The organism is Pseudomonas baltica (genome assembly GCF_031880315.1).
Classification (GTDB): domain Bacteria; phylum Pseudomonadota; class Gammaproteobacteria; order Pseudomonadales; family Pseudomonadaceae; genus Aquipseudomonas.
This window is the reverse complement of sequence record NZ_CP134771.1, coordinates 4,427,043-4,517,500: the sequence shown is the minus strand read 5'-3', so window position 1 is coordinate 4,517,500 and position 90,458 is coordinate 4,427,043. Positions and strand designations below refer to the sequence as shown.

Sequence of the window (90,458 nt, the reverse complement as noted above, 5' to 3'; positions counted from 1 at the left end):
CGTGTCACTGCAGGTATACGCAACGCTAGCAGCAATGCCCCTATGGCAGCGTAGATCGCCCATTCCTTGAGGTCCGAACGCACAACCCAAAGAAAGTGCAACAGTCCCAGACCGAGGATCACATACACCAGACGATGCAGCTGCTTCCACTTCGCCCCAAGCCGCCGCTGACTGAAACGATTGGACGTCAGTGACAGGGTCAACAATCCCAGCAACGCGATCGCGCCGACGATAATGTAAGGGCGGTCGACGAGCTCGACACCTAGCTGCCCCCAATCCAGGCCCAGAACAAACACCAGATACATCGTCAGGTGCAGCAAGGCATAGGCCAGGCTCCACAATCCCAATTGCCTGCGTACCAGAAACCACCCCGGCCACGCCGTCATTCGCTGCAAAGGCGTCAAGGACAGCGTCACCAACAACAGCACCAACACGCCCAGGCCGAATCGGTTGAGCAACACCTTGCCCGGATCAGGCCCCAGCGCCAACAGCTGAGCCTGATATATCCAATAGGGCGGCCACACCGCAATGACGATAAATACGCTCACGCGCCACCACAGATATCGCATCAGTAATTCTTCCTCAGATCCATACCGGCGTATAACGACGCCACCTGCTCTTCATATCCATTGAACATCTGAGTCGTGCGCACATTAGGACTGAACAGACCGCTAGGCAGGCGACGCTCCCGCGCCTGAGTCCACCGCGGGTGGTCCACCGTGGGGTTGACGTTGGCATAGAAGCCATATTCGGTAGGGGCCAGGCCCTGCCAGGTGGTGGCCGGCTGCTCGGCCACCAGGCTGATACGCACGATCGACTTCACGCTCTTGAAGCCGTACTTCCACGGCACCACCAGACGTAAAGGCGCGCCATTCTGGTTGGCCAGTTCGCGTCCGTACATGCCCACCGCCAGAATCGCCAGCGGATTCATCGCCTCATCCAGGCGCAAGCCTTCTACATAGGGCCAGTCGATCAGCGCGAAACTGGAGCGCTGACCCGGCATGCTCTGCGGGTCTTTCAGCGTTTCGAAGCGTATGTATTTAGCCTTGCTGGTGGGCTCGACCTGCTTGAGCAGATCGGCGATAGGAAAACCGATCCAGGGAATGACCATCGACCAGGCCTCTACACAGCGCAGCCGGTAGATCCGCTCCTGTAGCTGATAAGGTTTGACGAAGTCCTCCAGCGCATAGCGCCCGGGCTTGCCCACCTCGCCGTCGATGACCACCGACCAGGGCTCGGTTTTCAAGGAGCCAGCATTGTTCGCCGGATCGCCCTTGTCGGTGCCGAACTCATAGAAGTTGTTGTAGTGGGTGGCATCTTTAAAAGGCGTGATGGCCTCCCCCGCCACCGTCACCGCCTGCCATTGCGTGCGCCCTATCTGTTCGGCCAGCCAGGCGGGCGCCTTGCTCGCATCTGCATCGGGATAAAGAGAAGGATCGGCGGCGCTCGCCCAACGCGGCAGGCCAGCCATCGCCAAGCCGGCGACGGAGCTGCCCAACAAGGTGCGGCGCGAGAGATAGAAGGATTCGGGAGTGACCTGCGACTCGTGACAGTCGCTGGCCTTGGCGAGCTTGATGAGCATAGAAACTCCGTAGTCTTTTGGGATCACCAACAGACTACGGATTATGAGCGGTATCGGACTACATCAGGCCTTTTTGTGACGGCTTTTACGTAACAGAAATTGAACCGGGCCAGAAGCCGCGTATGCCAGGAAGATCAACAACAGTACCCGCGGCGGATCGCTGAAGACTACGGCGAACACCAGCACCACGGCCAGGATGGCCACGAAGGGCACGCGCCCCTTGAGGTCCAGCTCCTTGAAGCTGTTGTACTTGATGTTGCTGACCATCAGCATCCCTGCCGCCGCCACCAGCAGCGCTACCAGGAACGACATCTTCGCGCCCGGAATATCGAAGTCGCTGAACGCCCATACCGTGCCGGCGACCACACCCGCCGCCGCCGGACTCGCCAGGCCGATGAAGAAACGCTTGTCGGCCTTGCCCACCTGCGTGTTGAAACGTGCCAGACGCAACGCAGCGCCGGCGACATAGATGAAGGCGACCATCCAGCCGACCTTGCCCATGTCCGCAAGCGCCCAGCCGAAGGCCAGAATCGCCGGCGCAAGGCCGAAAGCGACCATGTCGGCCAGCGAATCATACTCGGCGCCAAACGCACTCTGGGTGTTGGTCATGCGCGCGACGCGACCATCCAGGCCATCCAGCAGCATGGCAACGAAAATGGCGATCGCCGCAAAGGAGAAGTACTTGGCGGCCTCCACGGGATTGCCCGCGCTCACTGCACTCTGTGCACTGATGGAGTTGATGATCGAGTAGAACCCGGCGAACAGATTCGCGGTAGTGAACAGGTTGGGCAGCAGGTAGATGCCACGATGCCGGACTTTGCGTCCCTCGGCATCATGACCCTCCTCGACATGCTCGTCGATCGGTAGAAGACTTTCGGCGTCGGAGGCCTTGTTCGGCTCTTCGGGACGTTCGCTCATGGACAGAATACCTTGCAACGGTGTGAAAAGTTTCGACAGACGTCTGCCACGAGGGTTCGCTTGCAAACGATGCCGCTTTATACCAGAAGCTGAGCACCATAACGAAAAAACGCGGCCGAGGCCGCGTTTTCATCATGACAAAGGTGTATCAGTTCTTGGCTTTGTCGACGATCTTGTTGGCACCGATCCAAGGCATCATCGAGCGCAGCTGCTCGCCGATGATCTCGATACCGTGAGCGGCGTTGTTACGACGCTTGGCAGTCATCGACGGATAGTTGGCAGCGCCTTCAGCGATGAACATCTTGGCGTATTCGCCGTCCTGGATGCGCTTCAGAGCGTTACGCATGGCCTGACGGGATTCGGCGTTGATGACTTCAGGGCCGGTCACGTACTCGCCGTACTCGGCGTTGTTGGAGATCGAGTAGTTCATGTTGGCGATACCGCCTTCGTACATGAGGTCAACGATCAGCTTGAGTTCGTGCAGGCACTCGAAGTAGGCCATTTCTGGTGCGTAGCCCGCTTCGACCAGCGTTTCGAAACCGGCCTTGACCAGTTCGACGGTACCGCCGCACAGAACGGCTTGTTCGCCGAACAGGTCGGTTTCGGTCTCGTCCTTGAAGGTGGTTTCGATGATGCCGGTACGGCCGCCGCCCACGCCCGAAGCGTAGGACAGTGCGACGTTCTTGGCGTTGCCCGAAGCATCCTGGTAGATAGCGATCAGGTCAGGGATACCGCCGCCTTTGACGAACTCGGTACGCACGGTGTGACCTGGCGCCTTTGGCGCGATCATGATCACGTCCAGGTCAGCGCGAGGCACGACCTGGTTGTAGTGGATAGCGAAGCCATGGGAGAAGGCCAGGGTAGCGCCCTTCTTGATGTTCGGCTCGATTTCGTTCTTGTACAGCTGGGACTGGAACTCGTCCGGAGTCAGGATCATGACCAGGTCGGCTGCGGCAACGGCGGTCGCCACGTCGGTGACTTTCAGACCGTGGGCTTCTGCCTTGGCAACGGTGGCCGAACCTTTACGCAGACCGACGGTAACGTCGACACCGGAGTCTTTGAGGTTGCACGCTTGAGCGTGACCTTGCGAACCGTAACCGATGATGGCGACTTTCTTGCCCTGGATGATGGAAAGGTCGCAGTCTTTGTCGTAGAAAACTTTCATGGTGGTCCCCTGTTATCTGGCCCGCAGGCCATTCACTGAATTGGTTTAGATGCTGAGTACTTTGTCGCCACGGGCAATGCCGGTGACGCCACTGCGCACGGTCTCGAGGATCGCCGCTGTGCCGATAGCCTGAATGAAGCTGTCCAGCTTGTCGCTGGTACCTGTCAGCTGAACGGTGTAAACGCTAGCGCTGACGTCAACGATCTGCCCCCGATAGATATCGGTGGTGCGTTTGATCTCGGCGCGTTGGGCGCCAGTAGCCTTCACCTTGACCAGCATCAGCTCGCGCTCGATATGGGCGCTTTCCGACAGGTCGACCAGTTTGACCACCTCGATCAACTTGTTGAGGTTTTTCGTGATCTGTTCGATCACTTCATCATGCCCCACGGTAGTCAACGTCAGGCGCGACAAGGTCGGGTCTTCGGTCGGTGCCACCGTCAGGCTTTCGATGTTGTAGTTGCGTTGGGAAAACAGCCCGATCACACGCGACAGCGCGCCCGGTTCGTTCTCCAGCAAAAGCGAAATGATATGACGCATGATTAAGTCCGCTCCGTCTTGCTGAGCCACATGTCGCGCATGGAGCCGTCCTTGATCTGCATCGGATAGACGTGCTCGGCGACGTCTACCTGAATGTCGATGAACACCAGGCGATCCTTCATGGCGAAGGCTTCTTCCATCTTCGGCTTGAGGTCTTTCAAGTCGGTGATGCGCATGCCGACATGCCCGTACGCCTCGACCAGCTTGACGAAGTCAGGCAGCGATTCCATGTAGGAGTGGGAGTGACGAGCGCCGTAGCTCATGTCCTGCCACTGACGGACCATGCCCAGCACGCCGTTGTTGAGCAGGATGATCTTGACCGGCAGGTCGTACTGCAGGCAGGTCGACAGCTCCTGGATGTTCATCTGGATGCTGCCTTCGCCGGTCACACAGGCGACGTCGGCATCCGGGAAGTTCAGCTTGACGCCCATGGCCGCCGGGAAACCGAAGCCCATGGTGCCCAGGCCGCCGGAGTTGATCCAGCGGTTAGGCTTGTTGAACCGGTAGTACTGCGCCGCGAACATCTGGTGCTGGCCGACGTCGGAACTGACGTAAGCGTCGCCCTTGGTCACTTCGCACAGGGTCTCGATTACCTGCTGAGGCTTGATCTTGCTGCCGTCGCCCTTGTTGTAAGGGAACAGGGTGCCGTCCGGGCGCCACTCTTCGACCTGCTTCCACCAGGCGGCGACCGCTTCCTTGTTCGGCTTCTCGCCGATTTCCTTCAAGGTCGCGACCATTTCGCTGAGGACGCTGTCCACCGGGCCAACGATCGGCACGTCGGCCTTGATGGTCTTGGAGATGGACGCCGGGTCGATATCGATATGGATGATCTTGGCGTTCGGGCAGAACTTGGCGGCGCCATTGATGACGCGGTCATCGAAGCGCGCGCCCACGGCCAGGATCACATCGGCGTGGTGCATGGCCAGGTTGGCCGTGTAGCTGCCGTGCATGCCGAGCATACCGACGAACTGGCGATCCATGCCCGGATAGGCGCCCAGGCCCATCAGGGTATTGGTTACCGGGGCGTTGAGCCATTGGGCCAGTTCGGTCAGTGACTCGGAACCGTTGCCCAGGATTACGCCACCGCCGGCATAGATCACCGGGCGCTTGGCGGCAACGAGCATTTCCGCAGCCTTGCGGATCTGGCCCGAGTGGCCACGGACCGCAGGCGTGTAGGAGCGCAGCTTGGCCTTTTTCGGGAAGATGTATTCGTACTTGTCGACCGGATTGGTCATGTCTTTCGGAATATCGACGACCACCGGGCCCGGACGGCCGGACTGCGCCAGGTAGAAGGCTTTTTTCAGGACTTCAGGGATTTCCGACGCGTGTTTGATCATGAAGCTGTGTTTCACGATCGGCCGGGAAATACCGATCATGTCGGTTTCCTGGAAGGCATCGGTGCCCACGAGGGTGCTGGCCACCTGGCCAGACAGGATCACCATCGGAATGGAGTCCATGTAGGCTGTGGCAATGCCGGTAATTGCGTTGGTCGCGCCTGGGCCGGAAGTCACCAGCACCACGCCGGCCTTGCCGGTCGCACGGGCATAGCCGTCAGCCATATGGGTGGCTGCCTGTTCGTGACGAACCAGGATGTGGGCCACTTCCGGCTCTTTGAACAAGGCATCGTATACGTGCAGGAGAGCACCACCAGGGTACCCGTAGATGTGCTTGACCCCTTCGTCACGCAAAAAGCGGACGATCATCTCACCGCCAGATAAAAGCTCCACGTTGTCACCTCTAAACGCCAGAATACCGCTCAGGCAGAGCGGGTCTTGATAGGTTTACTGCCTAGCAGAGCATGAGCGACGGTGGTCGCCGACTACGTCAGCACTGACTGAGCAAGTATTGGGTGCCCCAGATGTTGCGGGGCTTTCCCACCCAGCGCGAGGTAACGCGTTGCGGGTGTTACGGGTCGGCGCGGGTGTGCGCCTCATGATCTGCCGGGCGGGCCTGCTTCTGGCAGTCCCGTCACAGCGGACTTGGGATTGTTCGGATTCATCCAGCCCAAGTCAAGTAATCTGTGAGATTTCTTGCTGGCAATCGTATGGACGGCCACAAGAATTCAGTAAAAAAGCCCGAAGCTGTGGTAATTTTCATCAATATCGTTTTTTTCGAGGAGTCACCATGCGCGCGATGATCATCAAGGTCAGCCTGTTGTTGTTGCTGAGCACATCGGCATTCGCGGGGCAGATCTACAAGTGGGTCGATGCCCAGGGCGTGACGCACTTCGATGCGCAGCCACCGGCGGGGCAGAACTCCACGCCGATCGAAACCAGGACACCGCCCGCGCCCGCCCCAGCCACCGCTCCCAAAGGCAGCGCGCCGACCGGCACCGACGACAAACAGAAAGCCGCCGACGCCAAGGTCAAGCAGGAAGTGACCGACGCTCAGCAACGCACCGATGAATTCTGTGACCAGGCTCGGACCAATCTGGCGCAGCTCACCAACAATCCACGGGTGCGCCAGGACGTGGACGGTGAACTGCGCCGCCTCACGGAGGAGGAACGACAGGCCAAGATCACCGAGACCAAGGCGAGCATCGCCGACACCTGCCAGTAACGCCCTCCCCCTGCTCAGCGCGCCTGGGTAATCAGCTCGTCAAACTCCGCCAACAATACATTCAAGCCCCGGCTTTGCTCTGCGCGGCTGGCATAGACCATTTCCGACATCGCCAGGATCCCCGAAGCATTGGGCAACGGCAGCTCCTGCTCGATGATCTGCTTCATGCGCGGCAGGAAAATCCATTGCAGCCATTGTTCGAACTCCATGCTGTCGACACAGAACGGCTCCTGACTGGCCAGCGCTTCGGCACTGGGAGGCTCCTGCGCCCACCAGCCTTGCAGACGTAGCTCACGCTCGATGAGCAGCAGGTGTTCGGCCAGGGCCGGCAAGCGAGCATCCATCACGCCCCCCCGCTGGCTTTCTGGCGAGCCAGTGCAGCGCCGGCGCTGTCACCCTGACGATCCTTGGCCTGAGCGATCACGCTCCACAGACCGCTCTGCAGATCGGGGCGACCATTGGAATAAGTCAGCGCGCGACGGGCGAATTCTTCGGCCTGCGCTGGCTCGCCTTGCGCCAGGCGCACCTGGGCCAGGCGATACAGCACTTGCGGCTCGCGCGGGGCAATCCGCTGGGCACGCTCAAGGCTCGACGAGGCGCCGTTGAGGTCGCCGCTGCCTTGCTGTTGCTGGGCAGTGGTCAGCAACGACAGCACCGGGCCGTCGAGCTGCTCGTCGGCAGACAGCCCGCCGGTGCTTTTCGGGATGCCGGTAGGCGCCGTGGGCATCGAGTAGCTGGTAGAGGGCGCGCTCGCATAGTTGGTGCTCGGCGCCGTGGCTGCCGCGCTCGGTGCCACGTAGGCGCCAGGCGTGATAGGCGCACTCGACGGCCCGGGGGTGATCGGCGCGTTATAGGCCCCAGGGGTGATCGGCGCGCTGGTCGGCGCGGCGAAGCTGCCAGAGCCGCTGGCCCCCGGCACCATCACCACCACTCCGGAATCCTGCGGCGCGGCCTGGGGCTGCGTTTGTGCGACCGGTGCCCGGTAGGTGGTCTGGCGATTGGCCGAGACGCGCTCGTTGTTCGACACGGCAGACCCGGAGTCCACCACCGGGATCGAGCCACGCTGCACGCTGGCGCAACCATTGAGCAAGGCCAGCGCCGTTACAGCAGGAAACCACCACTTGTTCACGTTAGCTCCTCGTCACTTAATTCAGCCAGCCCTTGACCCAATCCATCACCGAACCGGCGGGATTGTCAGGGCTGGCGCCACAGGCGGTGCCTGGAGCGGGTTCACTGCCGTGAATATACGGCATCTGTACGGCGCCAGGGCAGCCTTCGGCCGAGCCCTGGCCGGTCTGCGCGTTGATCCAGGCCTGTACCACGTTATCGGGTACCGGCGTGTCCAGCGGCAACGGATCGGCCTTGCTCATGAAACTGGTCCACACCTGCAACGGCCCGGTGGCACCGGTGAACGGCGTCTTGCCGTTGTCGTCGCGGCCCATCCAGACCACCGCGAGCAGATCCTGACTGAAACCGGCGAACCAGGCATCACGGGAATCGTTACTGGTACCGGTCTTGCCCGCCAGCGTGAGGTTCTTGGGCAGCACGTTGTACACCGAACGCCCGGTACCTTCGCGCATGACCCGCTGCATCGCCGTCTGGATCAGGTAGATGGAGCCCGCATCGAAACGCTGCTCGATCTTGAACGGGTAACGCTTGAGCGGTTGCCCTTCGGCAGTAAGCACACTGCGAATGCCGCGCATTGGCGTATTGAAACCGCCGTTGGCGATGGTCTGGTACATGGTCGCGACCTGCATCGGCGACATGCCGCCCGCGCCCAGCAGCATCGACGGATAGGCCGGCCAATCGACATCGACGCCCAGCTTGCTGATGGTCTTGAATACGTTCGGCACACCCAGATCGAGGCCCAGGCGGGCACTCGACAGGTTGAGGGAATGCGCCAGGCCCTGATACAGAAAAATCGTGCCGTTGGCGGTTTTTTCGTAGTTCTGCGGCTTCCAGATCTGCCCGTCGGCGCCCTTGACCTGGAACGGCTCGTCCTTGATCCAGGTGGTCAGGGTGTACTGGCTGGGTTTCTCAAGTGCGGTCAGGTAGATCGACGGCTTGACCAGCGAGCCGATCGGGCGCACGGCGTCCAGCGCGCGGTTGAAGCCGGCGAAACCGGGCACACGACTGCCCACCAGGGCCTGCACTTCACCGCTTTCCGGGTTGGTGACCACCATGCTGGTTTCCATAGCGTCCGAGCCTTTACGTGCACCCAGTCGCTTGAAGGTATCGGTCACCGAGGCTTCAGCCTTCATCTGCAGGATCGGGTCGAAACTGGTGAAAATGCGCAAGCCTTCTTCGGTCAAGTCTTCGTCGCGGTAGTCTTCACGCAGCTGGCGCTTGACCAGGTCGAGGAATGCCGGGAACGAGCTGTCCGCAAGGCTGCCGCGGTTGGTCACGCCCAGTGGCATGGCCTTGGCGGCAGCGACGGCTTCAGGGGTGGCGACGCCTTGCTGTTGCAACAGGTCGAGCACCAGGTTGCGCCGCTCCAGGGCGCGATCAGGATAGCGCCGCGGGTTGTAATAGGACGGTCCCTTGACCATGCCCACCAGCAACGCCACTTGATGCAACTTGAGCTCCGACAGCGGTTGGCTGAAGAAGAACTGGCTGGCCAGGCCGAAGCCATGCACCGCCCGCTGCCCATCCTGGCCGACGAATACCTCGTTGAGATAGGCCTCGAGGATCTCGCGCTTGCTGTAGTGAACCTCCAGCAACACGGACATCATCGCTTCTTCGAGCTTGCGGGTCAGGCTGCGTTCATTGGTCAGGAAGAAGTTCTTGACCAACTGCTGGGTCAGGGTACTGCCACCCTGGCGCATCGACCCGGATGAGGTGTTGATCCACATCGCCCGCACGATGCCCTTCGGCGAGATACCGAAGTGGTGATAGAAGTCGCGATCCTCGACCGTGGTCAGGGTATCGAGCAGATAAGGCGGCGCCTGATCGAGCTTGATGAGGATGCGGTCTTCGAGGTTTTTCGGGTACAGGCCACCAATCAGCAGGGGCTCGAGGCGCACCACCGGGAGTTTGTCGCCGCCATTGCCGCTGAGTTCGGCGACATAATCGCCACTGAAGCGCACACGTACCGGGCGCGCCTGCTCCAGGCCTTCATAGAACTGAAATCCGCGGGTGTTCAGCGCCACGGTCGTGCCATTGACCGCCGCCTCGCCCGGCCCAGTGACCGTCGGCTGGCGCCGATAGCCCAACGCATCGAGCTCAGTGAGGAAGTCTTTTTCGGTGAGCTTCTGCCCCACGAACAGCTCCAGCGGCCGAGCGTAGACCTTGGCCGGGATGGTCCAGCGCTTGCCGGAGAACTTCTCCTGGACGATCGCATCGAGGTAGACGGCAAAGCCTGCCAGCACCACGAGGCCGACGAGCCCGAGCTTGATAGCCCAGCCAAGCCAGGGACGCAGGCCACCAGAGGGTTTTTTGGAGCGGGAGCGAGGGGATCGGGTACGAGTCATGGCGGCGGATTATACGCACTTTGCAGGCGCATCAACAGGCGCCTGCCAGCGGTTTGCAGCATCGCCGCAAGCCGCCATAATGGACCTCAAGAATCACTTGCCCCGAGAAGGATCATCCGTGACCCAAGCGCTTATCACCGCCCTGCAAAATCCTGCCCTTTACCCTCATGCGGTCAAGGATATCCAGCTGATCGAGACCCATATTTCCTGGGTGCTGCTGACCGGCGAGTATGCCTACAAGATCAAGAAGCCGATGAATTTCGGCTTCCTGGACTTCACTGACCTGGCCAAGCGCAAGCATTTCTGCGGTGAAGAGTTGCGTCTCAACGAGCGCCTGACCGAAGGCCTGTACCTGGAAGTCCTGCCGATTACCGGCAGCGCCGAAGCGCCCCAACTCAATGGCGACGGCCCGGTGATCGAATACGCGCTGAAAATGCGCCAGTTCCCTCAGGATGGCTTGCTCAGCACCCTGCAAGCCAATGGCGAACTGCATCAAGAGCATATCGATGCGCTGGCCACGCAAATCGCGCATTTTCACCTGAATGCCCCGCACGTGCCGCAGGAACACCATCAAGGGACTCCTGAAGCCGTGATGGAACCGGTGCAGCAGAACTTCGACCAGATCCGCCCCTTTCTCACCGACAAGGCCGACCTGCAGCAACTCGATGCTCTGCAGGACTGGGCGCGCACCAGCTTCGATCGGCTCAAGCCGCTGCTGGCCGAGCGCAAGGCGCAAGGTTTCATTCGCGAATGCCACGGTGACATCCACCTGGGCAATGCCACCGTCATCGACGGTAAAGTGGTGATCTTCGACTGCATCGAATTCAACGAGCCGTTTCGCTTCACCGATGTCTGGGGCGATACCGGTTTTCTGGCCATGGACCTCGAGGATCGCGGCCTCAAAAGCCTGGCGCGGCGCTTCGTCAGCCAGTACCTGGAGCTGACCGGCGACTACGAAGGCCTGCACGTGCTGAATTTCTACAAGGCCTACCGCGCCATGGTCCGCGCCAAGATCGCCCTGTTCAGCATGCCCCAGGGCGCCGAAGGCCTGGCTCGCGCCAATGGCTTGCGCCAATACCGTCGCTATGCCGACCTTGCCGAAAGCTACAGCGCCATTCCGTCGCGCTTCCTGGCCATCACCAGTGGCGTCTCGGCCGTCGGCAAGAGCCACGTCGCCATGCGCACGGTCGAAGCCCTGGGCGCCGTGCGCCTGCGCTCGGATGTCGAACGCAAGCGCCTGTTCGGTGAACAACAGCCAGAAGCCGACAAGGTCCTGCAGAGCGGTATTTACAATGCCGAGGCCAGCGCGGCCACCTACGCGCGCCTGCATCAGTTGGCCGATAGCATCCTGGCCGCGGGTTTCCCGGTGACCATCGATGCCACCTATCTCAAGCACGCACAGCGTCAGGCGGCCGCCAACATCGCCGAAACCCGCGGTGTGCCCTACCTGATCCTCGACTGCAATGCGCCAGAGGCAGTCATCGCCAGCTGGCTGCAACAGCGTCAAAGCGAGAACAACGACCCCTCCGACGCCACCCTTGAAGTGATCCAGGCGCAGTTGGCCAATCGCGAACCGCTGAGCGCTGAGGAAACTCTGCTCAGTAAACGGGTCGAAACCAATGAGAGCGACAGTCTCGACAAGTTGGTGCGGCAGATTCGCGACCGTTTGCCCGGCCTCTGACCCTTCGTGAGCGCCGTGATACAGAATGTTTCACGGCGCCGCATGATGGCAGTATACTGGCGCCATAATACCAACACCGCCGTAGTGAAGGAGCGCAGTCATGTCCAAGCCCAAGCAGCTCGACTCACCCCTGTATGCCCTGGTGCACCACGAGAATATCCAGGGCTTCAACCAGGAAAAACTCAAGCACGATCACATCGACTTCACTGGCGGTGACTTCCGCGGCCTCGATCTGCGCGAGCTAGACGCCGAAGGCATCGATTTTACCGACGCTTACTTCCGCGCCGCCGACCTGCGCGGCCTCGACCTGCGCAACGCCGGCCTTGAAGGCGCCAGCCTGTCCCACGCGCAGATATCCGGGGCGTACTTTCCAGCAGAGTTGAGTGCCGACGAGATCCTCATGTCGGTCAATTTTGGTACTCGCCTGCGCTATCGCACCCGCTGAATAGGCAACTGACTTGCGTTGACGGCCATTTGAGGTGAGCCCTGCGGCTCATCGTCGTGTGCCGGAACCTGCGAATGTCGCAACTGGCGCTACACTCCCCTTCAGAATTGACCGAGTCAGCGAACCCTGACAAGGGTTCAGGCACTGCAAGGAGGCTGGATGAACGACGAGCTCCAACATTTACGCAATCTTGGCAAGACCTCGGCGCAATGGCTGCACGCCGTCGGCATTCACAATGCAACGGATCTGCGTCGCCGTGGTGCGGTGGACGCTTATCGCGCGGTCAAAGTGCGCGGTTTTCGCGCCTCCAAGGTGCTGCTCTACGCCATCGAAGGGGCGCTCATGGACCTGCACTGGAACGACATCCCCAGCGAACGCAAAGAGGCCTTGAATAAACAGCTGGAAGCTATATCGTCACGCCAGAAGAACTGAGATTCGCACGCATTCGTCGTTCGTTCTCTGGCACCCGCAGTCATAGAGATTCGTGAACATGTATCTACTTGGGGAGCAACCGGCCTATGCCGACGCATGGGTCAATCGTCTTCAGACCATTCCACCCGAGCTGTTGAAGGGTCTGGCACCTGCGGGCACGTCTTTGACGTTCGAGCAGGTCGCCGACCTGGGCCCGTTCCTCGACACCGCCAACCTCTACCTGATCGACGATGGCCTGCTGCACGTGCAATTCAACGAGCGCAAGCTGTTCTATCTGCAGGAAGGTGACCTCATCGGCTTGCGCCAGGATACCCAGACGCTGCAGTGCGGCTATGCCAGCGATGGCCCGCTGACCTTGACGCCGTACCGGCGCAGCGAAGTCTTCGCGCACCTGCAGGCCAGCAGCGATGGCCAGGCGCTGCTGATCGAGTACCTGACCGGCCAATCCACCCTGCTGTGCGACGCTATCACCCGCCTCAAACAACCCGAGTTTCGCAGCGCCAACGGCTTCAAGCATGTGGCCTCCGGCGACACGCTGCTCCAGCAGGGTGACGAGGCGGATCACGTATTCATCATCATCGACGGCAAAGCCGAGGCGTTCGTCGACGGCCAGAAGGTCGGCGATGTGCTCAAGGACGAGATTTTCGGCGCCATGGCAGTGTTCACCGGCGAGAAGCGCAGCGCCACGGTCATCGCCAGCGAGCCCTGCACCCTGATGATGATCCCCAAGGACCAGTTCCTCAACCTGGCCCAGAGCAATCCGCGCATTGCCCACAGCCTGATCGAGAGCATGGCCCGGCGTATCGACTCCCTGAACAAGCAACTGACGGCCTCGAATTCCAGCCCCCTCGAAAAGAAATGAAAAAGAACCGTTGACTTAGAAATGAGAATCGTTATGATTATCACAACTGGTCGCGAGATCAGCCGATAACTGGAAGGCCCTTGGTTCGGACTTTCAGATATCTCCTCATCAGGCTAATCACGGTTTTTGACCCCGCATTTTTGCGGGGTCTTTTTTTGCCTGTCATAATGCGCGCCACTTGGAATTGTCGCCGGACCGGACAGCCTCTTCGCCATCGGGAAGCACAACCATGCATCTGCTCTGCCACGGGAGCGACCTCCCCGAAGCCCAAAGCCGCGGCTTCGAAGTCAACGGCGTCGCCCTGCTGGCCGCCCGCCGCGACGGGCAGGTGTACGCTTACCGCAATCAATGCCCGCATCGCGGCATTCGCCTGGAATGGCAACCGGACCAGTTCCTCGACAGCAGCGCCAGCCTGATCCAGTGCGCACGCCACGGCGCACTGTTCTTGATTGAAAGCGGCGAGTGCGTGGCGGGGCCCTGCGCTGGAGAATCACTGCAAGCCCTGCCCTGCCGTGAGGACGCACAGGGTATCTGGCTGCTGCATTCGCCTCAGCCGCCGAGCAGCACCGGCAGGCGCCGATCGATGTAGATCTGGCCGGTGTCGATGTGCACGCCATAGGCCAGCACTTCCACCCCCTCGAACACCGCGGCGCGCAGGGCTTCGGCGTAGCGCGGATCGATCTCCTCGGCCGGCCTGACCGCCTCGACCCCGCTCAGATTGACGCAATACAGCTGCACTGCGCGAATCCCTTGGCGGCGCAGGCTGGCCAACTCACGCAGATGCTTGGCACCACGCTGGGTGACCGCATCCGGAAACGCCGCAGTCGCAGTGCCATCGAACCCCAGGGTCACGCTCTTGACCTCGACATAGGCCGGGCCTTGAGCGAATTGCAGACGAAAATCGATGCGGCTGCGCTCCTCGCCATAGGGCACCTCGCGACGCATCTCGGTGAAGCCCGCCAGCTCCTCGATTCGCCCGCCACGCAACGCCTCCTCCACCAGGGTATTGGCGCGCCCGGTATTGACGCAAGCCAGGCGGCCTTGAGGCGTTTCGGCAATTTCCCAAGTGCCTGGCAGCTTGCGCTTGGGGTCGTCGGAGCGACTGAACCAGACCCCGCCGCCTTCCAGCATGCAGTTGAGCATCGAACCGGTATTGGGGCAGTGAATGGTGATCACCTCGCCACTGGCCAGCTCGATGTCGGCGAGGAAACGCTTGTAACGGCGGATCAGCCGCCCTTGTTGCAACGCAGGAGAGAATTCCATCAGCCTTGCCAGCTCCGCAGTCCATGGGCGATTCGCTCTACCGCCTGCTGCAGGCGCGGCAGACTCTGGGTATAGGCGAAGCGCACGTGATGGCCGGCCAGATGACGCCCGAAGTCCAGCCCCGGGGTAATGGCCACATGCTCGGTCTCGAGGAAGTGTCGGCAGAAGCTGAACGCATCACCGCCAAAGGCGCTGATATCGGCATACAGATAGAACGCCCCTTCAGGCTCTACCGCAATCGAGAAGCCCAGCTCGCGCAGCGCCGGCAGCAGATAGTCGCGCCGTTTGGCGAACTCGGCACGCCGCGCTTCGAAGATCGCCAGGGTATCCGGCTCGAAGCAGGCCAGCGCGGCATGCTGGGCCATGCTCGGGGCGCTGATGTAGAGGTTCTGCGCCAGCCGCTCGAGATGCGGCACAGCGGCCTCGGGCGCCACCAGCCAGCCCAGGCGCCAGCCGGTCATGCCGAAGTATTTGGAAAAACTGTTGAGCACGAAGGCGTCGTTATCGACCTCCAGCACGCTGCTGGCATCACAGCCATACGTAAGACCGTGATAAATCTCGTCGACCACCAGATGTCCGCGGCGCGCCTTGATCGCCGCGCTCAGGCCCGCGAGCTCGTCGCGACTCAGCAGAGTGCCGGTGGGGTTGGCAGGTGATGCCACCAGTGCGCCCACTGTGTCGGCATTCCAATGCGCGGCAACCTGCTCGGCTGTCAGTTGGTAGCGTTCGGCAGGCCCGACCGGCACCAATTGCGCACTGGCTTCGACCAGGCGCAGGAAGTGCCGGTTGCACGGGTAGCCCGGATCGGCCAGCAGCCAGTGCTTGCCGGGGTCGACCAGCAAACTGCTGGCCAGCAGCAAGGCCCCGGAGCCACCGGGCGTCACCAGAATGCGCCCAGGATCGATCTGCACGCCGTAGCGCTGCGCATAGAAACCCGCGATGGCCTCGCGCAGCGCTGGCAATCCGCGCGCGGCGGTATAGCGGGTAGCGCCTGCGGCCAGTGCGGCCTGCCCGGCTTTGACGATCGGCTCGGCGGTGGTGAAGTCCGGCTCGCCGATTTCGAGGTGGATCACATCGTGGCCGGCAGCCTGCAATTCATTGGCCCGCGCCAGCAGCGCCATGACATGGAAAGGTTCGATCGCGCGGCTGCGCGCACTGTAGGCTTGGGACATGTGGCGTTCCCCGAATAGGTGTAAACAGGGGATTCTACCTAAGCGCTCGAACAAAGGCTTTGTCAGGCTCGACAACCGGGAGTAGCGCGCCCCGATTTGATCTGGTAAGTTCGCCGGCTTGCAGTCGCAGGGCCGGCAGGTGTCGGAGATGGATCATTATCCTGCGCAACGGTTGAAGAGCGAGAGGCGGTTTATTCATGTCCACCAATGAAAAGCAGCAGAACAGCACTATCAGTGGCTTTGAACCCTACGTAGAGACGAAGGGCGAGGAGTACATGAGCGATAAGATGCGCCTTCACTTCACCAAGATCCTCCAGAAATGGAAACAGGACTTGATGCAGGAAGTCGACCGTACTGTAGACCACATGAAAGACGAAGCAGCCAACTTCCCCGACCCGGCCGATCGCGCCAGTCAGGAAGAAGAGTTCAGCCTCGAACTGCGCGCGCGCGACCGCGAACGCAAGTTGATCAAGAAGATCGACAAGACCCTGCAGTTGATCGAAGACGAAGAATACGGCTGGTGCGAGTCGTGCGGCATCGAGATCGGCGTACGCCGTCTGGAAGCCCGCCCGACTGCCGACATGTGCGTCGACTGCAAGACCTTGGCTGAAATCAAGGAAAAACAGGTCGGCAAATGACCTGTGCGAGGTGGAGCGTGCTCACGCTCCACCACCGCCCTGCCGCCGGGGTCCACCCGGCAGCAATCGGCTTGCTGTAATATTCCCGCCATGACCAAGCCCTCCTATACCGGCCGTTTCGCGCCGACGCCCAGTGGTTACCTGCACTTCGGTTCGCTGGTCGCCGCCCTCGCTTCGTATCTGGACGCCCGCGCCGTGAATGGTCGCTGGCTGCTGCGCATGGAAGACCTCGATCCACCGCGCGAAGTACCCGGCGCCCAGGCCGCGATCCTGCAAACGCTCGAACAGTACGGCCTGGAATGGGACGGCGAGGTGGTGTACCAAAGCCAGCGTCACGAAGCCTACCGCGAGGTTGTGCAGCGCTGGTTCAGCCAAGGGCTGGCATACGCGTGCACTTGCTCGCGCAAACAGCTGCAAGGTTACGGTGGTATCTATCCGGGCCTGTGTGGCAATGCCGGCCATGGGCCGGAAGATGCCGCCATTCGCCTGCGCGTTCCGCAATTGAATTACCGCTTCGAAGACCGCGTGCAGGGCGATTTCCAGCAGCACCTGGGGCGTGAATCCGGCGATTTCGTGATTCAGCGCCGCGATGGCTTGTATGCCTATCAACTGGCGGTAGTGCTGGACGATGCCTGGCAGGGCATCACCGATATCGTGCGCGGCGCCGACCTGCTCGACTCGACGCCGCGACACCTGTATCTGCAGGAGTTGCTGGGCGTGCCGCAACCGCGCTACCTGCACGTGCCGCTGATCATTCAGCCGGACGGCCACAAGCTGGGCAAAAGCTACCGCTCACCGCCGCTGCAAGGCGATGATGCCGGGCCGTTGCTGCTGCGGGCCTTGCGTGCACTGGGCCAGCAACCGCCGCAGGAACTGGTTGGCGCAGCCCCGAGGGAGATACTCGCATGGGCCACGGCACACTGGGATGCCACAACAATTCCCAGGACCGCCACCCTCCCCGAAACCGAACTCCGGTAGCGAGGGAGCCTGCCCACGAAAATCCACGCCTCTGTAGAGCACTCAATGGCGGAACCTGTTTCCGGGCCAAGACCCCTCGCTACATATAGGTGCCAGGTTGGGCACGAGGCCTGGGTTTCGCGTACCATCCCGCTTCTTTTTGCCGCACCCATTACACTGATACTGGCACTTCACCCTCCCCGCTGATCCATCCCACGAGGCCAGCATGTATATCTACCGTTTGGTCCTGCTGCTGGTAGTCGGCATCTACCTGTTTTCGCCCGCCATCATGGATTGGTGGATCGAGCCCTCGGGCGCCTGGTACAGGCCTTACCTGTTGTGGCTGATTCTGATCGTGGTGACCTTTATCCTGCAGAGCCAACGAGATGCCGATGAGCTTTAGCCTGACCCAGATGATCCTGATCAGCGCCGCCTACCTGCTGGTGCTGTTCTGCGTGGCCTGGATCAGCGAGCGCGGCATGATCCCGCGCTCGATCACCCGTCACCCGCTCACCTACACGCTGTCGCTGGGCGTCTATGCCAGTGCCTGGGCGTTCTATGGCACTGTCGGCCTGGCGTATCAGTACGGTTACGGCTTTCTGGCCTGTTACATGGGGGTGTCGGGGGCGTTCCTGCTGGCCCCGGTGTTGCTGTACCCGATCCTCAAGATCACCCGCACCTATCAGCTGTCATCGCTGGCCGACCTGTTCGCCTTCCGCTTTCGCAGCACCTGGGCCGGCGCCATGACCACCTTGTTCATGCTGATCGGCGTACTGCCGCTGCTCGCCCTGCAGATACAGGCGGTAGCGGACACCATCGGCATCCTCACCCACGAGCCGATCAAGGCCCGCGTGGCGTTGAGTTTCTGCGCGCTGATCACCCTGTTCACGATTTTCTTCGGCTCTCGGCACATTGCCACCCGTGAAAAACACGAAGGCCTGGTATTCGCCATCGCCTTCGAATCGGTGATCAAGCTGATCGCCTTGGGCGGCATCGGTATCTACGCGCTGTATGGCGTGTTCGACGGCCCACACGACCTCGAGCAGTGGCTGATGCAAAATCAGAGTGCCCTGGCCTCCTTGCACGCGCCGTTGCAGGAAGGCCCTTGGCGAACCTTGCTGCTGGTGTTCTTCGCCTCGGCCATCGTCATGCCGCACATGTACCACATGGCCTTTACCGAAAACCTCAATCCGCGCGCCCTGGTCAGTGCCAGCTGGGGCCTGCCCCTGCTGTTACTGCTGATGAGCCTCGCCGTGCCGTTGATCCTCTGGGCCGGCCTGCGCCTGGGCGCCACGACCAGCCCGGAATATTTCACCCTGGGGATAGGTATCGCCGCCAACAGCACAGCCCTGACACTGCTGGCCTATGTCGGCGGGCTGTCGGCATCCAGCGGGTTGATCATCGTCACCACCTTGGCGCTGTCGGGTATGGCGCTCAACCACTTGGTACTGCCGCTGTATCAGCCCCCGGCGGAGGGCAATATCTACCGTTGGCTGAAGTGGACCCGCCGCGCGCTGATCGTCGCCATCATCATGGCCGGTTACTGCTTTTACCTGCTGCTGGGCGCGCGGCAGGATCTGGCGCATCTGGGCATCGTCGCCTTTGTCGCCACCTTGCAATTCCTGCCTGGCGTGCTGTCGGTACTGTACTGGCCGACCGCCAACCGCCGCGGCTTCATCGCCGGTCTGCTGGCGGGCATGCTGGTGTGGGCGGCGACCATGCTGCTACCACTGATCGGCGACCTGCAGGGGTTCTACATCCCGCTGTTGAACATGATCTACGTGCTCGACGACACCAGCTGGCACATGGCGGCCATCGCCTCCCTGGCCGCCAACGTGTTGCTGTTCACCCTGGTATCGCTGTTCACCAGCATCAGCACCGAAGAGGCCAGCGCCGCCGAGGCCTGTGCGGTGGACAACGTGCGCCGCCCGCAACGTCGCGAACTGCACGCCGCCTCCCCCCAGGAATTCGCCACGCAACTGGCCAAGCCGCTAGGTGCCAAGGCGGCGCAGAAAGAGGTCGAGCAAGCCCTGCGCGATCTCTACCTGCCGTTCGACGAGCGCCGTCCCTATGCCCTGCGCCGCCTGCGCGACCGTATCGAGGCCAATCTGTCCGGGCTCATGGGCCCCAGCGTCGCCCAGGACATGGTCGAGACCTTCCTGCCGTATAAATCCGGCAGCGAAAACTACGTGACCGAAGACATCCACTTCATCGAAAGCCGCCTTGAGGATTACCACTCGCGGCTTACCGGCCTTGCCGCCGAACTCGACGCCCTGCGCCGCTATCACCGGCAAACCCTGCAAGAACTGCCGATGGGCGTCTGTTCGCTGGCCAAGGATCAAGAGATCCTGATGTGGAACAAGGCCATGGAAGAGCTCACCGGGATACCGGCGCAGCGTGTAGTGGGCTCGCGCCTGGCGACCATCAGCGAGCCTTGGCGCGCGCTGCTGATGGGTTTCATCCATATTCCCGACGAGCATTTGCACAAGCAGCGTCTGGGCCTCGATGGCCAGACCCGCTGGCTCAACCTGCACAAAGCGGCCATCGACGAGCCCCTGGCCCCCGGCAACAGCGGCCTGGTACTGCTGGTCGAGGACCTGACCGACACGCAGATGCTCGAAGACAAGCTGGTGCACTCCGAGCGTCTGGCCAGCATCGGTCGCCTGGCCGCCGGCGTCGCCCACGAGATCGGCAACCCAATCACGGGTATCGCCTGCCTTGCACAGAACCTGCGCGAAGAGCGCGAAGAAGACGGCGAGATCACCGAGCTGAGCAGCCAGATCATCGAGCAGACCAAGCGCGTGTCACGCATCGTGCAGTCGCTGATGAGCTTTGCCCATGCCGGCAGCCACCAACGCAGCGACGAGCCCGTGAGCCTCGCCGACGTGGCCCAGGACGCCATCGGCCTGCTGGCGTTGAACCGGCGAAACTTCGAGGTACAGTTCTACAACCTGTGCGACCCGGATCATTGGGTCGACGGCGATCCGCAGCGCCTGGCCCAGGTGCTCATCAACCTGCTGTCCAACGCCCGCGACGCATCGCCCCCAGGCAGCGCGGTGCGGGTCAAGAGCGAGGTCAGCGAGCACACGGTGGATCTGATCGTCGAAGACGAAGGCACCGGCATTCCCAAGAACATCATGGATCGGCTGTTCGAACCTTTCTTCACCACCAAAGATCCGGGTGAAGGAACAGGACTGGGGCTCGCTCTGGTCTATTCCATCGTTGAAGAGCATTATGGACAGATCACCATAGACAGCCCGGCAGATGAAAAAAACCAGCGCGGCACCCGAATCCGCGTCACCCTGCCCCGTCATGTCGTTGCGACGTCCGCTGTGAACTGAGACCGTCGAGAGAACCGACTCAATGCCGCATATTCTGATTGTCGAAGACGAAACGATCATTCGTTCTGCCCTACGCCGCCTGCTTGAACGGAATCAGTATCAGGTCAGCGAAGCCGGTTCCGTGCAAGAGGCACAGGAACGCTTCTCCATTCCCTCGTTCGACTTGATCGTCAGCGATCTACGCCTGCCTGGCGCTCCGGGAACCGAGCTGATCAAGCTTGGCCAGGGCACCCCCGTGCTGATCATGACCAGCTACGCCAGCCTGCGCTCGGCTGTGGACTCGATGAAAATGGGTGCGGTGGATTACATCGCCAAGCCCTTCGACCACGACGAAATGCTCCAGGCCGCCGCGCGCATCCTGCGTGATCGCCAGACGCAGCCAGCACCCGCACCAGCGCCCGCCGAACGCGGCAACGGCAAAGCTGCACCCGTCGCCGAGCGCGGTGTCGCTGGAGGCGAAAATGCCAACGGCGAGATCGGCATCATCGGCTCCTGCCCGCCCATGCAGGACCTGTACAGCAAGATCCGCAAGGTCGCGCCTACCGACTCCAACGTATTGATTCAAGGTGAATCCGGTACCGGCAAGGAACTGGTCGCGCGCGCCTTGCACAACCTGTCGCGCCGGGCCAAGGCACCGATGATTTCGGTCAACTGCGCGGCCATCCCGGAAACCCTCATCGAATCCGAGCTGTTCGGCCACGAAAAGGGTGCGTTCACGGGTGCCAGCGCCGGGCGTGCGGGGCTGGTCGAAGCGGCGGACGGCGGCACGCTGTTCCTCGACGAGATCGGCGAATTGCCCCTTGAGGCCCAGGCGCGCTTGCTGCGCGTGCTGCAGGAAGGCGAGATTCGTCGGGTCGGCTCGGTACAATCGCAGAAGGTCGACGTACGGCTGATCGCCGCGACCCACCGCGACCTCAAGAGCCTGGCCAAGACCGGCCAGTTCCGCGAAGACTTGTTCTATCGCCTGCACGTGATTGCGCTCAAGCTGCCGCCGCTGCGCGAGCGTGGCCCGGACGTGAGCGAAATTGCCCACGTGTTCCTCAAACGCCAAAGCGCCCGTATCGGCCGCACGGACCTGCGCTTCGGCGCCGATGCCGAGCAAGCGATCCGCCAGTATTCCTGGCCTGGCAACGTGCGGGAGCTGGAAAACGCCGTCGAACGCTCGGTGATCCTCAGCGATAACGCGGAAATTTCCGCCGACCTGCTGGGCATCGATATCGAGTTGAGCGACCTCGAAGACGACGAATTCATCGGCCTGCCTCCGCAACAGGGCGGCAATAACAATGTCAGCCATGACCCCACCGAAGATCTGTCTCTGGAAGATTACTTCCAGCACTTCGTCCTGGAACATCAGGACCATATGACCGAGACCGAGCTGGCGCGCAAATTGGGTGTGAGCCGCAAGTGCCTATGGGAACGTCGCCAGCGGCTGGGCATCCCAAGACGCAAGTCGAGCGTGGCGAGCGAGAGCTGATTCGTTTCAGCTGTTACCGGCGAAATGTTCGTAATAAAACTACATAAATACAAGGTGTTACCGCAGGTTTGCATGCGTAACAAAATGCGATTCCTACGGTAACGAAATTTGTCTGACGCGGTCGATCATCCACCGACGTAATCCCGCCAACCCCTTGATTTTCGGGCATTTGCAAAAGTTGGCACAGGACCTGCTATATCTCTGGTACAAGAACAACAACAAGCAACGCACAACCCCATAATAAAAATAAGACGAATCGACTCACGCATAATAAAAACAAGACGGCGGAGGCGCAGCTAACTGATTCTTTTGGAGAGGAGTTGTATTTGGGGCTTGCCCCGCAGCCAGGCCGAGAACAATAAAAAAACTGCACTCAAGCAGGGGCCCGAACTGGTTGGATCATCAGATCATTGCAACGCAGCGACCAAAGCAATCCGTTTGCTCTTGGCTCCCGGTTAGGGAGATGGCCCTCAGGCGATGATGCCTTGAGGGTAGGGCATTCAACAAAAACAAGAAGCCCGTCATAACAATAAAAACGAGCATGCAACTATTACTTGGGGAGCTTCGGCTCCCCTTGTGCTGTGTGGCTTTCAGGCACGCCCCCTCCCCCGCTCACGCCCCCCTGTTCCGCCCACTTGTTTCAGCGTCCTACACCATTCGCCGACTAAATGCTAGAATCCCCCGCCATCATGCAGCCATTCCTGTTTCTGGCTGACCATTCCTTCAAACAGTGCATCCCATGCTGAAGAAGCTGTTCCAGTCTTTCCGCCCTCCTGCGAGGGTTGTGCAACATTTGCGTACCACGCCTGAAGTGCTCAATAGCGGCCAGCATTCGCTGCAGCGTGGCCAGTTCAGCAGGCATGCCGTGGGCATCGTCGAACGTCTGCAAAACGCCGGATACCAGGCCTATCTGGTAGGCGGCTGCGTGCGCGACCTGCTGCTCAATATCACCCCCAAGGATTTCGACGTCGCCACCAGCGCCACGCCGGAGCAGGTCCGTGCCGAGTTTCGCAACGCGCGAGTGATCGGCCGCCGCTTCAAGCTGGTCCACGTGCATTTCGGCCGCGAGATCATCGAAGTCGCAACCTTCCGCGCCAATCATCCTGAAGAGGGTGAAGAAGAAGAGAACACCAACACTTCTTCGCGCAACGAAAGCGGTCGCATCCTGCGCGACAACGTTTATGGCACCCTGGAAGAAGACGCCCAGCGTCGCGACCTGACCATCAACGCGCTGTATTACGACCCGGTCAGCGAGCGGATTCTCGACTACGCCAACGGCGTGCACGACATCCGCAATCGCCTGATCCGCCTGATTGGCGATCCGCAGCAGCGCTACCAGGAAGACCCGGTGCGCATGCTGCGTGCGGTGCGCTTTGCCGCCAAGCTCGATTTCGGGATCGAAAAGCACACCGCCGCTCCGATCAAACCCATGGCGCCGATGCTGCGCGAGATCCCTTCGGCGCGGCTGTTCGAAGAGGTGCTCAAGCTGTTCCTCTCGGGCAATGCGTCGGATACCTTCGAGATGCTGGTCGACCTGCAATTGTTCGATCAACTGTTCCCGGCCAGCAGCGATGCCCTGGAGCATGAGCCCACTTATACTCACACGCTGATCAGCAATGCCTTGATCAACACCGACCTGCGGGTCAAGCAGGGCAAACCGGTGACCCCGGCGTTCCTGTTCGCTGCTTTGCTGTGGCCGGCGCTGCCCCACCGCGTGCTGCGTCTGCAGGCCAAGGGCATGCCGCCGATCCCGGCGATGCAGGAAGGCGCTCACGAGCTGATCGCCGAGCAATGCCAACGTATTGCCATCCCGAAACGCTTTACCCTGCCGATCCGCGAGATCTGGGACATGCAGGAGCGCCTGCCACGGCGCAGCGGCAAACGTGCCGACCTGCTGCTCGACAATCCGCGCTTCCGAGCCGGCTATGACTTCTTGCTGCTGCGCGAATCCGCCGGTGAGCAGACCGAAGGCCTGGGCGAGTGGTGGACCGATTACCAGGACGCCAACGACAGTGGCCGTCGCGACATGATCCGCGATCTGGGAGGCAAGGACGAAACCGCTGGCGCTGCGCCCCGCAAGCGCCGCCGCAGTAGCAGCAAACGCAAAGGCGCCGACGGCGAGTAAGCCCATGGAAACCGTGTACATCGGCCTGGGCAGCAACCTGGCGGCACCCGAGCAACAATTGCGCCAGGCGCTGGCGGCGCTGGCCGCCCTGCCCGACAGCCACTGGATAGGAGCGTCGGCGCTGTACAGCAGCGAATCATTGCTGCCCGGCCAGCCGCGCTACACCAATGCCGTGGCGGCTCTGGCCACCGACCTCGCCCCACTGGCGCTGCTCGACGCACTGCAGGCCATCGAAAATGACCAGGGCCGTGAACGCCTGGAGCGCTGGGGCCCGCGTACGCTGGACCTGGACATCCTGCTGTTCGGCGAGCGGGTCATTGATGAACCCCGCCTCAAGGTGCCGCATTATCATATGCAGGCACGGGCGTTCGTCCTTTATCCCCTCGCCGAGCTGGTTCCAGCCGACTTTGTACTCGCCGATGGCCGAACGTTGCAGGGGCTGCTGGATGAGTGTCCGTTTGAAGGCCTGCAACGGCTTTGATCACGCCTTCGCGAGCAGAGAGCCCGCTCCCACCGATGGGTTGCGTTCAACCTGTGGGGTCGGGCTTGCGCGTTCGGCGGCCAAGAGGCCCCCGGAGCCACCGCAGATGCCGGATAAATCAAGCATGCCGGCACCCGTACCAATCAGCCGCGAATATTTGACTTCGCCCCCCCTCCTCACGACTATAGGCGTCCCGCGGTCATCTCTCTGACCGAGCGGTGAAACACCCCGGGGCAGCTCTTTGAAAACACCACGCCAGATGATGTGCTGCTCCGATCGATGAATCACAGCGTCGAGCGCCCGCGCCCGACCGAGGAAGCCCTTGCATGCCCCAGATCTCCCTGTCCACCCTGCAGAGCCTGAAGCTCAAGGGTGAGAAAATAACAATGTTGACCTGCTATGACGCCACATTCGCCCGTGCCGCCAGCGAATCCGGCGTCGAGATCCTGTTGGTCGGCGATTCCCTGGGCATGGTCCTGCAAGGCCACGACAGCACCTTGCCAGTGACCAATGCCGACATGACGTATCACGTGGCCAGCGTCAAACGTGGCAACCGCGAGGCACTGATCCTCGCCGACCTGCCCTTCATGGCTTGCGCGACCCTCGAGCAGTCGTTCGCCAACAGCGCGCAACTCATGCAGGCCGGGGCTCATATGGTCAAGATCGAAGGCGCTGCCTGGCTGGCCGATACCGTGCGCCTGCTGGCTGAACGTGGCGTGCCGGTGTGCGTGCACCTCGGGCTGACGCCGCAGACGGTCAACGTCCTCGGCGGCTATAAGGTGCAAGGCCGCCTTGAGGCGCAGGCCCAGCAGTTGCGAGCGGATGCGATCAGCCTCGAACAAGCCGGCGCGGCGATGATTCTGCTCGAGTGCGTACCCAGTGAACTGGCAGAACAAATCACCAAAAGGGCCAAGGTGCCCGTGATCGGCATCGGTGCCGGCAATGCTGCTGACGGCCAGGTTCTGGTGCTGCACGACATGCTCGGGCTCTCGCTCAGTGGCCATGTACCGCGTTTCGTGAAGAATTTCATGGCTGGCCAACCTGACATCCACAGCGCCCTGCGCGCTTATGTCAGCGCCGTCAAAGACCACAGCTTTCCTGCCCCCGAACACGGATTCAACGCATGAACACAGTCACCACCATCGCTGAACTGCGCGCCGCGATTGCCTTGGCACGCCGCGCCGGCAAACGCATCGGCTTCGCCCCGACCATGGGTAATCTGCACAGCGGTCACGCCGCGCTGGTGACTCACGCCCGCGCGCTGAGCGACTTCGTGGTGGCGAGCATTTTCGTCAATCCGTTGCAATTCGGCCCCAGCGAAGATCTCGATACCTACCCGCGTACCCTGGACGCCGATCAGCAGCGCCTGGTCGAGGCCGGTTGCGACCTGCTGTTCGCCCCCAGCGTGGCGCAAATGTACCCCGAAGGCACTGCCGTGCAGACCCGCGTCAGCGTGCCGGAACTGTCCCAGGGCCTGTGCGGTGCCAGCCGCCCGGGGCACTTCGAGGGCGTGGCCACGGTGGTCAGCAAGTTGCTCAACATGGTGCAGCCGGACGTCGCCATCTTCGGCCAGAAGGATTACCAGCAACTGGCGGTGATCCGCGCCATGGTCCGCGACCTCAACATGCCTATCGAGATCGTCGGCCAGCCGACCGTGCGCGCCGAAGACGGCCTGGCGCTGTCTTCGCGCAACGGTTATCTGGATGCCGCGCAACGGGCCAAGGCGCCAGTGCTGTACCGCAGCCTCAGCGAAATGGCCGAGGCCATTGCCCAAGGCGACCGCGACTATGCCGGGCTGCTGGAGCGCCAACGCAAGATCATCAGCGCCTCGGGGTTCACCCTCGACTATCTGGAAATCCGCCACTCCGTGCACCTGCGCCCGGCCACCGCGCTGGATCACGATCTGGTCATTCTGGTGGCGGCCTATCTGGGCACCACGCGGTTGATCGACAATCTGCATCTGGATCTGCATGCAGCGGTTTGAGCAAGATTTGCTCTAGCCATGCCGGCCTCTTCGCGAGCAAGCTCTGCTCCCACAGGTGTTCGACTCTGGAACTGTTTCCACTGTGGGAGCAGAGCTTGCTCGCGAAGAGGCCATCTGCAGCGCAGCCGACTCTGCCGCGTTCATGAAAATCAGCTTCATCTGCCAACGATTGTGAAAAGTATCAGTCAAAAGGCAATCCAGGCGCAGACAGACGCGCAAAGGATGTTTACTGTAATCACAGTTCAGCTTGATCTGTGTCCAGGCGTCGTCGCCAGCAGTGCGGCAAGACCTGCAGTGTGGCTTGAACCGCTACGCAACCTGGCCGGATCAGTCAGTGTCCACGAGGCAGTACCAGTAAAAGGAAACCCGCAGCGATGGCGTACTACCGCACTCCTCACGACGTTACCCAGTTGCCCGCATGGAAGGCGCTCAGCCAGCACCGTACCGCCATGCAGGATTTCAGCATGCGCGAGGCATTCCAGGCCGATCCACAGCGCTTCAATCAATTCTCCCTGAGCGGTTGTGGGCTGTTCCTCGACTACTCGAAAAACCTGATCACCAGCGAGACCCGCGACCTGCTGGTCAAGCTCGCCGCCGAGGTCGACCTCAATACGGCGATCAAGGCGATGTTCGCCGGCGAGATCCTCAACGCCTCCGAAGGCCGCCCGGCGCTGCACACCGCGTTGCGTCGCCCGGTCGGCGACAAGCTCAGCGTCAACGGCACCAACATCATGCCGGACGTGCACAAGGTGCTGAACCAGATCACCGAACTGGTCACCCGCATCCACGACGGCCTGTGGCGCGGCTACACCGAAAAACCGATCACCGATGTGGTCAATATCGGTATCGGCGGCTCGTTCCTGGGCCCTGAGCTGGTGTCCGAGGCGCTGTTGCCCTACAGCCAGAAAGGCGTGCGTTGCCACTACCTGGCGAACATCGACGGCAGCGAATTCCACGAGCTGTCAGCCAAGCTGCGCGCCGAGACCACGCTGTTCATCGTCTCGTCGAAATCCTTCAATACCCTCGAAACCCTCAAGAATGCCCAGGCTTCGCGTGCCTGGTACCTGGCCCAGGGCGGCTCCGAAGCCGAGCTGCATCGGCACTTCATCGCGGTCTCGAGCAACAACGCCGCGGCCGTGGCGTTCGGTATTCGTGAAGAAAACATCTTCCCGATGTGGGACTGGGTCGGCGGACGTTATTCGCTGTGGTCGGCCATCGGTTTGCCGATCGCGCTGTCCATCGGCATGGCCAACTTCAAGGAGCTGCTGTCCGGTGCCTACACCATGGACCAGCACTTCCAGACCGCGCCGTTCGAACAGAACATCCCGGTCCTGCTGGCGCTGCTGGGCGTGTGGTACAACAATTTCTGGGAAGCCCAGAGCCACGCGATCCTGCCGTACGATCACTACCTGCGCAACATCACCAAGCACTTGCAGCAGCTGGACATGGAGTCCAACGGCAAGAGCGTGCGCCAGGACGGCAGCCCGGTCAGCGTCGAAACCGGCCCGGTAATCTGGGGCGGTGTGGGTTGCAACGGTCAGCATGCTTATCACCAGTTGCTGCACCAAGGCACGCAGATGATCCCGGCAGACTTCATCGTGCCGGTAGTCAGCTTCAATCCGGTCGCCGACCATCACCAGTGGCTGTTCGCCAACTGCCTGTCGCAAAGCCAGGCGCTGATGCTCGGCAAGACCCGCAGCGAAGCCGAAGCCGAGTTGCGTGACAAAGGCATGGCCGAGGCCGATATCCAGAAGCTGGCACCGCACAAGGTGATCCCGGGCAACCGTCCGAGCAATACGCTGGTGCTCGAGCGAGTCAGCCCTCGGCGCTTGGGTGCGCTGGTGGCCATGTATGAGCACAAGGTGTTCGTGCAGAGCGTGATCTGGGGCACCAACGCCTTCGACCAGTGGGGTGTGGAGCTGGGCAAGGAGCTGGGCAAGGGCGTGTACCAACGCCTGACCGGCGGTATCGAAGAGCCAGCCGAGGATGCTTCGACCCAAGGCTTGATCAACTACTTCCGTGGTCGTCACCGCGGTTAAGCGCAACACCCTATAGCGAGAATCTTGCCTCCGATACGCGGTGTCAGTCACGCAAATGTGTCTGACCGACCGTATCGGGGGCCAGCCCCCCTCGCTACACGGCAGAACCTGAAGCCGCCTCTATACTCATCCGATCAAAAGGATGAGGATCTGCCATGTCCAAGCTCAGCGCATTCCCCATCGCGGAGGCTGTCAGCCAGGCGGCCCGCTTGAGCCACGCCGATTACCAACGACTCTATCGCCAGTCGATCGACGATCCGGATACCTTCTGGGGCGATCAGGCGCGCGCGTTACTGCACTGGTTCAAGCCTTGGCAGCAGGTCCAGCGCTGCGACTTCACCCATGGCCAGGCGGCCTGGTTCGAAGGGGGCGAACTCAATGTCAGTTACAACTGCATCGACCGCCACCTCGACACCAAGGGCGAACAGGTGGCGATCATCTGGGAGGGCGACCACCCGACCGAATCCGCAGAAGTCACCTACCACAAGCTCCATCGTCATGTCTGCCGCCTGGCCAACGTGCTCAAGAGCCGCGGTGTGCGCAAAGGCGATCGCGTGTGCATCTACATGCCGATGATCCCCGAAGCCGCCTATGCCATGCTCGCCTGCGCCCGTATCGGCGCGGTCCACTCGGTGGTGTTCTCGGGGTTTTCTGCCGACGCCCTGGCCGACAGGCTCGAGGATGCCGGCGCCAATACTGTGATCACGGCCGATGAGAGCGTCAGGGCGGGCGTCTACGTGGGCCTCAAGGACAATGTCGACCAGGCGTTGCTCAGTTGCCCGCAGGTCAGCACGGTGATCGTGGTACAGCGCACCGAAGGCGAGGTGCAGTGGGTCGAGGGCCGCGACCTGTGGTATCACGAGGCCGTCCATGGCGCCAGCGCCGACTGCCCGGCCGAACCAATGGCCGCCGAAGACCCGCTGTTCATCCTCTACACCTCCGGCAGCACGGGCAAGCCCAAGGGGGTGCTGCACAGCACCGCGGGCTACCTGCTGCAGACCCTGCTCACCTACCGCGATGTATTCGACTACCGCGAAGGCGATATCCACTGGTGCACGGCCGATATCGGCTGGATCACCGGGCAGAGCTACATCGTCTATGGCCCCCTGGCTGCCGGTTCGACCACCCTGATGTTCGAGGGCGTCGCGCATCATCCGGATGCCTCGCGCAGTTGGCGCATCATCGACAAGCACCAGGTGACCACGTTCTACACTGCCCCCACCTCTTTGCGCGCCTTGATGAAGGAAGGCGACGAGCATTTGCGCAATAGCGCCAGAGACAGCCTGCGAGTGCTCGGCAGCGTCGGCGAGCCGATCAATCCGGAAGCCTGGAACTGGTTCTTCCATGAGGTGGGGCGCCAGCGCTGTCCCATCGTCGATACCTGGTGGCAGACCGAGACTGGCGCCATCATGCTTTCGCCGCTGGTCGGCACACCCGGCAGGAAGCCCGGCAGCGCCATGCAGCCTCTGTTTGGCGTGCAACCGGTGTTGCTCAGCGAACAGGGCGAGCCCATCGAAGGCGCCGGCACCGGGCTGCTGGCGCTGAAGGGCAGCTGGCCGGCGCAGATCCGCAGCGTGTGGGGCGATCATCAGCGCATGATCGACAGCTATTTCGCGCCGTTCCCGGGTTACTACCTGACGGGGGACGGTGCTCGCCGTGATGCCGATGGCGACCTGTGGATCACCGGCCGTGTCGATGATGTGATCAATGTCTCCGGGCACCGCATCGGCACCGCCGAAATCGAGAGTGCACTGGTATTGCATGAGAGCATCGCCGAGGCGGCGGTAGTCGGCTATCCGCACCCACTCAAGGGCCAAGGCATCTACGCCTTCGTCACGCCAATGACCGGCGTGTGCTTCGATGGGGCGTTGCGCGAAGAGTTGCTGGCGCTGGTGAGCCACGAGATCGGCCGCTTCGCCCGGCCAGAGCTGCTGCAAGCCACCGAGGCCTTACCCAAGACCCGCTCGGGCAAAATCATGCGCCGGCTGTTGCGACGCATCGCCAGCAATCAGTTGGACGAGCTGGGAGACACCTCGACGTTGACCGACGCCAGCGTGCTGGACGGCCTGATCGCCAACCGGCTCAACCGCTGAGGATGGCAGCGCGCAGCCCATCCATGTCACCATGCGGATCGATCCCAGGCGGGTGTCGATACCCTCGGCACCCCGACAAATCCAATAAATCGAGGTCTGAACCATGCAGGACGTTGTCATCGTTGCCGCCACCCGCACTGCCGTCGGCAGTTTTCAGGGTGCCTTGGCACACATCCCGGCCGTTGATCTGGGCGCCGCCGTGATCCGTCAACTGCTGGCCCAGACCGGCCTCGACCCGGCCCTGGTCGATGAAGTGATCCTTGGCCAGGTGCTCACTGCCGGCGCCGGACAGAACCCCGCCCGTCAGGCAGCCATCAAGGCCGGGCTGCCCCACGCGGTACCGGCCATGACCCTGAACAAGGTCTGCGGCTCGGGCCTCAAGGCCCTGCATCTGGCGACCCAGGCAATTCGCTGCGGCGACGCCGAGGTGATCATCGCCGGCGGGCAGGAAAACATGTCCTTGGCCAATTACGTGATACCGGGGGCGCGCACCGGTTTGCGCATGGGCCACAGCAGTTTGATCGACACGATGATCAGCGACGGCCTGTGGGATGCCTTCAACGACTACCACATGGGCATCACTGCCGAGAATCTGGTGGACAAATACGCCATCAGCCGCGAGCAGCAGGACGCCTTCGCCGCCGCCTCGCAGCAAAAGGCCAGCGCTGCTATCGAGAGCGGGCGCTTTGTCGATGAAATCACCCCCATCCAGATTCCGCAGCGCAAGGGCGAGCCGTTGTCCTTCGCCGTCGACGAGCAGCCGCGCGCCGGCACCACGGCCGAGGCGCTGGCCAAGCTCAAGCCGGCCTTCAAGAAGGATGGCAGCGTGACAGCGGGCAATGCGTCATCGCTGAATGATGGCGCCGCTGCGGTGATCCTCATGAGCGCGACCAAAGCCGAGCAGTTGGGCCTGCCCGTGCTGGCGCGGATCAAGGCCTACGCCAATGCCGGGGTCGATCCGGCGATCATGGGCATCGGCCCGGTGAGCGCTACGCGCCGTTGCCTGGACAAGGCCGGCTGGACACTGTCCGAACTGGATCTGATCGAGGCCAACGAGGCCTTTGCTGCGCAGGCCCTGGCGGTGGGCAAGGAGCTGGAATGGGATGCCAGCAAGGTCAACGTCAACGGCGGCGCCATTGCGCTTGGCCATCCCATAGGCGCATCAGGATGCCGAGTGCTGGTGACCCTGCTGCACGAGATGATCAAGCGCGATGTGCATAAGGGCTTGGCGACGCTGTGCATTGGCGGTGGCCAAGGGGTAGCGCTGGCGATCGAGCGGTAGGCTCATTGGCAGTCGATGGACCAGCAGGGCCGGCCTCTTCGCGGGCAAGCCGTGCTCCCACAAGTGCAAGGCTCAGGACCCGTCGACACTGTGGGAGCAGAGCTTGCTCGCGAAGAGGCCGGTACAGCCGGCCCATTACCTCACCGGCTTGCTGCATTGCAGACCAACACTGGTAAACTGCGCCCCTGTTCACCAAGGCGCTCCGCATGTCCGTTTTGACCCAGGCGCTGCGCGCCGCCCTCGACTCCCGCACCGATCTGCTAGCCACTTTGCACACCCAGGGCACTGATTGCTATCGCCTGTTCCACGGCAGCCAGGAAGGCGCCGGCGGCCTCACGCTGGACCGCTATGGCCCGCAGTTGCTGGTACAGAGCTTCCATCAGCCGGTGGACCGGGACACCCTGCTCGGCCTGCACGCCGAGGTCCAGCAGCGCCTGGGCCTGCCATTGCACCTGGTATACAACGACCGCTCTGGTGGCAACTCGCGCATCGACCGCCACGACAAGGTCTACAGCGCCGAACCCGCCGCACTGGAAGACATGATCGGCCACGAGTGGGGCCTCGACTACCGCGTGCGCGGACGCCATGCCGGGCAGGACCCGCTGCTGTTTCTCGACCTGCGCGAAGCTCGCGGCTGGGTCAAGGACCACGCCAAGGGCAAGTCCGTGCTCAACCTGTTCGCCTACACGTGCGGCGTCGGCCTGAGCGCTGCGGCCGGTGGTGCGAGTGAAGTCTGCAACCTGGATTTCGCCGAGGGCAATCTGGCGGTCGGTCGCGAGAATGGCTTGCTCAACCCTCGACTGCCAGAGATGTCGTTCGTGCAATCGGACTACTTCCCGGCAATCCGCCAACTCGCCGGCTTGCCCATCAGCCAGCGCCGCGGGCAAAAACTGCCGAGCTACCCGCGCCTGGCGCAACGCCAGTTCGATCTGGTGCTGCTCGATCCGCCCGCCTGGGCCAAAAGCGCTTTTGGCACTGTCGACTTGCTGCGCGATTATCAAAGCCTGCTCAAGCCGGCGATCCTCGCCACCGCTGACGATGGCGTGCTGATCTGCTGCAACAATCTGGCGAAGGTCGCCTTCGACGATTGGCGCGATCAGGTCTTGCGCTGCGCCGAAAAAGCCGGCCGCCCGGTGCGCCAGTGGTCGCGTCTGGGTCCCGGTGCTGACTTCCCCTCTGCCGATGGCCAGCCGCCCTTGAAAATCATGGTGCTGCACTTCTGATTCATGTGGGAGTGGGTGCAGCCCACGAAGGGGTCTTGGCTACGCAGCTGCCTTCGTGGGCAGCGCCCAGTCCCACATAAATACCGAGGTTCATCGGAACTGTATCCCCGTGCCATACTCCAAGGCACCTCGATCGAACAGACGAAGCCGCACATGCCCAAAGGATTGCAACGCGCCCTCGGCGCCACCCTGATCGCCCTGGCCCTTTACAGTCTGCTGGGCTTTCTGGTCCTTCCGGGCGTCGGCTTGCGCATCGCCAATCAGCAGTTGGCCAAGTACGCCAGCGTGCCGGCGCACCTTGAACGCCTGGAGTTCAACCCCTTCAGCCTGGAGCTGACGTTGTGGGGCCTGCACCTGGGTGCACCGGGTGCCGAACAGGTGAGCTTCGAGCGCCTCTACACCAACCTGCAAATCGACAGCCTGTGGAGCGGTGCCTTGCACCTGTCCGCCATAGAACTCGACAAGCCGCACACCGAGCTGCTGTTCGACAAGCAAGGTCGGCTCAACCTTGCCCAGCTGTTCACCTTGCCGCCCTCGGCCCCCGCGCCCGCCGGTGCGCCACCGTCCAAGCCGTTCCCGCTGCGCATCGACAGCATCAAGCTTGCCGAAGGCTACCTGCACTTCAACGACCCACGCCCCAGCGAGCCAATCGAATTCGTCTACAACTCGATGAACCTGGAGCTCAACAACCTCAGCACCCTGCCGGAAGACAACGCCGACATGACCCTCGCTGCGGTCAGCCCGGATGGCGGGCGCATCGACTGGACCGGCAACCTGAGCCTGTCGCCAATCGCCTCCACTGGCAAACTCAAGGTCAGCGATGCGCGCATGAAAGTGTTCTGGCCCTACGTGCGCGACGCGGTGCCGATCGACTTGCAGGAGGGCGTGCTCAACCTCAGCACCGATTACCAGCTCAACCTGGCCGAGCAGACCGAACTGCTGCTCAGCAACGCCTCGCTCAGCGTCGCGCCCTTCGCCATCAAGGCGCCCGATGGCCGCCCCTTGGTCAATCTGGCCCGCCTGGACGTCAGCGACACCCGCGTCGATCTCGCCAAGCAACAGGTGCAGGTTGGCAAGATCCGTAGCAACGGCCTGGAAACCTGGGTTGCGCGCGAAGCCGACGGTCAACTGGACTGGCAAAAGCTGCTGGCCAGCCAACCGGCCAAGCCCACGCCGGTGGAGGCCAAGTCGCCCGCCGCCGCCGACAGCAAGCCCGCCGCGGCCCCAAGACCCAGCAAACCGTGGCAGATAGTGCTCAAGGATGTGCAGCTGCGTGACTACAAGGTCCACGTTGCCGACAAGGCGCAAAAGGAGCCCGTGGCGCTGGACATCACCCCGCTCAATATCGATGTGCATAACTTCGACAGCCTCAACGGCTCGCCCTTCACCCTCAAGCTCGACACCGGGCTGGGCAAGCAGGGCAAGATCAGCGCCGAGGGCGAGGTCAATCTGCAACCGGTGAGCGCGCGGCTCAAGGTAGCGACCCGCGATATCGATCTGCGCGTGGCCCAGGCCTATATCACCCCGTTCATCCGCCTGGAACTGCGCAGCGGCATGCTCGACAGCGACCTGGCTGTCAATCTCAAAGGCACCGCGCCGCTGGCCATGAGCATCACCGGTCGCGCCCAGGTCGATCAGCTGCACACCCTGGACACCCTCAAGCAGCGCGACTTCGTCAAATGGGAACACCTGATGGTCGAGGGTATCGACTACGAGCATGGCGACAGCCTGAGCATCGACAAGGTCAACTTCGACAAGCCCTACGCGCGTTTCATGATCAACCCTGACCGCACCACCAACGTCGATGACCTGCTGGTCCCACAGCCGGCTGACAGCGCCGCCAAACCGGCCAACAAAACCGCGATGACGGCCAACGCCAGCAAGCCCCTGGGCATTCACGTTGGCGGCATCGCCATCAATGACGGCTCGGCCAACTTCGCCGACTTCAGCCTGCGCCCCAACTTCGGCACCGCCATCGAGCAACTCAATGGCCAGATCGGCACTCTCGACAATCGCAAACCTGTGCCTGCCAAAGTCGATATCAAAGGCCAGGTGGATCGCTACGCGCCGGTGACCATCGCCGGCAGCTTGAACCCATTCGATCCCATGTCGGCTCTGGACATCGCCACCAGCTTCAAGCGCGTCGAACTCACCAACATGACGCCTTACTCGGGGAAATTCGCCGGTTACCGCATCCGCAAGGGCAGGCTCAACCTCGACCTGCACTACCAGATCACCAAGGGCCAGCTGCAAGCCGAAAACAATGTGGTGGTCGAACAGCTGCAACTGGGCGAGAAAGTCGACAGCCCTGACGCCGTGAGCCTGCCGATCAAGCTCGCCATCGCCCTGCTCAAGGACACCGACGGCAAGATTTCGATCTCGCTGCCGGTCACCGGCGACCTCAACAATCCGCAGTTCAGCGTCATGCCGATCGTCTGGCAAACCCTGCGCAATCTGGTGCTGCGCGCAGCGCAAGCGCCGTTCAAATTCATCGGCGGGTTGATCGCCGGCGGCGGTGGCGACGACCTCGGCACCGTAGCCTTCGCGCCAGGCACCAGTGGCCTGGACGCAAAGGCCCAGGCCGCGCTGATAAAACTCGCTGCAGCACTCAAGGAGCGCCCTGCCTTGCGCCTGGAAGTCGAAGGCAGCGCCGCCCAGAGCAGCGATGGCCCGATCCTCGCTGAACGCCGCCTGCAGAAGGAGTACCAGAGCACCTACTACAAGATGCTGCAGCGCCGTGGCGACAAGGTCCCGGCCGATGCGAGCCAGATCACCGTACCTGAAGACGAAAAGCCGGCCATGCTCGAAGCCATCTACCGTACGCGCGCCAAACAGCAACCACCGGCCGAGTGGCAGCAGCTGGACAGCAAGGCGCGGGCGGCCAAGCTGCACGACGCAGTGATCGACTCGTGGGATGACAGCACGCCGCTACTGCGCGAACTCGGCCAGGCCCGCGCCGCCAGTATCAAGGATTTCATGGTGCAAAAAGCACAGCTGAGCGATGATCGCGTCTTCTTCATCGACGCGAGCCTGGGCCAGGCTGAAAAGGACGGCAGCGTCATCACTCACCTGCATCTGGATGCTGAATGAACACTTTGTACACGTTGGCCGCCTGCCTTACCTTGCTCGTCACCGCCGCCACCGCGCACGCCGACGACTCGATGCGCTGCGACAGTGCGCTGGTATCGGTGAACGACAACATGAACACGGTGTTGCGCAAGTGCGGCGAGCCCAGCGGCCGTGGCCCTGTGAGCTATCTGAAAAACGCGGACGGCAGGCAACACGAGGAAATCCCCGTACAGCAGTGGACGTATGGCCCTACGTTCGGGATGTACCACTACCTGCGCTTCGAGGGCGACCGCTTGGCCAACATCACCGGCGAACGCGGTTGAGGTCGCTGTAAGCCTTCCGGGCCCCTTCGTGAGCAAGCCTTGCTCCTACAAGTGACTATGGGAGCAAGGCTTGCTCGCTGAGGGGCCGGAAAGCCCGCACAAAAAAGCCCCGCAGCATTGACGCTGCGGGGCTTGTCGATCAGATCCTTCCGGTCTTCGCATGAACCCTTTGCAGGGTTAGCGATATTCGCCAGCTTACTCGGCTTTCAGGCCGTCAGCCGATACTGCTTTGACGCCTTTGATTTTCTTGGTGATCGCCACGGCAGTGGTTTTCTGCGCTTCGGTGATCGCTACAGTCGACGACAGGGAAACCACGCCTTTGTTGGTTTCTACCTTGATGTCGGTACCAGGGATGCCTTTCTCGGTCACCAGGTCGGATTTGACTTTGGTGGTGATCCAGGTATCGGAAGTGGACTCTTTGGCTTTTTCCATTTCGCCGGCAGCGACAACCATCGGCTGGGAAGTCTGGGCAGCCTGGACCATGGCAGCATTGGCCAGAGTCAAGGTCAGGGTAGCAGCAGTAGCGGCAGCAATTGCGAACTTCTTCATACGAGTCACTCCTGTTTTTCGAAAAAACCTGCGCCTTTTATGGTCAAGGCTGCAGAGTTACTAGATAGGATTGCAGGGGTTGTGCCAAGTTCATATTTAAAAATAATCTATTAAAATCAATAGCTTACAAAATCAGCAAAATCTCTGGGTCGTGCATACTGCATGATGGCGCCTTAAGCCCGCGTGCAAGTTGCATCTTCGCCAAATACCGGCGCGCGCCAGTCTCTGATTTATCTACCGCTACCCCTGCGGCCTGCGCGCGTAGCGTCGTGGTTCCGAACCGGATTGTCCGGGACCGTCTCGCAGGGAAGATCATGACCGTCACCCCCTATTTCGAAGCAAGTACCCTCTTCGCCCATTTCAAGACGGCGCTGGAGGCCGCCTCCAGCGATATTCTCAGCATCGAGGAAACAGCTTGGCTAAGCCGCCTGGCCGACGAAACAGCCATCCCCGAAAACATGCGCGTGGAGGCGCTGAAAAATGCCCAACCGGCCTCTACCGGTTGCCTGGTATTCCATCAGCGCAACCCGGCGCTCAAGGCGGTTTACCTCTATAGCCCTCTGCGCGGCGTGCAAGGCTTCGATAACCTGCGCCAGCTGGAGAGCTCGTTGCAAAGCGAACTGGCACATCTGGGCGTCGCCACCCAGCCGCTGCAATTCGTTGAGCTGGCGTACCCGGTATTCGAACAGTGGTCGCAGCAGCTCCTGCAGGAACAGATCGACCTGCTCGGCAATTTCGCCGAGGGGCTGAGCAAGCTGCCAACGTTGCGCAGCGTCATGGACGACTGTGTGACCCAGGCTTTCTCGGGCGTGCTCGATGGCACCACGGACATCGCCGGGCACCGCTTGCAGATCGTCGCCGGCGACGATGTCGTGCTGCGCACCGAAACGCTGCGTGACAGTGCCCTCGACCTGTTCAGCGGCCAGCCTCTGGGCATAGGGCTGCGCCGTCGCTACCTGCGCGGTGACGCCGTCGAACCCGACCCGGCCTACCACGACAGCTGCGAAGCGGCGCTGCTTGAAGCCACCATCGCCGTCCCGGGAGCCTTCGCCCGCACCTTGCGCGAGTACTGGGCAGGCGCCGATAACGACGTCGGCAGCGACCGCCGCGATGCCCTCGCCCTCGGGTTGGCCGACAACTATGCGCGGATGCTCATCCAGTCAGCGGCCAGTGGACAGATCAGCGCCGGGCAACTGGAATGGCTGCGCGAGCTGCTGATCCCGGACGTTGACACCCTGAGCGCGCACACTCTTGCGTTCGCCGCATTGCAGGAAGGTGACAAGGCCGTGGTACCGATTGCCGACAGCCTGGTCCTCCAGCATCGCACCGAAGCCACCCAAGGCCTCTTTGTGTACAGTGCCAGCGGCGGCCTGCTGCATTTCGCTGATCGAGAGGCCCTCAAGCGTCACTGCATCGAGCGGGTCTCCCAGGCACCGCGCTGGATCGCGATCGCACAGGATCACTGGAACCTGTTGCAAGATGAAGCCCCCACCGACATTACCCTGACCGACATCGACCAAGGCGCCTTCCTGGTGCTTGCGGACAACTTGAGCGCCCTGATCGCCAGGCGCCTGGCCCATGCCTTGCGCTTCCCCGGCGCACAGACCGGCACGGCCGCTGCCGCCGTTGAGGATGCCTTGGATATCCGCGCGCTCATCGATAGCCGGCTAGCCCATATCGGCGATGCCAGCCGCTGGATAACCGACCGTGCCGGCGCCACGGTCAAGAGCCTGCCCGAGCCCCTCAACCGCAGCGTGACGCTGTTTCAACGCATGATCCACGCCAGTTCCCTGGTATCGCTGCTCAAGGGCCTCAAGGGTGCCCAGCCCGATATTCGCGCATCAGTCATTCGGCAATTCGCGCCCGCGATCAACGCCCTGTGCCAAGGCGCGCTGCAGCCCCAGGACCTGTGGATCAAGCACAACGATGAAGCCGTCGCTCTGATCGACTTTTTCCTGGGCACGCTCAGTGGCAGCATCGCCCATGGCAGCAAGGCCGACTTCCAGGTGCTGGATCGTCATCAGCAGTCGCTGGCCTGGCCGAGCGCCGAAGCCCTCTGGCAGCAGATCGGCCACCTGAAGCTCGACTTCTCGCTCGGTTATCTGGAGCAACACAAGGCGTACGATGAGGGGCAGGTGCGCTTTGGCAAAGGCGTGACCTTCTCTGCGCGGGTCATGCACGTTCTGACCGAAGCGCTACTGCGTATCGAACTGGCCATGGCCCGCGAGGACAAGCTGATCGATGCGGAACTGCTGGACTTGCTGCAGCACTCTCTGGACAGCCCCCAGCCGACCCTGGCCAATGCCCGCTTCCGTATTCTCGGGCTGAGCCTGAAGATGCCTGGCAAGCCCCACATACTGTCCATGACCAGCGCCTTCGTGCTGCAGCGGGCGGCCCCCGAGGCCGGCACGCTGCTGCTGTGGTCGCCGCTGGAACCGTTGACGCAATTCCATGATGAGCAGAGTCTGCTCGATCAAATGAATGGTGCGTTCGAGGAGGAACCCAAGCTGGTGCAATGGATGGACCTGATACATGCCGAGGACCTGATCAAGTGGCATACGCCCTCGGTGCTGCCCGGCGTCACCGTGCCGGAGCTGGTGCTGACGAGCGTAGGTGCCGACCTGCTCGGTCACTTGAGCAAGAGCGCCGTGAGCTATCGTGCCAACACCCGCACGCACTATTTGAGTTACGCGATCCGCAACGAACTCGACGGCAAACTGTTCCAGCGCTTCGTCGACCTCGAAGCGAACGCCCAGCCCATTCAGAAGCCCCTCAAGCGCCTGCACGATACGCTGCAGATCCAGTATTTCCGCAGCTTGCTGCCAACCTGGCTCAAGGACGCGACGCCTCACCAACTGCGCACCTACTCGCTGCTGCTACAGAACGCCGTCAGCGTTTCCAACAGCAAATTCAACTATCTATTCGATATTCCCAAACTGGACGACTTCGCCCATCAGCAACTCAGTGTCCAGCTGGCCAAGGATTTTCCCACCCTGGCGGCGGATCCGGCGCTGATCACCGTCACCTATTCCCACGTCACGCCCAGCCCGGTGCTGTCCGGGGAGACGCCGTCCCCCCTCGCGGGCGACATCGTCACCACCAGCAAGAGTCTCACCGAATTCGCCCTGACCCACAGTGGCATCGTCGATACCGCCAGCAACTTCAAGGTGAGCGTCTCAGGGCCGAATCAGGCGCCGTTGCCGCTGGATGCACGCAAGGTCCGCGACATGGTCGATGCGCTGGATGTCGGCCGCTCCTATCGCACCTTGCTGGCCGACAAACTCTCCACCCACAGTGCCGACTACGGGAAACGTCGCGAGCGCTACAGCCACACGGCGACCGCGTACCTGATGGAAGAGGGTTATCAGCAGTTTCTGGAGAAAAGGCTCAGCGCGGCGGCGATGTACTACCTATCCCACGTGTTGGCCAAACCGGATGGTTTGGCCCGCGATGATGCGATGGACCAAAAGATCGTCATATCCAACCTGCAACTGCGCGCCGCCGAGGGCTTTGCTCCCGACACCGTGCGTGGCATGTACCTCATCGGCCCGGACGATGTGAAGCAAGGTCCCGTGCTGCTCTACTGCGCCTATCGGCCAGAACACCGGCTGATGGAGTTCAAGGATCAGGAAGCCCTGCGCGCAGCCTTGCTGCTCGACACCGCCTTGCAGCAAGACATCCTCGCGCGTGTGCCCGATGGCGTGCGCAGCCGCTACGATCACCAAGGCTTCCTGCACCCTCATCTGTTCTGGGACCCGTCCGACCTCTACGTGTTCGATACCACGCCGGGGCCGGTGCAACTGGTCCGCCGAGTCATCGAAGGCAATGCCCTCCACGTCCTGTATGACGAGAACGCGCTCCTTCTTATCGAGTTGGCCAAGGCACGGACGGTCACCACCGCCGAGGCCTACTGGCAGGTTTTCCGCTACGTGCTGGGCCTGGCGATCGAACAGGGATCGCTGTTCCTGCCGGGCAAACTGGCGGCGGTGATCGCCACCCTGCAAAGCGCGCAGTGGCTCAAGGGCTCGGCCGATGCGGCGCTCAAGCACAACTGGGGCGAGTCCCTGGCGGAGTTCGTCACCGCCTTGGGGAGCCTGGCCAGCAATCGCATGCCCCATCACGCACTGAGCAAGAAAGGTGCGCCGTCGAGCCCCGCGCCAGAACCGGCAGCGGTCGACATCGACCCCGCCTGGACGACTCAGTCCCTGCGGCCTCAATTCTCGGGAAGCCTGGCCAACTTGCGATGTGATGACATCCAGCTCAAAGATTTGAGCAAGAACGCCGCGCTGAACCTGTACGTCGACACCACCGCGAATCGTTATTTCGCGGCGGTGGCGGGGAATGTCTATGAAGTCGGCAAGCCTGGGGAACACTGGAGAATCATCAAGGATGGCAAGGCTGGCCCGGACCTGAAAGAAGTAAATGGCCAGTGGCAGATCGACCTCAAGGAAGGCCTGCTCGGCGGCGGGATCATGCCCAGCTGTTTTGACTCGGCCGCCGCAGACCTCGACATCGCGCTGCGCTTCACCACCTTGGCGTCGGGCATGAAAGACATCAGTGCACTGCACCCGCTCAAGCACGCCATGCTGGTGCGGGCCTATGACAAGGCGCGCCACTACCTTGAGACCGCGCTCGAGAACCTTGAGGCACCCAGTCCGCAGGTCGCGCTGTCGCCCAGGACCTTGAAGATCCTGAGCAATGCGTTCGGGCACGTTCCGTCCCCGCAGGCGGTGGAGCAGCTACGGGACTACACCAAGCGGATACTGACGCATTTGCTTTCGGATCCCATGAAGCCCGCCAGCTCGAAGCGCATCGTCGTTGGCGTCAACATGCCGGGCTATGAAGACACCGTAGCCTTCGTCTATGACGAAGATCCAGGCAAACGGATTTTCCTCACCGAGCGGTTCTTTACCCTGCCATGGGACGTCTCAGTGCATGCCCTCGCCTCCGATACCGAGTTGCTCGCGCATCAGCAGGCCGTCTCGTTGATCCATGAAATCTCCCATCAGATCCTCAGAACGGTGGACATAGCCTACGTGGAGGCCTCATCCCCCTTTATCGATCAGCTCAGCCGCAATAGCGGCGGCAGGCGCAATGTCCGTGACGAAATACTGGCCTTTCGACGCAACGGCCTGTCGGTGAACACCTCACCCCATACTCTGTTCAAAGTCCGGGTAAACATGGTGTGGCGCGACATTGTCGCCGACGATGGTCGTGCCTTCGACGCGATACTCAAACTCACCAAGACCGACAAATTGGTGAATGCCCGCGCGGCCTTCTACACCAACCCGCAGATACGCACCGATATCATTATGGCCAACGCTGACTCCTTGTCTTGGCTGATCGCCAAGCTGGGACGCACGCGTTTCGCCCCTATCGGCTGAAATGAAAATGCCCCGTATCCGAAGATACGGGGCATTCCTGTGTGACTGCGCAGCGGATCACGCTGCGCTACAAAGCTGACAGCACTTACGCGCCGGAAGCCTTGGCAGCAGCGACGTCCTTGATGGACAGCTTGATGCGACCGCGGTTGTCGACGTCCAGTACCAGCACTTCGACTTCCTGGCCTTCCTTGAGGATGTCGGTGACTTTCTCTACGCGAGCATCGCTCAACATCGAGATGTGCACCAGACCGTCCTTGCCCGGCAGGATGTTGACGAACGCACCGAAGTCAACGATACGCTCGACCTTGCCGACGTAGATCTTGCCGATCTCGGCTTCGGCGGTGATGCTCAGAACGCGCTGACGCGCAGCTTCTGCGGCTTCTTTGCTTTCACCGAAGATCTTGATCGAGCCGTCGTCTTCGATATCGATCGAAGCCTTGGTTTCTTCGCAGATGGCACGAATGGTCGCGCCGCCTTTGCCGATGACGTCACGGATCTTGTCGGTGTCGATCTTCATAGCGATCATGGTCGGCGCGTTGGCCGACAGCTCGGTACGCGAAGTGCCAAGGATCTGGTTCATCTGGCCGAGGATGTTCAGGCGCGCTTCCAGGGCTTGGCCCAGGGCGATTTCCATGATCTCTTCGGTGATGCCGTTGATCTTGATGTCCATCTGCAGCGCGGTGACGCCTTTGGCGGTACCGGCTACCTTGAAGTCCATGTCGCCGAGGTGATCTTCGTCACCCAGGATGTCGGTGAGGATGGCGAACTTCTCGCCTTCTTTCACCAGGCCCATGGCGATACCGGCAACCGGCGCCTTCATTGGCACACCGGCGTCCATCAGTGCCAGAGAAGCACCGCAGACCGACGCCATGGAGCTCGAACCGTTGGACTCGGTGATTTCCGACACCACGCGGATGGTGTACGGGAATTCGCTGGCATCCGGCAGCATGGCCGAGATGCTGCGACGGGCCAGACGGCCGTGACCGATTTCGCGACGGCCAGCACCGCCCATGCGACCACACTCACCGACCGAGAACGGCGGGAAGTTGTAGTGCAGCATGAAGGGGTCTTTTTTCTCGCCTTCGAGGGTATCGAGCAGTTGCGCGTCACGGGCGGTACCCAGCGTGGCAACGACCAGCGCCTGGGTTTCACCACGGGTGAACAGCGAAGAACCGTGGGTCTTTGGCAGAACACCGACTTCGATGTTCAGCGGGCGTACGGTCTTGGTGTCGCGACCGTCGATACGTGGCTTGCCGTTGACGATGTTTTCGCGAACGGTGCGGTATTCGATCTCGCCGAAGATTTCCTTCACTTCGCCAGTGCTTGGGCCGTTTTCAGTGGCGAACTTGGCAACCACCTGGTCACGCAGTTCACCCAGCTTGGCGTAACGATCAGCCTTGACGGTGATGGTGTAGGCCTGAGAAACGGCATCGCCGAACTCACTGCGGATAGCGCCCAGCAGCTCGGTGTTCCAGGCTTTAGGGGTCCAGCTCCAGGTCGGCTTGGCAGCTTCGGCAGCCAGCTCGGTGACGGCTTTGATGACCGACTGGAATTCATCGTGGGCGAACAGCACGGCGCCCAGCATCTGGTCTTCGGTCAGCTCTTTGGCTTCCGACTCAACCATCAGCACGGCGTCCTTGGTACCGGCAACGACCATGTCCAGGCTCGAAGCAGCCTGCTGCTCGTACGTCGGGTTCAGCAGATAGCCGGTGCTTTCGTGGAAAGCCACACGAGCGGCGCCGATCGGGCCTTCGAATGGAATGCCGGAGATGGCCAGGGCTGCCGAGGTACCGATCATCGCAGCGATGTCCGGATCGGTTTTCTTGCTGGTGGAAACGACGGTGCAGACAACCTGCACTTCGTTCATGAAGCCTTCAGGGAACAGGGGGCGGATCGGGCGATCGATCAGACGCGAGGTGAGGGTTTCTTTCTCGGAAGGACGGCCTTCACGCTTGAAGAAACCGCCAGGAATTTTACCGGCAGCGTAGGTCTTTTCCTGGTAGTGCACGGACAGAGGGAAAAAGCCCTTGCCTGGATCCGCTTGCTTGGCACCGACCACGGTGACCAGTACGGTGACGTCGTTATCGACGGTGACCAGTACGGCGCCTGAGGCTTGACGGGCAATGCGGCCCGTTTCGAGGGTAACGGTCGACTGACCGAATTGAAACTTCTTGATGACCGGGTTCACGGTTTCCTACCTTCTTGATTGCTCTGGGGGAACTGGGTTCTTGCGAATGCTTGGGCAGGCAGGGGATTCGGCCCCGATGACCGTCCAGATACAACTTGAGGCTGGAGGCCTGTCCGCCCTGGCGGTGAACCCGCTGGGGTACGACAGACAACCAACCTCAGGAATGCGCGCGGCGCCCTCGCAGGCCGGAGCTTGAGCCCTGGCCGGCGAACACAACACGCCACGCTTGTCACCGCGTGTCAGGCCGCTATTAGCGACGCAGACCCAGACGACCGATCAGGGCGCTGTAACGGGTGATGTCCTTGCCCTTCAGGTAGTCCAGCAGCTTGCGGCGCTGGTTGACCATACGGATCAGACCACGACGCGAGTGGTGATCCTTGCCGTTGGCCTTGAAGTGACCTTGCAGCTTGTTGATGTTGTGGGTCAGCAGTGCAACTTGCACTTCTGGCGAACCAGTATCACCAACGGCTTGCTGGTAGTCGGCAACGATTTGAGCTTTGTCTTCAACGCTAAGAGCCATGAGGCATCTCCAGTACTAGGGAACCCGCAAGCGGATTCCAACAGGCCAGGGTAATACCCTGTATTAATAAAAAGAGGTGCGACCGTGCCTGTTGACAGCCGTCCTCGACCAGCCGCCAGGGAACCCCCAGCGACCGGGATCGGTCATTCCGACCGAATCAGTCGACGTGGCGCAATGCGCCCGTCTTCGCTCACTTCACCGATCCCGATGAAGCGACCATTGTGATCCTGTACCCGCACCATCCCGAAGCGCGGTGCATCGGGGGCTCTGACCGCCTGCCCGTGCAACCAGTAGTGCGCGCTGGCCTCGGAGAACTGCAACAGAGGCCAATCCTGCAAGCCGCTGTCCGATGGCATCAGGAAGCGATCCACCGCCTCGTTGCCGCCTTCGGCGTGTACCGCCTCGAGCTCTTCGAGGGTGACAGTCTGGGCCAGGCTGAATGGCCCGGCGTGGGTACGGCGCAGTTCCGCGACGTAGGCGCCACAGCCCAGCTGCTCGCCAATGTCTTCGACCAGCGTACGGATATAGGTGCCTTTAGTGCAGCCTACCGACAGTCTGGCGCGGGTCTGCTCGTGTTCGAGCAATTCCAGCCGACCAATAGTAACAGAACGCGCTTCCCGCTCCACTACTTCCCCTGCACGGGCGAGCTTGTACAGCGGCTGGCCATCACGCTTGAGCGCCGAGTACATAGGCGGGATCTGCATGATAGGGCCGCGAAACGCTGGCAGAGCAGCCTCGATATCGGCGCGACCGACGGTCACCTCACGAGTCTGCAGGACCTCACCCTCGGCATCCGCCGTGGTGGTGGTCTGCCCGAGTTGCATCACCGTCTCGTAGCCCTTGTCGGACTCGAGCAGGTACTGGGAAAACTTGGTAGCCTCGCCGAAGCACAACGGCAATACACCGGTGGCCAACGGGTCGAGGCTGCCGGTGTGCCCGGCCTTCTCGGCGTTCAGCAGCCAGCGGACTTTCTGCAGGGCGGCGTTAGAGGTGAATCCCAGCGGCTTGTCGAGCAGAATGATGCCGCTGACGTTGCGGCGAATACGTTTGACCTGAGCCACCGATTACTCCTTGGCGTCTGTTTCCGGACCGTCTTCGGGGTGAAGATTGTCCTCTGCCACGGCACGTTCGATCAGCGCCGACAGGTGGGCACCGCGCGAAACGCTTTCGTCGTAATGGAAGTGCAATTGCGGCACGCTGCGCAGCTTCATTTCCTTGGCCAACTGCATGCGCAGAAAGCCAGCGGCGGAGTTGAGCACCTTGATGCTCTGCTTGATGTCTTCGGCGCTGTCCTCGCCCATCACGGTGATGTACACCTTGGCGTGGCCCACGTCACGGCTGACGTCGACGGCAGTGATGGTGACCAGGCCCACGCGGGGATCCTTGACTTCACGACGAATCAATTGTGCCAGCTCGCGCTGCATCTGATCGCCGATCCGTTGGGTACGGCTGTATTCTTTTGCCATGTTTCACTACCTGTAACTAGAGCGGCAAACGCCCGGTCAGGCATAAAGCCGGACCGGGCGTTGCGTTCAGAACCGGGCGAAACATTCGCGCGGTTCCATGAGCTCGCGGATTAGAGCGTACGAGCCACTTGGACCTTCTCGTAGACTTCGATCTTGTCGCCCGGCTTGACGTCGTTGTAGCTCTTGACGCCGATACCGCACTCCATGCCAGCACGAACGTCGGAAGCATCGTCCTTGAAGCGACGCAGCGATTCCAGCTCGCCTTCGAAGATAACGATGTCTTCGCGCAGTACACGGATCGGACGGTTACGGTAAACCGTACCCTCGATGACCATGCAACCCGCGATCGCACCAAACTTCGGCGAACGGAACACGTCACGCACTTCGGCGACACCCAGGATGTTCTCGCGAACATCGCTGCCGAGCATGCCGGTCAGGGCTTTCTTGACGTCTTCAATGATGTCGTAGATCACGTTGTAATAACGCATATCCAGACCTTCCTGCTCGACGATCTTGCGCGCGCCGGCATCGGCACGCACGTTGAAGCCGAACACTACTGCATTGGAGGCCAGTGCCAGGTTGGCATCGGATTCGGTGATACCACCGACGCCGCCACCGACCACACGCACTTGCACTTCGTCGTTGCCCAGGCCGTTGAGCGCACCTTGCAGCGCTTCGAGCGAACCACGGACGTCGGATTTGAGGACGATGTTGAGCGTCTTCTTCTCTTCCTGACCCATGTTCTCGAAGATGTTTTCCAGCTTGCCGGCGTGAGCACGGGCCAGCTTGACTTCGCGGAACTTGCCTTGACGGAACAGCGCGACTTCACGGGCTTTCTTCTCGTCAGCCACAACGCTCATTTCGTCGCCAGCGTCCGGTGTACCGTCCAGGCCGAGGATCTCGACAGGGATGGATGGACCAGCTTCCTTGATCGACTTGCCGTTCTCGTCGAGCATGGCACGCACGCGGCCATAGTTCGAACCGACCAGGACCATGTCGCCCTGACGCAGGGTACCGTCCTGTACCAGCACGGTGGCCACTGGGCCACGGCCCTTGTCCAGACGGGACTCGACCACCACACCACGGCCAGGGGCCGAAGGGGTTGCGGTCAATTCCAGCACTTCGGCTTGCAGCAATACGGCTTCGAGCAGTTCGTCGACGCCAGTACCCGCTTTGGCCGAAACCGGTACGAATGGAGTGTCGCCACCCCACTCTTCGGAGGTCACGCCGTGCACCGACAGTTCGCTGCGGATGCGATCCAGGTCTGCACCTGGCTTGTCGATCTTGTTGACCGCCACGACCAACGGGACGCCAGCTGCCTTGGCATGCTGAACGGCTTCGATGGTTTGCGGCATCACGCCGTCGTCCGCTGCCACCACCAGGATGACGATGTCGGTCGCCTTGGCACCACGGGCACGCATAGCGGTAAACGCGGCGTGACCCGGGGTGTCCAGGAAGGTGACCATGCCACGGTCGGTTTCGACGTGGTAGGCACCGATGTGCTGGGTGATACCACCGGCTTCGCCAGCGGCAACCTTGGCACGACGGATGTAGTCGAGCAGCGACGTCTTACCATGGTCGACGTGACCCATGACGGTCACAACCGGCGCACGTGCAAAGGCTTCGCCTTCGAACTTCAACGATTCGGCCAGGGAGTCTTCCAGGGCGGTGTCACTGACCAGAGTCACTTTGTGGCCCAGTTCTTCAGCAACCAGTTGGGCAGTTTCCTGATCCAGTACCTGGTTGATGGTGGCTGGAGTACCCAGCTTGAACATGAACTTGATGACTTCGGCAGCCTTCACCGACATCTGTGCGGCCAGATCGCCGACCGAGATGGTCTCGCCGATCTGTACGTCACGCACGACAGGGCCGGTCGGGCTCTGGAAACCGTGAGCGTTGCGCTTTTTCAGCTTGCCCTTGCCACGGCCACCGCGACGGAAGCTGTCGCTTTCTTCTTCGGTGGTGCGCGGAGCGGCACGCGGAGTCGGCGCCTTCTCCTTGACGGTAGCGCGGTGCGGCTGGTTCTTGCGCTCGCCGGCACGGCGGTCGTCTTCACCTTTGGCCTTGTCCGGGCGACGTGGCGGTTCTTCACGCTTGCGCTCGCCAGCCGGGGCAGGCGCCGGGGCTTGTGCGACGAAAGCGTCGGAAGCCACAGGGGCCGGTGCAGGGGCCGGAGCTGCTGCAGGTGCCGGGGCTGCTGGAGCAACGGCGGCGCCTTGCGGCGCGTTCGTGGCTTCCTGAGGAGCCTTCGAGCGTGCTTCTGCCTCTGCCTTCTGGCGCACAGCGGCTTCGGCCGCACGGCGCTCTTCGAGCTCGCGCTTCTGCTCGGCCTGGATTTCTTCCGGGCTGCGCTGAACGAAAACTTTCTTCTTGCGTACTTCTACGCTGATGCTCTTGCTACCTGCTACACGCAGGGTGCTCGTGGTTTTGCGCTGCAAGGTAATCTTGCGCGGTTCTTCCACTTTTACCTTGTGGCTGCTTTTCAAATGAGCCAGCAGAGCCTGCTTCTCATTATCGGTCACAACTTGTCCGGCGTCGGTGTGCGGCAGACCTGCCTCACGCATCTGCTGTAACAGGCGCTCTACCGGTGCAGCGACCTCTTTGGCCAGTTCATTCACCGTGACTTGCGTCATGCACTTCTCTCCTCAGGCCGCGCCTACTTACTCGAACCAGTGGGCTCGGGCGGCCATGATCAACTTGCCGGCACGATCTTGGTCAATGCCGTCGATGTCGAGCAGATCGTCAATAGACTGCTCGGCCAGGTCTTCGCGGGTAATTACGCCGCGCACCGCCAGTTCCATCGCCAAATCCTTGTCCATACCCTCAAGCGAGAGCAGGTCTTCGGCCGGATGGGCGTCTGCCAGCTTTTCCTCTGTAGCGATGGCTTTGGTCAACAAACGATCCTTGGCACGAGCGCGAAGCTCGTTGACGATATCTTCGTCAAAGCCGTCGATGTTGAGCATTTCTTCCAACGGTACGTAGGCAATCTCTTCCAGGCTGGTGAAGCCTTCATCAACCAGCACCTGCGCCAGCTCTTCGTCGACTTCCAGCTCGTCGATGAAGTTGCGCAGGATGTCGCCGGTTTCTGCTTGCTGCTTGGCCTGGATGTCCGATTCGGTCATCACGTTCAGGGTCCAACCGGTCAGTTGGCTGGCCAGGCGGACGTTCTGTCCACCACGACCAATCGCTTGAGCCAGGTTGTCTGCGCCGACCGCGATGTCCATGGCATGGGCATCTTCATCAACGATGATGGCGGCCACTTCGGCAGGCGACATCGCGTTGATCACGAATTGCGCAGGGTTATCGTCCCAGAGAACGATGTCGACACGCTCGCCGCCCAGTTCACCCGAAACGGCCTGTACGCGGGAACCGCGCATACCGATGCAGGCGCCCTGAGGATCGATACGCTTGTCCTTGGAACGTACGGCGATCTTGGCTCGGGAGCCAGGATCACGAGACGCAGCCATGACTTCGATCAGCCCTTCGGCGATTTCCGGCACTTCGATGCGGAACAGTTCGATCAGCATTTCTGGCGCAGTACGCGACAGAATCAGCTGCGGACCGCGATTCTCGGTGCGGATTTCCTTGAGCAGTGCACGCAAGCGCACGCCCACCCGGAAAGTTTCCCGGGAAATAATGTCTTCACGGGCCAGCAACGCTTCCGCGTTGTTGCCCAGGTCGACGATGACATTGTCACGGGTGACCTTCTTGACGGTCCCGGAGATGATCTCGCCGAGACGCTCGCGATAGGCATCGACCACTTGAGCACGTTCGGCTTCGCGAACTTTCTGCACGATGACCTGTTTGGCGGTCTGGGCAGCGATACGGCCGAATTCGATCGAATCGATCTTTTCTTCGACTACTTCACCGACCTGAGCGCCAGGGTGCGAGATTTCCACCTTGCTTGGCCAGGTCTCGATGGCCGGATCGTCAAGATCAGCCTCCTCGACCACAGTCCAGCGACGGAACGTCTCATAGGCACCGGTGTGGCGGTTGATTTCCACACGCAGGTCAACTTCGTCTTCAAAACGCTTTTTGGTGGCCGTAGCCAGCGCTATTTCCAGCGCCTCAAAAATAACGCCCGCCGGTACGCCCTTTTCATTGGATACCGACTCAACAACCAGCAGTACTTCTTTGCTCATCGTACGCCTCGCCTTTCGCAAGCCATTTGGATCCGCGGGATCCGCGTCTCAGTCAAAACTGGGAATAATGTTGGCCTTGTCGACCATATCGATCGGCAACAGGAACTCGTGATCGTCTACCTGGACTACCACATCCTGTTCCTCCACCCCGCGGAGAAAACCCTGAAAGTTGCGTCGCCCTTCGAAGGGCGAACGCAGCTTGATCTTCACTTGTTCGCCGACAAATTGGGCAAACTGTTCAAGAGTGAACAGCGGGCGCTCCATGCCGGGAGAAGAAACTTCAAGGGTGTACTCGACGGAGATAGGATCTTCAACGTCCAGTACGCCGCTGATCTGGCGGCTGACGATTGCACAGTCATCCACCAGCACGCCGCCTTCCTTGTCGATATAGACACGCAACAAAGAATGGCGACCTTGAGCGGAAAATTCGATCCCCCAGCATTCATAGCCAAGGGCCACGACCACCGGGGCCAACAAGGCCTGCAACTGTTCTAGCTTGCTCGACACCTGAACCCCCTCGTGCATGTTCATGCATGCTAATGCAAATAAAAAATGGGCGAAGCGCCCATCCCGGATACGCCGTTGAATACCGACGCAAAGACTGTCCAGCCAACAAAAAGCCCCTAAAAAGGGGCTCTGCTAAAACTGGTTGCGGGAGCTGGATTTGAACCAACGACCTTCGGGTTATGAGCCCGACGAGCTACCAGACTGCTCCATCCCGCGACAAAGCTGGGGCGAAAGTATAAGACCGAACCCCTGTCGGGGTCAATCCAGCCTTTCACCGACAAGAAAGCCCGCATCTGCGGGCTCCCCTGATTAATTGGTACCGAGAAGGGGACTCGAACCCCTACACCCTATGGGCACAACCACCTCAAGGTTGCGTGTCTACCAATTCCACCACCTCGGCAATACAACTTTTACTACCCGTACAACCATGATGCCCTTGCGAGTATCACTTTTGCTCTTGAGCAGGAGGAACGTCAGATTTCACATCACTCTTTTGCTCTTGAAGCACCGGAACATCATCTGAAACCGGCTTTTGCTTTGGAACCACAACCGCTGGAACTTGAGGGAGACCTACTTGAGTCAGCTGGTGAGCTTTCTCTTTAGCAAAGTAACCTAACCCCAGGCTGGTTATGAAAAAACATGCAGCTAGTATAGCAGTAAACTTACTAAGAAAGGTAGAGGAACCTTGGCCTCCGAAGACAGTATTTGATGCACCTGCTCCGAACGACGCGCCAGCGTCCGCACCTTTGCCCTGCTGCAGCAAAACCAGAGCAACTACGCCCAGGGCACCCAGCAGATGAAAAACGACTACGACTGTTTCCAGCATTTTCTCAGTTTCCCGCGGCGCGAATGATCGCACCGAACTCATCTGCATTCAGGGAAGCTCCACCAATGAGCCCCCCATCGATATCCGGCATGCCGAACAGCTCAGCCGCATTGGCCGCCTTCACGCTGCCGCCGTATAGAAGTCGCGTATTACCCGCCACTTCAGAATTCTTTGCCGCCAGCTGCGCGCGGATGGCTGCATGCACATCCTGCGCTTGCTGCGGCGAGGCCGTGAGGCCCGTGCCGATGGCCCATACAGGCTCATAAGCGATGATCGCGTTGACGAAAGCGTCGATACCCAAGGCATCAATGACGCTATCGATCTGCCGACCGACTACTGCAAGGGTCTTGTCCGCCTCGCGCTCTTCCAGGGTTTCCCCTACACAGAGCACCGGAGTCAAGCCACTGGCCTGGGCTGCTGCAAACTTTCGCACCAGCAGCTCATCGGATTCGGCAAAGATCTGCCGACGCTCCGAGTGCCCTACCAGTACCAGCTTGCAACCGGCTTCCGCCAACTGCGCCGGCGAGATCTCGCCGGTCAACGCACCCTGCTCGGCTTGCTGGGCACTGTTCTGCCCACCAACCACAATCGACTGTCCTTGCAGGCCAGCGACGACGCGATCGATATACAACGCCGGCGGGAACACCGCCACGTCGACCGAACCCGGCAGAGACAGATTGCTCAGTCCCTTGATCAGCTCAGCGACGCTGTTGCCGGTACCGTGCATTTTCCAGTTACCTGCTACCATCGTGCGACGCATGCTGTACCTCGTCGGTCAAAGTGGGCGCAGATGTTACCCAACCAGATCACCACTGGCAAGCCGTATTCAGGCGCAAACTTCACTTACCAGTTTTGCCAGCTCGTCGGCGTAGCCACGAACCTGCTTTTCATCGTCGCCTTCGACCATGACACGCACCAGTGGCTCGGTGCCGGACTTGCGCAGCAGCACTCGACCACGACCGCCCATTGCAGCGGTCACGCGCTCACAGGCCTCCTTGACCGCAGGGTGCTCGCAAGGGTCGACATCCCCCCCGGCAAAACGCACATTGACCAACACCTGCGGGCACTTGCGCACCCCCTGACGGGCGTGAGCAAGGCTCTCGTCACGGCGCCTGAGCGCCAACAGCACCTGCAGCGCAGCGATGATCGCATCCCCGGTAGTGGTGTGCTGGCAGCACACCACATGGCCGGAGTTTTCGCCGCCCAACTGCCAGTCACGCTCCTTGAGCTCGGCCATCACGTAGCGATCGCCGACCTTGGCGCGCACAAACGGAATCGCCAGATCCTGCAACGCCAGTTCCAGGCCGAGATTGCTCATCAAGGTGCCGACCACGCCACCATTGAGACGGCCGCGCTCTTGCAAGTCGCGGGCGATGATGAACAGCAACTCGTCACCGTCGACGATAGCGCCCGTGTGATCGACCATAAGCACGCGATCGCCATCGCCGTCGAAGGCGATGCCCAGATCGGCGTGACCGATCAGTACAGCGGCCTGGAGGGCCTCCATGTGGGTCGAACCGCAATTGTCATTGATGTTCAGGCCATCAGGCGCTGCGGACAGCACGGTCACGTTCGCGCCGAGCTCGCGGAACACATTGGGGGCAACTTTGTAGGTGGCGCCATGGGCACAGTCAACCACAAGCTTGAGGCCGGCGAAGTCGGTGCTGCTGGGCACGCTGCTCTTGCAGAATTCGATGTAACGGCCCGCCGCGTCGTTGATCCGCGATACCTTGCCCAGCTTGCTGGACTCGGCCACGGTCATCGGTGCGTCCATCAACTCTTCGATCATCGATTCGATCTCGTCGGGCAGCTTGGTGCCCTGCCCCGAGAAAAACTTGATGCCGTTGTCGTCGTGCGGGTTATGCGAAGCGCTGATGACGATGCCCGCCTCGGCATGAAAGGTGCGCGTCAGATAGGCGATCGCCGGGGTCGGCATCGGCCCCAGCAGCATGACATCGGCACCCGCGGCAGAAAGACCGGCCTCCAGGGCGGATTCGAACATGTATCCGGAGATCCGCGTGTCCTTGCCCACCAGCACCCGGCAGGCGCCCATCTTGCGGAACGCCATGCCAGCCGCCCAGCCCAGTTTGAGCATGAAGTCGGGAGTGATCGGATACTCGCCAACACGCCCACGAATACCGTCGGTGCCAAAATACTTTCTGCTCATCAATTTCAATCCTGTCTTGTTCGGCAACGCCGTTCGGCGTTGTGCTCGGGCGCCTATTCGGCGGCTTCGACCGCTGCAATCATACGCACTACATCGACCGTTTCAGCCACGTCATGCACACGCAAGATGCGCGCACCCTTGAACATGGCCATGGCTGCCAAGGCCAGGCTGCCGCTCAGGCGCTGATCGACCGTGCGGTTCAAGGCGCGACCCACCATGCTCTTGCGCGAGACGCCGACCAGCAGCGGGCGTCCGAGGGCGTGCAGGGCTTCCATGTGACGGAACAGGCTCAAGTTGTGCTCATGGGTCTTGGCAAAGCCAAACCCCGGGTCCAGGACGATACGCTCGACCGGGATACCCGCCGCCACACAGGCCTGCATGCGCTCATCCAGGAAAGCACTGACCTCACCCACCAGGTCATCGTAATGAGGCGAGTCCTGCATGTCACCCGGTTCGCCGAGCATGTGCATCAGACACACGGGCAAGCCAGTGTCGGCTGCCGCTTGCAAGGCGCCAGGGCGACGCAGGGAGCGCACATCGTTGATCAAGCCGGCGCCCAGGCGCGCGGTTTCGCTGATGACCTGCGGCGTGGAGGTGTCGACCGAGATGATGACGTCCAGCTCCCGCGCGATGGCATCGACCACCGGCGCCACACGGTCAAGCTCCTCGGCGACGCCCACCACTTTCGCACCAGGGCGAGTTGACTCGCCACCGACATCGATCAGCGTCGCGCCGGCTTCGACCATCGCAACGGCATGCCGAATGGCCAAGTCGCGCTGAGCGAAGCGGCCACCATCGGAGAACGAATCGGGAGTTATATTGAGGATACCCATGACATGGGTACGGGACAAATCAAGAACCCGGTTGCCACAAGGCAACCGGGTCGGGTGTAGCGTGGATATCATGTCAAACCTTGGGGCCGGAGACCTTAGTGTTGAGCTGCTGGACCGCCGATCGGACTGGATGGCAGCTCACCCTCTTTAACAGGCGTACCCGCAGAACCCGAACCGCCACCGGACCAATCGCGCGGCTCGCGAGGGGTACGTCCAGCCATGATATCGTCGATCTGGTCAGCATCGATAGTCTCGTACTTCATCAGCGCATCGGCCATCGCATCCAATTGAGCACGCTTGTCCGTGAGGATTTGCTGCGCCGTGCTGTAGCAATTGTCGATGATCGAACGCACTTCGGAGTCGATCAGCTTCGCGGTTTCGCCCGACACGCTGGCGTTGCCCGAACCCCCACCGCCACGCAGGAACGGCTGATCGTCGTCCTCGGCATAGAGCAGCGGGCCGAGTTTTTCCGAGAGGCCCCACTTGGTCACCATGTTCCGCGCAATCTGACTGGCACGCATGATGTCGTTGGAGGCGCCAGTGGTAACACCGTCGAAGCCCAGGGTCATCTCTTCGGCGATACGGCCACCGTACAGCGAGCAGATCTGGCTGATCAGCGCACGCTTGGAGAGGCTGTAGCGATCCTCTTCAGGCAGGAACATGGTCACACCCAACGCCCGACCGCGGGGGATGATCGACACCTTGTAGACCGGATCATGCTCAGGCACGACGCGACCGACAATGGCGTGACCCGCCTCATGGTAAGCGGTGTTACGTTTTTCTTTCTCGGACATGACCATGGTCTTGCGCTCTGCGCCCATCATGATCTTGTCTTTGGCCAGCTCGAACTCTTTCATCTCGACGATACGCTTGCCGTTGCGGGCAGCGAACAGCGACGCCTCGTTGACCAGGTTGGCCAGATCGGCACCGGAGAAGCCTGGCGTCCCACGAGCGATCACACCCGGGTTGACGTCATCGCCCAGCGGCGCTTTTTTCATGTGCACTTTGAGAATCTGCTCGCGACCTCGGATGTCCGGCAAGCCGACCACCACCTGACGGTCGAAACGACCGGGGCGCAGCAGTGCTGGGTCAAGTACGTCCGGACGGTTGGTTGCAGCAATGACGATGATGCCGTCATTCATTTCAAAACCATCCATCTCGACCAGCAACTGGTTGAGGGTCTGTTCACGCTCGTCGTGACCGCCTCCCATGCCGCCGCCACGATGACGACCCACAGCATCGATCTCGTCGATGAAGATGATGCAGGGCGCGTGTTTTTTCGCTTGTTCGAACATGTCACGCACGCGGCTCGCACCGACACCCACGAACATCTCGACGAAGTCGGAACCGGAGATGGTGAAGAACGGCACCTTGGCTTCGCCAGCGATGGCCTTGGCCAGCAAGGTCTTGCCGGTACCCGGAGGACCGACCATCAATACGCCGCGCGGGATACGACCGCCGAGGCGCTGAAACTTGCCCGGGTCGCGCAGGAACTCGACCAGTTCGCCGACTTCCTCCTTGGCCTCGTCGCAACCGGCGACGTCACCCAAGGTGGTCTTGACCTGATCCTCGGAGAGTAGCCTCGCCTTGCTCTTGCCGAAACTCATCGGCCCGCCCTTGCCTCCCGCACCGCCTTGCATCTGGCGCATGAAGAACATGAACACGGCAATGATCACCAGGATCGGGAAGCTCGCCACCAGCAGTTGAGTCCAGATGCTCTGCTGCTCGGGCTGCTTGCCTTCGACCACCACGTGGTTGTCGACCAGATCACCGATCAGGCCGTTGTCGGCGATATTCGGACGGATGGTCTTGAAGTTGTCACCGTCGCTGCGCTTGCCGGTGATGACCGCGCCGTCCACGGTGATGCGCTCGACCTTGCCATCTTTGACTTGCTGAATGAAGTCGGAATAGTTGAGGGTCTGCGGCTCGTTAGGGCTGGAGAAGTTGTTCATGACCGTCACCAGGACGGCTGCAATGATCAACCACAGGATGAGGTTCTTTGCCATATCGTTCAATTCACTACCCTCTGAAGCAAGCCACCGGGGCAGACGTGCCTCGCATGATAATCATCGGCCTAACTTACACGACACTTTCATAGTCTGCAGACACAGTCTGTAACCCTTTGTAAAGCATTGACTACAATATTGGCCTATGTGCTGACCAATCGCCCCATTGAAAATATCAATCAATGCGGCTCAGCGCCCCTATTGTTGCTCGTTGCCACCGCGGAACCCGCGGCCCAGAAGGTATTGCTCGCGAGAGCGATCCCGGGAGGAGTCAGGTTTACGTACCTGAACCTTGTCAAACATCTGCCGAACGGTCTTGTGATAGACATCGATGCCTTCGCCCTGAAAAATCTTGATCAGGAAGTCGCCACCCGGCTTGAGCACCCGGCTTGCGAGGTCCAGCGCCAGTTCACAAAGGAACATGGCCTTGGGCATATCGACGGCCGGCATTCCACTCATATTGGGTGCCATGTCGGAAATAACAAGGTCTACCTGTGAATTACCTACCGCTTCGAGAATCTGCGCCAGCACGGCGTCCTCGGTGAAATCGCCCTGAATGAAGGTCACATCAGGGATGCTGTCCATTTCCAGGATGTCGGAAGCGATCAACCGACCCTGACCGCCGATCAGCCGGCTGGTGACCTGCGACCAGCCGCCCGGCGCGGCGCCGAGGTCGATCACACTCATGCCAGGACGGATGATCCGGTCTTTTTCCTGGATCTCCAGGAGCTTGTAGCTCGCACGGGAGCGGTAACCATCCTTCTGCGCCATCTTGACGTAAGGATCGTTGAAATGTTCTTTCAGCCAACCAAGACTGGTTTTGGAACGGGCCACTGGGCACCTCGATATTTCTGGCGTCGCGATTAACTGGGCGCGGAGATTGCCGCTCGGGTAAACTGGCCGCCGCTTTTTACAAGATCAGACAAGGGTCAGATTATGCCGCTCACTCAGGAGCAGAAGAAACAGTACAAATCCATCGGCCACCATCTGAAACCGGTTTTGATTGTGGCAGATAATGGATTGACTGAAGGTGTTTTAGCAGAGTTCGAACGCGCTGTGAGCGATCACGAGCTGATCAAGATCAAGCTCAACATCCTCGATCGCGAACAACGTCTGGCGACCATTGCACAGCTGTGCAAGACCGGCCGCGCCGATCTGGTGCAAGTCATCGGCAAAATGGCGTTGATCTACCGCAAGAATCCGCAGGTGAACAAACAGCTGTCGAACGTCCACCGGGCGCATTGATCGCTTAAAAAGCTTCGCGGGCAAGCCCTGCTCCCACCGTGTAGGAGCAAGGCTTGCCCGCGAAGGGTTCACCCCGTCAGATGTGCTTGACGCTGACGATCTCGTACTCGACGACGCCGCTCGGCGTTTTCACCGCCACCACGTCGCCCTCTTCCTTGGCAATCAAGGCGCGAGCAATGGGCGAACCCACGGAAATCTTGCCGAGTTTGAAGTCGGCTTCATCTTCCCCAACGATGTGATAGGTCACTGATTCGTCGGTTTCGACGTTGGCGATCTCCACCGTCGTGCCGAAAATCACCTTGCCGGTGGGCTCGATCGTGGTGACATCGATGATTACCGCATTCTGCATGCGGCCTTCGATATCCCGGATGCGCGCCTCGACCATACCCTGCTGCTCGCGGGCAGCGTGGTATTCGGCGTTTTCCTTCAGGTCCCCCAGCTCGCGCGCAGTACCGATGTCCTGGCTGAGCTTGGGGCGCACTACCTTGGTCAGGTGCGCGTGTTCTTCTTCCAGGGCGCGAGCACCCTGGACAGTCATGGGGTATTTGATCATGCCTTGAGCCCTGCATGCAGATCCTGCAAGCGGCGAACGGTCTTTTCCGGACCGAATTTCAGCGCTTCGCAGATAGCTTCGCCCGCAGCGATCGTAGTGGTGCAATAGATCTTGTGCTGCAGAGCGTTGCGACGGATGGAGTAGGAATCAGCGATCGACTGACGGCCTTCGGTGGTGTTGATGATCAAGGTGACTTCGTCGTTCTTGATCATGTCGACCACGTGCGGGCGACCTTCGGTGACTTTGTTCACACGGCGCACTTTGAGGCCGGCTTCCTCGATCACGCGGGCAGTGCCAGCGGTCGCGACCACTTCGAAGCCCAGGGCGATCAAGTCGCGAGCGACGCCAGCCACGAGTGGCTTGTCGTCGTCACGCACGCTGATGAACGCGGTGCCGCCGGTCGGCAGCACTTCGCTGGCGCCCATCTGGGCCTTGGCGAAGGCTTCGCCGAAGGTGTCACCGACACCCATGACTTCACCGGTGGATTTCATCTCTGGGCCGAGGATCGGATCGACGCCCGGGAACTTGGCGAACGGGAACACCGCTTCCTTGACGCTATAGAAGTTAGGAATGATTTCCTTGGTGAAGCCGATTTCCTTCAGCGTTTTGCCCGCCATGACCCGCGCCGCGATCATCGCCAGCGAGGTGCCGATGCACTTGGACACGAACGGCACGGTACGGGAGGCGCGCGGGTTGACTTCGATCACGTAGATCTTGTCGCCCTGCAGGGCCAGCTGCACGTTCATCAGACCGATGACGCCCAGCTCCAGGGCCATCTTCTTGACCTGATCGCGCACTTCGTCCTGCACGTGGGCAGGCAGCGAGTACGGCGGCAGCGAACACGCGGAGTCACCGGAGTGAACGCCAGCCTGTTCGATGTGCTGCATGATCGCGCCGATGACCACGTCGGTGCCGTCGCACACCGCATCCACGTCCATTTCGATGGCGCAGTTGAGGAAGTGGTCGAGCAGCACCGGGCTGTCGTTCGACACCTGTACAGCGTCACGCAGGTAGCGCTTGAGTTCGTCCAGTTCGTAGACGATCTCCATGGCGCGGCCGCCCAGGACGTAGGACGGACGCACTACCAGCGGGTAGCCGATCACGCCGGCGGCGCGGATGGCTTCTTCTTCGCTGCGCACGGTGGCGTTCGGCGGCTGCAGCAGGTTCAGGCGCTGCACCATTTGCTGAAAGCGCTCGCGGTCTTCAGCACGGTCGATGGAGTCAGGGCTGGTGCCGATGATCGGTACGCCGGCTTCTTCCAGGGCGCGAGCCAGTTTCAGCGGGGTCTGGCCGCCGTACTGGACGATCACGCCTTTGGGCTTCTCGACCCGCACGATTTCGAGCACGTCTTCAAGCGTCAACGGCTCGAAGTACAGGCGATCCGAGGTGTCGTAGTCGGTGGAGACGGTTTCCGGGTTGCAGTTGACCATGATGGTCTCGTACCCGTCTTCACGCAGCGCCAGGGCCGCGTGCACGCAGCAGTAGTCGAACTCGATGCCTTGGCCGATACGGTTCGGACCGCCACCAAGGATCATGATCTTGTCGCGGGTCGACGGGTTGGCCTCGCACTCTTCCTCGTACGTGGAGTACAGGTAGGCAGTGTCGGTGGCGAACTCGGCGGCGCAGGTATCGACGCGCTTGTAGACCGGGAAAATCTCCAGCTTGTGGCGATGACGGCGCAGGTTCTTGTCGGTAATGCCCAGCAGCTTGGCCAGGCGCTGGTCGCTGAAGCCTTTGCGCTTGAGGCGCAGCATCAGGTCCTTGTCGATATCGGCCAGACCCAGGGTCTTGACCTTTTCTTCGTCCTTGATCAGGTCTTCGATCTGTACCAGGAACCAGTGGTCGATCATGGTCAGCTTGAAGATTTCGTCGCAGGTCATGCCGGCGCGGAAGGCATCGGCCACGTACCAGATACGCTCGGCACCCGGCACGGTCAGCTCGCGCTTGAGGATGCTGTGGAATTCCGGGTTGCTCGGCTCGACTTTCGGATCAAGGCCGCACACGCCCACTTCCAGGCCGCGCAGGGCTTTCTGCAGGGACTCCTGGAAGGTCCGGCCGATGGCCATGACTTCACCCACGGATTTCATCTGAGTGGTCAGGCGGGCATCGGCTTTCGGGAATTTCTCGAATGCGAAGCGTGGCAGCTTGGTGACCACGTAGTCGATGGACGGCTCGAAGGACGCCGGGGTCTTGCCGCCGGTGATGTCGTTCTGCAGTTCGTCGAGGGTGTAACCGACCGCCAGCTTGGCCGCGACCTTGGCAATCGGGAAGCCGGTCGCCTTGGACGCCAGCGCCGAGGAACGCGATACCCGCGGGTTCATCTCGATCACGACCATGCGGCCAGTATCCGGGCAGATACCAAACTGCACGTTGGAACCACCGGTTTCGACGCCGATCTCGCGCAGTACCGCCAGCGAGGCATTGCGCAGGATCTGGTATTCCTTGTCGGTCAGGGTCTGTGCCGGGGCAACGGTGATCGAGTCACCGGTGTGGACGCCCATCGGGTCGAAGTTCTCGATCGAGCAGACGATGATGCAGTTGTCCTTTGTGTCGCGGACCACTTCCATCTCGTACTCTTTCCAGCCGATCAGCGATTCGTCGATCAGCAGTTCCTTGGTCGGCGACAGGTCCAGACCACGGGCGCAGATTTCTTCGAACTCTTCACGGTTGTAAGCGATACCGCCACCGGTGCCGCCCATGGTGAAGGACGGACGGATGATGCACGGGAAGCCCAGCGTCTCGAGGACTGCGTTGGCTTCTTCCATGGTGTGGGCGATACCGGAGCGCGGGCAGGCCAGGCCGATGGACTTCATGGCCTTGTCGAAACGCGAGCGGTCTTCGGCCTTGTCGATGGTGTCGGCGTTGGCTCCGATCATTTCGACGCCGAATTTTTCCAGGACGCCTTCGCGCTCCAAGTCCAGGGCGCAGTTGAGTGCGGTCTGGCCACCCATGGTCGGCAGCAGGGCGTCAGGGCGCTCGGCCTCGATGATCTTGGCCACAGTCTGCCACTTGATCGGCTCGATGTACGTGGCATCGGCCATGTCTGGGTCGGTCATGATGGTGGCTGGGTTGGAGTTCACCAGGATGACGCGGTAACCCTCCTCGCGCAGGGCTTTGCAGGCCTGGGCGCCGGAGTAGTCGAATTCACAGGCCTGACCGATGACGATAGGGCCGGCACCGAGAATCAGGATGCTTTTTATGTCTGTACGTTTTGGCATGGGTTGTCACTCAAGTCCGCAATTCAGTCGGCGATCCCGGGGGATGGCCGGCTTGACATCATTCGTTGGCGTGGGTGGCTACCACCGTCGCCGGGGCTGCCACTCGTACGCGCGTGGGCTTTTCGAATCCAGGCCTTAGCGACGCTTGGCCATGGCATCGACGAAGCGGTCGAACAACGGCGCCACATCGTTAGGGCCCGGGCTCGCTTCAGGGTGACCCTGGAAGCTGAAGGCGCTCTTGTCGGTCAGCTCGATACCCTGCAGGGTACCGTCGAACAGCGACTTGTGGATGGCGCGCACGTTACTCGGCAGGGTGGCCTCATCGACCGCAAAACCGTGGTTCTGGCTGGTGATCATGACCACGCCGGTATCCAGGTCCTGGACCGGGTGGTTGGCACCGTGGTGCCCGTGACCCATCTTGACGGTCTTGGCGCCAGCGGCCAGGGCCAGCAGTTGGTGGCCCAGGCAGATACCGAACACCGGAATGTCGGTTTCGAGCACTTCCTTGATCGCCTTGATAGCGTAGTCGCAAGGCTCGGGATCGCCCGGACCGTTGGACAGGAACACGCCATCCGGGTTGAGTGCCAGTACGTCGCTGGCCGGGGTTTGCGCTGGCACCACGGTGACGCGGCAACCGCGCTCGACCAGCATGCGCAGGATGTTGACCTTGACGCCGTAGTCGAACGCGACCACGTGGTAAGGCAGCTCGCTGGCCGGGATCTCGGCGTGCTCGTTGGTAGCCAGATCCCAGACCGTGGAACGCCACTCGTAGCTTTCCTTGACGCTGACGACCTTGGCCAGGTCCATGCCCTTGAGGCCCGGGAAGCCGCGTGCGGCAGCGATAGCGGCTTCTTCGCTGATGTTGTCGCCGGCCATGATGCAGCCGTTCTGAGCGCCTTTCTCACGCAGGATGCGGGTCAGGCGGCGGGTGTCGATACCGGCGATGGCCACCACATTGTTGGCCTTCAGGTAGTCCGACAGCGACATCGTGTTGCGCCAGTTGCTGGCAACCAGCGGCAGATCACGGATGACCAGGCCGGCGGACCAGACACGGTCGGACTCGGCGTCGCCCGGATTGGTCCCGGTGTTGCCGATGTGCGGGTAAGTCAGGGTAACGATCTGCTGGGCATAGGAAGGATCGGTAAGGATTTCCTGATAGCCTGTCATTGCGGTGTTGAACACCACCTCGCCAACGGTCTGACCGTCGGCTCCAATGGCGTCACCGCGAAAAATGCTGCCATCAGCAAGGGCGAGTATGGCTGGCGTAGTCAAGAAGACCTCCCGTAAATAAAGCCTGAAAGGGCGATCGCAGGTTGCAAAAAAGCGGAATGACGTATAGACACGTCACCCCGCTTTCTCGTCGAAATTATCTGCGCGCTTTTAGTGGACACACTAAAGCTGTAGCTTACAGAAAAAGGCTTTTTTGGTCCACCGCTATTGCGCCTGATTGCGCGGAGAATGCGACACAGGGGGTCGCAGCGGTGTTTCTGGGGGGCTTCGCGAGCTGAACTCGCTCCCACGAGGAAGGTATTACCCTGTGGAAGCGGACTCTGCCCGCGAAACTAGCGGGATCAATGCAGATCCAGCACATCCTGCATATCATACAGACCCGGCGCCTTGCCATCCAGCCACAGCGCTGCACGAACGGCACCCTTGGCGAAGGTCATGCGGCTCGACGCCTTGTGAGTGATCTCGACGCGCTCGCCTTCAGCGGCGAACAGCACCGTATGATCGCCCACCACATCCCCACCGCGCACAGTGGCGAAGCCGATGGTTTCGCGCTCGCGGGCACCGGTATGACCTTGACGGCCATACACCGCGACCTTGCTCAGATCACGATCCAGCGCCTTGGCGATCACCTCGCCCATGCTCACCGCCGTACCTGACGGGGCATCGACCTTGTGGCGGTGATGCGCCTCGATGATCTCGATATCAGCCTCTTCACCCATCACCCGCGCAGCCATCTCCAGCAGCTTGAACGACAGGTTCACGCCGACGCTGAAGTTGGAAGCGAAGACGATCGGGATGTCCTTGCCCGCCTCGACCAAGTGCCGCTTCTGCTCCGCCGAGAGCCCCGTGGTACCGATGACCATGGCCTTGCCGGCCTTGCGGCAGAACGCCAGGTTGTTGAGCATCACATCCGGCAGGGTGAAGTCGATCAACACATCGAATTCATCGACCACCGGCGCCAGGCTGCCGACCAATTGCACGCCGATACGCCCCAGGGAAGCCAGTTCACCAGCGTCGGCACCCAGCAACGTACTGCCCGGACGCACGATGGCGGCGGTCAGCCCCGTCAGCGGTGCACGCTGCTGCACTGCCTCGATGAGATTCTTGCCCATGCGCCCGGCGGCGCCCATTACCGCTATACGTCGCATACCCGTATTCCTTTGAAAGCTTCACGGGCAGAGCCCGCTCGCACACATCTGTGGGAGCAGGCCCTGCCCGCGAAGAGGCCCTCAGCCTATGGATCGATTACAGATCGCCGAAGAAGCGCTTCACGCCTTCGAACCAGCCATTGGCCTTGGGCGAATGGGAGGTGTCGCCCTCAAGCGAAGCACGGAACTCTTCCAGCAGCTCGCGCTGACGACGACCCAGATTGACCGGCGTCTCGACCGCTACGCGGCACATCAGGTCGCCCGCGCCGCCACCGCGCACCGGAGCAACGCCCTTGCCGCGCAGACGGAACTGCTTGCCGGTCTGAGTCCCTTCGGGGATCTTCAACTTGATGCGGCCATCCAGCGTCGGCACTTCGAGCTCGGCGCCCAGCGCTGCATCGGTGATGCTGATAGGCACTTCACAGAACAGATGCTTGCCGTCGCGCTGGAAGATCGCATGCTCGCGCACGCTGATCACCACATACAGGTCGCCCGTCGGACCACCCTGCGCGCCCGCCTCGCCTTCGCCGGACAGACGAATGCGATCACCGGTATCGACACCTGGCGGCACTTTGACGGAAAGCGTCTTGGATTCTTCGACGCGACCCGCACCGTGGCACGAATCGCACGGATCGGAAATGATCTTGCCCTGACCGTGGCAACGCGGGCAGGTCTGCTGCACCGAGAAGAAGCCCTGCTGCATGCGCACCTGGCCGATACCGGCACAGGTCGGGCAGGTGATCGGCGCCGAGCCTTTCTTGGCGCCGCTGCCGTCGCACGGCTTGCAGTTGACCAACGTCGGCACACGGATATTGACCGTCGTACCGCGCACGGCTTCTTCAAGGTCGAGCTCGAGGGTGTAACGCAGATCGCTGCCGCGCTGAGCGCCACCACGACCGCCGCGACCCTGGCCACCACCGAAGAAATCGCTGAAGACATCACCAAAGATGTCAGAGAAATTCTGCCCGCCAAAACCGGGACCGCCGCCGCCACCCATCTGCGGGTCGACGCCGGCATGACCGTACTGGTCGTAGGCAGCACGCTTGCTGGCATCGGAGAGTACTTCGTAGGCCTCGTTGGCCTCCTTGAATTTCTCTTCCGACTCTTTGTCATCCGGATTACGGTCCGGGTGATGCTTCATTGCAAGGCGGCGATAGGCCTTTTTCAGGTCTGCCTCGCTGGAGCCTCGCTCCACCCCCAGCACTTCGTAATAGTCACGCTTAGCCATAAGTCTTTGCACTCTTTTTGAGAGCCAGCACGCAAGAGCGCAGCAGGCCGTGCGGCCAACATCCGATCATGTCGCATGCTGTAAAAAATTCGTGGATTCCAGACACGCCAACGCGGGAGCAAGCCCCCGCGCGGCGACATCCTACCAGCGACTGCACAAGCACAGTCAACTGGCCGACCAACAAGCGTACTGCTTACTTGTGGTCTTTGACTTCTTCGAACTCAGCGTCGACGACGTCATCGGGCTTCTCGGCTTTATCGCCGGCAGGCTGTGCACCGCCTTGAGGCTGTTCGGCCTGGTCAGCGTACATTTTCTGCGCCACGGGTGCGGAGACCTTGGACAGCTCTTCGACCTTGGCTTCGATGGCAGCCTTGTCGTCACCCTTGACGGCGACTTCCAGTGCAACCAATGCAGACTCGATAGCGGTCTTCTCTTCAGCGGTGACCTTGTCACCAGCATCGGCGATCATCTTGCGAGTCGAGTGCACCAGTGCATCACCCTGGTTACGGGCAGCGGCCAGCTCTTCGAACTTGCGGTCCTCTTCCGAGTTGGCTTCGGCGTCACGGATCATCTGTTGAATTTCTTCGTCAGACAGACCGGAGTTGGCCTTGATCACGATCGACTGAGTCTTGCCAGTGGCCTTGTCCTTGGCACCTACGTGCAGGATGCCGTTGGCGTCGATGTCGAAGGTCACTTCGATTTGCGGCACGCCACGTGGAGCCGGTGGAATCTCGGCCAGGTCGAACTTGCCCAAGGACTTGTTCTGACCGGCTTGCTTGCGCTCACCTTGCAGCACGTGAATGGTCACGGCGCTCTGGTTGTCATCGGCCGTCGAGAACACTTGCGACTTCTTGGTAGGAATCGTGGTGTTTTTCTCGATCAGCGCGGTCATCACGCCGCCCATGGTTTCGATACCCAGAGTCAGCGGGCTGACGTCCAGCAGCAGCACGTCTTTGACGTCGCCGGCCAATACGGCGCCCTGGATGGCAGCACCCATGGCGACGGCTTCGTCGGGGTTGACGTCTTTACGGGCTTCTTTACCAAAGAAGTCAGTGACCAGTTTTTGTACCAGCGGCATGCGAGTCTGACCGCCGACCAGGATCACGTCGTTGATCGAGCCAACGTCGATACCGGCATCTTTCAATGCGATACGGCAAGGCTCGATGGTGCGCTGAACCAGGTCTTCAACCAGAGCTTCCAGCTTGGAGCGGGAGATCTTCACGTTCAAGTGCTTTGGACCGGTGGCATCTGCAGTGATGTACGGCAGGTTGACGTCGGTCGACTGGCTCGAGGACAGCTCGATCTTGGCTTTTTCAGCGGCTTCTTTAAGACGCTGCATGGCCAGCGGGTCACCTTTGAGGTTCATGCCGCTTTCTTTCTTGAACTCGTCGACGAGGTAGTCGATCAGGCGGATGTCGAAGTCTTCACCCCCCAGGAACGTGTCGCCGTTGGTGGCCAACACTTCGAACTGGTGCTCGCCATCGACTTCAGCGATTTCGATGACCGACACGTCGAAGGTACCGCCACCCAGGTCATAAACGATGACAGTGTGGTCACCCTTGGCCTTGTCCATACCGTAGGCCAGTGCGGCAGCGGTAGGCTCGTTGATGATGCGCTTGACGTCCAGACCAGCGATACGGCCGGCGTCTTTGGTGGCCTGGCGCTGGCTGTCGTTGAAGTAGGCCGGTACGGTGATGACCGCTTCGGTGACGGCTTCACCGAGGTAGTCTTCGGCGGTCTTCTTCATCTTCTTGAGGATTTCAGCCGAGATCTGTGGCGGTGCCATTTTCTGGCCGTTCACTTCAACCCAGGCATCGCCGGTGCTGTCAGCCTTGACGATCTTGTAAGGGACCATCTGGATGTCTTTCTGTACGACTTCTTCGTCGAAACGACGGCCGATCAGACGCTTCACCGCGTACAGCGTGTTGTGCGGGTTAGTGACTGCCTGACGCTTGGCGGACTGGCCGACCAGGATTTCGCCGTCGTTGGCGTAAGCGATGATCGACGGGGTAGTGCGAGCGCCTTCAGCGTTCTCGATCACTTTGACCTTGCCGTTTTCCAGAATCGAGACGCAGGAGTTGGTGGTCCCCAGGTCGATACCGATAATCTTGCCCATGTCTTTACTCTCCGAACTTGCTTGATTTGGTTGCCCCAGAGGTTGTGGCCATCTGCGGTAGCACTTAAACGCTTGACTCTAAAATGGGGGCCTGTTGGCGCTTTTCAAGGCTGCCGACAGAAATTCCATCAGGCCTTTTCGTCGATCGACGGCTGCGGCGCGGACGGCGCCTTGCTGACCACGACCATGGCCGGACGCAGCAGGCGGCCATTGAGGCTGTAACCCTTCTGGAACACCTTGAGCACGCTGTTGGGCTCGACGTCTGCGCTCTCCTGCATGGCCATGGCCTGGTGCAGCTCGGCGCTGAAGGGTTCGCCGTGCGGATCGAGAGCCTCAAGGTTGTAGCGCTTGAGGGTGTCCTGGAACATCTTCAGGGTCAGCTCGATGCCTTCGCGCATCGGGCGGATGTTGACGTCTTCAGGGTTGGACAGGTCCAGGCCGCGCTCGAGGCTGTCGATGATCGGCAGCAGGTCGCTGGCGAACTTCTCGAGGGCGAATTTGTGGGCCTTTTCGACATCTTGCTCGGCACGACGACGAATGTTCTGCACGTCGGCGGCGACGCGCAGGGCGTTATCCTGAGCCCCAGCCAGTTGTTCTTCCAGGGTCTTGATACGCGCAGCGTGATCGTCGCTACCGCCGTCCGCGTGATTCGCTTCCGGGTTCAGGTCATCCAGAGTCTGTTCGTCAGCCATGCAAATTCTCCTGTCAATCAATGTCGTGGGCGAGCTGTTGTCGCGCTTCTGACCGGGTATATGGGGTCGTAAAATCACGCTTCAAGGGGCTGCAGCAGATAAGGCGCCGTACGGTGGGATCGCACAATCGCGATAAAAAACCTGGCTTCGCTCGCAAATAGACCTAAGCGGGGGCATTGTCAGCCCAACCCGAACCACTGTATAAATAACCAGACATTGAGCCTGGGAGCTGCCTTTATGTTGGTGCACCTGTCCGTACACAACTACGCCATCGTCGAACACCTCGACCTCGAACTCGCGCGCGGCATGAGCGTCATCACTGGCGAAACCGGTGCTGGCAAATCGATCATGCTCGATGCCTTGGGGCTGACCCTGGGCGATCGTGCCGAGCCCGGCGTGGTGCGCCCCGGTGCCGACAAGGCGGACATCCTCGCCTCCTTCGATCTGGCCGATATTCCCGAGGCCAGCGCGTGGCTCGCCGAACGCGATCTCGATTCCGCCGGGCCGTGCATCCTGCGCCGGGTCATCACCGCCGAGGGCCGCTCGCGAGGCTACATCAACGGCACGCCCTGCCCGCTGGGCGACCTCAAGGCGCTGGGCGAACTGCTGATCGACATCCATAGCCAGCACGAACACCAGTCGCTGCTCAAAACCGACACCCATCGCCGCCTGCTGGATGAATATGCCGGCGCTGGCGATCTGTCGCGCCAGGTGCAGATGGCCGCGCAACGCTGGCGGCAAACGCACCAGGAGATTGAGCACCTGCGCAATTCCGGCGACGAGCAACGGGCGCGTCATCAATTGCTCAGCTACCAACTCGAGGAGCTGGAAAACCTTGCACTGGGCGAGCACGAGCTGGACGAGCTGGAATCCGAGCAGAAAAACCTCACCAACGCCGAGGCGCTGTTCGGCATCTGCCGCCAGGTAATCGACCTGTGCAGCGAGAACGATTCAGGCAACGTGCTCGGCGCCTTGACCGCGAGCCTCAATCGGCTCGGTGCCACCAACAATCCGCCCCACGCCTTGGGCGAAGCCGCTGGCATGATTTCCAGCGCGCAGATCCAGGTAGAAGAAGCCGTCGGCGAGCTCAATCGTTTTCTCGATAACTTCGACGCCGACCCAGCGCGCCTGCAATACATCGACGAGCGTCTCGACACTATCTATACCTTGGCGCGCAAGCACCGCATTCAGCCGGCTGAACTGGCGCACATGCACCAGACGCTGCTGGACGAAATCGAAACGCTGAACGCCAACGATGAGTCCGTCGAGCGCTTGGGGGAAGAGTTGGCAGCCTACGCCCGCCACTACCAGGAGAAAGCCCGAGAGCTGAGCGAGTTGCGCCAACAGGCGGCGCACAGCCTGGCCACTGCGGTGGAGGCGGAAATCCAGCGCCTCGGCATGCCGGGCGGGCGATTCAGCATCGAGCTGCGCCCCCACGGCAGCAACGGCATGCAGCCCCACGGGCTGGAGCAGGTCGAGTTGATGGTCAGCGCCAACCCCGGATTGCCGCTCAAAGCGCTGGCCAAGGTCGCCTCAGGTGGCGAGCTGTCACGGATCAGCTTGGCGATTCAGGTGATCACCGCGCAAACCTCCCGCGTGCCGACGCTGGTGTTCGACGAAGTGGACGTGGGTATCGGCGGCCCGACCGCCGAGATCGTCGGGCAATTGCTGCGCCGCCTGGGTGAGCGCGGGCAAGTGCTGACCGTGACGCACTTGCCGCAGGTGGCGGCGCAAGGGCATCACCATCTATTCGTGCACAAGGTGCGCGGCAGCGATGAGACCCGCACTGCGGTGTCGAGCCTCAACAAGAACGAACGGGTCGAAGAAGTGGCGCGCATGCTGGGTGGCATCGACCTGACCAAGGAATCCTTGGCGCATGCCAAAAAGATGGTGGTTACTGCGAAGTCCTGATCTGCGGGTGACTGCACCGGCCTTTTCGCCGCGAACGCGCCCCCTTGCTCCCACCGAGTTGGCAGGACTTGAGTCGTAATCTGCCCCAGCCTAAATTCCCCCTAGCACTCAAAGCACAAAGGCGACCCTAGGGTCGCCTTTGTTTCATGTGTAGCCCCGCAACCGCGGGCCCACTCACTTCTTCTTGCGGACGTACAACACCAGGTTGTGGTCAACCAGCTCGTAACCATGTTCCGTGGCGATACGCTCCTGCAGCTCCTCGATTTCGGTGCTCTTGAATTCAAGAACCTCGCCCGAATCGACGCATACCATATGGTCGTGATGCTCTCGATCGCTGACAGCTTCGAACACGGCATGACCGCCATCAAAGTTGTGGCGCATCACCAACCCAGCAGACTCGAACTGAGTCAGCACACGGTAAACCGTGGCCAGCCCGACATCCTCGCCAACTTCCATCAATGCCTTGTAGACATCCTCGGCACTCATGTGGCGCTGCGGAGAATTCTCCAGCATTTGCAGGATTTTGACCCGAGGCAGGGTAACCTTCAGGCCGGCTTTACGTAGTTCGTTATTTTCTACCATGGTCAGCTTTCTCGCCGATGCTGCTTCGCAGCTTCTCTTAATGCGGGTATGATCGGGGTTTACGTTGTCCCAGCCAAGATAGTGGAAGTCGCCCACCGATGCAAAACACCAAGCACTTGCTAACCAGCCTCACCTTCGTGGGACTGCTCGCACTCGCCGGTTGTTCGTTCCCCGGGGTTTACAAAATCGACATCCAGCAGGGCAATGTCGTCACGCAGGACATGATAGACCAGTTGCGGCCAGGAATGACCCGACGTCAAGTAAGGTTTATCATGGGCAACCCCCTGCTGGTCGACACATTTCATCCCAATCGTTGGGATTATCTGTACAGCCTGCAACCCGGGGGCGGTGAACGCCAGCAAGAGCGCATCAGTATTCTATTCAACGGCACCGACCAATTGGCCGGCCTGTCGGGCGATTTCATGCCGGGCGTGAGCAAGGATCAGGCGATCCTCGGCCAGGACAGTGGCACCACTGTCAGCCCAGGCGCCCCGGCGGCGCAGCCTGGCAAGCCAGAAGCGCCTGCTACCCCGGGCTCGACCCTGGACAAGATCCAGCGCGACGTCGACGGCGTGAAGGTACAGGCTGTACCGACACCGCAACCGATCGAATCCTCGCCACAGTAATATCGCCATAAAAAAAGCCGGCTCGCGAGCCGGTTTTTTTATGCATGAAATTTTTCATTCATGAAGATTTTTGTTCATTGCGAGGGATCAGCCGCGCTTCTTGCTCGGCCTGGCCGTCTTGGCTGCGCGCATCCGCCGCACCTCCATAGGGTCGGCAATCAGCGGCCGATAGATCTCGATGCGGTCGCCGTCTTCCAGCACATGCTCAGCAGGCTTTTCGATACGTCGACCGAAAATCCCCATCGGGCACTCCAGCAGCACGACCGAGGCAAACTGTTCGGCCATCCCCGACAGCGTCACCGCCTGATGCATCGTGGTGCCCGGCGCAACCTCCACCGCCAGCAGCACCTGGCGATCGACATCGGCATACACCACTTCAACGCGGATCAATGCCGGTTCAGCCGTGCAGCTGCTTGGCACGCTGACAGAATGCATCCACCAACGTGTTGGCTGCCTGATTGAACAGCGGCCCCAAGGTGGCACGAACGATCGGCCCGGCGTAGTCGAACGACAGGTCGAGGCTGATCTTGCAGGCCTTCTCGCCCAAGGGTTTGAACACCCAAAGCCCATGCAGCTGGGTAAAGGGGCCTTCTTCCAGATTCATTTCAATCTGCTGGCCTGGCGTCAGGGTATTACGCGTGACCAAATGCTGACTGAGGCCGCCCTTGGCTACCTCGAGGCTGGCAACCATCAAGACGTCGGTGCTCTCACGCACCTTGGTTGTCGAGCACCACGGCAAGAACTCGGGATAGCGCGCCACGTCGTTGACCAGATCATAGAGCGCCTGGGCTGGGTAAGGGAGCAAGGCGGAGCGTTGGATATGGGTAGTCATTCAGGCGTCACTTCCAAAAGCTGAGCGGCAGATCAGGGAGAATGCCGGGGGCGCCATCGAGCGCTGCGAGAAAATGTTCATGGCGGTATTGTCCGGTATTAATCTCACTCGCTCAAGCATGCAGCATCCCGGTAGCCGACGACGCGCGGACTCCCTATAATGCCCGCCCTATGGCCAAACAAAAGAAACACCCGGAAGGGACAATCGCGCAAAACAAAAAAGCGCGACACGATTACTTCATCGAGCACAGGTTCGAGGCCGGTATGGTCCTCGCCGGCTGGGAAGTGAAAAGCCTGCGTGCAGGCAAAGCCCAGTTGGTGGACAGCTACGTGCTGCTCAAGGACGGCGAAGCCTGGTTGCTCGGCAGCCACTTCTCGCCCTTGTCCACCGCCAGCACTCACGTGATTGCCGACCCGGTACGCACGCGCAAGCTGCTGCTCAACAAAAAAGAGCTCGATCGCCTCAACACTGCGGTGCAGCAAAAGGGCTACGCCTGCGTTGCGCTGTCGCTGTATTGGAGCAAGCACCTGATCAAGTGCGAAATCGCGCTAGGCAAGGGCAAGAAGGAATACGACAAGCGCCACACCGAGCGCGAACGCGACTCCGACCGCGAGCTGCAACGCGCCGTGCGGACGAAGGGCAAGGACGACTGAGTCCACGCGGCTCTGCGCGATAGCTCTTTGTCCATAGGCCATACCGGCCCCTTCGCGGGCAAGCCTTGCTCCCACAGCCGTACAGTGCTGTAACTGTACACTTCGTGGGAGCAAGGCTTGCCCGCGAAGACGCCTGTCCGATCCCTACCGATCCCTGCGTTGAAACCCCCTCCCCGCGCCTCACTCCCCCAAAATTGACATCCCCCGCCAACCCCCTCTAATCTAGCCCCACACCCAGAATAATTGGTCTTACCAATTATCCAGCCATGATCCAACCCTGCCAATAACAACAAGGGGGCTCAATGCGCACCCAGCACCCGCTTACCGTCCAAGCCACCGCCCAGCTGAATTCCGTCTCGCTGCCCGCAGCCTTCCTGCACGCGGCCGAACAGTTGATCCCGGCCAACCGCCGCTTCGATGACCCGACCTCGACCCTCGCCTTCGGCACCGACGCCAGCTTCTATCGGCTCATCCCGAAACTGGTCATCCGCGTCGAGTCCGAAGACGAAGTCGTCGCCCTGCTCAAGCTCGCCCACCGCGAACATGTGCCCGTGACCTTCCGCGCCGCCGGCACCAGCCTCTCCGGCCAGGCCATCAGCGACTCGGTATTGATCGTGCTCGGCGATAACTGGAACAGCCGCGAGATCCGCAACCACGGTGCGCAAATCCGCCTGCAGCCCGGCGTCATCGGCGCTCAGGCCAACGCTTGGCTGGCCCCTTACGGACGCAAGATCGGCCCTGACCCTGCCTCGATCAACGCCTGCAAGATCGGCGGCATCGTCGCCAACAACTCCAGCGGCATGTGCTGCGGCACCGCGCAAAACACCTATTTCACCCTCGCTGGCATGCGCCTGGTGCTGGCCGACGGCACCCGCATCGACACTGAAGACCCAGCCTCCCTCACTGCCCTGCGCACCAGCCACAGCACACTGCTCGACGAACTCGCACGCCTGGGGCGTGAAACTCGCGCCAACACCGCGCTGGCTGAGCGCATCCGCCACAAATACCGCCTGAAAAACACCACCGGCCTGTCGCTCAACGCCCTGATCGACTTCGATGAGCCCGTCGACATCCTCACCCACCTTCTGGTCGGCTCCGAAGGCACCTTGGGCTTTATCAGCGCCGTCACCTACGACACCGTGCCCGAACACCTACACAAGGCCTCGGCCTTTATCGTCTTCCCGGATGTAGAGACCTGCTGCCTGGCGGTCACCGTACTCAAACAGCAACCGGTGTCCGCCGTTGAACTGCTCGACCGCCGCAGCATGCGCTCGGTCCAGGAAAAACCCGGCATGCCGGCTTTCGTGCGAGAACTATCCGCCGGCGCCTGCGCTCTGCTGATCGAATCCCGCGCCGCCAGCGCCGCACTGCTACAAGAACAGCTCGGGCACATCACGGCCTCCATCGCCGCCTTTCCCGTCGAAAAACAGGTCGACTTCACTACCGATCCCGCCGCCAACGCGCAGCTCTGGGCGATCCGCAAAGATACCTTTCCCGCCGTCGGCGCCGTACGCCCAACCGGCACCACCGTGATCATCGAAGACGTGACCTTCCCCGTCGAGCAACTGGCGTTCGGCGTGCGCCGCCTCATCGAACTGTTCGAACGCCACTGCTACGACGAAGCCATCCTCTTCGGCCATGCCCTGGAGGGCAATCTGCACTTCGTCTTCACCCAAGGCTTCAACAACCCCGCAGAAATCGCCCGCTATCAGGCGTTCATGGAAGACGTCACGCAACTGGTGGCCGTCGAATTCGGCGGCTCGCTCAAGGCCGAGCACGGCACCGGCCGCAACATGGCGCCCTTCGTCGAACTCGAGTGGGGCAGCGACGCCTACCGGCTGATGTGGCAGCTCAAACGCCTGCTCGACCCCACCGGCATCCTCAACCCCGACGTAGTGCTCAGCGACGACCCGCACATCCACCTCAAAAACCTCAAGCCCATGCCGGCCGCCGACGCCATCGTCGACAAATGCATCGAGTGCGGCTTCTGCGAGCCCGTGTGCCCGTCCAAGGGACTGACCCTCAGCCCGCGCCAACGCATCGTCATGTGGCGCGACATCCAGGCAAAAAAACGCCAAGGCCTCGACACCCAGGCGCTCGAGCACGACTACCAATACCAGGGCATCGACACCTGCGCCGCCACTGGCTTGTGCGCACAACGCTGCCCCGTCGGCATCAACACCGGCGAACTGGTGAAGAAACTCCGCGCGCAAAACGCCCACAACCTGCGCACCGCCAACTGGCTGGCCGACCACTTCAGCACCGCGCTCAAGGGCGCACGCATGACCCTGCACGTTGCCAACGGTGCGCGCATGCTGCTCGGCGCACCGCGTCTGAACCAATGGTCCGCTCGCCTGAGCCAACTCTCCAAGGGCCGGATTCCTGCATGGACGGCCGCCATGCCGCAGCCACAAGACACCCTGCGCTTCACGCCGCAGCCAGCGATGGACCGCCCCCGCGTCGTTTATCTGGCCGCCTGCGTGTCGCGCGCCATGGGCCCGGCCGCCAGCGACCGCGAGCAAATGTCGCTACAGGAAAAAACCCACGCATTGCTCACCAAAGCCGGCTTCGAGGTCATCTACCCCGAGAACCAGGACAGCCTCTGCTGCGGCCAGCCCTTCGCCTCCAAAGGCTACAATGCCCCCGCCGAGCGCAAACGCCAGGAGCTCATCGATGCCCTGATGCACGCCAGTCGCGGCGGCCTCGACCCGATCTACTGCGACACCAGCCCCTGCACCCTGCGCCTGGTGCAAGACCTCAACGAGCCCCGCCTCGACCTCTACGATCCAGTGCGCTTTATCCGCAGCCACCTCGTGGACAAACTCACCTTCCACCCCCAAGACACCCCCATCGCCGTGCACGTCACCTGCAGCACCCAGCACCTGGGCGAAAGCCAGGCCCTGATCGACCTCGTCCGCCGCTGCAGCACCCAGGTCGTCGTGCCCGAAGGCATTCACTGCTGCGGCTTCGCCGGCGACAAAGGTTTCACCACCCCGCAACTCAATGCCCACGCCCTGCGCAGCCTCAAGGACGCCGTGCAATATTGCGACGAAGGCATCTCCACCAGCCGCACCTGCGAGATCGGCCTCAGCCAGCACAGCGGCCTGGATTACCACGGCCTGGTGTATCTGGTAGACCGCGTCACCACCGCGCTCACCGCGCCCTGAAACAGGGCACGAACGCCACAAGATGGCGATCTCACATTATCCGCGCAAAAAGATAGAACCCCTGCAAAACCTCGGAGTCAACACCATTAAGCCCCACTGGATGGGGCTATTTCGAACTCCGGGCGCGACGTCAGATGTCAGCCGGATCATTTTTCGCTTGAGGAGATACCCTATGAAGCGCACTACCCTGACCGGTCTGTTCATCGCCGCAGCATTCGTTGCTTCGCCTGTCTTCGCTGCCGAAGACCTCTGCGCCGGCAACATCAAGAAAATCGAAAACGAGCAAGCCACGTCCAGCGCCGCGACCGCCGATGGCGGTGTCGATTACAAAGCCTCCATCGCAGCGGCAAAGAAAGAGCAGGCTGCAGGTGACAAAAAAGGCTGCATCACCACCACCACCAAAACCTTGAGCGACATCGCCAAGAGCAAGAAAGGCGGCGCTGCCGGCAATTAATGCCGCGGAGGCGTCCTGAGCCGCTGTCGCCAGGGCGCGAGAAGACGACTGTCGACTCGTCGCCCGCTTTCGCGTACACTGGCTTCCTGCTGCGAAATCAGCAGGTTATGGGGTCGATCAGGATTCGACGCCGGTAGTGAAACTTTAGGTGCATGCCGAGTTGGTAACAGAACTCGTAAATCCACTGTTGCAACTTTTATAGTTGCCAATGACGAAACCTACGGCCAGGAATTCGCACTCGCCGCTTAATTGCGACGACTAGAGCCTGAGCTTCTGGTCACTTCGGTGCCAGCAATCACTAGAGGATGCCTGTAAACTCGAAGTGATTGTCATGCAGAACAGGATCGCCGTGCAGTACGTTGTGGACGAATCGGCTAAAACTTACACAACTCGCCCAAAGCACCCTGCCCCTCGGGCGGCCGCGGGTTAACTTAGTAGAACGGGCTAAGCATGTAGTACCGACAGCGGAGCACTGGCGGACGGGGGTTCAAATCCCCCCGGCTCCACCAAACAAGCGTTACAAATCAGGCACTTAGCGAATCTCGCAAGTGCCTTTTTTGTGTCTGAATGGGCTGTTTTGGCTCGGTTATGCCAGCTTAATGACAGCTTTTGTAGTGAGCTTGTAGTGCTGCGCATATGCTTGCCACTCATGGCCACCTTGCTCGGCGGGAGCGTTGCAGTAGCAAGTCGCTATGGATCTGCCCGTCGCGAGTCAATTCGCATCTGGCGCCACTCCAGAACCTCGCCCCTGACCCAGGCAACCGCACGATCTCCCAGGCTCACCTGGTGAGGAAAATCGCCAGTGCTTATCATCTTGTAGATCATCGAAGCGCTGATACCCGTTAGCTTCTTCACCTCTGGCAACCTGATAAGGTCTGACGCAGATTCGTTCGGTACGAAGGTCGGCTTCGGCAACTCATGTGACGGCACCGCCGCTGAATTGAAGGGTAGCCTCTTGGATTGCATTAGCTGTTCCGATTTTGCTTTCTCGCACTGAGCATCCAAATATGCCGCCAGGGCCATGAGATGCACAGCGCTTGCGGCTTTCTCGCTGTCGTCGACACGCATCAATGGCAGATCGATCTCACCGGCATCGATCTTCAATCTCAATTTTGCCGGCGTCAGGTGGCTGAAGTAGTCTGCACACACGCGCTCTAGCGGAATGACCGCCCGGGCGCCGTACTGAGCCATGAGCAAAAAGGCTGTGTTCATTTAGTCCTCCGTAGGCCTGAATGATAGAAATGCAGCTCCACCCGCTTCTTGAGCAACCGCAAGCGTATTGCTGCGCACCAGCTATAGTAGATTTTCAACCATCAAGGAGAAGGGCATGGCTAACGGAATTTTTCACGTCAACTTCAAGGCCAGTACGGGCGATCACGGCGACGGCTTAGTCGTGGTGAAGGATGGCTCGGTCAACGGCGGGGATGCAAATTTTCTGTACCAAGGCAAGGTTCCTACCGCATCCGGTCCGTTTGAAGCTAAATTCAAAATCTCGAAATGGAAAGCCGGAAATACAAACGTAGTAGGCATCGACAACTACACGCTCAACGCTAAGGGGCAGGTCGACTACGAAGGTGGCACGCTCGAACTATCCGGCTCCGTAGAGGTCGCTCCTCAGCTGTCCATAAAGATCTCTGGCAAAAAGATCTCCGACGCATTCTGACCACCTCGCGCCCGGAAAACGCCTCACAAAGGGGATAGCGACGCAAGAAAGTATTGCGCCGCTATTGGCAGGAGTTGCTCTCGAACCCCTCTACCTGCGAGACCCACCGGGCTGGAGAGAACCGGATGATGACCTCAACGACGCGCCCTTGGAGCAATCGCTCGAACATCTAGCGCAATCCTGCCTGGAGGAATGAATGGAAACGGTTAAAAATATCGGCGTAATTCTCGCAGTAATTGTGTCGGTGTTTGGCGTCTACAAAGGACTGAAGGAATTCATACTGACGCCGCCCGAAGATCATCGGAAAATGCTAGACAAGATCAAAACGTGGCTGGGCAAAACCAGCATGATTCTGGGGACAGCTCTTTCGCTTATGGTCGCAATTTTGAGCATATGGGAGATCATACTATTCGGCGCCTCTAACGCACCGATGACGCGCCATGACGTGCTGCTCGTGATTGCAAACCTCTGGAACAGCATCGCTTATCTAGGGTGTTCGATGGCAATCCCTCTTATAGCAAAGGCCATCAAGAGTCGAGACGGGCAGTATGCCGCAGAAGCGCAGACATGAGATTGGCCGGCGCCGGTATGCTGAAGAAGCGGCGCCGGCGCACCGGCCTGCATCGCTCCGTAGTGCAGGTCGGCAACGATCGCCGGCGCGTAGGGGTTACCGCCGTTCACGTGCCCGATGATCGCGGAGAGCTAGGGATTTGAACCCTACCGATGAAACCGGCCGGCCCTCACAGGCCCGTATTTGCTGGCGTTTATCAAAGCCGTATGGGCCTATCAGGGCCACCGATGGCCCCAGTTTTGCCCTAAATTTGCCCTAAGTCTTGCGACTCGCCTCAAGGCCTAACGTAGTCGTCGCCGGTTGGCAGGGCAGTGGACTGGGCACTACTAAATTCTAGATCAAAGTGATTCAGAAATGTTTCAGTCAAATGCCCATGATAATAGCCATAAACCTCGTATGGCATCTCTTTGCCTTCGGGACCAATTATTCCAAAGGTAAGCTTCCCTTCTCTAATATTTGGCCTCATCCATGCTTTTAGATGCCACTGAGGCGCTTTGTGAGTGAAGTCGCCATCAGCATCGTATTCCCAAGTATTCACCCTTCCGCTGGGATCAGCCTGATCGATTCTAGCTTTGAAGCTGTCAAGCAAACTGTGTGGCCTATTGGTAATGAAGTCGACTGCCATGTCCGTAATCCGTAGGTATTTGAGAAATCCATTCATACCATAGCAATTGGTTATCGCTCAAGACCTGCCGCCGCCCAGCAGCGTCCCCGCCGTCCTGGCTGGAGACACCCTCCCCGCTATACTCTCTGCTCCACCCAAGGAGCAGATATGACCGATTCGAAACGACCCTTGTGGACAGACATCTGGAAGCTATCCAGCGATATGGTCAACTGCAAGGAATGTCATGCAGGCCAGCACCAGGCGCACCGCGAGCTGGCATTCGTCCACAGGCCGACCTGCTCCAGCGAGGGACCGGGCCAGTATCCGTACATCGAATTGCTCGAAGTGCTGAAGATGGTGCACTACGCCGACCTGCCCCTTCCTACAGAGACGCATCCAGCCTGGCTGCCGCCGAAGGATGGATGTGCGGATTAGCTGGAGTATTCGTGATGGGGTCTTTACGGGGCCACACGGGTGTATTAACCCCCTGATCCCCCCTGGAAACCCCTCATTTGGTACAAAAAGTGGTACGAGTTGACTATTTCGAAGGTTGGCATAACGCCGGCATCCTGTCAGCATCAGCTAATAGAAAAGCTAAGGAGTAGCTGATGTCTTATGAGAACATGAAGCACAAGCAACATTATGTATGGCGTTATTACTTATCAGCATGGGCTGTCGAAGACCTAGTATGGTGCAAGCGCTCGAATAAATATTATCAGTCAAACATTAAAGACGTAGCCCAGCAGCGTAATTTTTATAAAATACATAAGCTAGGCAAAATAGAGATTGCTCTTTTAAACGAATGCATAAATAAGTTCCAAGTATCAGAAGACCTTAAAGACATCCACCGAAAGATAGTAGAGCTATTTTCTTTGCCGCATTCCGCTCAGGAGACAATTAAACTATTTTCAGAAATTAATGGAGCGACGGAAGAGGGTAACGCTCTTGCAAAAAAGACCTTCGACGTAATGATAAACAATTTGGAAGAAGAGTTACATTCGGACATAGAATCTAAGTCAGTTGACTATTTAGAAGACCTAAAATCGGAGACGTTCGAGTTCTGGCACGACCCGTCGAGCCGTCTTAATTTCCTGCAATTCATTTCCTTGCAGCTATTACGGACCAAAAAAATACAGCAAAATCTTTCGGAAATGACTATTGAAAAAATGCCCGCGCACAGTGACAGCCTCATGAAGATATGGAACCCTCTGAGGCATATGCTAGCCACCAATATAGCCAGCAATATATTTAATTCTCGATTCGAAATAACGCTACTACTAAATGAAACTTCCACCAGATTTATCACATCAGACCAGCCAGCGTTCAATTTATTTGGCACGGGACTGGATAGGTTCGATATTCCGGATGAATACGCAGTTTATTATCCAATTACACCTAGCAAGGCAATACTGATCGACAAAGGCAATGGTAGGTCCGGCAGCTATACTTCCTTCATCACACCTGAGCGAGCGTCCGCTTACAATCAACATGTGCTTGCGCAGCATCATGAGCAACTTTTCGCGAGATCAAAAATCGATCTTGATCAGCTATAGATCGAAAGGAGCCGACCCCATGAGGCCGGCAAGGTCGGTGTTACTGAGCGACCGGGGTGGCAGCGCCGAGCGCTTCCTGGGTTGCGGTCAGTACGGCTTCGGCCTCGGCCAGCTTGGCGGTCAGGTCGTCGCTGTCGGTCACGCCGAAGATTGTCTTCACCTTCTCGGCAAAGGCCACGACGGTGTTCAGGATGGTCACGGCTTCGCTGATTTTGCTGATGATGCTCATGGTGTTTCTCCAGTTGGGTACAGCGGTTTCGGGCTAGAACGCCCAGTTGAGGGAAATCAGAAGTTGGACGGCGCCAGTGGCGAGCCAGGCCTTGCCGGTGACCGCCACGGGCGTGCCCCAGGCGTCGACGTTGAACCGGCAGTAGAGATCGGGCAGGCCGTTCTCAGACGTGAACGCCGCCCAGCTTGTAAGCAGACTCATAGAGCAACACTTCCTGCGGGGTCATGTATTCCCAGGCGAAGTCCTCGCGCTTGGGGCCGCCGTTGCATGCCCGGTACCGACTCGATCCGCCCACGCGGACGCCTGCGTAGATCAGGTCCGCGCGCACGGGGTCGCAGCCGGTGACCAGCAGCATTTCCTTCAGGAGGTCGTCGCACTCGGCGCGAGGCATGGCGTTGAAACAATAAAATCCGTCATGGCCCACGCCTGGAATGCGGGAATCGACTGAGTTGAATATCGGCTCAGCGATCCAAGGGATCGACGCCAGATCGGTGACGAAGTACTTCGGGATGGTGTGCTGCTTGCCGGTCTTGTCCGTGTAAACCAGATCATCCATGAGCATCCACTCGCCCACCTTGTACGGCAGCAACGGTGGGACCATGGAGAACTGGCCAGAGCCATTGCCTACATAGGGGAGATGCCACGGGGTGGCCAGGTTCCGCATCAGGGCACGTCCTTGTAGAAAATGTGCTGGCCGATTACCACAGTCTTCGTGGCGGCGCCGGTCCAGCCAGGCGGCCGGGGCATGGTCGCGGCGTAGTAGTGGGTCGCGCCGCCGGTGGGATCGGCCATGGTGCCGTCGATCACCGCCTTCGCTGCGGCCTGGCACTTGGCAAACTCGGCTTTCGGGATCGGCTTGGCACCACTGAGGTACGGGTAGTTCGGGTCGTTCTTGTTCCAGCAGCTGAACTGATACGGCGCCTGGCACACGCCGGCATAGCCCTCGCCCCACCACGACTTATCCTTGCCATCGTTCACGCGGTTGCGGATCGTCCAGGCCACGGCAATCATGCCGGCCATCCCCTCGCCACGAGCTTCGCCCCAGGTGGTGCGCGCGAGCACATCGCGGTCTTTGTCGGTAACGGTCATGCTTTTCTCCGGGAAAAACATCTGCTCAAAGCAGGATTGTCAGAAAGTTATTGTTGGCTCATGATCGAAGCGCAAGCGCTCAAGCCATCCCGGCAAAAGCTAAATTGCCGAGGAAGTTTTCATGGAAGATATCCCCTGCTCCAGACCAGCGATCCCGTCTGCTATAAAACGGGAAGTTAGACAGCGCTGTGGCTTCGGGTGCGTAATTTGCGGAATGCCGCTCTATGAATACGAACACATGGAAGAGTGGGCAAAGGTCAGAAGACACGTTGCTGAAGAAATAACATTACTTTGTGACTCCCACCATAGACAAAGAACTAATAAATTATTACCCATAGAAAAAGTTAGAGAGGCTGATCGATCGCCTTACAGCGTAAAAAATGGGATTTCAAGCCCTTTCGACTTACACTATTCGGGAGATGAAGTCGAAGTGCGAATAGGCGGAGACGTATACACCACGAATTTCTCCAACACTCAGAAATTCTCCGCAATAGTAATAGATGGCTTATCGCTTTTAGATTTCTCCATAAGAGAAGGCAATCTTTTCCTCAGCCTGATCGCCTTTGACTCCGCAGGGGCTTGCATACTAGAAATATATGAAAACTCTTTAGAATACTGTATATCACCCTGGGATATTGAGTTTTCCGGCACAACGTTAACAGTGCGAGAAGCCAAAGGCTCAATATTAATATCAATGGTATTTACCCCACCTAACAAGATACATATCACCAGGGGAGTCCTGGGATACAAATCTACAAAACTCGAAATATTTAATGACACGATAGTTCATGTGGGTAGCGAAGCCAGATTCCAATTCAGCGGCTCAAAAATCAGAGACGCCATTATCGGAATATCTCTATGGGGCCTAGGCCCGGCCACGGATTACCAAGCATCTGAAGACCTAATTGGGACGGCGATCGCAAGGGAAGTGATTGATAGACATCGCATGTGATGTCCGCCCCATGCCGGCATGATCAGGGTTAACCCCACCACTTGTCATCGGTGTAATTGCTAGGAAGGGGTGACATATCCTTGATCCCCCGAGCCTTGTAGATCAGTCGCTGTTTGGTGGCGATTGCGGCATCCCCCAATGCGACCACTGTGGGCGCATCCATCTTGACCCGCTGATTGTCGGCAGTGATCCAGGCGAATTCCTCGCCGGTGCCATCCCACAGATAGTCGCCAGCGCCTTTTCCTCCCACCTGGGCTCGGAATGCCGCGCCAGCTGCGCCGAGGATATTTTCTCGGTCGCTGGATCGCGACTGGATGGTGTAGCTGGCGCCGTCGACAGTGAACTCGAAGCCGGCAGATACCCGGCGATCGCGCTCAGCCTCGATTTCATCACTAGTGGGTCCAGGAGAAACCCAAACCGTACCATCCCAGATGTAAGTCGAACTGAGGGGCGCGGTAACAACGACCGAATTTGAAGGGGGATCCTCGTCAGTCGCGTAAAGGTAGGCACCGGTAGTCCTATCAGCGTAATGCACTACTTCAGGCATGTTCTTATCCTATCAAGCGAATACACGGATCCGCAGGCGCCAACTTGTAGGCGTCAGCGCGAAAGCCTGGAAATTGCCGTAATTGATGGTGTAAAGGCCGGCTGCAGCGATCCGGACAAACACGGTCACGTCGTTAAATGCTGCGCCTAAACCTACAGAGTTGCTGGGAGCGCCGGCGAATTGGATCTCATGGGAAAGATCAGCTACCAGGCCGGCAGACCAACCCCCCTCATCAGTTACACACACGGCCTGGAACTGAATGAATTTGGGCACCACGCCCAAACCGTGTGAAAGCGTGATAGCCCCACCGTTCGCATAGGTGGTGTCGATGACATACTCTTTACTGAACGTGAGGGCGCTCTTGTCAGCTTTCAGGTTAAGGGCGGTCTGCTGCGCGACACTGACGGGCTTGTTTGTATCGGCGGTATTGTCGACGTTACCAAGCCCGACCGATGCCTTATCAATGGTGTCGCCCGCAGGCAAGGCGGTGATGCGACCGTTAACCCTGGCCAGAGGGCGACGGACGCCCATTACAGAAGGACCGCGTCAACTTCGCTGGTCACCAATTCCGTGGCCGACTTGGCGATACCCAGATACTGATCGGTCTTGCCGATGTCGACGGCTGGATCGAGCGGCGCGGCAATCACTCCACCCGCGAGCCCCAGGTAGTAGCTGGTACCTGGGGTAAGCGCGGTGAGGTTGGCGTTCACTGTGTTTAGACGGTAGGCAGTGCCCGAAGCACCAGAGGCAACTGCAGCGGTTACGTAGCCGTGAGCCTCGCGGTTGTTGGAGTTGTCCGCCAGGCGCATGCCCAGTGCGCCCGCATTGCCGTAGAAGTTGACGAACTTGCCGGCCGCGATGGCTTCCGAAGCCACCGCCACCGCACTGTTGGCCCCAATCCCTGTGGGCAGAAAGCTCGCGTCGAGCTTACCCGACCCGTCTAGCGCTGGAATTTTGCCGCTGTCAGCGGCGCCGGCGGAAGAAAGGATCGCGAATACTTGTTTGAGTTTCCCGCCTACGCGGGCAATGAAACCTTGTGCAGCCATGGTGTGTTACTCCTCGAGCTCTATGGGGTCTTGCAGGTTTAGGGTGATGCGGGTGGGTGACACCGCGGTGCCGATCAGCAGATCGAAGCCGGATGTCGGGGGTGTTTGTGTGAGCGCTCCATCAGCACCCAGCCAGATCCGGCCAGGCAGCCAGCGCCAACTGGCGTCATCAAGCACACCGCTGCGCTGAACGTTGACCGGCGTCGAGATATCAGCTGCGTTAAGCGTGATACCCAGCAGAAAGTCGATGTGGACGGCGTCCGCCTGATCCAGCAGCAATACCTGCCCGTCCACCTCGTAAACGGCCCGCAGCGCGCTCAGGGTTTCGCCGGCGGTGCGCTGCAAGGCAGAACCACCAGCAGGACCAGGTATGCCAATTCCGGGCGGGCCTTGCTCGCCGGCGGTGACAATCACGGCATCGCCACGGCAACTGTTGCTCAGGCCACCCACGGCGCCGATGAAGTACCGCGTAACCGTCGGGCCCACGAAGGTGATGTCGAGGGTGTAGGTGAGGTCGTCGCCTACCAGCAACGCGGTTTGCTCGGCGGTGAGCACGCGCTCGATGGTTCCGGCGGCGGTCACCGACAGGCCATCGTCTTGCGTCAACACCAGCACGGGCTCATCACCGCGCCAGATCGTCATAGCTGCCAACGACTCGGAAAGGTCGACCGGCCTGCGGTAGATCAGCTGCCCACCGGTGGGCCGGAGTCCTGCCGCCGATAGCGTGTTGATCTCCAGCGTCTCGGCGGTCAGGAGCTTGGCGATATGCGGTAGCTGGCGGTCGGGTTCACGGTTGGCGTCGGGCATCCCCTGGACGCCACGCACCCAGACGGGCCAGGCGGATTCTAGACCGTGGCCGGGCACAGTGAAGACCACCGGGGAACCGCTGATACCCGTGATGTCTCGATAAACCCAGACCGGCTGCATGATTCGAATGGTGTCGCGGTACGTCGCTCCCGGAATAACGGGCAGGTCTTGGCGGGCCGGCTGCATGGCTGGCTGCTCCTTGTTCAGGGATGTTTTAGACCCAGTTGACCGGTGTGCTTGAACCGATAACCAACTGCTGAGAAAAGGGGTGATAACTGCCGTAGTTGCGCACGGCCGATGGGTACGCGCCGGGCTGTGCGACCAGGCCGTCGATGGTCAGCCCCCCAATGAACTGGTAGGCCTCAGTATTCTTGCGGTATGAAAGGCCCAGCAGATTGTTGCTGTAAAAATCGAATTTCCATTGGCGGATGGAAATGCCAAGCCCACCCGAGACCAACACTTTGTTGGCCTCATCCGTCCAGAGGCTGCCGTCTCCCAAGAAACCAACGGCGCCATATCCCTGGTTGGGGTAAGTGTTTTCTTCACCGTCGAAGATCTGCAAATTCGTGACGGTATCGTTTTCCACCTGGCTAACTGTCGAGAACGTTATGGACTTTGCCCAGGTCGTCCCAGCCGACTCCCACGACACGTTGAGTGATCCGCCACTACTGCCGCCACCGGCAATATGCCCCGAGCCAGGCTGTACGATATCGATATGCCCCGTGTTGAACTCGCGCTGGATTTGATCCGTATCAGTGACCAAGTTAAGGCTCACCATCGACCGTGAAGCGGAGAGCGAACATTTCAGCGTGCACGGCATAGGCTCCTCGCCCACAAACCCCACAGCCACGATCCACGATTGCAAGCGCGTGAACTCTACCGGCCCGGGGAAGAAGTACAGCCCTGCGTTCGGCTGAGACTTGAGCGTGACCTCGGTGCTGTATTCGTAGGTGACCGTATGGCCAACCTCCGCGCCGTTTTCATCAAGAATAGGCTCGCGATCCTTTTCAATCATGGTGCTGCCAGCTGACTCGATCGAGTAATAGGACTGGTTTGGGTAATCGCCATCCACACGAACTTGATCGGGCCCGTAGAGCAGATCCTGGGTAACCAGCAGCCCTTCCATGCTTCCATCTAGAGAGAGCTTCAGGAATGCATAGGCCCGCGGCATCGAGTCGATACTGGCCTGTCCTTCGTTGTTGTAGGCCATCCAGGCAAGCACCACGTTCTGCCCTGTATCGCTGACAGCATGGAGCCGCATAGTGACGTTGCTCTGACCACCAAGCTCTACAGAAAACTTGGCTCGGTCCTTGGCCGACAACTGGCCGATCGGCGCGCTGAACGACCGGGTAAAGGTCTCCGCCGGACTCCCGAACTCGCCGAAGCGGGTGAACACCAGCGAAAACGTTGACGACGCGGCAGATATCGTCCGGGTGCCGAAGTTCACAGCCCAGCGGTTGCCATCTTTCGCCTGGTAAATCCAACCGATTTGCTGGTTGTACAAAATGCCCGCTGTGGACAATGCCCGCCCTGCCCAGTACTCGCCGCCTATCGGCGTACGTGCTTCCTCCTCGGCGCTGAGCGGCTCGATACCCGTTACGACGATCCGATGGTTGTCGCCCGGGCCAAAGGCCGCCGTAACGGAAGTAGAAAGCCCCGCATACTGCCGCTCCTCACCGTTCGGCAGGACGAGCGATCCGTTCTTTATGCGTCCGTGCCAGGGCCAGACCAGAGTGCGCTGCATAGGTCACCTACAGAACGGTTGTGGACATAATGCTCCAGCGCCGGACACCCGAGCCGGTGTAATACGCCAGGCGATACATGACCGCGCTGTTGGCTGGAATGTTCAACGACGTGTTGTCCTTCAGCGGTTGCCCATTGCCGGAAACGGTGATTGTCACCGCGCTGCTAGAGTCGTTCCTTATCACCAAATCACGCGTTGCGGTGTAGTAGGTACTCAACGACGGAAACGAGATCGAACGCGCCGTGGCGTCTGAGATAGTCCAGTACGTCAGCGGCTGAGAGGCATCGTAGACAAGATCTACGGTCGCGTTGGTAACATCCGTCACCGCCTCATACGAGGCACTGAGCGAGCCGCTTTCCACCAACGTCCAATAGGGGTATCCGTCAGCGCCCACCCAGCAATGAAACTTGAAATATTTGCTCTCGGCGGGCTTCACCGGCAGATTGCTGAAATTGACCAGCCCGCCCCCATCGGGGTGGGCCACGATCAATGAAAGCGCAGAGGCTTGTACGTTCTCGGCAATCAGCTCGACTGTATAAAGCCCGGGCGTCTGTAGGGCTGGAAAGATTAAAACCCGGTCCAGCGCACCGGTGACACGCCAAATCGACACGGTGCCGTCGGTGGGCAAGGTGAACTCGCTCACGTCGGTGCCGGAGATCTGCGCAGTGCCAGGCAACGGCAGTCCCCAATCGGCCACCAGGTTGGTACCCGAAGCAAGCCACTTTTGCCCGGTCGAGGTGTTGATGTAGTGCGCGCCTACGCTTGGGGGCGAGCTGGTGGGGTTGGTAATACCAGTGACGATGTGTTGAACGCTTGCCATGCTATGCCCCTGAAAGTTGATTGCCCTGGTCATCGACCAAGGTGTTGCCATCCGAATCCACCAGGCCGCCGTCCGGCGAAGGCGTTCCGCCCCCACCGTCGCCTTCGAGCGCCGTCACCCGAGCAGACAAGGCCTCGATCGCCGCGTTGATCTGCGTCAGCGTTCCCGCCGTGATCCCGCAATAGACAATCGTTGCCGGCGGCCATGACTGGGCAGTGGTGCCCTCTTGCCCGCGAGCAACAGTCACCGCCCCACCGGCCACCGTCGCCTTCACGACCTCCCAGTCGTTCTGCTGTACCGGGTTGGCAGAGTTCACCAGCGTCAGCAGGTACTCCCCATCGCCGAGGCGTTCCAGCGCTGCCGCCGGGATAGGCAGCGACGCCGTGGCGGCCGTCATAGGGTTCGAAAGCTGAGTGATCCAGTTGTTGATAAAGCGCATTCACAGCTCCTATGGCGTCGAGGCCGTGACCGGCTGCGCAAAGTTCAAGATCACCTCGGCGCCGTCGTTGTCGGTCATCTTCAGTGTTTTCAGGGCGGGGATATTGAACAAGCCGTCGCTGCTCAACAGCCCTTTGGGCCAGTACTCGCGCACCGTGTAATCCGTTTCGGACAGCGGGCTGGCAATGCCGCCGCCCGTGCTCGGTACGTTGGCTGGGTCCCACGTCCCTACACCTTTCTTTGCCGCGAGCGTGCCCTTGGACGGGAGCAGCGACAGGGCCGTGAGCTTGCGGGTGACCCCGCTAAGGCGATCGAGGTCGCTGGCAATTTGGTTGCCCGAGCCGCGGCGCTCGGCCTCAATGGCCGTGCCAATCGCACGGCGTTCGCTTTCCAGGGACATGGTCTAGAGCTCCAGGTAATCGTTCGGCACCGCGACGCGATAAGTCGTGGCGATGGGAACCGTCTTTTCGTCCCGGTCCACGTCGGCGATCTCGGTAGCGGTGATCTGAAACCGTCGCGTGAAGACCGGAAGCGTCGGGTCAGCGTTGTCGTAGTTGCCGGCGAAGCCATCGACAGCGTCGTCATACACCGGCGAACTTTTCTTGCCGCCGAGCTGGGTCGGTAGGTTCGCGCCTGGCGGGTTCGCCGCTTCCGGTTCAGGTTGCGGCTCCACCACGAAGGCCGGCGCTGCCAGTGGATCACTGACGTCGCCACCGCCGCGCATGACCGCGATAGTCAGCGTGGTGAGGGCTGTGCCGGCGGCAAGGTCGAACGTGTCGTACACGTGGCAGCAACGCGCGCGGGCACCTATACCTTGATCCGCGATAGCCAGCGTGTGCACCAGGTCGATATCCATGGCCATGCTGGTGGGCACCTCCCAACTGATCTTCGTGGCGCTGTGCGCTGCGATGATCGTTGTCTTGGCCTGCGCCAGCAGGCACTCAAAGGCCGACGCCCGCTGAACCTCGTCCCGTTCATCGACGTGGCCATTGCTGCCCGGGTCCGCGCCGGTGGCATCAATTCCGAAGGCCGTGCTT

At 60.5% G+C, this 90,458-nt stretch carries 84 protein-coding genes, 2 tRNA genes and 1 other RNA gene (2 of these 87 cut by a window edge); 35 read left to right on the top strand and 52 right to left on the bottom strand.

Translation table 11 applies throughout. The features are described from left to right. The 6 genes from msrQ to REH34_RS20210 all read right to left on the bottom strand — a co-directional run. On the bottom strand, positions 1–569 hold the 5' portion of the coding sequence (msrQ, locus tag REH34_RS20235; protein WP_226507050.1) for a protein-methionine-sulfoxide reductase heme-binding subunit MsrQ. It extends 52 nt beyond the left edge of the window; only the first 569 of its 621 coding nucleotides appear in the window; its start codon is at positions 567–569; the stop codon falls past the left edge of the window. Then, complete coding sequence (gene msrP, locus REH34_RS20230) at positions 569–1,582, bottom strand: protein-methionine-sulfoxide reductase catalytic subunit MsrP (protein WP_226507051.1); 1,014 nt, start codon at positions 1,580–1,582, stop codon at positions 569–571. The genes msrQ and msrP overlap by 1 nt, the downstream gene beginning before the upstream one ends. A gap of 63 nt (positions 1,583–1,645) precedes the next feature. Beyond that, on the bottom strand, positions 1,646–2,500 hold the full coding sequence (pssA, locus tag REH34_RS20225; RefSeq protein WP_226507052.1) for a CDP-diacylglycerol--serine O-phosphatidyltransferase: 855 nt from the start codon (positions 2,498–2,500) through the stop codon (positions 1,646–1,648). 148 nt (positions 2,501–2,648) lie between these two features. Beyond that, the gene (ilvC, locus tag REH34_RS20220; RefSeq protein ID WP_226507053.1) at positions 2,649–3,665 is read right to left on the bottom strand and encodes a ketol-acid reductoisomerase; all 1,017 of its coding nucleotides are present in this window, start codon (positions 3,663–3,665) and stop codon (positions 2,649–2,651) included. A gap of 45 nt (positions 3,666–3,710) precedes the next feature. Then, entirely contained in the window at positions 3,711–4,202 is a 492-nt protein-coding gene (gene ilvN / locus REH34_RS20215; protein WP_226507054.1) for an acetolactate synthase small subunit, read from the bottom strand. A 2-nt stretch (positions 4,203–4,204) separates the two neighbouring features. Continuing rightward, positions 4,205–5,929, bottom strand: a complete 1,725-nt coding sequence (locus REH34_RS20210; protein ID WP_311968963.1) for an acetolactate synthase 3 large subunit — start codon at positions 5,927–5,929, stop codon at positions 4,205–4,207. A gap of 397 nt (positions 5,930–6,326) precedes the next feature. Between REH34_RS20210 and REH34_RS20205 the strand changes: the two genes are divergently transcribed. Next, positions 6,327–6,761, top strand: coding sequence for a DUF4124 domain-containing protein (locus REH34_RS20205; protein WP_226507056.1), 435 nt, complete (start codon positions 6,327–6,329; stop codon positions 6,759–6,761). A gap of 14 nt (positions 6,762–6,775) precedes the next feature. Here REH34_RS20205 and REH34_RS20200 read toward each other — a convergent pair whose 3' ends face one another. The 3 genes from REH34_RS20200 to mrcB are packed head-to-tail and all read right to left on the bottom strand — an operon-like array spanning position 6,776 to position 10,231. Further along, on the bottom strand, positions 6,776–7,105 hold the full coding sequence (locus REH34_RS20200) for a YqcC family protein (protein WP_226507057.1): 330 nt from the start codon (positions 7,103–7,105) through the stop codon (positions 6,776–6,778). Next, positions 7,105–7,890: a tetratricopeptide repeat protein gene (locus REH34_RS20195; RefSeq protein ID WP_311968962.1), complete on the bottom strand. Its 786-nt coding sequence runs from the start codon at positions 7,888–7,890 to the stop codon at positions 7,105–7,107. The genes REH34_RS20200 and REH34_RS20195 overlap by 1 nt, the downstream gene beginning before the upstream one ends. Before the next feature lie 16 nt (positions 7,891–7,906). Further along, positions 7,907–10,231, bottom strand: a complete 2,325-nt coding sequence (gene mrcB / locus REH34_RS20190) for a penicillin-binding protein 1B (RefSeq protein ID WP_311968961.1) — start codon at positions 10,229–10,231, stop codon at positions 7,907–7,909. A gap of 118 nt (positions 10,232–10,349) precedes the next feature. Here mrcB and REH34_RS20185 point away from each other — a divergent pair, with 118 nt between their 5' ends. The 5 genes from REH34_RS20185 to REH34_RS20165 all read left to right on the top strand — a co-directional run bounded on the left by REH34_RS20185 (position 10,350) and on the right by REH34_RS20165 (position 14,240). Further along, entirely contained in the window at positions 10,350–11,912 is a 1,563-nt protein-coding gene (locus REH34_RS20185) for a bifunctional aminoglycoside phosphotransferase/ATP-binding protein (RefSeq protein WP_226507060.1), read from the top strand. Positions 11,913–12,012: 100 nt separating this feature from the next. Next, positions 12,013–12,357, top strand: coding sequence for a pentapeptide repeat-containing protein (locus REH34_RS20180; RefSeq protein ID WP_226507061.1), 345 nt, complete (start codon positions 12,013–12,015; stop codon positions 12,355–12,357). Positions 12,358–12,516: 159 nt separating this feature from the next. Beyond that, positions 12,517–12,789, top strand: a complete 273-nt coding sequence (locus REH34_RS20175; protein ID WP_226507062.1) for a TfoX/Sxy family protein — start codon at positions 12,517–12,519, stop codon at positions 12,787–12,789. A 58-nt stretch (positions 12,790–12,847) separates the two neighbouring features. After that, the gene (locus REH34_RS20170) at positions 12,848–13,651 is read left to right on the top strand and encodes a cyclic nucleotide-binding domain-containing protein (RefSeq protein ID WP_311972124.1); all 804 of its coding nucleotides are present in this window, start codon (positions 12,848–12,850) and stop codon (positions 13,649–13,651) included. Positions 13,652–13,880: 229 nt separating this feature from the next. Beyond that, complete coding sequence (locus tag REH34_RS20165; protein WP_226507064.1) at positions 13,881–14,240, top strand: Rieske (2Fe-2S) protein; 360 nt, start codon at positions 13,881–13,883, stop codon at positions 14,238–14,240. Here the strand turns inward: REH34_RS20165 and sfsA are convergent. Together sfsA and REH34_RS20155 are read right to left on the bottom strand one after the other, a co-directional pair. Beyond that, a complete protein-coding gene (gene sfsA / locus REH34_RS20160) occupies positions 14,201–14,914 on the bottom strand; it encodes a DNA/RNA nuclease SfsA (protein WP_311968960.1) in 714 nt (237 codons plus the stop codon). The genes REH34_RS20165 and sfsA overlap by 40 nt on opposite strands. Next, the gene (locus tag REH34_RS20155) at positions 14,914–16,086 is read right to left on the bottom strand and encodes a pyridoxal phosphate-dependent aminotransferase (protein ID WP_226507066.1); all 1,173 of its coding nucleotides are present in this window, start codon (positions 16,084–16,086) and stop codon (positions 14,914–14,916) included. The genes sfsA and REH34_RS20155 overlap by 1 nt, the downstream gene beginning before the upstream one ends. Positions 16,087–16,283: 197 nt before the next feature. Between REH34_RS20155 and dksA the strand changes: the two genes are divergently transcribed. The 15 genes from dksA to REH34_RS20080 all read left to right on the top strand — a co-directional run bounded on the left by dksA (position 16,284) and on the right by REH34_RS20080 (position 37,115). Further along, the gene (gene dksA / locus REH34_RS20150; RefSeq protein WP_226507067.1) at positions 16,284–16,724 is read left to right on the top strand and encodes an RNA polymerase-binding protein DksA; all 441 of its coding nucleotides are present in this window, start codon (positions 16,284–16,286) and stop codon (positions 16,722–16,724) included. 90 nt (positions 16,725–16,814) lie between these two features. Then, complete coding sequence (gluQRS, locus tag REH34_RS20145; RefSeq protein WP_226507068.1) at positions 16,815–17,702, top strand: tRNA glutamyl-Q(34) synthetase GluQRS; 888 nt, start codon at positions 16,815–16,817, stop codon at positions 17,700–17,702. A 205-nt stretch (positions 17,703–17,907) separates the two neighbouring features. Beyond that, a complete protein-coding gene (locus REH34_RS20140; protein WP_226507069.1) occupies positions 17,908–18,084 on the top strand; it encodes a hypothetical protein in 177 nt (58 codons plus the stop codon). Beyond that, the gene (locus tag REH34_RS20135; RefSeq protein ID WP_226507070.1) at positions 18,068–21,022 is read left to right on the top strand and encodes a sensor histidine kinase; all 2,955 of its coding nucleotides are present in this window, start codon (positions 18,068–18,070) and stop codon (positions 21,020–21,022) included. The genes REH34_RS20140 and REH34_RS20135 overlap by 17 nt, the downstream gene beginning before the upstream one ends. 22 nt (positions 21,023–21,044) lie before the next feature. Further along, a complete protein-coding gene (locus REH34_RS20130) occupies positions 21,045–22,496 on the top strand; it encodes a sigma-54 dependent transcriptional regulator (protein ID WP_311968959.1) in 1,452 nt (483 codons plus the stop codon). Positions 22,497–23,235: 739 nt separating this feature from the next. Continuing rightward, complete coding sequence (locus REH34_RS20125; protein ID WP_226507072.1) at positions 23,236–24,621, top strand: polynucleotide adenylyltransferase PcnB; 1,386 nt, start codon at positions 23,236–23,238, stop codon at positions 24,619–24,621. A 4-nt stretch (positions 24,622–24,625) separates the two neighbouring features. Continuing rightward, complete coding sequence (gene folK, locus REH34_RS20120; RefSeq protein ID WP_311968958.1) at positions 24,626–25,102, top strand: 2-amino-4-hydroxy-6-hydroxymethyldihydropteridine diphosphokinase; 477 nt, start codon at positions 24,626–24,628, stop codon at positions 25,100–25,102. 326 nt (positions 25,103–25,428) lie between these two features. Then, a complete protein-coding gene (gene panB / locus REH34_RS20115) occupies positions 25,429–26,229 on the top strand; it encodes a 3-methyl-2-oxobutanoate hydroxymethyltransferase (protein ID WP_311968957.1) in 801 nt (266 codons plus the stop codon). Beyond that, the gene (panC, locus tag REH34_RS20110; protein ID WP_311968956.1) at positions 26,226–27,086 is read left to right on the top strand and encodes a pantoate--beta-alanine ligase; all 861 of its coding nucleotides are present in this window, start codon (positions 26,226–26,228) and stop codon (positions 27,084–27,086) included. The genes panB and panC overlap by 4 nt, the downstream gene beginning before the upstream one ends. Before the next feature lie 374 nt (positions 27,087–27,460). Beyond that, positions 27,461–29,125, top strand: a complete 1,665-nt coding sequence (pgi, locus tag REH34_RS20105) for a glucose-6-phosphate isomerase (protein WP_311968955.1) — start codon at positions 27,461–27,463, stop codon at positions 29,123–29,125. A 155-nt stretch (positions 29,126–29,280) separates the two neighbouring features. Then, on the top strand, positions 29,281–31,218 hold the full coding sequence (gene acs / locus REH34_RS20100) for an acetate--CoA ligase (protein WP_311968954.1): 1,938 nt from the start codon (positions 29,281–29,283) through the stop codon (positions 31,216–31,218). 103 nt (positions 31,219–31,321) lie between these two features. Further along, the gene (locus REH34_RS20095; RefSeq protein WP_311968953.1) at positions 31,322–32,500 is read left to right on the top strand and encodes an acetyl-CoA C-acetyltransferase; all 1,179 of its coding nucleotides are present in this window, start codon (positions 31,322–31,324) and stop codon (positions 32,498–32,500) included. Positions 32,501–32,706: 206 nt separating this feature from the next. Next, positions 32,707–33,723 carry a class I SAM-dependent methyltransferase gene (locus REH34_RS20090; RefSeq protein WP_311968952.1) on the top strand — a complete coding sequence of 339 codons (1,017 nt, stop codon included), beginning with the start codon at positions 32,707–32,709 and terminating at the stop codon, positions 33,721–33,723. A gap of 153 nt (positions 33,724–33,876) precedes the next feature. Beyond that, entirely contained in the window at positions 33,877–36,813 is a 2,937-nt protein-coding gene (locus REH34_RS20085) for a DUF748 domain-containing protein (protein ID WP_311968951.1), read from the top strand. Next, positions 36,810–37,115: a DUF2845 domain-containing protein gene (locus REH34_RS20080; protein ID WP_311968950.1), complete on the top strand. Its 306-nt coding sequence runs from the start codon at positions 36,810–36,812 to the stop codon at positions 37,113–37,115. Before REH34_RS20085 ends, REH34_RS20080 begins: the two co-directional genes overlap by 4 nt. A gap of 195 nt (positions 37,116–37,310) precedes the next feature. On the opposite strand, the gene REH34_RS20075 is transcribed toward REH34_RS20080, so the two are convergent. Beyond that, positions 37,311–37,664, bottom strand: a complete 354-nt coding sequence (locus REH34_RS20075) for a BON domain-containing protein (RefSeq protein WP_226507082.1) — start codon at positions 37,662–37,664, stop codon at positions 37,311–37,313. 314 nt (positions 37,665–37,978) lie between these two features. Here REH34_RS20075 and REH34_RS20070 point away from each other — a divergent pair, with 314 nt between their 5' ends. Next, positions 37,979–43,048, top strand: a complete 5,070-nt coding sequence (locus REH34_RS20070) for a dermonecrotic toxin domain-containing protein (RefSeq protein ID WP_311968948.1) — start codon at positions 37,979–37,981, stop codon at positions 43,046–43,048. 85 nt (positions 43,049–43,133) lie between these two features. On the opposite strand, the gene pnp is transcribed toward REH34_RS20070, so the two are convergent. The 15 genes from pnp to rlmE form a co-directional block, all read right to left on the bottom strand. Further along, positions 43,134–45,236 (bottom strand): polyribonucleotide nucleotidyltransferase, encoded by a 2,103-nt coding sequence (pnp, locus tag REH34_RS20065; RefSeq protein ID WP_226507084.1) that lies wholly within the window; start codon positions 45,234–45,236, stop codon positions 43,134–43,136. 250 nt (positions 45,237–45,486) lie between these two features. Further along, positions 45,487–45,756, bottom strand: coding sequence for a 30S ribosomal protein S15 (gene rpsO, locus REH34_RS20060; RefSeq protein WP_192176367.1), 270 nt, complete (start codon positions 45,754–45,756; stop codon positions 45,487–45,489). Between the two features lie 143 nt (positions 45,757–45,899). Beyond that, entirely contained in the window at positions 45,900–46,817 is a 918-nt protein-coding gene (truB, locus tag REH34_RS20055; protein WP_226507085.1) for a tRNA pseudouridine(55) synthase TruB, read from the bottom strand. 3 nt (positions 46,818–46,820) lie between these two features. Beyond that, a complete protein-coding gene (gene rbfA / locus REH34_RS20050; protein ID WP_226507086.1) occupies positions 46,821–47,222 on the bottom strand; it encodes a 30S ribosome-binding factor RbfA in 402 nt (133 codons plus the stop codon). Positions 47,223–47,332: 110 nt separating this feature from the next. Then, a complete protein-coding gene (infB, locus tag REH34_RS20045) occupies positions 47,333–49,855 on the bottom strand; it encodes a translation initiation factor IF-2 (protein ID WP_311968947.1) in 2,523 nt (840 codons plus the stop codon). Between the two features lie 27 nt (positions 49,856–49,882). Continuing rightward, positions 49,883–51,364 (bottom strand): transcription termination factor NusA, encoded by a 1,482-nt coding sequence (nusA, locus tag REH34_RS20040; protein WP_226507088.1) that lies wholly within the window; start codon positions 51,362–51,364, stop codon positions 49,883–49,885. Positions 51,365–51,412: 48 nt separating this feature from the next. Next, positions 51,413–51,871, bottom strand: coding sequence for a ribosome maturation factor RimP (rimP, locus tag REH34_RS20035; RefSeq protein WP_226507174.1), 459 nt, complete (start codon positions 51,869–51,871; stop codon positions 51,413–51,415). 139 nt (positions 51,872–52,010) lie between these two features. Next, positions 52,011–52,087: transfer RNA gene (locus REH34_RS20030), tRNA-Met, on the bottom strand. 98 nt (positions 52,088–52,185) lie between these two features. After that, a tRNA-Leu gene (locus REH34_RS20025) sits at positions 52,186–52,271 on the bottom strand. A gap of 45 nt (positions 52,272–52,316) precedes the next feature. Next, the gene (secG, locus tag REH34_RS20020) at positions 52,317–52,697 is read right to left on the bottom strand and encodes a preprotein translocase subunit SecG (RefSeq protein ID WP_226507089.1); all 381 of its coding nucleotides are present in this window, start codon (positions 52,695–52,697) and stop codon (positions 52,317–52,319) included. Positions 52,698–52,701: 4 nt separating this feature from the next. Beyond that, a complete protein-coding gene (tpiA, locus tag REH34_RS20015; RefSeq protein WP_226507090.1) occupies positions 52,702–53,457 on the bottom strand; it encodes a triose-phosphate isomerase in 756 nt (251 codons plus the stop codon). Between the two features lie 66 nt (positions 53,458–53,523). After that, positions 53,524–54,864 (bottom strand): phosphoglucosamine mutase, encoded by a 1,341-nt coding sequence (gene glmM / locus REH34_RS20010; RefSeq protein ID WP_226507091.1) that lies wholly within the window; start codon positions 54,862–54,864, stop codon positions 53,524–53,526. Positions 54,865–54,917: 53 nt separating this feature from the next. After that, a complete protein-coding gene (gene folP, locus REH34_RS20005) occupies positions 54,918–55,769 on the bottom strand; it encodes a dihydropteroate synthase (RefSeq protein ID WP_311968946.1) in 852 nt (283 codons plus the stop codon). A gap of 23 nt (positions 55,770–55,792) precedes the next feature. Then, on the bottom strand, positions 55,793–57,703 hold the full coding sequence (gene ftsH / locus REH34_RS20000; protein ID WP_226507093.1) for an ATP-dependent zinc metalloprotease FtsH: 1,911 nt from the start codon (positions 57,701–57,703) through the stop codon (positions 55,793–55,795). A 198-nt stretch (positions 57,704–57,901) separates the two neighbouring features. Then, the gene (gene rlmE / locus REH34_RS19995; RefSeq protein WP_226507094.1) at positions 57,902–58,537 is read right to left on the bottom strand and encodes a 23S rRNA (uridine(2552)-2'-O)-methyltransferase RlmE; all 636 of its coding nucleotides are present in this window, start codon (positions 58,535–58,537) and stop codon (positions 57,902–57,904) included. A 102-nt stretch (positions 58,538–58,639) separates the two neighbouring features. Here rlmE and REH34_RS19990 point away from each other — a divergent pair, with 102 nt between their 5' ends. Further along, the gene (locus REH34_RS19990) at positions 58,640–58,948 is read left to right on the top strand and encodes a YhbY family RNA-binding protein (protein WP_226507095.1); all 309 of its coding nucleotides are present in this window, start codon (positions 58,640–58,642) and stop codon (positions 58,946–58,948) included. A gap of 76 nt (positions 58,949–59,024) precedes the next feature. On the opposite strand, the gene greA is transcribed toward REH34_RS19990, so the two are convergent. From greA to grpE, 7 genes are all read right to left on the bottom strand, one after another. After that, entirely contained in the window at positions 59,025–59,501 is a 477-nt protein-coding gene (gene greA, locus REH34_RS19985) for a transcription elongation factor GreA (protein WP_226507096.1), read from the bottom strand. Beyond that, on the bottom strand, positions 59,498–62,719 hold the full coding sequence (gene carB, locus REH34_RS19980; protein ID WP_311968945.1) for a carbamoyl-phosphate synthase large subunit: 3,222 nt from the start codon (positions 62,717–62,719) through the stop codon (positions 59,498–59,500). Before carB ends, greA begins: the two co-directional genes overlap by 4 nt. A gap of 135 nt (positions 62,720–62,854) precedes the next feature. Further along, positions 62,855–63,991 carry a glutamine-hydrolyzing carbamoyl-phosphate synthase small subunit gene (gene carA, locus REH34_RS19975; RefSeq protein ID WP_226507098.1) on the bottom strand — a complete coding sequence of 379 codons (1,137 nt, stop codon included), beginning with the start codon at positions 63,989–63,991 and terminating at the stop codon, positions 62,855–62,857. A gap of 299 nt (positions 63,992–64,290) precedes the next feature. Further along, complete coding sequence (dapB, locus tag REH34_RS19970) at positions 64,291–65,097, bottom strand: 4-hydroxy-tetrahydrodipicolinate reductase (RefSeq protein WP_226507099.1); 807 nt, start codon at positions 65,095–65,097, stop codon at positions 64,291–64,293. Between the two features lie 97 nt (positions 65,098–65,194). Beyond that, the gene (dnaJ, locus tag REH34_RS19965; RefSeq protein ID WP_226507100.1) at positions 65,195–66,325 is read right to left on the bottom strand and encodes a molecular chaperone DnaJ; all 1,131 of its coding nucleotides are present in this window, start codon (positions 66,323–66,325) and stop codon (positions 65,195–65,197) included. Positions 66,326–66,518: 193 nt separating this feature from the next. Then, on the bottom strand, positions 66,519–68,441 hold the full coding sequence (dnaK, locus tag REH34_RS19960) for a molecular chaperone DnaK (protein WP_311968944.1): 1,923 nt from the start codon (positions 68,439–68,441) through the stop codon (positions 66,519–66,521). Positions 68,442–68,569: 128 nt separating this feature from the next. Beyond that, positions 68,570–69,133: a nucleotide exchange factor GrpE gene (gene grpE / locus REH34_RS19955; RefSeq protein WP_226507102.1), complete on the bottom strand. Its 564-nt coding sequence runs from the start codon at positions 69,131–69,133 to the stop codon at positions 68,570–68,572. A gap of 237 nt (positions 69,134–69,370) precedes the next feature. On the opposite strand from grpE, the gene recN reads away from it, so the two are divergent. Continuing rightward, on the top strand, positions 69,371–71,044 hold the full coding sequence (gene recN / locus REH34_RS19950; RefSeq protein ID WP_311968943.1) for a DNA repair protein RecN: 1,674 nt from the start codon (positions 69,371–69,373) through the stop codon (positions 71,042–71,044). Between the two features lie 174 nt (positions 71,045–71,218). On the opposite strand, the gene fur is transcribed toward recN, so the two are convergent. After that, positions 71,219–71,626: a ferric iron uptake transcriptional regulator gene (gene fur, locus REH34_RS19945; protein WP_311972123.1), complete on the bottom strand. Its 408-nt coding sequence runs from the start codon at positions 71,624–71,626 to the stop codon at positions 71,219–71,221. 98 nt (positions 71,627–71,724) lie between these two features. On the opposite strand from fur, the gene REH34_RS19940 reads away from it, so the two are divergent. Further along, positions 71,725–72,252, top strand: a complete 528-nt coding sequence (locus REH34_RS19940) for an outer membrane protein assembly factor BamE (protein ID WP_226507104.1) — start codon at positions 71,725–71,727, stop codon at positions 72,250–72,252. Between the two features lie 87 nt (positions 72,253–72,339). Here the strand turns inward: REH34_RS19940 and REH34_RS19935 are convergent, their stop codons facing one another. Next, the gene (locus REH34_RS19935; protein ID WP_311968942.1) at positions 72,340–72,687 is read right to left on the bottom strand and encodes an RnfH family protein; all 348 of its coding nucleotides are present in this window, start codon (positions 72,685–72,687) and stop codon (positions 72,340–72,342) included. Continuing rightward, positions 72,650–73,084: a type II toxin-antitoxin system RatA family toxin gene (locus REH34_RS19930; RefSeq protein ID WP_311968941.1), complete on the bottom strand. Its 435-nt coding sequence runs from the start codon at positions 73,082–73,084 to the stop codon at positions 72,650–72,652. Before REH34_RS19930 ends, REH34_RS19935 begins: the two co-directional genes overlap by 38 nt. A 170-nt stretch (positions 73,085–73,254) precedes the next feature. On the opposite strand from REH34_RS19930, the gene smpB reads away from it, so the two are divergent. From smpB to ssrA, 4 genes are all read left to right on the top strand, one after another. Next, a complete protein-coding gene (gene smpB, locus REH34_RS19925) occupies positions 73,255–73,737 on the top strand; it encodes an SsrA-binding protein SmpB (protein ID WP_226507107.1) in 483 nt (160 codons plus the stop codon). Positions 73,738–74,039: 302 nt separating this feature from the next. After that, positions 74,040–76,904 (top strand): FAD-binding and (Fe-S)-binding domain-containing protein, encoded by a 2,865-nt coding sequence (locus tag REH34_RS19920; protein WP_311968940.1) that lies wholly within the window; start codon positions 74,040–74,042, stop codon positions 76,902–76,904. A 172-nt stretch (positions 76,905–77,076) separates the two neighbouring features. After that, entirely contained in the window at positions 77,077–77,358 is a 282-nt protein-coding gene (locus REH34_RS19915; protein WP_226507109.1) for a hypothetical protein, read from the top strand. 109 nt (positions 77,359–77,467) lie between these two features. Next, positions 77,468–77,867: a transfer-messenger RNA gene (gene ssrA / locus REH34_RS19910) on the top strand. A 181-nt stretch (positions 77,868–78,048) separates the two neighbouring features. Here the strand turns inward: ssrA and REH34_RS30285 are convergent. After that, positions 78,049–78,570 carry a pyocin activator PrtN family protein gene (locus REH34_RS30285; RefSeq protein WP_409373153.1) on the bottom strand — a complete coding sequence of 174 codons (522 nt, stop codon included), beginning with the start codon at positions 78,568–78,570 and terminating at the stop codon, positions 78,049–78,051. A gap of 115 nt (positions 78,571–78,685) precedes the next feature. Here REH34_RS30285 and REH34_RS19895 point away from each other — a divergent pair, with 115 nt between their 5' ends. The 3 genes from REH34_RS19895 to REH34_RS19885 all read left to right on the top strand — a co-directional run bounded on the left by REH34_RS19895 (position 78,686) and on the right by REH34_RS19885 (position 79,735). After that, complete coding sequence (locus REH34_RS19895; protein WP_311968939.1) at positions 78,686–79,021, top strand: GrlR family regulatory protein; 336 nt, start codon at positions 78,686–78,688, stop codon at positions 79,019–79,021. Positions 79,022–79,217: 196 nt separating this feature from the next. Continuing rightward, complete coding sequence (locus tag REH34_RS19890; RefSeq protein ID WP_311968938.1) at positions 79,218–79,592, top strand: hypothetical protein; 375 nt, start codon at positions 79,218–79,220, stop codon at positions 79,590–79,592. Then, entirely contained in the window at positions 79,589–79,735 is a 147-nt protein-coding gene (locus tag REH34_RS19885; RefSeq protein ID WP_311968937.1) for a hypothetical protein, read from the top strand. The genes REH34_RS19890 and REH34_RS19885 overlap by 4 nt, the downstream gene beginning before the upstream one ends. Before the next feature lie 131 nt (positions 79,736–79,866). Here REH34_RS19885 and REH34_RS19880 read toward each other — a convergent pair whose 3' ends face one another. Then, entirely contained in the window at positions 79,867–80,217 is a 351-nt protein-coding gene (locus tag REH34_RS19880) for a hypothetical protein (protein ID WP_311968936.1), read from the bottom strand. 147 nt (positions 80,218–80,364) lie between these two features. On the opposite strand from REH34_RS19880, the gene REH34_RS19875 reads away from it, so the two are divergent. Continuing rightward, positions 80,365–80,631, top strand: a complete 267-nt coding sequence (locus tag REH34_RS19875) for a hypothetical protein (RefSeq protein WP_311968935.1) — start codon at positions 80,365–80,367, stop codon at positions 80,629–80,631. A gap of 173 nt (positions 80,632–80,804) precedes the next feature. Then, positions 80,805–81,749, top strand: a complete 945-nt coding sequence (locus REH34_RS19870; protein ID WP_311968934.1) for a DUF4238 domain-containing protein — start codon at positions 80,805–80,807, stop codon at positions 81,747–81,749. Between the two features lie 40 nt (positions 81,750–81,789). On the opposite strand, the gene REH34_RS19865 is transcribed toward REH34_RS19870, so the two are convergent. The 4 genes from REH34_RS19865 to REH34_RS19850 are packed head-to-tail and all read right to left on the bottom strand — an operon-like array spanning position 81,790 to position 83,067. Continuing rightward, positions 81,790–81,978: a hypothetical protein gene (locus REH34_RS19865; protein WP_311968933.1), complete on the bottom strand. Its 189-nt coding sequence runs from the start codon at positions 81,976–81,978 to the stop codon at positions 81,790–81,792. Positions 81,979–82,011: 33 nt separating this feature from the next. Further along, positions 82,012–82,179: a hypothetical protein gene (locus REH34_RS19860; RefSeq protein WP_311968932.1), complete on the bottom strand. Its 168-nt coding sequence runs from the start codon at positions 82,177–82,179 to the stop codon at positions 82,012–82,014. Next, positions 82,142–82,642, bottom strand: coding sequence for a DUF1353 domain-containing protein (locus REH34_RS19855; RefSeq protein ID WP_311968931.1), 501 nt, complete (start codon positions 82,640–82,642; stop codon positions 82,142–82,144). Before REH34_RS19855 ends, REH34_RS19860 begins: the two co-directional genes overlap by 38 nt. Then, entirely contained in the window at positions 82,642–83,067 is a 426-nt protein-coding gene (locus REH34_RS19850) for a cell wall hydrolase (RefSeq protein WP_311968930.1), read from the bottom strand. Before REH34_RS19850 ends, REH34_RS19855 begins: the two co-directional genes overlap by 1 nt. 121 nt (positions 83,068–83,188) lie before the next feature. On the opposite strand from REH34_RS19850, the gene REH34_RS19845 reads away from it, so the two are divergent. Next, positions 83,189–84,019 (top strand): hypothetical protein, encoded by an 831-nt coding sequence (locus REH34_RS19845; protein ID WP_311968929.1) that lies wholly within the window; start codon positions 83,189–83,191, stop codon positions 84,017–84,019. Positions 84,020–84,047: 28 nt separating this feature from the next. On the opposite strand, the gene REH34_RS19840 is transcribed toward REH34_RS19845, so the two are convergent. The 9 genes in view from REH34_RS19840 to REH34_RS19800 are tightly spaced (at most 28 nt apart) and all read right to left on the bottom strand, a layout consistent with a single transcriptional unit that may run on beyond the window. After that, the gene (locus REH34_RS19840) at positions 84,048–84,566 is read right to left on the bottom strand and encodes a DUF4376 domain-containing protein (protein WP_311968928.1); all 519 of its coding nucleotides are present in this window, start codon (positions 84,564–84,566) and stop codon (positions 84,048–84,050) included. 12 nt (positions 84,567–84,578) lie between these two features. Beyond that, positions 84,579–85,097, bottom strand: a complete 519-nt coding sequence (locus REH34_RS19835) for a hypothetical protein (RefSeq protein ID WP_311968927.1) — start codon at positions 85,095–85,097, stop codon at positions 84,579–84,581. Further along, positions 85,097–85,612, bottom strand: a complete 516-nt coding sequence (locus REH34_RS19830; RefSeq protein WP_311968926.1) for a hypothetical protein — start codon at positions 85,610–85,612, stop codon at positions 85,097–85,099. Before REH34_RS19830 ends, REH34_RS19835 begins: the two co-directional genes overlap by 1 nt. Before the next feature lie 6 nt (positions 85,613–85,618). Beyond that, the gene (locus REH34_RS19825) at positions 85,619–86,605 is read right to left on the bottom strand and encodes a hypothetical protein (protein ID WP_311968925.1); all 987 of its coding nucleotides are present in this window, start codon (positions 86,603–86,605) and stop codon (positions 85,619–85,621) included. 28 nt (positions 86,606–86,633) lie between these two features. Then, positions 86,634–88,163 carry a hypothetical protein gene (locus REH34_RS19820; RefSeq protein ID WP_311968924.1) on the bottom strand — a complete coding sequence of 510 codons (1,530 nt, stop codon included), beginning with the start codon at positions 88,161–88,163 and terminating at the stop codon, positions 86,634–86,636. 7 nt (positions 88,164–88,170) lie between these two features. After that, positions 88,171–88,983 (bottom strand): hypothetical protein, encoded by an 813-nt coding sequence (locus tag REH34_RS19815; RefSeq protein ID WP_311968923.1) that lies wholly within the window; start codon positions 88,981–88,983, stop codon positions 88,171–88,173. A gap of 1 nt (position 88,984) precedes the next feature. Beyond that, positions 88,985–89,422 carry a hypothetical protein gene (locus REH34_RS19810; RefSeq protein ID WP_311968922.1) on the bottom strand — a complete coding sequence of 146 codons (438 nt, stop codon included), beginning with the start codon at positions 89,420–89,422 and terminating at the stop codon, positions 88,985–88,987. Positions 89,423–89,431: 9 nt separating this feature from the next. Next, positions 89,432–89,821, bottom strand: a complete 390-nt coding sequence (locus REH34_RS19805) for a hypothetical protein (protein WP_311968921.1) — start codon at positions 89,819–89,821, stop codon at positions 89,432–89,434. 3 nt (positions 89,822–89,824) lie between these two features. After that, positions 89,825–90,458, bottom strand: partial view of a hypothetical protein gene (locus REH34_RS19800; protein ID WP_311968920.1) — the 3' portion only. It continues 1,112 nt past the right edge of the window; 634 of the gene's 1,746 nt are visible here — the last part of the coding sequence; the start codon falls outside the window, past its right edge — the gene reads right to left on this strand; its stop codon occupies positions 89,825–89,827.

Bases quoted from the DNA above. Each gene is read 5' to 3' on its own strand.
- ilvC (WP_226507053.1), bottom strand. From the start codon at position 3,665: ATGAAAGTTTTCTACGACAAAGACTGCGACCTTTCCATCATCCAGGGC.
- folP (WP_311968946.1), bottom strand. From the start codon at position 55,769: ATGATATCCACGCTACACCCGACCCGGTTGCCTTGTGGCAACCGGGTT.
- dksA (WP_226507067.1), top strand. From the start codon at position 16,284: ATGTCCACCAATGAAAAGCAGCAGAACAGCACTATCAGTGGCTTTGAA.
- REH34_RS30285 (WP_409373153.1), bottom strand. From the start codon at position 78,570: ATGAACACAGCCTTTTTGCTCATGGCTCAGTACGGCGCCCGGGCGGTC.
- REH34_RS20175 (WP_226507062.1), top strand. From the start codon at position 12,517: ATGAACGACGAGCTCCAACATTTACGCAATCTTGGCAAGACCTCGGCG.
- REH34_RS19890 (WP_311968938.1), top strand. From the start codon at position 79,218: ATGGAAACGGTTAAAAATATCGGCGTAATTCTCGCAGTAATTGTGTCG.
- tpiA (WP_226507090.1), bottom strand. From the start codon at position 53,457: ATGCGTCGCACGATGGTAGCAGGTAACTGGAAAATGCACGGTACCGGC.
- secG (WP_226507089.1), bottom strand. From the start codon at position 52,697: ATGCTGGAAACAGTCGTAGTCGTTTTTCATCTGCTGGGTGCCCTGGGC.
- REH34_RS20125 (WP_226507072.1), top strand. From the start codon at position 23,236: ATGCTGAAGAAGCTGTTCCAGTCTTTCCGCCCTCCTGCGAGGGTTGTG.
- panB (WP_311968957.1), top strand. From the start codon at position 25,429: ATGCCCCAGATCTCCCTGTCCACCCTGCAGAGCCTGAAGCTCAAGGGT.
- REH34_RS19830 (WP_311968926.1), bottom strand. From the start codon at position 85,612: ATGGCTGCACAAGGTTTCATTGCCCGCGTAGGCGGGAAACTCAAACAA.
- nusA (WP_226507088.1), bottom strand. From the start codon at position 51,364: ATGAGCAAAGAAGTACTGCTGGTTGTTGAGTCGGTATCCAATGAAAAG.
- REH34_RS19935 (WP_311968942.1), bottom strand. From the start codon at position 72,687: ATGCATTCTGTCAGCGTGCCAAGCAGCTGCACGGCTGAACCGGCATTG.
- REH34_RS20130 (WP_311968959.1), top strand. From the start codon at position 21,045: ATGCCGCATATTCTGATTGTCGAAGACGAAACGATCATTCGTTCTGCC.
- REH34_RS20140 (WP_226507069.1), top strand. From the start codon at position 17,908: ATGTATATCTACCGTTTGGTCCTGCTGCTGGTAGTCGGCATCTACCTG.
- REH34_RS20075 (WP_226507082.1), bottom strand. From the start codon at position 37,664: ATGAAGAAGTTCGCAATTGCTGCCGCTACTGCTGCTACCCTGACCTTG.
- REH34_RS19915 (WP_226507109.1), top strand. From the start codon at position 77,077: ATGAAGCGCACTACCCTGACCGGTCTGTTCATCGCCGCAGCATTCGTT.
- dapB (WP_226507099.1), bottom strand. From the start codon at position 65,097: ATGCGACGTATAGCGGTAATGGGCGCCGCCGGGCGCATGGGCAAGAAT.
- REH34_RS19810 (WP_311968922.1), bottom strand. From the start codon at position 89,422: ATGCGCTTTATCAACAACTGGATCACTCAGCTTTCGAACCCTATGACG.
- REH34_RS19820 (WP_311968924.1), bottom strand. From the start codon at position 88,163: ATGCAGCGCACTCTGGTCTGGCCCTGGCACGGACGCATAAAGAACGGA.
- ftsH (WP_226507093.1), bottom strand. From the start codon at position 57,703: ATGGCAAAGAACCTCATCCTGTGGTTGATCATTGCAGCCGTCCTGGTG.
- rbfA (WP_226507086.1), bottom strand. From the start codon at position 47,222: ATGGCAAAAGAATACAGCCGTACCCAACGGATCGGCGATCAGATGCAG.
- REH34_RS20205 (WP_226507056.1), top strand. From the start codon at position 6,327: ATGCGCGCGATGATCATCAAGGTCAGCCTGTTGTTGTTGCTGAGCACA.
- gluQRS (WP_226507068.1), top strand. From the start codon at position 16,815: ATGACCAAGCCCTCCTATACCGGCCGTTTCGCGCCGACGCCCAGTGGT.
- REH34_RS20070 (WP_311968948.1), top strand. From the start codon at position 37,979: ATGACCGTCACCCCCTATTTCGAAGCAAGTACCCTCTTCGCCCATTTC.
- REH34_RS19845 (WP_311968929.1), top strand. From the start codon at position 83,189: ATGGAAGATATCCCCTGCTCCAGACCAGCGATCCCGTCTGCTATAAAA.
- REH34_RS19870 (WP_311968934.1), top strand. From the start codon at position 80,805: ATGTCTTATGAGAACATGAAGCACAAGCAACATTATGTATGGCGTTAT.
- REH34_RS19920 (WP_311968940.1), top strand. From the start codon at position 74,040: ATGCGCACCCAGCACCCGCTTACCGTCCAAGCCACCGCCCAGCTGAAT.
- ilvN (WP_226507054.1), bottom strand. From the start codon at position 4,202: ATGCGTCATATCATTTCGCTTTTGCTGGAGAACGAACCGGGCGCGCTG.
- REH34_RS19880 (WP_311968936.1), bottom strand. From the start codon at position 80,217: ATGGCAGTCGACTTCATTACCAATAGGCCACACAGTTTGCTTGACAGC.
- greA (WP_226507096.1), bottom strand. From the start codon at position 59,501: ATGATCAAATACCCCATGACTGTCCAGGGTGCTCGCGCCCTGGAAGAA.
- rpsO (WP_192176367.1), bottom strand. From the start codon at position 45,756: ATGGCTCTTAGCGTTGAAGACAAAGCTCAAATCGTTGCCGACTACCAG.
- REH34_RS20080 (WP_311968950.1), top strand. From the start codon at position 36,810: ATGAACACTTTGTACACGTTGGCCGCCTGCCTTACCTTGCTCGTCACC.
- mrcB (WP_311968961.1), bottom strand. From the start codon at position 10,231: ATGACTCGTACCCGATCCCCTCGCTCCCGCTCCAAAAAACCCTCTGGT.
- REH34_RS19930 (WP_311968941.1), bottom strand. From the start codon at position 73,084: ATGACTACCCATATCCAACGCTCCGCCTTGCTCCCTTACCCAGCCCAG.
- smpB (WP_226507107.1), top strand. From the start codon at position 73,255: ATGGCCAAACAAAAGAAACACCCGGAAGGGACAATCGCGCAAAACAAA.
- REH34_RS19805 (WP_311968921.1), bottom strand. From the start codon at position 89,821: ATGTCCCTGGAAAGCGAACGCCGTGCGATTGGCACGGCCATTGAGGCC.
- pgi (WP_311968955.1), top strand. From the start codon at position 27,461: ATGGCGTACTACCGCACTCCTCACGACGTTACCCAGTTGCCCGCATGG.
- grpE (WP_226507102.1), bottom strand. From the start codon at position 69,133: ATGGCTGACGAACAGACTCTGGATGACCTGAACCCGGAAGCGAATCAC.
- fur (WP_311972123.1), bottom strand. From the start codon at position 71,626: ATGGTAGAAAATAACGAACTACGTAAAGCCGGCCTGAAGGTTACCCTG.
- REH34_RS19885 (WP_311968937.1), top strand. From the start codon at position 79,589: ATGAGATTGGCCGGCGCCGGTATGCTGAAGAAGCGGCGCCGGCGCACC.
- REH34_RS20135 (WP_226507070.1), top strand. From the start codon at position 18,068: ATGCCGATGAGCTTTAGCCTGACCCAGATGATCCTGATCAGCGCCGCC.
- REH34_RS19840 (WP_311968928.1), bottom strand. From the start codon at position 84,566: ATGCCTGAAGTAGTGCATTACGCTGATAGGACTACCGGTGCCTACCTT.
- pssA (WP_226507052.1), bottom strand. From the start codon at position 2,500: ATGAGCGAACGTCCCGAAGAGCCGAACAAGGCCTCCGACGCCGAAAGT.
- REH34_RS19850 (WP_311968930.1), bottom strand. From the start codon at position 83,067: ATGACCGTTACCGACAAAGACCGCGATGTGCTCGCGCGCACCACCTGG.
- glmM (WP_226507091.1), bottom strand. From the start codon at position 54,864: ATGAGCAGAAAGTATTTTGGCACCGACGGTATTCGTGGGCGTGTTGGC.
- REH34_RS19860 (WP_311968932.1), bottom strand. From the start codon at position 82,179: ATGAGTCTGCTTACAAGCTGGGCGGCGTTCACGTCTGAGAACGGCCTG.
- REH34_RS20180 (WP_226507061.1), top strand. From the start codon at position 12,013: ATGTCCAAGCCCAAGCAGCTCGACTCACCCCTGTATGCCCTGGTGCAC.
- REH34_RS20165 (WP_226507064.1), top strand. From the start codon at position 13,881: ATGCATCTGCTCTGCCACGGGAGCGACCTCCCCGAAGCCCAAAGCCGC.
- dnaJ (WP_226507100.1), bottom strand. From the start codon at position 66,325: ATGGCTAAGCGTGACTATTACGAAGTGCTGGGGGTGGAGCGAGGCTCC.
- REH34_RS19990 (WP_226507095.1), top strand. From the start codon at position 58,640: ATGCCGCTCACTCAGGAGCAGAAGAAACAGTACAAATCCATCGGCCAC.
- REH34_RS19825 (WP_311968925.1), bottom strand. From the start codon at position 86,605: ATGCAGCCGGCCCGCCAAGACCTGCCCGTTATTCCGGGAGCGACGTAC.
- REH34_RS20095 (WP_311968953.1), top strand. From the start codon at position 31,322: ATGCAGGACGTTGTCATCGTTGCCGCCACCCGCACTGCCGTCGGCAGT.
- acs (WP_311968954.1), top strand. From the start codon at position 29,281: ATGTCCAAGCTCAGCGCATTCCCCATCGCGGAGGCTGTCAGCCAGGCG.
- recN (WP_311968943.1), top strand. From the start codon at position 69,371: ATGTTGGTGCACCTGTCCGTACACAACTACGCCATCGTCGAACACCTC.
- REH34_RS19835 (WP_311968927.1), bottom strand. From the start codon at position 85,097: ATGGGCGTCCGTCGCCCTCTGGCCAGGGTTAACGGTCGCATCACCGCC.
- REH34_RS19815 (WP_311968923.1), bottom strand. From the start codon at position 88,983: ATGGCAAGCGTTCAACACATCGTCACTGGTATTACCAACCCCACCAGC.
- infB (WP_311968947.1), bottom strand. From the start codon at position 49,855: ATGACGCAAGTCACGGTGAATGAACTGGCCAAAGAGGTCGCTGCACCG.
- REH34_RS19940 (WP_226507104.1), top strand. From the start codon at position 71,725: ATGCAAAACACCAAGCACTTGCTAACCAGCCTCACCTTCGTGGGACTG.
- REH34_RS20155 (WP_226507066.1), bottom strand. From the start codon at position 16,086: ATGTCCCAAGCCTACAGTGCGCGCAGCCGCGCGATCGAACCTTTCCAT.
- REH34_RS20170 (WP_311972124.1), top strand. From the start codon at position 12,848: ATGTATCTACTTGGGGAGCAACCGGCCTATGCCGACGCATGGGTCAAT.
- REH34_RS20085 (WP_311968951.1), top strand. From the start codon at position 33,877: ATGCCCAAAGGATTGCAACGCGCCCTCGGCGCCACCCTGATCGCCCTG.
- dnaK (WP_311968944.1), bottom strand. From the start codon at position 68,441: ATGGGCAAGATTATCGGTATCGACCTGGGGACCACCAACTCCTGCGTC.
- carB (WP_311968945.1), bottom strand. From the start codon at position 62,719: ATGCCAAAACGTACAGACATAAAAAGCATCCTGATTCTCGGTGCCGGC.
- REH34_RS19865 (WP_311968933.1), bottom strand. From the start codon at position 81,978: ATGAGCATCATCAGCAAAATCAGCGAAGCCGTGACCATCCTGAACACC.
- msrP (WP_226507051.1), bottom strand. From the start codon at position 1,582: ATGCTCATCAAGCTCGCCAAGGCCAGCGACTGTCACGAGTCGCAGGTC.
- folK (WP_311968958.1), top strand. From the start codon at position 24,626: ATGGAAACCGTGTACATCGGCCTGGGCAGCAACCTGGCGGCACCCGAG.
- REH34_RS19875 (WP_311968935.1), top strand. From the start codon at position 80,365: ATGACCGATTCGAAACGACCCTTGTGGACAGACATCTGGAAGCTATCC.
- panC (WP_311968956.1), top strand. From the start codon at position 26,226: ATGAACACAGTCACCACCATCGCTGAACTGCGCGCCGCGATTGCCTTG.
- REH34_RS20090 (WP_311968952.1), top strand. From the start codon at position 32,707: ATGTCCGTTTTGACCCAGGCGCTGCGCGCCGCCCTCGACTCCCGCACC.
- REH34_RS19855 (WP_311968931.1), bottom strand. From the start codon at position 82,642: ATGCGGAACCTGGCCACCCCGTGGCATCTCCCCTATGTAGGCAATGGC.
- REH34_RS19895 (WP_311968939.1), top strand. From the start codon at position 78,686: ATGGCTAACGGAATTTTTCACGTCAACTTCAAGGCCAGTACGGGCGAT.
- REH34_RS20200 (WP_226507057.1), bottom strand. From the start codon at position 7,105: ATGGATGCTCGCTTGCCGGCCCTGGCCGAACACCTGCTGCTCATCGAG.
- sfsA (WP_311968960.1), bottom strand. From the start codon at position 14,914: ATGGAATTCTCTCCTGCGTTGCAACAAGGGCGGCTGATCCGCCGTTAC.